At 38.6% G+C, this 115,343-nt stretch carries 101 protein-coding genes, 2 pseudogenes, 2 riboswitches and 1 other annotated feature (2 of these 106 running past the window's edge); of the genes and pseudogenes, 88 read left to right on the top strand and 15 right to left on the bottom strand.

The features are described from left to right. From AAGU76_RS10445 to AAGU76_RS10420, 6 genes are all read left to right on the top strand, one after another. Window positions 1–936, top strand: the 3' portion of a protein-coding gene (locus AAGU76_RS10445; protein WP_342485423.1) for a CCA tRNA nucleotidyltransferase. Its footprint begins 285 nt before the window's first position; only the last 936 of its 1,221 coding nucleotides appear in the window; its start codon lies off the left edge, out of view; the stop codon is at window positions 934–936. A gap of 346 nt (window positions 937–1,282) precedes the next feature. Continuing rightward, complete coding sequence (locus AAGU76_RS10440; protein ID WP_342485422.1) at window positions 1,283–2,311, top strand: ABC transporter substrate-binding protein; 1,029 nt, start codon at window positions 1,283–1,285, stop codon at window positions 2,309–2,311. Between the two features lie 22 nt (window positions 2,312–2,333). Then, entirely contained in the window at window positions 2,334–3,356 is a 1,023-nt protein-coding gene (locus AAGU76_RS10435) for an ABC transporter substrate-binding protein (protein ID WP_342485421.1), read from the top strand. 13 nt (window positions 3,357–3,369) lie between these two features. After that, window positions 3,370–4,257, top strand: coding sequence for an ABC transporter permease (locus AAGU76_RS10430; RefSeq protein ID WP_342485420.1), 888 nt, complete (start codon window positions 3,370–3,372; stop codon window positions 4,255–4,257). Then, window positions 4,257–5,048 carry an ATP-binding cassette domain-containing protein gene (locus AAGU76_RS10425; RefSeq protein WP_342485419.1) on the top strand — a complete coding sequence of 264 codons (792 nt, stop codon included), beginning with the start codon at window positions 4,257–4,259 and terminating at the stop codon, window positions 5,046–5,048. The genes AAGU76_RS10430 and AAGU76_RS10425 overlap by 1 nt, the downstream gene beginning before the upstream one ends. Window positions 5,049–5,158: 110 nt before the next feature. Then, the gene (locus AAGU76_RS10420) at window positions 5,159–6,265 is read left to right on the top strand and encodes a DEAD/DEAH box helicase (protein WP_342485418.1); all 1,107 of its coding nucleotides are present in this window, start codon (window positions 5,159–5,161) and stop codon (window positions 6,263–6,265) included. Window positions 6,266–6,330: 65 nt separating this feature from the next. On the opposite strand, the gene AAGU76_RS10415 is transcribed toward AAGU76_RS10420, so the two are convergent. Beyond that, complete coding sequence (locus tag AAGU76_RS10415; RefSeq protein ID WP_342485417.1) at window positions 6,331–6,552, bottom strand: hypothetical protein; 222 nt, start codon at window positions 6,550–6,552, stop codon at window positions 6,331–6,333. Between the two features lie 121 nt (window positions 6,553–6,673). On the opposite strand from AAGU76_RS10415, the gene AAGU76_RS10410 reads away from it, so the two are divergent. Next, entirely contained in the window at window positions 6,674–7,639 is a 966-nt protein-coding gene (locus AAGU76_RS10410; protein ID WP_342485416.1) for a C39 family peptidase, read from the top strand. Between the two features lie 60 nt (window positions 7,640–7,699). Here AAGU76_RS10410 and AAGU76_RS10405 read toward each other — a convergent pair whose 3' ends face one another. The 3 genes from AAGU76_RS10405 to AAGU76_RS10395 are packed head-to-tail and all read right to left on the bottom strand — an operon-like array spanning window position 7,700 to window position 10,539. Next, window positions 7,700–8,428 carry an MBL fold metallo-hydrolase gene (locus AAGU76_RS10405; protein ID WP_342485415.1) on the bottom strand — a complete coding sequence of 243 codons (729 nt, stop codon included), beginning with the start codon at window positions 8,426–8,428 and terminating at the stop codon, window positions 7,700–7,702. Between the two features lie 8 nt (window positions 8,429–8,436). Further along, window positions 8,437–10,155 carry an ABC transporter ATP-binding protein gene (locus AAGU76_RS10400; protein WP_342485414.1) on the bottom strand — a complete coding sequence of 573 codons (1,719 nt, stop codon included), beginning with the start codon at window positions 10,153–10,155 and terminating at the stop codon, window positions 8,437–8,439. 12 nt (window positions 10,156–10,167) lie between these two features. After that, the gene (locus AAGU76_RS10395; protein WP_342485413.1) at window positions 10,168–10,539 is read right to left on the bottom strand and encodes a hypothetical protein; all 372 of its coding nucleotides are present in this window, start codon (window positions 10,537–10,539) and stop codon (window positions 10,168–10,170) included. A gap of 416 nt (window positions 10,540–10,955) precedes the next feature. Between AAGU76_RS10395 and AAGU76_RS10390 the strand changes: the two genes are divergently transcribed. The 8 genes from AAGU76_RS10390 to AAGU76_RS10355 all read left to right on the top strand — a co-directional run bounded on the left by AAGU76_RS10390 (window position 10,956) and on the right by AAGU76_RS10355 (window position 21,025). Further along, the gene (locus AAGU76_RS10390; RefSeq protein WP_342485412.1) at window positions 10,956–12,734 is read left to right on the top strand and encodes a methyl-accepting chemotaxis protein; all 1,779 of its coding nucleotides are present in this window, start codon (window positions 10,956–10,958) and stop codon (window positions 12,732–12,734) included. A gap of 167 nt (window positions 12,735–12,901) precedes the next feature. Next, a riboswitch (cyclic di-GMP riboswitch) is annotated at window positions 12,902–12,984 on the top strand. Between the two features lie 136 nt (window positions 12,985–13,120). Beyond that, on the top strand, window positions 13,121–14,794 hold the full coding sequence (locus tag AAGU76_RS10385) for a methyl-accepting chemotaxis protein (RefSeq protein WP_342485411.1): 1,674 nt from the start codon (window positions 13,121–13,123) through the stop codon (window positions 14,792–14,794). Between the two features lie 317 nt (window positions 14,795–15,111). Beyond that, entirely contained in the window at window positions 15,112–16,626 is a 1,515-nt protein-coding gene (locus tag AAGU76_RS10380; protein ID WP_342485410.1) for an ABC transporter substrate-binding protein, read from the top strand. A 17-nt stretch (window positions 16,627–16,643) separates the two neighbouring features. Further along, window positions 16,644–17,603, top strand: coding sequence for an ABC transporter permease (locus AAGU76_RS10375; RefSeq protein WP_342485409.1), 960 nt, complete (start codon window positions 16,644–16,646; stop codon window positions 17,601–17,603). Further along, on the top strand, window positions 17,600–18,457 hold the full coding sequence (locus AAGU76_RS10370; protein WP_342485408.1) for an ABC transporter permease: 858 nt from the start codon (window positions 17,600–17,602) through the stop codon (window positions 18,455–18,457). Before AAGU76_RS10375 ends, AAGU76_RS10370 begins: the two co-directional genes overlap by 4 nt. Continuing rightward, entirely contained in the window at window positions 18,414–19,358 is a 945-nt protein-coding gene (locus tag AAGU76_RS10365) for an ABC transporter ATP-binding protein (RefSeq protein WP_342485407.1), read from the top strand. Before AAGU76_RS10370 ends, AAGU76_RS10365 begins: the two co-directional genes overlap by 44 nt. A 7-nt stretch (window positions 19,359–19,365) precedes the next feature. After that, entirely contained in the window at window positions 19,366–20,160 is a 795-nt protein-coding gene (locus AAGU76_RS10360) for an ATP-binding cassette domain-containing protein (RefSeq protein WP_342485406.1), read from the top strand. 112 nt (window positions 20,161–20,272) lie between these two features. Next, window positions 20,273–21,025, top strand: coding sequence for a tRNA1(Val) (adenine(37)-N6)-methyltransferase (locus tag AAGU76_RS10355; protein WP_342485405.1), 753 nt, complete (start codon window positions 20,273–20,275; stop codon window positions 21,023–21,025). A 28-nt stretch (window positions 21,026–21,053) separates the two neighbouring features. On the opposite strand, the gene AAGU76_RS10350 is transcribed toward AAGU76_RS10355, so the two are convergent. Next, window positions 21,054–22,577 carry an FAD-dependent oxidoreductase gene (locus AAGU76_RS10350; protein WP_342485404.1) on the bottom strand — a complete coding sequence of 508 codons (1,524 nt, stop codon included), beginning with the start codon at window positions 22,575–22,577 and terminating at the stop codon, window positions 21,054–21,056. A 112-nt stretch (window positions 22,578–22,689) separates the two neighbouring features. Continuing rightward, window positions 22,690–22,908 (top strand) — a binding site (T-box leader). A 62-nt stretch (window positions 22,909–22,970) separates the two neighbouring features. Between AAGU76_RS10350 and ileS the strand changes: the two genes are divergently transcribed. Further along, window positions 22,971–26,102, top strand: coding sequence for an isoleucine--tRNA ligase (gene ileS / locus AAGU76_RS10345; protein ID WP_342485403.1), 3,132 nt, complete (start codon window positions 22,971–22,973; stop codon window positions 26,100–26,102). 71 nt (window positions 26,103–26,173) lie between these two features. On the opposite strand, the gene aroD is transcribed toward ileS, so the two are convergent. Next, a complete protein-coding gene (gene aroD / locus AAGU76_RS10340) occupies window positions 26,174–26,926 on the bottom strand; it encodes a type I 3-dehydroquinate dehydratase (RefSeq protein WP_342485402.1) in 753 nt (250 codons plus the stop codon). 295 nt (window positions 26,927–27,221) lie between these two features. Here aroD and ptsP point away from each other — a divergent pair, with 295 nt between their 5' ends. The 8 genes from ptsP (at window position 27,222) to AAGU76_RS10300 (ending at window position 35,204) form a co-directional block, all read left to right on the top strand. Continuing rightward, on the top strand, window positions 27,222–28,979 hold the full coding sequence (ptsP, locus tag AAGU76_RS10335; protein ID WP_342485401.1) for a phosphoenolpyruvate--protein phosphotransferase: 1,758 nt from the start codon (window positions 27,222–27,224) through the stop codon (window positions 28,977–28,979). Beyond that, window positions 28,972–29,553 carry a flavodoxin family protein gene (locus tag AAGU76_RS10330; protein ID WP_342485400.1) on the top strand — a complete coding sequence of 194 codons (582 nt, stop codon included), beginning with the start codon at window positions 28,972–28,974 and terminating at the stop codon, window positions 29,551–29,553. Before ptsP ends, AAGU76_RS10330 begins: the two co-directional genes overlap by 8 nt. Before the next feature lie 247 nt (window positions 29,554–29,800). Then, entirely contained in the window at window positions 29,801–30,304 is a 504-nt protein-coding gene (locus tag AAGU76_RS10325) for a PaaI family thioesterase (RefSeq protein WP_342485399.1), read from the top strand. Between the two features lie 11 nt (window positions 30,305–30,315). After that, window positions 30,316–31,686: a 23S rRNA (uracil(1939)-C(5))-methyltransferase RlmD gene (rlmD, locus tag AAGU76_RS10320; protein ID WP_342485398.1), complete on the top strand. Its 1,371-nt coding sequence runs from the start codon at window positions 30,316–30,318 to the stop codon at window positions 31,684–31,686. A gap of 142 nt (window positions 31,687–31,828) precedes the next feature. Then, window positions 31,829–32,701 (top strand): AraC family transcriptional regulator, encoded by an 873-nt coding sequence (locus AAGU76_RS10315; protein ID WP_342485397.1) that lies wholly within the window; start codon window positions 31,829–31,831, stop codon window positions 32,699–32,701. 474 nt (window positions 32,702–33,175) lie between these two features. Next, a complete protein-coding gene (locus AAGU76_RS10310) occupies window positions 33,176–33,811 on the top strand; it encodes a TetR/AcrR family transcriptional regulator (RefSeq protein ID WP_342485396.1) in 636 nt (211 codons plus the stop codon). A gap of 22 nt (window positions 33,812–33,833) precedes the next feature. Then, window positions 33,834–34,679, top strand: coding sequence for an SAM-dependent methyltransferase (locus tag AAGU76_RS10305; RefSeq protein ID WP_342485395.1), 846 nt, complete (start codon window positions 33,834–33,836; stop codon window positions 34,677–34,679). Between the two features lie 300 nt (window positions 34,680–34,979). Then, window positions 34,980–35,204, top strand: a complete 225-nt coding sequence (locus AAGU76_RS10300) for a hypothetical protein (protein ID WP_342485394.1) — start codon at window positions 34,980–34,982, stop codon at window positions 35,202–35,204. Window positions 35,205–35,348: 144 nt separating this feature from the next. Here AAGU76_RS10300 and AAGU76_RS10295 read toward each other — a convergent pair. Then, window positions 35,349–36,541 (bottom strand): annotated as a pseudogene (locus AAGU76_RS10295) (IS256 family transposase). 413 nt (window positions 36,542–36,954) lie between these two features. On the opposite strand from AAGU76_RS10295, the gene AAGU76_RS10290 reads away from it, so the two are divergent. From AAGU76_RS10290 to AAGU76_RS10225, 14 genes and pseudogenes are all read left to right on the top strand, one after another. Then, window positions 36,955–37,488 (top strand): IS110 family transposase, encoded by a 534-nt coding sequence (locus tag AAGU76_RS10290; protein ID WP_342484606.1) that lies wholly within the window; start codon window positions 36,955–36,957, stop codon window positions 37,486–37,488. Between the two features lie 85 nt (window positions 37,489–37,573). Continuing rightward, complete coding sequence (locus AAGU76_RS10285; protein WP_342485393.1) at window positions 37,574–37,810, top strand: hypothetical protein; 237 nt, start codon at window positions 37,574–37,576, stop codon at window positions 37,808–37,810. Between the two features lie 228 nt (window positions 37,811–38,038). Then, window positions 38,039–38,926 carry a Fic family protein gene (locus AAGU76_RS10280; protein WP_342485392.1) on the top strand — a complete coding sequence of 296 codons (888 nt, stop codon included), beginning with the start codon at window positions 38,039–38,041 and terminating at the stop codon, window positions 38,924–38,926. A 533-nt stretch (window positions 38,927–39,459) separates the two neighbouring features. Next, window positions 39,460–40,209 (top strand): NAD(+)--rifampin ADP-ribosyltransferase, encoded by a 750-nt coding sequence (arr, locus tag AAGU76_RS10275; protein WP_342485391.1) that lies wholly within the window; start codon window positions 39,460–39,462, stop codon window positions 40,207–40,209. Window positions 40,210–40,302: 93 nt separating this feature from the next. Next, window positions 40,303–40,582 (top strand): annotated as a pseudogene (locus tag AAGU76_RS10270) (prevent-host-death protein). Next, window positions 40,575–40,877, top strand: coding sequence for a type II toxin-antitoxin system RelE/ParE family toxin (locus AAGU76_RS10265; protein ID WP_342485390.1), 303 nt, complete (start codon window positions 40,575–40,577; stop codon window positions 40,875–40,877). Before AAGU76_RS10270 ends, AAGU76_RS10265 begins: the two are co-directional and overlap by 8 nt. A 547-nt stretch (window positions 40,878–41,424) precedes the next feature. Further along, on the top strand, window positions 41,425–42,303 hold the full coding sequence (locus AAGU76_RS10260) for a LysR family transcriptional regulator (protein ID WP_342485389.1): 879 nt from the start codon (window positions 41,425–41,427) through the stop codon (window positions 42,301–42,303). Between the two features lie 451 nt (window positions 42,304–42,754). Next, window positions 42,755–44,161, top strand: coding sequence for an amidohydrolase (locus AAGU76_RS10255; RefSeq protein ID WP_342485388.1), 1,407 nt, complete (start codon window positions 42,755–42,757; stop codon window positions 44,159–44,161). A gap of 265 nt (window positions 44,162–44,426) precedes the next feature. Beyond that, complete coding sequence (locus AAGU76_RS10250; RefSeq protein ID WP_342485387.1) at window positions 44,427–45,131, top strand: DUF5058 family protein; 705 nt, start codon at window positions 44,427–44,429, stop codon at window positions 45,129–45,131. A 9-nt stretch (window positions 45,132–45,140) separates the two neighbouring features. Further along, window positions 45,141–45,851, top strand: coding sequence for a hypothetical protein (locus AAGU76_RS10245; protein ID WP_342485386.1), 711 nt, complete (start codon window positions 45,141–45,143; stop codon window positions 45,849–45,851). Between the two features lie 579 nt (window positions 45,852–46,430). After that, window positions 46,431–46,571: a hypothetical protein gene (locus AAGU76_RS10240; RefSeq protein WP_342485385.1), complete on the top strand. Its 141-nt coding sequence runs from the start codon at window positions 46,431–46,433 to the stop codon at window positions 46,569–46,571. Beyond that, the gene (locus tag AAGU76_RS10235) at window positions 46,565–47,485 is read left to right on the top strand and encodes a GyrI-like domain-containing protein (protein ID WP_342485384.1); all 921 of its coding nucleotides are present in this window, start codon (window positions 46,565–46,567) and stop codon (window positions 47,483–47,485) included. Before AAGU76_RS10240 ends, AAGU76_RS10235 begins: the two co-directional genes overlap by 7 nt. A 17-nt stretch (window positions 47,486–47,502) precedes the next feature. Then, entirely contained in the window at window positions 47,503–48,474 is a 972-nt protein-coding gene (locus AAGU76_RS10230) for a serine hydrolase (protein WP_342485383.1), read from the top strand. 94 nt (window positions 48,475–48,568) lie between these two features. Further along, on the top strand, window positions 48,569–49,012 hold the full coding sequence (locus AAGU76_RS10225; RefSeq protein WP_342485382.1) for a hypothetical protein: 444 nt from the start codon (window positions 48,569–48,571) through the stop codon (window positions 49,010–49,012). A 732-nt stretch (window positions 49,013–49,744) separates the two neighbouring features. Here AAGU76_RS10225 and AAGU76_RS10220 read toward each other — a convergent pair. Beyond that, the gene (locus tag AAGU76_RS10220; RefSeq protein WP_342485381.1) at window positions 49,745–51,109 is read right to left on the bottom strand and encodes an MATE family efflux transporter; all 1,365 of its coding nucleotides are present in this window, start codon (window positions 51,107–51,109) and stop codon (window positions 49,745–49,747) included. A gap of 523 nt (window positions 51,110–51,632) precedes the next feature. Here AAGU76_RS10220 and AAGU76_RS10215 point away from each other — a divergent pair. The 4 genes from AAGU76_RS10215 (at window position 51,633) to AAGU76_RS10200 (ending at window position 63,918) form a co-directional block, all read left to right on the top strand. Further along, the gene (locus AAGU76_RS10215) at window positions 51,633–52,352 is read left to right on the top strand and encodes a LytTR family DNA-binding domain-containing protein (RefSeq protein ID WP_342485380.1); all 720 of its coding nucleotides are present in this window, start codon (window positions 51,633–51,635) and stop codon (window positions 52,350–52,352) included. A gap of 5 nt (window positions 52,353–52,357) precedes the next feature. Next, window positions 52,358–54,271 carry a GHKL domain-containing protein gene (locus tag AAGU76_RS10210; RefSeq protein WP_342485379.1) on the top strand — a complete coding sequence of 638 codons (1,914 nt, stop codon included), beginning with the start codon at window positions 52,358–52,360 and terminating at the stop codon, window positions 54,269–54,271. Between the two features lie 186 nt (window positions 54,272–54,457). After that, on the top strand, window positions 54,458–54,796 hold the full coding sequence (locus AAGU76_RS10205) for a hypothetical protein (protein ID WP_342485378.1): 339 nt from the start codon (window positions 54,458–54,460) through the stop codon (window positions 54,794–54,796). Next, a complete protein-coding gene (locus AAGU76_RS10200; protein WP_342485377.1) occupies window positions 54,793–63,918 on the top strand; it encodes an S-layer homology domain-containing protein in 9,126 nt (3,041 codons plus the stop codon). Before AAGU76_RS10205 ends, AAGU76_RS10200 begins: the two co-directional genes overlap by 4 nt. A gap of 228 nt (window positions 63,919–64,146) precedes the next feature. Here AAGU76_RS10200 and rihB read toward each other — a convergent pair whose 3' ends face one another. Continuing rightward, a complete protein-coding gene (gene rihB / locus AAGU76_RS10195) occupies window positions 64,147–65,079 on the bottom strand; it encodes a ribosylpyrimidine nucleosidase (protein ID WP_342485376.1) in 933 nt (310 codons plus the stop codon). A 98-nt stretch (window positions 65,080–65,177) separates the two neighbouring features. On the opposite strand from rihB, the gene yeiL reads away from it, so the two are divergent. The 12 genes from yeiL to AAGU76_RS10135 all read left to right on the top strand — a co-directional run bounded on the left by yeiL (window position 65,178) and on the right by AAGU76_RS10135 (window position 75,005). After that, on the top strand, window positions 65,178–65,855 hold the full coding sequence (gene yeiL / locus AAGU76_RS10190; protein ID WP_342485375.1) for a transcriptional regulator YeiL: 678 nt from the start codon (window positions 65,178–65,180) through the stop codon (window positions 65,853–65,855). A 176-nt stretch (window positions 65,856–66,031) separates the two neighbouring features. Further along, window positions 66,032–66,613 (top strand): helix-turn-helix domain-containing protein, encoded by a 582-nt coding sequence (locus AAGU76_RS10185; RefSeq protein ID WP_342485374.1) that lies wholly within the window; start codon window positions 66,032–66,034, stop codon window positions 66,611–66,613. Then, the gene (locus tag AAGU76_RS10180; protein ID WP_342485373.1) at window positions 66,613–67,275 is read left to right on the top strand and encodes a CatA-like O-acetyltransferase; all 663 of its coding nucleotides are present in this window, start codon (window positions 66,613–66,615) and stop codon (window positions 67,273–67,275) included. Before AAGU76_RS10185 ends, AAGU76_RS10180 begins: the two co-directional genes overlap by 1 nt. A gap of 292 nt (window positions 67,276–67,567) precedes the next feature. Then, the gene (locus AAGU76_RS10175) at window positions 67,568–68,743 is read left to right on the top strand and encodes a GGDEF domain-containing protein (protein WP_342485372.1); all 1,176 of its coding nucleotides are present in this window, start codon (window positions 67,568–67,570) and stop codon (window positions 68,741–68,743) included. 328 nt (window positions 68,744–69,071) lie between these two features. After that, window positions 69,072–69,509, top strand: coding sequence for a MarR family transcriptional regulator (locus AAGU76_RS10170; protein ID WP_342485371.1), 438 nt, complete (start codon window positions 69,072–69,074; stop codon window positions 69,507–69,509). 45 nt (window positions 69,510–69,554) lie between these two features. Continuing rightward, the gene (locus AAGU76_RS10165; RefSeq protein ID WP_342485370.1) at window positions 69,555–69,707 is read left to right on the top strand and encodes a hypothetical protein; all 153 of its coding nucleotides are present in this window, start codon (window positions 69,555–69,557) and stop codon (window positions 69,705–69,707) included. Between the two features lie 22 nt (window positions 69,708–69,729). Further along, a complete protein-coding gene (locus tag AAGU76_RS10160; RefSeq protein WP_342485369.1) occupies window positions 69,730–70,227 on the top strand; it encodes an N-acetyltransferase family protein in 498 nt (165 codons plus the stop codon). 340 nt (window positions 70,228–70,567) lie between these two features. After that, on the top strand, window positions 70,568–71,242 hold the full coding sequence (locus tag AAGU76_RS10155; protein WP_342485368.1) for a TetR/AcrR family transcriptional regulator: 675 nt from the start codon (window positions 70,568–70,570) through the stop codon (window positions 71,240–71,242). Then, entirely contained in the window at window positions 71,232–72,425 is a 1,194-nt protein-coding gene (locus AAGU76_RS10150; protein WP_342485367.1) for a hypothetical protein, read from the top strand. The genes AAGU76_RS10155 and AAGU76_RS10150 overlap by 11 nt, the downstream gene beginning before the upstream one ends. 277 nt (window positions 72,426–72,702) lie before the next feature. Then, complete coding sequence (locus AAGU76_RS10145; protein WP_342485366.1) at window positions 72,703–73,122, top strand: YjdF family protein; 420 nt, start codon at window positions 72,703–72,705, stop codon at window positions 73,120–73,122. A 97-nt stretch (window positions 73,123–73,219) separates the two neighbouring features. Continuing rightward, window positions 73,220–73,813, top strand: coding sequence for a dienelactone hydrolase family protein (locus tag AAGU76_RS10140; protein WP_342485365.1), 594 nt, complete (start codon window positions 73,220–73,222; stop codon window positions 73,811–73,813). 298 nt (window positions 73,814–74,111) lie between these two features. Next, window positions 74,112–75,005, top strand: a complete 894-nt coding sequence (locus tag AAGU76_RS10135) for a MerR family transcriptional regulator (protein WP_342485364.1) — start codon at window positions 74,112–74,114, stop codon at window positions 75,003–75,005. A gap of 403 nt (window positions 75,006–75,408) precedes the next feature. On the opposite strand, the gene AAGU76_RS10130 is transcribed toward AAGU76_RS10135, so the two are convergent. Continuing rightward, the gene (locus AAGU76_RS10130; protein ID WP_342485363.1) at window positions 75,409–75,852 is read right to left on the bottom strand and encodes a MerR family transcriptional regulator; all 444 of its coding nucleotides are present in this window, start codon (window positions 75,850–75,852) and stop codon (window positions 75,409–75,411) included. Window positions 75,853–76,002: 150 nt separating this feature from the next. Between AAGU76_RS10130 and AAGU76_RS10125 the strand changes: the two genes are divergently transcribed. The 4 genes from AAGU76_RS10125 (at window position 76,003) to AAGU76_RS10110 (ending at window position 81,650) form a co-directional block, all read left to right on the top strand. Continuing rightward, window positions 76,003–76,944, top strand: coding sequence for an alpha/beta hydrolase (locus tag AAGU76_RS10125; RefSeq protein WP_342485362.1), 942 nt, complete (start codon window positions 76,003–76,005; stop codon window positions 76,942–76,944). Window positions 76,945–77,304: 360 nt separating this feature from the next. Next, window positions 77,305–78,585 carry a 4Fe-4S binding protein gene (locus AAGU76_RS10120; protein WP_342485361.1) on the top strand — a complete coding sequence of 427 codons (1,281 nt, stop codon included), beginning with the start codon at window positions 77,305–77,307 and terminating at the stop codon, window positions 78,583–78,585. Window positions 78,586–78,633: 48 nt separating this feature from the next. Continuing rightward, complete coding sequence (locus tag AAGU76_RS10115) at window positions 78,634–79,440, top strand: MerR family transcriptional regulator (protein ID WP_342485360.1); 807 nt, start codon at window positions 78,634–78,636, stop codon at window positions 79,438–79,440. Window positions 79,441–79,541: 101 nt separating this feature from the next. Beyond that, window positions 79,542–81,650: an FAD-dependent oxidoreductase gene (locus tag AAGU76_RS10110; RefSeq protein ID WP_342485359.1), complete on the top strand. Its 2,109-nt coding sequence runs from the start codon at window positions 79,542–79,544 to the stop codon at window positions 81,648–81,650. A 143-nt stretch (window positions 81,651–81,793) separates the two neighbouring features. Here the strand turns inward: AAGU76_RS10110 and AAGU76_RS10105 are convergent, their stop codons facing one another. Next, window positions 81,794–82,723: an alpha-L-glutamate ligase gene (locus AAGU76_RS10105; RefSeq protein ID WP_342485358.1), complete on the bottom strand. Its 930-nt coding sequence runs from the start codon at window positions 82,721–82,723 to the stop codon at window positions 81,794–81,796. A 248-nt stretch (window positions 82,724–82,971) separates the two neighbouring features. Here AAGU76_RS10105 and AAGU76_RS10100 point away from each other — a divergent pair, with 248 nt between their 5' ends. The 8 genes from AAGU76_RS10100 to AAGU76_RS10065 all read left to right on the top strand — a co-directional run bounded on the left by AAGU76_RS10100 (window position 82,972) and on the right by AAGU76_RS10065 (window position 91,834). Continuing rightward, the gene (locus AAGU76_RS10100; protein ID WP_342485357.1) at window positions 82,972–84,342 is read left to right on the top strand and encodes an MATE family efflux transporter; all 1,371 of its coding nucleotides are present in this window, start codon (window positions 82,972–82,974) and stop codon (window positions 84,340–84,342) included. A 101-nt stretch (window positions 84,343–84,443) separates the two neighbouring features. Further along, window positions 84,444–86,411, top strand: a complete 1,968-nt coding sequence (locus AAGU76_RS10095) for a translation factor GTPase family protein (protein WP_342485356.1) — start codon at window positions 84,444–84,446, stop codon at window positions 86,409–86,411. A gap of 188 nt (window positions 86,412–86,599) precedes the next feature. Then, window positions 86,600–87,853: a hypothetical protein gene (locus tag AAGU76_RS10090; protein WP_342485355.1), complete on the top strand. Its 1,254-nt coding sequence runs from the start codon at window positions 86,600–86,602 to the stop codon at window positions 87,851–87,853. A gap of 56 nt (window positions 87,854–87,909) precedes the next feature. After that, entirely contained in the window at window positions 87,910–88,635 is a 726-nt protein-coding gene (locus AAGU76_RS10085) for an ABC transporter ATP-binding protein (protein WP_342485354.1), read from the top strand. Further along, a complete protein-coding gene (locus tag AAGU76_RS10080; RefSeq protein ID WP_342485353.1) occupies window positions 88,622–89,365 on the top strand; it encodes an ABC transporter permease subunit in 744 nt (247 codons plus the stop codon). Before AAGU76_RS10085 ends, AAGU76_RS10080 begins: the two co-directional genes overlap by 14 nt. A gap of 9 nt (window positions 89,366–89,374) precedes the next feature. Further along, the gene (locus AAGU76_RS10075) at window positions 89,375–90,700 is read left to right on the top strand and encodes a HAMP domain-containing sensor histidine kinase (protein WP_342485352.1); all 1,326 of its coding nucleotides are present in this window, start codon (window positions 89,375–89,377) and stop codon (window positions 90,698–90,700) included. Further along, window positions 90,697–91,386, top strand: a complete 690-nt coding sequence (locus AAGU76_RS10070) for a response regulator transcription factor (protein ID WP_342485351.1) — start codon at window positions 90,697–90,699, stop codon at window positions 91,384–91,386. The genes AAGU76_RS10075 and AAGU76_RS10070 overlap by 4 nt, the downstream gene beginning before the upstream one ends. Before the next feature lie 34 nt (window positions 91,387–91,420). After that, window positions 91,421–91,834: a hypothetical protein gene (locus AAGU76_RS10065; RefSeq protein ID WP_342485350.1), complete on the top strand. Its 414-nt coding sequence runs from the start codon at window positions 91,421–91,423 to the stop codon at window positions 91,832–91,834. A gap of 108 nt (window positions 91,835–91,942) precedes the next feature. Here the strand turns inward: AAGU76_RS10065 and AAGU76_RS10060 are convergent, their stop codons facing one another. Then, a complete protein-coding gene (locus AAGU76_RS10060; RefSeq protein ID WP_342485349.1) occupies window positions 91,943–92,284 on the bottom strand; it encodes a hypothetical protein in 342 nt (113 codons plus the stop codon). 272 nt (window positions 92,285–92,556) lie between these two features. Here AAGU76_RS10060 and AAGU76_RS10055 point away from each other — a divergent pair, with 272 nt between their 5' ends. Beyond that, the gene (locus AAGU76_RS10055) at window positions 92,557–92,907 is read left to right on the top strand and encodes a DUF2200 domain-containing protein (protein ID WP_342485348.1); all 351 of its coding nucleotides are present in this window, start codon (window positions 92,557–92,559) and stop codon (window positions 92,905–92,907) included. Between the two features lie 59 nt (window positions 92,908–92,966). Here the strand turns inward: AAGU76_RS10055 and AAGU76_RS10050 are convergent, their stop codons facing one another. Further along, on the bottom strand, window positions 92,967–93,596 hold the full coding sequence (locus AAGU76_RS10050; RefSeq protein WP_342485347.1) for a 4Fe-4S binding protein: 630 nt from the start codon (window positions 93,594–93,596) through the stop codon (window positions 92,967–92,969). A gap of 357 nt (window positions 93,597–93,953) precedes the next feature. Here AAGU76_RS10050 and AAGU76_RS10045 point away from each other — a divergent pair, with 357 nt between their 5' ends. The 6 genes from AAGU76_RS10045 (at window position 93,954) to AAGU76_RS10020 (ending at window position 98,535) form a co-directional block, all read left to right on the top strand. Further along, on the top strand, window positions 93,954–94,277 hold the full coding sequence (locus AAGU76_RS10045) for a PadR family transcriptional regulator (RefSeq protein WP_342485346.1): 324 nt from the start codon (window positions 93,954–93,956) through the stop codon (window positions 94,275–94,277). Beyond that, window positions 94,277–94,624 (top strand): DUF1048 domain-containing protein, encoded by a 348-nt coding sequence (locus AAGU76_RS10040; protein WP_342485345.1) that lies wholly within the window; start codon window positions 94,277–94,279, stop codon window positions 94,622–94,624. Before AAGU76_RS10045 ends, AAGU76_RS10040 begins: the two co-directional genes overlap by 1 nt. Before the next feature lie 9 nt (window positions 94,625–94,633). Then, window positions 94,634–94,984: a DUF1048 domain-containing protein gene (locus AAGU76_RS10035; RefSeq protein WP_342485344.1), complete on the top strand. Its 351-nt coding sequence runs from the start codon at window positions 94,634–94,636 to the stop codon at window positions 94,982–94,984. A 128-nt stretch (window positions 94,985–95,112) separates the two neighbouring features. Further along, window positions 95,113–95,865 (top strand): hypothetical protein, encoded by a 753-nt coding sequence (locus tag AAGU76_RS10030; RefSeq protein WP_342485343.1) that lies wholly within the window; start codon window positions 95,113–95,115, stop codon window positions 95,863–95,865. 116 nt (window positions 95,866–95,981) lie between these two features. Continuing rightward, window positions 95,982–96,545, top strand: a complete 564-nt coding sequence (locus AAGU76_RS10025; protein ID WP_342485342.1) for a TetR/AcrR family transcriptional regulator — start codon at window positions 95,982–95,984, stop codon at window positions 96,543–96,545. A 55-nt stretch (window positions 96,546–96,600) separates the two neighbouring features. Further along, window positions 96,601–98,535 carry an FAD-dependent oxidoreductase gene (locus AAGU76_RS10020; protein WP_342485341.1) on the top strand — a complete coding sequence of 645 codons (1,935 nt, stop codon included), beginning with the start codon at window positions 96,601–96,603 and terminating at the stop codon, window positions 98,533–98,535. Between the two features lie 199 nt (window positions 98,536–98,734). On the opposite strand, the gene AAGU76_RS10015 is transcribed toward AAGU76_RS10020, so the two are convergent. Next, the gene (locus AAGU76_RS10015) at window positions 98,735–99,058 is read right to left on the bottom strand and encodes a TfoX/Sxy family protein (protein WP_342485340.1); all 324 of its coding nucleotides are present in this window, start codon (window positions 99,056–99,058) and stop codon (window positions 98,735–98,737) included. A 498-nt stretch (window positions 99,059–99,556) separates the two neighbouring features. Here AAGU76_RS10015 and AAGU76_RS10010 point away from each other — a divergent pair, with 498 nt between their 5' ends. The 4 genes from AAGU76_RS10010 to AAGU76_RS09995 all read left to right on the top strand — a co-directional run bounded on the left by AAGU76_RS10010 (window position 99,557) and on the right by AAGU76_RS09995 (window position 102,427). Next, entirely contained in the window at window positions 99,557–100,324 is a 768-nt protein-coding gene (locus tag AAGU76_RS10010; protein ID WP_342485339.1) for an alpha/beta hydrolase, read from the top strand. 124 nt (window positions 100,325–100,448) lie between these two features. Continuing rightward, complete coding sequence (locus AAGU76_RS10005) at window positions 100,449–100,775, top strand: PadR family transcriptional regulator (RefSeq protein ID WP_342485338.1); 327 nt, start codon at window positions 100,449–100,451, stop codon at window positions 100,773–100,775. Further along, the gene (locus tag AAGU76_RS10000; protein WP_342485337.1) at window positions 100,772–101,380 is read left to right on the top strand and encodes a DUF2812 domain-containing protein; all 609 of its coding nucleotides are present in this window, start codon (window positions 100,772–100,774) and stop codon (window positions 101,378–101,380) included. Before AAGU76_RS10005 ends, AAGU76_RS10000 begins: the two co-directional genes overlap by 4 nt. A 189-nt stretch (window positions 101,381–101,569) precedes the next feature. Then, entirely contained in the window at window positions 101,570–102,427 is an 858-nt protein-coding gene (locus AAGU76_RS09995; protein ID WP_342485336.1) for an AraC family transcriptional regulator, read from the top strand. Between the two features lie 57 nt (window positions 102,428–102,484). On the opposite strand, the gene AAGU76_RS09990 is transcribed toward AAGU76_RS09995, so the two are convergent. Further along, window positions 102,485–103,663, bottom strand: a complete 1,179-nt coding sequence (locus AAGU76_RS09990; protein ID WP_342485335.1) for an aminotransferase class I/II-fold pyridoxal phosphate-dependent enzyme — start codon at window positions 103,661–103,663, stop codon at window positions 102,485–102,487. 188 nt (window positions 103,664–103,851) lie between these two features. Here AAGU76_RS09990 and AAGU76_RS09985 point away from each other — a divergent pair, with 188 nt between their 5' ends. From AAGU76_RS09985 to AAGU76_RS09935, 11 genes are all read left to right on the top strand, one after another. Continuing rightward, window positions 103,852–104,754 (top strand): LysR family transcriptional regulator, encoded by a 903-nt coding sequence (locus AAGU76_RS09985; protein ID WP_342485334.1) that lies wholly within the window; start codon window positions 103,852–103,854, stop codon window positions 104,752–104,754. Between the two features lie 123 nt (window positions 104,755–104,877). Continuing rightward, a riboswitch (guanidine-I (ykkC/yxkD leader) is annotated at window positions 104,878–104,971 on the top strand. A 91-nt stretch (window positions 104,972–105,062) separates the two neighbouring features. Continuing rightward, the gene (locus AAGU76_RS09980; protein WP_342485333.1) at window positions 105,063–105,380 is read left to right on the top strand and encodes a multidrug efflux SMR transporter; all 318 of its coding nucleotides are present in this window, start codon (window positions 105,063–105,065) and stop codon (window positions 105,378–105,380) included. Between the two features lie 18 nt (window positions 105,381–105,398). Next, a complete protein-coding gene (locus tag AAGU76_RS09975; RefSeq protein WP_342485332.1) occupies window positions 105,399–106,088 on the top strand; it encodes a radical SAM protein in 690 nt (229 codons plus the stop codon). 290 nt (window positions 106,089–106,378) lie between these two features. Next, on the top strand, window positions 106,379–106,852 hold the full coding sequence (locus tag AAGU76_RS09970; protein WP_342485331.1) for a YbhB/YbcL family Raf kinase inhibitor-like protein: 474 nt from the start codon (window positions 106,379–106,381) through the stop codon (window positions 106,850–106,852). Window positions 106,853–107,032: 180 nt separating this feature from the next. Beyond that, window positions 107,033–107,722, top strand: a complete 690-nt coding sequence (locus tag AAGU76_RS09965; protein ID WP_342485330.1) for an alpha/beta hydrolase — start codon at window positions 107,033–107,035, stop codon at window positions 107,720–107,722. Window positions 107,723–107,982: 260 nt separating this feature from the next. After that, window positions 107,983–109,443 (top strand): Na+/H+ antiporter NhaC family protein, encoded by a 1,461-nt coding sequence (locus tag AAGU76_RS09960; protein ID WP_342485329.1) that lies wholly within the window; start codon window positions 107,983–107,985, stop codon window positions 109,441–109,443. Between the two features lie 224 nt (window positions 109,444–109,667). Next, entirely contained in the window at window positions 109,668–110,441 is a 774-nt protein-coding gene (locus AAGU76_RS09955; RefSeq protein WP_342485328.1) for a Ku protein, read from the top strand. Between the two features lie 4 nt (window positions 110,442–110,445). Beyond that, window positions 110,446–112,887 carry a DNA ligase D gene (gene ligD, locus AAGU76_RS09950; RefSeq protein ID WP_342485327.1) on the top strand — a complete coding sequence of 814 codons (2,442 nt, stop codon included), beginning with the start codon at window positions 110,446–110,448 and terminating at the stop codon, window positions 112,885–112,887. 288 nt (window positions 112,888–113,175) lie between these two features. After that, a complete protein-coding gene (locus AAGU76_RS09945) occupies window positions 113,176–113,715 on the top strand; it encodes a nitroreductase family protein (RefSeq protein WP_342485326.1) in 540 nt (179 codons plus the stop codon). Window positions 113,716–113,778: 63 nt separating this feature from the next. Next, the gene (locus AAGU76_RS09940) at window positions 113,779–114,228 is read left to right on the top strand and encodes a hypothetical protein (protein ID WP_342485325.1); all 450 of its coding nucleotides are present in this window, start codon (window positions 113,779–113,781) and stop codon (window positions 114,226–114,228) included. A 513-nt stretch (window positions 114,229–114,741) separates the two neighbouring features. Further along, window positions 114,742–115,343, top strand: the 5' portion of a protein-coding gene (locus AAGU76_RS09935) for a 3-keto-5-aminohexanoate cleavage protein (RefSeq protein ID WP_342485324.1). Its footprint extends 226 nt past the window's final position; the window shows 602 of its 828 coding nt (coding positions 1–602); it begins with the start codon at window positions 114,742–114,744; its stop codon lies beyond the right edge, outside the window.

Here is a 115,343-nt window from a genome sequence, read left to right as displayed (position 1 = left end):
GACAACAGGCGGCCGGACAATGTTACATTTACCGACAAGGTTGCGCTGGACTTAAGGCGCAGAGACTTCACCATCAACGCCATGGCATACAACAAAGCCGGATTGGTGGATCTGTTCGGAGGAATGAGGGACATTGAAAACAATCTGGTACGGTGTGTGGGAGATCCGGACGAAAGGTTCAACGAAGATGGCTTGAGGATTCTAAGAGCCATGCGTTTTGCATCGGTGCTGGGTTTTTCCGTGGAGGAAAAAACCAGGGAAAGCATACATAAGAACAAAGGACTGTTAAAAAACATATCGTCCGAAAGAATATACACAGAATTCTGCAGGATGGCAGCCGGAACGGGTTTTCTTGAAGTGATGTCCGAGTACAGGGATGTGATTGAAGAGTTCATTCCGCAATTAACAAACATAAGCCGGGAAGTGTGGATAAGAAATCTGAAATCCTCATCGCTTGTGGACAGTATGCCCATGAAGCTGAGTCTGCTTTTATTTGGTATGGATGGTGTTGAAATATTGAAGAATCTCAAAAGCGACAACAGCACCATAAGGGAAGTAAATGTTCTCACCAAGAACATGAAAATCAGCATAGTGCCGGACATTGTAAGCATACGAAGGCTTCTGGGCAGACTTGGGCAGGAAAGCTTAAGAAGCGTCATACAGGTTCAAAAGGCTGTTGCTAAAACGTCAGATCTTAAGATGAAGACGGAAGACCTTCTGAAAGCCGAAGAACTCATGAATAAAATCATTGGTGAAAAACAGTGCTGCAGCCTGATCGACCTGGCAATAAAAGGGACGGATGTGGTGGAGTCCGGAATTCCCAAAGGTCCCAGGGTGGGAGAAATCCTGGAAAGAACCCTGGAGGAAGTAATCAAGGGGAATGTGGAAAATGACAGAGACGTGCTATTAAATTTCATAAATTCCATAAAAGATTAAATTTTATTGTTGACAAGAAATAAAAGTCGTGGTAAACTCCTAAACAATAATACAAAAACAAAACCGTTGAAGCGAAGATTAAACCATGTGTGCACTCACAGAGAGCAGGGGATGCTGAGAACCCGGCAGAACGCAGTATGGCAAGTGGATCGCTGAGGGTGAGGTGAAAGAGGTAGTACTCAAGTATCTGAAACGTGTGCTTACGTTACAAGGCAGAAAATGTGTTGGCATTTTTGTTAAGTGGATTGAATTTTCAGTCAATTAAGGTGGTACCGCAGGAATTATACCTGTCCTTTTCATAGGACAGGTTTTTTGTTTTTGTAAATAAAATTACAGGGAGAATAACATGAAAAAACTTATCGCACTTCTTATGACAGCAGCCATGATCATTACCGTAGCAGCAGGCTGCAGCGCAAAAACAGAAAATACTCAGGTTAAGGCAGAAACCAATGCTTCCTCCGAAGCAGCAAAAACAGAAAACAGCGAATCAAAAAAGCTAAGAGTAGGAATCGTTCAGGCAGTTAATCATCCATCTCTTGACGAAATCAGGGAATACACAATCAAATCCCTTGAGGAATCAAGCCTCAAGGATAACATTGAAATAATATACAAGGATGCACAGGGAGACGCTTCAAACGTGAACACAATCATTTCACAGTTTGTGGGAGATGAAGTTGACATGATAATCCCCATTGCAACGGGAGCCGCACAGTCAGCGGCAGCTGCAACCCAGGATATTCCCATTGTGTTTGCGGCTGTAAGCTACCCGGTGAAGGCAGGGCTGGTTGAGGACATGAACGTGACGGACAAAAACATCACAGGAGTTTCAAATGCCATTGCCATAGAAGAAATATTCAAACTTTCACAGAAGATTACGCCGGATGTCAAAACCTACGGCTTCATTTACAACACCAGCGAGGTAAACTCCGTTGCCAGCACAGACAGGGCAAAGTCATACTGCGATGAAAACGGGTTAAAATATCTGGAGGCAACAATAACAAACTCCAGCGAGCTTCTACAGGCTGTTCAGTCGCTGGTGGGAAAGGTTGATGCCATATTCGTGCCCAATGACAACACTGTGGCTTCAGCAATGCCTGTTCTTTCGGCAGAAGCCATCAAGGCTGGAATCCCTGTGTACGCAGGGGCAGATTCCCTTATAAAGGACGGAGGGTTTGCAACGGTCGGAATAGACTACCAGGTCCTCGGAAAGCAGGTTGGTGAAATGGCTGCAAGAATCCTTGAAGGACAGTCCATCAAAGACAACCCAGTGGAAGTAATAAACCAGTATTCAAACATCATCAACATGACTACGGCAAAAGCCCTGAAGCTGGAACTTGATGAACAAACTATAAAAGATTTCAAAATCATAGAATAAAAAAACGGATATGGAGGACAAAATGAAGAGAATAACAGCATCAATAATATTGGCTGCACTGCTGATGACAACAGCATTGACAGGCTGCGCAGCAAAAGGTGATACAAAGGAACAGGAAATAAAGAAGGTCGAGCAGTCATCCACAGCGCAGACAGAAAACACCAGGATAAAAATAGGCATAATTCAGCCGGTAGAGCATCCTTCACTCAATCAGATAAGGGAAGCCATCATTGCAGGTCTAGAAGAGCAGGGGCTTAAGGACAAGGTTGAAATTATCTACAAGGACGCCCAGGGAGACTCATCTAACATCAACACCATCATCTCTCAGTTCGTTGGAGACAAAATGGACATAATAGTTCCCATTGCAACGGGAACTGCACAGGCAGCAGCAGCTGCCACAACGGAGATTCCCATAGTGTTTGCAGCTGTCAGCTATCCTGTGGAAGCAGGTCTTGTCAAGGACATGAATAAGCCGGAAGCAAATGTTACAGGGGTATCTGATGCCATCGATGTAAGACAGATATTCGATCTGGCTTTTGAACTGACACCTGACATAAAGACGTTTGGTTTCATTTACAACTCAGGTGAAGTAAATTCGGTTGCGGCAATCGATCAGGCAAAATTGTACTGCCAGGAAAAAGGCATAGATTTCGTTGAAGCGACCATAACAAATTCAGGTGAACTTCAGCAGGCAGCACAGTCTCTTGTTAACAAGGCAGATGCCATATTTACGCCTACGGACAATACGGTTGCATCAGCCATGCCGGTTCTGGCATCAGAAGCTGCCAATGCAGGAATTCCGGTTTATACTGGAGCCGATTCCATGGTTGCAGACGGAGGCTTTGCCACAGTGGGAGTTGACTACACACTGCTTGGCAGACAGGTTGCTGAAATGGTAAAGAGAGTTTCAGACGGTGAAAAAGTTTCCGACATACCTGTGGAAACAATGAGGGAATACACAAAAATAGTAAACATGACAACAGCAAAGAACATCGGAGTTGAAATATCCGTGGAGCTATTAAAACAAATAAAGACAGTGGAATAAACGGAGGAATAAGTTGAGTTTAGTATCATTTTTAGGAGCAGTGGAACTGGGGCTTGTGTATTCGCTGCTGGCCTTTGGAACGTATATATCATTTAGAATACTGAGTGTGGCAGATTTGACCGTGGACGGAAGCTTCGTTCTGGGTGCTGCAGTTTCAGCCATGTTTGCCTTCAACGGCATGCCCGTGGCAGGCATATTGCTGGCTGTTCTGGCAGGAGGGATGGCCGGTCTTGTGACCGCCGTCCTTCAGACAAAGATGGGAATACAGCCCATCCTTTCAGGAATCCTTACTATGACCGGACTATATTCCATAAATCTCATGGTTATGGACGGTAAGGCCAACATACCGCTTTTGAACAAGACAAATGTATTCACCTATGCACAGGCTGCATTGGACACCAAAGCGTACAAGGTTATTGCGCTTGCCTGTATAATATTGTTTGTTTTTGCCTTCCTCAACTGGTTTTTCAGAACCCAGCTGGGTCTTTCCATCAGGGCTACGGGAGACAATGAGGCAATGTGCAGGGCATCAAGCATCGATACGGATTTTGTCAAGATGGTGGGCTTTTCACTTTCTAACTCCATAGTTGCCCTGTCGGGTGCTCTGGTTGCTCAGATGCAGCAGTCAGCCGACATAAACATGGGCTCGGGAATGGTGGTAATAAGCTTTGCTTCATTGATAATAGGCAGCGTGATAATCAAAAACAAAAACATAACGCTGGGTCTTCTGTCAGTAATTATAGGCTCGCTGATATACAGGTTCATAATTGCAATGATACTGACCACCAACTTTCCGCCGTCATACCTGAAGCTTATTTCAGCCCTTGTGGTTGTTACGGCCCTATCGGTTCCAAACCTCAAAAGTAAAGTGGAAATAAACAGGCTCAGGAGGGGATTTTAATGCTCATATTAAAAGAAATAAAAAAATCATTCAATAAGAATACTCCTGATGAACACGTGGCGCTGAACAATTTAAGCCTCGAAGTTTCTGAAGGAGAGTTCGTGACCATAATCGGAGGAAACGGAGCAGGAAAATCAACACTCTTCAATGCCATATCCGGAACATTGCTTGTGGATTCAGGTTCTATACAGCTTGGAGGAGAAAACATAACCTACATGCCTGAATACATGAGAGCGCAGTTCATAGGAAGGATATTTCAGGATCCCATGAGGGGGACTGCTCCAAATCTGACAGTGGGAGAAAATCTGCTGATTGCCTACATGAGGAGCATAAGGAAGAACAACCTAAGCATGCCGTCAAAAAAAGAAAAGAACCATATACGGGAAAGGCTTGCGGATTTAAACCTTGGTCTTGAAGACAGAATGAACACAAAGATAGGGCTTCTGTCGGGAGGACAGAGGCAGGCTGTCACCCTGGTCATGGCAACGCTGGTAAAACCGAGGCTGCTGCTGCTTGACGAACATACTGCAGCCCTGGATCCTGTCAGCGCAAAGTCTGTAACTGACCTGACAAACAAAATCGTGTCCGATAACAGCATAACCACTCTTATGATAACCCACAACATCACTTCGGCCCTTTCCATGGGAACAAGGACCATAATGATGGATTCGGGAACCGTGGCAGTTGACATAAGAGGGGATGAAAGAAAGGCTCTTACGGTGCAGGATGTGCTGAAGAAATTCAGCAGCGCTAAAAACAAGGAATTTGACGATGACAATGTGCTGCTGTAGCTAAAATAAGGGAAATTTCCTATGGAAGTTTCCTTTTCTTATTTAAGCATCTGTTTAATACATTGTTCATGTGGTATAATAATACAAAATCACAAACCGAAAGGAATAACATGGACTTTAAAGAACTTGGTGTAAGCAATGATATTATAGAAATATTGAAAAAATCGGGAATCATAAAACCAACTCCTGTTCAGCAGGAATGCATAAAACTCGTGAAGGAAGGCAGGGACGTCATAGCGGAAGCTCAGACGGGAACAGGAAAGACGCTGGCATTTCTGCTGCCTATATTTGAAAACACCTGTCCGGAAGACGCGCATGTGCAGTCACTCATAATTACTCCAACCCGAGAGCTTGCCATTCAAATAACCGAAGAGGCAAACAAACTGAAAAAGGCAAAGGACATCAACATACTTGCTGCCTATGGAGGAAAGGATATTGCATCACAGGTCAGAAAGCTGAAGGGCGGAATACACATGATAATTGCCACGCCAGGAAGGCTTCTGGACCATATCGGAAGGGAGACCGCAGACCTGAGTAAACTGAGGACACTGGTTCTTGATGAAGCAGATCAGATGCTTTTGATGGGCTTTAAAAATGAAGTGGAAGACATTATAAAAGAAACGCCCAAAAGCCGACAAACCTTGTGCTTTTCCGCAACCATAGACTCTCAGGTTAAGAAGCTTGCCTACAGATACATGAAAGACCCTGTGTCTGTTCAAGTTCAGAAGGAAAGTGTGACTCTTGAAGCCATAAAGCAGCAGGCTGTTGAAACCACTGACAGGCAGAAGCAGGAAGCTCTTTTTAAGGTGCTTGATGAAGACAGACCGTTCATGGCAATTATTTTCTGCAGGACAAAGGTGAGGGTTGATACGCTGGAGGAAGCAATGCATCTCAAGGGATACAACTGCGAAAAGCTGCACAGCGACATACTGCAATCCAAACGGGAAAGAATAATGAAATCCTTCAGAAATGGAGACATCCAGTTTCTCATAGCAACGGATGTGGCTGCCAGAGGACTTGATATAAGCGGTGTAGGCCATATTTACAACTATGACATACCTGAAAAGCCGGAAGATTACATTCATCGCATAGGCAGAACGGGAAGAGCAGGGGACAAAGGATACACCTGTTTGTTTGCTGCTCCTAAGGACATGGGTATTCTGGATGACATCGAAGAAGCAATCGGATTTAAGATCGAAAGAAGATATATCAAATAACTGTAAATAATAATCCGGCAGGTTGCCCTGCCGGATTTACTATGATTTAGATCATATTTTCAGTTTTAGTCTGTATAAATAAAGGTCTCTTCAAAACCGCATTCAGGACAATTAACGGTTACCTCATAGCTGTATATAGACAGAATCTTTACGTTGGTGGCAACGCTGGCGTTTGAATCCTTGCCCTTGTACTTTGCTCTTTTTTCGGAATCCTCACCTTTTGCATAGGTGTAATTGTATCTTTTTCCGCAGTTGGTGCACTTGCGTCTGCCCTTAATGGCTATCATTTTTTCACATCCTATTATAATTTCTTACGGTAGTTTATTATAATATGTATTTTCCTTAAATTCAAGGATTATAATTGTAATGAACTTCAAAAAATGCTATCATGGTTCGGGAGGGGAAAATATGGATTGGATTTGTGAAAATGACGGACTTAAATACAATGAATTAATCAACCTGGAAGTCGAGGGAGACTTTCTTAAATTAAAGGAAAACGTTAAGGAAGGGTATGTAACAACCGGAGAAATTGCTGTGAGGCCTTTTGCAGAAATAACCCCGTCATGGAACTCAAGGACAGACAAGGAAAGCTTTGCGGAAGTTTTCATTAGAATACGCATTGAAGGCAGGTGGACTGATTTAATAAGTTACGGTCTCTGGTCCACAGACGGCAACAACAAGGGAATCAAGGAATATGAAGACCACAGTCTTGTGAAGGTCACCGAAGACAGAATTTTTGTGAAAGATGGGAAAAAGGCAGATGCCGTTCAGATGAAAGTAGTGCTGAGCGGGAAAAACCCCAGGCTAAAGCTTCTGGCATTTTCCACGGACTCCGGGGAGGATGAAGAAGTAAAAGGTGAATACCTGAGGGTAATTGAAGGCGTACCCATGGTATCACAGCTTGCCAGCGGTCACAAAGACAGCCGCTCCATATGCAGTCCCACTTCGGTGATGATGGTTTTAAACTATTACGGCAAGAATTTATCACTGGATGAAGTGACCAGGGGAACATTTGACACAGGAACAAAGCTTTACGGCAACTGGCCGCAAAATGTGGCTTATGCAGGGGAACAGGGAATGAAGGCGTACACCAGAAGATGCCTGTCCATCAACCCCGTGAAGAATCTCATAGCCCGGGGGATTCCAGTTGTTGCGTCTGTTGTATCAAAAAAACAGGAGGAGCTTGAAGGTTCCGCATTTGCTTTTCCTTCGGGCCATCTTATGGTGGTTGTAGGTTTTCAGAATAAGGGCGAAGATGAGTACATAGTGGTGAACGATCCTGCATCAGACAGGGATGAAGAGGTCAGGAAGATGTACAAGCTTGACCAATGGGTGAAGGTTTGGAGACACTACGCTTACGTAATTAAGAATTAAGAATGAAGAGTTAAGAATTAAGTAAGGCTTTGTCCGGGGACAAAGCCTTTATTTTTGGAATTACAATTCTATTTCCATGAACTTTTCTGCCAGAAGCACCTGACCGCTGTAGTTTTGCTTTGCCTGAGCCATCAGGTCCTCAAGATTGCCGAAGTGAGGCAGGTGGGTCAAAATCAGCTTTTTGACCTGCGCCTTTTCTGCCAGCATTCCTGCCTGAGCACTGTTCAGGTGTCCTGCCTTTGTTCCGTCCATGTAATCATAGAAGCTGCACTCGCTTATCAGCAGGTCAGAGCAGTAAAAGAAATCATTAAGTTCTTCGAAGTACGATGTGTCTGAGGTGAAGGCTAATGTCCTTCCTTCACAGGTTATTTTTACGCTGTACGCTTCAACGGGATGGACGTTTTTTATGAAGCTTGCCTCAAAGGGGCCGATGCTGATTATACTGTCCTGACTGAAGCTCTGCCCATACGTGTAATCCTCCCATTTCAGAAGCTTGAAGAATTCTCCGTCCGGAGCGTATATGGGAAGAGGTTTGTGTATCTGACCAAGCTGCGTCTTAATCTGTCTTGCGTACTGCAGGGGGCCTATGTCACAGCAGTGGTCGTAATGGTAGTGGGTTATGATGACTCCGTCTAGGTCTCCCAGATCTGCTTTTTGCTGCAAAAGGCTGACAACTCCGCTTCCGCATTCAAGAAGCAGCCTGCAGCCGCCGTGTTCCAAAAGATAGCCGGAAGTTGCCTCCCCGGCTTTTGGGAAGCCTCCCCAGCAGCCTATTACCGTTACTTTCATGATTCCTCCTAAGCGATGTTATAGAACTGCGAATTGTATAGACTTGCATATATGCCGCCATGTTCCATGAGCTCCCTGTGCCTTCCCCGTTCCTGTATTCCCTTGTCCGTTAGGACGATGATCTCATCGGCATTCTTGATGGTTGAAAGCCTGTGAGCCACCACAACGGTTGTTCTTCCTCTTGACAGTTCCTCCAGTGAATTTTGGATGAGTATTTCCGTGGCGTTGTCCAGGGCTGAAGTTGCCTCGTCAAGTATAAGTATTGGCGGATTTTTCAAAAATACACGGGCTATGGAAATTCTTTGCTTCTGTCCTCCTGACAGCTTGACGCCTCTTTCGCCTACGTAAGTGTCGTATCCGTCTGGTAAACCTGTGATGAAATCGTGTATGTTTGCCATTTTGGCAGCCTGATGGACTTCCTCCTCAGTTGCGTCAAGATTGCCGCAAAGAATGTTGTCATAGATGGTGCCGGTGAACAGGAATACGTCCTGCTGCACGATGCCTATATTTTTGCGTAGGGATCTGCGCGTGAAGTCCTTGATGTTTATGTTGTCTATCAGGATGCTTCCTTCTTCTGTTTCATAGAAGCGGGGCACAAGATGGCATAAGGTTGTCTTTCCGCCTCCGGAAGGTCCCACGAAGGCAACAGTCTTGCCTGCTTCGATGTCGAAGGTTATATCCTTTAGAATTTCCTTGTTCTGGTCGTATGAGAATGTTACATCCGAAAATTGTATGTTTCCTCTTACAGTATCAATGTCCCTGGCACCGGGTTCGTCCTTTTCAATTTCTGTATCCATTATTTCAGTGAATCTCTTGAAGCCTGATATTCCGGACTGATACTGCTCAACGAAGTTAATGAGCTTTCTTATGGGGTTTAAAAAATTGCTGATGTACAATATGAATGCCGCAAAATCACCGAAGTTTATCCAGCCCTTGAAGAAGAACACTCCTCCTGCGCTTAAAACAAGAATGTTCAAAAAGTCGATGATGAACGACGAACCCACATGGAATTCTGCCATTACCTTGTAGGCCTTCTTCCTGGCGTTCTGGAACTTGGAATTGTTGTTTTCGAATTTTTCGATTTCATTTTCCTTGTTGCTGAATGCTTTGGAAACCCTGATGCCGGAAATGCTGTTTTCTATGGTTGCATTTACTTCGCCTATGGTTTCCCTGGTCTCCATAAATGTGTCCTGCATTCTGATTCTCAGCTTCATGGCGATGAATATCAAAAACGGCACAACCGAAAATACTATGAGGGACAGAGGAAGGTTTATCATTGCCAGCATTGCAAAGGAACCCACCAGCATAATTGCAGAAATGAACAAGTCTTCAGGCCCGTGGTGAGCAAGTTCCGATACTTCCATAAGGTCGTTGATTATCCTTGAAGTGAGTGTTCCTGTTTTGTTTTCGTCGAAAAATACGAAGGGAAGGTCCTGCATGTGCTCGAATATGTCTTTCCTCATGTCAGCCTGCATGATGACTCCCATTATGTGGCCGTAGTATGTTATGTAGTAGTTAAGTCCAACCTTCAGCAGGTATATGAAGCCAAGCACCACCAGCCAAGTTATCATGAGCTGAAACTGCTGATTGGGAACATAAATGTTAATTATGTTTCTTGTTATCATGGGGTAGAACAAGTCGCATACAGCCACAACAAATGCGCATACCATGTCCGTTATGAAAATTCCCCTGACAGGTTTGTAGTATGAGATAAATCTTTTGATCATTAGTATTCTCCTTTATTGCCTGTTCAACCCGTTTTGCAGCGCTGCAATGGCAAGATATAAAATTGCAGCTGCGACGTTAAGTATTAAAATGAGGAGCAGGCTGATTTCTTTCAAGTAGCTCACAGCCGCCAGTACAATCAAAGCTGCCAGCATAGCTGTGGTTACCGCTTTTGAAGGTTCTGCCTTGAAAAATTTTTTGCTCAGTCCACTTAAAGCGGACGAGTGCATAAATAAGCTGAAAAACACAGCCGGCACAGCATATTCAGGGCTTCTCGCCAGTATTGAAGACCCTTGAGTGAACACAAAAATTCCGGCAGCAAGAAGTGCGTAGTTCCACCAGCTTTTTTGCTGCATTTCTTTTAATTTTTTTCTGTTACTGTTCATAATTCCACCCCCTAATGACTGACAATTTATATAATATCATGCAATGGATTTTTTTACAACGTTAACATGGATGATTTCTATGGTTTCAGGATGAAATTTCCATAGAAAATGAAGTCAAATTGCAAATTAAATCAATAAAAACGTAATTTATTTTGAAAAAGTTTCGATATATATTATGAAATATTCTGACGATGATAGCAGCTTTATACTTAATGTACCAGATATTAATATCCATTGTTCGGGAAAGAAATTAATTGAATGACAGCCTTGTGAAGATAACGATTTCAGTATCGATGTGGACATAGGACAGGTTGATTCGGCACGAAAACTGAATCAACTACAATGTTATTGCAATATTCCCTGCAGGGTTAGAATTTAAAGGCTGAAATATCATAATTATTTTACAGGGGGAAAGAATGAAGCTAAAAATGAAGAAGGTCAATTTAAAACAACTAGAAATCAAGAAGCTTGAAATCAAGAAACCTAAAATCAAGAAGATTAAGTTCAAGGATTTCAAGTTCACAAAGGAAATGACCATAAGGAAAAGACTGCTGTACGGATTTGCAGCTATAACGGTGCTGCTTACATTGATAGGTTTGTTTTCCATATTTGCACTGAACAAAATCAATAACAGCATTTCTGTTCTTAAGGACAACTGCATACCAAGCATCAATTATGCCCATTCTATAAACACAGCACAGTCGGATTACAGAATCAACCAGGTAAATCATGCCATTTCTCAGGACCCTGCTGAAAAGGATTCGCTGGAAGAAAATATGAACCAGCTTGATAAGAATGTAAGAGAATACATATCATCATACAAGGAACTGGCAACAGATGAAGAGAATCTCAAGCTTATCAATGAGATAGAAACCAGATGGAACAGCTATACCGTAGCCAGTGAAAAAATGATATCCATGAGCAGAACCGGTAGAAGCGAAGAGGCAGTAAACATGTCAAACGATGAACTTAAGCTTTTCAGCGACAACCTTTCCAAGGCATTAGGCAAGCTTGTTGAATACAACCAGAATATTGCGCAGCAGGAAAGCAAGGCTTCAGACAACACTTATTCTTCGGCAGTAGTCATCATGCTTGTTGCCATGGCAGCTGCAATTGCCGCAAGCATTCTGCTGAGTCTTGCCATAACCAGGAGCATAGTCGGGCCCGTAAATCAGATGGTTGAAATTGCAGATGAGCTTGCTGCAGGAAATGTAAATGTGGAAGTCAGCACAGACAAGAAAGATGAATTGGGAAGACTGATGGCTGCCTTTGCAAGAATGATCGAAAACATACGGACGCAGGCAATGGTTGCAAAAAAAATGGCAGAAGGAAGACTGGACGTTGAAATCGAAGCAAGGTCTGAAGGGGACATGCTTGGAAAGGCCATGGCGGAAATGATTGACAAGAACAACGAAGTGCTTTCAAGCATAAGCGTTGCTGCCGAACAGGTGGCTTCAGGAGCCATACAGATTTCAGAAGGAAGCATCGCCCTGTCTCAGGGAGCTACAGAACAGGCAAGCTCCATAGAGGAACTGACAGCTTCCCTTGAGGAAATATCTTCACAAACGGAGTTAAATGCCCAAAATGCAGATAAGGCTAACAAGATTGCTGCAGAGGCAAAAAACGGAGCAATCAGAGGAAATGATCTCATGAATGAAATGCTGAAGGCCATGGACGAAATAAGCAGTTCTTCTGCTGAAATTTCCAAAATTATCAAGGTTATCGATGACATAGCGTCCCAGACAAACATACTTGCACTCAACGCCGCTGTTGAGGCAGCAAGGGCCGGACAGCACGGCAAAGGCTTTGCAGTTGTTGCAGATGAGGTGCGCAACCTGGCAGCCCGTTCAGCAAACGCAGCCAAGGAAACCACTGACATGATCGAGAGTTCAATAAGGAAGTCTGAAGACGGAACCAAGATTGCTAAAAACACTGCAGCCGCCCTTAATAAAATAGTCGATGAGGTTGAAAAGGCAGCAAATCTTATAAGCGATATAGCCATCGCATCAAATGAGCAGGCAGCAGGACTTGAGCAGATTAATGTTGGTGTGATGCAGGTGTCGCAGGTTGTGCAGGCAAACTCGGCCACCTCTGAAGAAAGTGCGGCAGCCAGCCAGGAACTGACGGAACAGGCACAGATGCTCAAGGAGATGGTAGGAAGGTTCAAACTGAAAGTAACAACCACTAAAGCATAGGTACCAGCAGTTATAATCAAAGGCATTTCCGTATTTCGGAAATGCTTTATTTATTTTTAAATTAATGTTATACCTGACTTTTTATTATTACAAAAATGCAATAATATTCTTGACAATTGTTAATGGCAATTATATTATATATATAAATATTTTAATTATAATAAAAACAACGATAATAGCAAATCCGCCGAAAGGCGGAGACGCAAAGCCATGAGTCTAAAGCATATGCCATGATTGTCAGGTTGCCATTGATATAAAGCTGAGAAGCGTTTTTTGGCAGGCAATTTACATTGCCTGCTTTTTATATAGTTTTGATTTAAGATGCAACAAGCAAGGGGGGCCGGCTGTTCAGCTTAAATTGAACAAAAATAAGGAGGAGAATTAAAATGAAACTAACAATCAAAAAAAGACTTTTATTAGGTTTCGGTGTTCTAACTTTAATCCTTGCCGGTATAGGAATATTTTCAATATTTTCCCTTGGCAAAATCAATAACAGCACCGTGATTATGGCAGAAAACAGCCTTCCGAGCGTTGATTACGCACATTCCATCAATACGTCGACTTCCGACTATAGAATTCAGGAGCTGCAGCATGTATTGTCAACTACGGCTGAAGAGATGAATGAACATGAAAAGAATATGGATAAGCTGAACAACGACATACAAAGATTCATTGAGCTTTACCACACGGTTATAAGCAATGAAACAGACAGTGCAATAATCGAGAAGGTTGAGAATGAATGGAACAGATATTTGAAAGTAAACGAGAAAATCATATCACTCAGCAGACAGATGAAGACAGAAGAAGCAATGGCGTTGTCAGAAAGTGAAGGACAGGCGGCTTTTGACGATGCTTCAAATTTATTGCTTGAACTTGTGAAGTTTAATCAGGACAGCGCAGAGGCAGAAAAGCAGAATGCTGACAAGGTATATGACGGAACAACCCTGATACTGATTATCATTATAGTTGCATCATTGGTTCTGAGTGTCATCACAAGTCTCAAAATTACCATGAGCATTGTAAGACCTGTCACAAAGCTTGTTGAAGTGTCTGATGAGCTGGCTCTTGGAAACGTAAATTTGGAAATAGAATCAAACAACCATGATGAAATAGGCATGCTTATGGAATCTTTCAAGAGAATGATAGAGAATACACGAAATCAGGCAAAAGCAGCTGAAATAATGGCGTCAGGGGACATGACGGTACAAGTCGAAGCTAGGTCTGAAAACGATCTGCTGGGCAAAGCCATGAAAGACATGATAGATCAGAACAATGAAGTTCTGATGAATCTGAAAAATGCCTCCGAACAGGTTGCTGCCGGTGCGAACCAAATATCAGCAGCCAGCATCGCTCTTTCTCAGGGAGCCACGGAACAGGCAAGCAGCATCGAAGAGCTTACTGCTTCTTTGGAGGAAATATCTGCACAGACGAGCCTAAATGCTCAAAATGCAAGCCAGGCAAACGAGCTGGCAGTCAATGCAAAGGACGGAGCAGAACAGGGCAACAGACAAATGAAGGAAATGCTCAGAGCGATGGAGGACATAAACCAGTCTTCTGGTGACATTTCAAAAATCATCAAGGTTATCGACGACATTGCGTTCCAGACAAACATACTTGCACTGAATGCTGCCGTTGAGGCTGCACGGGCCGGACAGCACGGCAAAGGCTTTGCTGTTGTTGCTGAGGAAGTAAGAAATCTGGCTGCCCGTTCTGCACAAGCAGCCAATGAAACTACGGCACTCATAGAAAACTCAATGAAGAAATCCGAAGACGGCACAAAGATTGCAAAAGACACTGCAAATTCGCTGGACTTAATTGTTAGGGAAGTTGAAAAAATGGCAAATCTTGTAGGAGAGATAGCCAATGCATCCCATGAGCAGGCAGCAGGACTTGAGCAGATTAATGTTGGTGTGATGCAGGTGTCGCAGGTTGTGCAGGCAAACTCAGCCACTTCGGAAGAAAGCGCGGCAGCCAGCCAGGAGCTGTCGGGACAGGCGCAAATGCTGAAGGAAATGGTAGGAAGGTTCAAGCTTAAGGAAAAATCTGCAAAAATATTTTAATGAATAATTTTTGAAATTTCTGAAATAAATATGATATGTCTTAGTTTTCATATAAAGAATGTACGGCTCAATTCAAAAACCGTACATTCTTTTTTTGTCGGCTGCGGACAGAGCTGTTAAATTGTAGCAATCTATTGACATTTCAATGAAAGTGTGTTAAACATAAATGTATTTATTTTTAATTGAATAAAGATTCGTTTTCCTGATTTTTGACAGATACTCACGATTTGATTTTAAGGATTGAAAACAAAGGACTTTATTCGATTTTCAGTAAAAGATATTTGAAAAAAATTTTATTAACTGAAAGGAAACAGAAGATGAAAAAGATCATTTCTATTATATTGGCAGCAGCCATGCTTTTCGTCATGACATCATGCTCCAATCAACAAAACAATTCAAACCAGCAGGCGGAAAAACCTGTCAAAACAAGTCTTACCATGGGCTACACCACTGAACCGGAAGGCCTTGACCCTCAAAGAACCGCTGCAGCTTCCACATTTTCGGTAACAAACAACATATATGATACATTGGTAGGAGTAACTTCGGATTGGCAAATAATCCCGAGACTCGCAAAGGAATGGACAATTTCCGAAGATGGAATGGAAATTTCATTTGTTTTGAGAGATGATGTATACTTCCACAACGGCAGGCAGATGACTGCAAAGGATGTTGAGTTTTCATTCAACCGGCTTAAGGATGCTGAGAGCCCTAAAGCAAAAGACTATGCAAACATAGTGAAAATAGAAGCAATAGACAATCTTAACATAAAATTTACAACTGAAACTTTGGATGTTGAACTTTTGAAGAGATTTGCATATCCATGGACGGCAGTTGTTCCCGAAGAAGCAGCCGACAGCCTTAAGACCGCTCCCGTAGGAACAGGTGCATTCAAACTGAAGGAATGGACGCCGCAGCAAAATCTGATTCTTGAGAGAAACGAAAAGTATTACGGAGAAGCTCCGTCCCTGGAAACGGTTAAATTTGTTCTGATACCTGATGCTACAACCATGATGGCAAGTTTTCAGGTAGGTGATCTGGACATAATTCCGCTGACAGGCGACCAGGTTACATTGATTGAAGGAAATGCAGAGTACCAGATTATTTCACAGCCAATGAACGCAGTGCAGATAATGTCATTGAACACCGACAACGAAATACTGTCCAACCAGAAGGTAAGGCAGGCAATGGCAATGGCAATCAACAAGGACGAGGTAATAGAAGCGTCAATGTTCGGATACGGAGACAAGATAGGCTCACATCTTCCGCCCACATCGCCTGATTACTATGATACAAATGACCTGACCCCGTACAATCCTGAAAAGGCAAAGGAACTTCTGAAGGAAGCAGGATATGAGAACGGATTTGACATTACACTGACTCTACCAAAAAACTATCAGCTGCATGTTGACGCAGGCCAGGTGATTGCAGACCAGCTTTCTAAAATAGGAATCAATGTTAAAATCGAGCTGGTTGAATGGGGAACGTGGCTCAGCGACGTTTACGGAGCAAAGAAATTTGATATGACTGTTGTGGGTCACACAGGCAGACTTGATTCATATGCGTTTTTGGCCAGATATAAATCTGACAGCAACGATTATATAAGCCTCAAGACAGGCGAAGTAGACCAGCTTCTTGCAGATGCCATGAAGGAGCTTGACGAAAACAAGAGAAAAGAAATATACAAGGAAATACAGGTTATTCTGGCTGAACAGCTTCCTGCCGTATATCTGCAGACGCCTAGAACAATGCTGGCTCTTCAGAAAAATGTTGAAGGAATGGAAATATTCCCGATAGATGTTTATGATTTCAGAGGGGTAAGCTTCACAGAGTAACATACGGGGTGATTTTTATGTTAAGATATGTGTTGAACAGGGTTGAAAGCTCCATTGCAGTTATTCTGGTTGTGTCCATAATCACATTTTCTGTTTTGATGATAATTCCGGGAGATCCGGCGCAGCTGATTTTAGGAGCAGATGCTACGGCTGAATCGGTTGAGGACCTTCATGCAGCCATGGGCCTTGACAGGCCGCTGCATGAGCAGTATCTCGGATGGCTTAACGACCTTCTGCATCTTGACATGGGAAAATCCTACGTATACGGTGAATCCGTCACTAAGCTTATTGCAGGCAGTTTGCCTGTGACACTTTCCATTGCGGTGTTTGCCATGATTCTGGCGGTCGCTGCGGCATTTGTGTTTGGAATGCTTTCTTCAATCTACAAACACACCGCCATAGATTATTTTTCAAGAAGCATCATGCAGCTTGGAACAGCCATTCCTTCCTTTTGGATAGGAATGGTTTTTATTGTTTTATTAGGTCTTAGGCTCAAGCTCTTTCCAATATCCGGCTATGTTCCATTCAGTGATGGATTTGCCCCTTACATTAAGAGCATCACACTGCCTTCGGTTGTTCTTGCCATAGGTGAGACGGGAACACTGCTTCGAATAGTGAGAAGTTCCATGCTTGATTCCCTGAAGCAGGACTACATGGATATGGCAAAAATCAAAGGGCTGAGTTCAATAAGGATATACATGAAGTACGCATTGAGGGGAGCCCTCGTTGCGCCGCTTACATTGATAGGAATGCAGTTTGCAAAGCTTGCGGGAGGGACAGTGGTTGTTGAAACAATTTTTTCTCTGCCCGGCATAGGCAGGCTGGTGCTTACAGCCGTGGAACACAGGGACATTGTCCTGCTGCAGGGTCTTGTGATGTTCATCACCACTGCTGTCATTTTAATAACACTGGCAGTGGACGTGCTTATAATGTTGATTAACCCCAGGATAAAATCCTTTCAGCGAGGAGAACAATGAAGAAGAATTTAAGCATTACCGTGGGAACAATATTTATATTGCTGGTGCTTGCCACATGGGCTCTTTCTTTTGTAGCCATGCCCTTTGAGCCAAACCAAATGAATATATCCCAGCGTTTTTTGAAGCCTGATTTCGGCTCAGCCCACGTTCTGGGAACGGACAACTTCGGCAGGGACATCTTAAGCCGCATAATGTACGGCTCCAGGAACGTACTGTTGGTGGGACTTGGTTCTGTCACTGTCGGGACTGTCATCGGTATAACTCTTGGTGCTGTTGCTGCCATGGCAAGGAAGACCGCCGGCTCCGTCATAATGCGTGTTATGGACGGGCTCATGGCATTTCCGGGAATTCTTCTAGCCATGATGATTGTAACTGTAGCAGGAAGAGGAGTCAAAGGCTCAATAATAGCCATAAGCATATTCATGATACCGGTATTTGCAAGGCTTGTGCATTCCATGATATTGGACACGGAGAATCTTTTGTACATCAAGGCTGCAAGAAGCTATGGAAGCTCGAACAGGCAGATATTTTTCAGACACCTGGTTCCGGCCATGCTTCCAAGGCTCGTTACTCAGTACAGCTCATCAGTGGGTTCTGCTGTGATGATTGAAACGTCTCTGTCATTTCTGGGACTTGGCATACAGCCGCCCTTTGCAAGCTGGGGGTTGATGCTCAGCGAGTCAAGGCAGTTTTTCCTCGTGTATCCATACCTGGCGGTTGCTCCGGGCATTGCAATCATAATTACAATCCTGGGCTTCAACCTATTGGGTGACGGGCTTAATGACATGCTTCTGCACAGGAGGAGCAGCAATGAACGATACGGTGATTTTAAAGAATCTTCATATAACGGATAAGGGCAGCACATTGGTGGGCAATTCTACACTTACGATCAAGAGCGGGGAAATATTCGGGCTGGTGGGTGAATCCGGTTCCGGAAAGACGCTGACGGCCAAGTCTATAATCAACCTTCTTCCAAAGGACTTAAGCTTTGAAGCAGACCAGATAACTGCTGCAGGCAAAGACATGCTGAACTTGTCAGCAAGGGAAAGGCGTGAACACATCGGAAAAAATGTGGGTTACATTCCTCAGAATACGGTTTTTTTTCTTCATCCCATGATAAAGATTAAAAATCAGATTGGTGACGGCTACATGCGCCACATTAGCAGTAACAAAAAGGAAGCCATGGAAAAGGCAGAGGCTCTACTGGAAAAGGTGGGTTTGCATAATCCAAAGTCAGTCATGAATTTCTATCCCTGGCAGCTCAGCGGAGGTATGCGTCAGAGGGTGAACATCGCCATGGCTCTCATGAACGACCCGAAGCTTATAGTTGCCGATGAGCCTACGACGGCACTGGACAGCACAGTCCAGAAGAAGGTCATGGATCTGCTCCGCTCCATAAACCAGGAGCTTGGAATTTCCATATTGCTCATATCCCATGACCTAGGACTGGTAAAACACTACAGCCACAGCCTGGCTGTCATGTACGCAGGACGAATTGCGGAATCCGGAGAGACAAAAACTATTTTTGAAAATCCAGGACATCCGTACACAAAGCTTTTGATAGATATAATACCTACCATGAAAATTAAAAAGACGGAACCGTTATCAGAGATACCAGGCTATGTACAGGAAAAGGGACGAGATGGTGAGGGGTGCCTGTTCAGGGATAGATGCCCCAGAGCAATGGAAGTATGCAGCTCCTCTGTAGCTGAACACATCCAGGGCAGCCACTTTTACAGATGCAATTTGGAATAGGTGCGTTATGGAAAATGAAGTAATATCAGCAAAAAACATCAGAAAAGAATATGTTATAAAAAAACACTTCCTCACAGGAAGGGTCAAGGAGAAGGTTGCTGCCGTAAAAAATGCAAGCTTCAGTCTGGAAGCAGGAAAGACACTTGGCATCGTGGGAGAATCAGGCAGCGGCAAATCAACTACCGGCGAAATAGCGGGAGGTCTGCAGAAGGCCACCTACGGGAACGTCTATTACTGCGGAAAGAACACTGCAGAAATGTCCTCGGACGAATACAGGGAGTACAGACGCAATGTTCAGTTCATCTTTCAGGACCCCAAGGGTTCCATGGATCCCAATTACAGCATAAGGGACATTCTTGCCATGCCCATTGAAACATTGAAAATTGCAAAGGACAAAAAAGAAGTTGACCTCCTTGTGGATGATATACTACAAAAGGTGGGCCTTGACTTGAAGCTGAAAAACAAGTATCCTTCAGAAATAAGCGGAGGGCAGTGCCAGAGGGCGGCTATTGCAAGAGCCCTTGTGGTAAACCCAAGGGTCGTTGTGTGCGACGAGCCTGTATCAGCCCTTGACGTTTCCATTCAGGCACAGATACTCAACCTCCTTAAAAAGCTTCAGGCTGAGCTTAACATTGCATATATTTTCATATCACATGACATAGGGGTGGTAAACTACATGTCCGACAGCATTATGGTGATGCAAAGCGGAAGCGTGGTGGAGCAGGGCGATGCAAAGCAGGTGCTCGTTCATCCGCAGGAAGAATACACAAAAAGACTCATAGAAAGCGCTTTTATTAATTAAGAATTAAGAGTTAAGAATGATTAGTTTTTGTAAAATCTTAAAAATCACACACCTGTGGGGTTTACATTTTTAAATAGCAAAAATATATATTTGATTTAACGAAAGGTACATTATGGACACAGTGCTTAAGGAAGATGAAAGAATAGAGGACCTGCAGTGCAAGGGGCTGAAGATCATACAGAACAAGAAATGGTTTTGCTTCGGCATGGATGCGGTTTTGCTGACGAATTACTGCGACATAAAAAATAATTCAAAGATTGTAGACCTGGGAACGGGAACAGGAATAATTCCCATACTGCTAAGCGGTAAGAGAAATTATTTAAAGGCATACGCCGTTGAAATACAGGAAGAGGTTGCGGAAATGGCCAAAAGGAGCGTCGCCCTCAACGGCCTCCAGGAAAAAATAGAGGTGCTGAACATAGATTTTAAGGATGCAGGGAAGTACCTGGAGCCCAATTCTTTTGATGCAGTAATTTCAAATCCACCATACAAGCTGAACAATTCCGGAATTGTAAATCCGCTTGATAAGAAGGCAATATCCAGGCATGAGATCGCATGCACGCTGGAGGATGTTATAAGCACCGCAGCAATGCTTCTTAAACAGTATGGGCGCTTTTACATGGTGCACCGGCCGGACCGCCTGGCAGACATAATATGCCTTCTTAGAAAATACCGCCTGGAACCGAAGCAGATAAGATTTGTCCATCCGAAGGCAGCAGCAAAGCCAAACATGGTTCTCATAAGGGCGTCAAAGAACGGCAACCCGGAACTGAAGTTTGATCCTCCGCTGTACATTTACTCAGACGACGGCAGGTACACAGACGACGTCTATGATATATACGGTATGGAAATACCGGAAGAATAAGCAAAAAAGTCTATGAAAATAGACTTTTTTACTTTTCTATAGTTATCCTGTCCAGGGGCTTCACTGTGGGGCCTTCAAGAATGTTGCCCTTAATGTCGTATCTGGAGCCGTGGCACTGGCAGTCCCATGTCTTTTCAGCCTCGTTGAACGAAACGCTGCACTTGAGGTGCGCGCATACAGGATTTATGCAGAAGTAATCTCCCTTCTCGTCCTTGTAAACACCTACCCTTCTTCCGTCATAGTGAACAATTTTTCCCTCTCCTTCCTTTACTTCAAGTATTTCATCTGGAACAGGAAGCACTCTTTTAATGAAGCCGGAGGCAATACTTTTTACGGAGGACATAAATTCCTTGGCTGACTGAGCCGGAGTTATTCTGGATGGGTCGAAAATATCGGAGTAATCATCCATAATGTTCAATATTTTGTTTCTCAAAATCAATGCAGACGCTGCTGAAGTAGTCATGCCCCACTTCTTGAAGCCTGTTGCCACGTAAAGATTTTCAAAACTGTTTGAGTAAAGGCCTATGTATGGTATCTGGTCATAGGTCATGCAGTCCTGTGTGGACCACTTAGATACTATTTCCGCGTCCTTGAAGTTTTCCTTCAGAAATTTTTCAAGTTCTTCATAGGATTCTTCCTCGTTGTCCTTTTCACCGGCCCTGTGATTTCCGCCGCCTAACAGCAGCACATTTTCCTTGTCTGAAAACTGATATCGCATGGAATGGATGGGATCGTTAACGTTTATATACATGCCGTCAAATGGAGCTTCCTTTGTTTTTGCTGCAATGACATAGGATTTATCCTGGTAAAGCTTTAGGAAGTAAAGTCCGAAGCTGTCATCAAAGGGGTAGTGGGATGCAACCACAACCTTGTCTGCAGTGACATTGCCTGCCTGGGTTGTTATAAGGTGTGTGCCGCTGTGAGGTTCTATGTTGAGAGCCCTGACATTTTCATAAACTTCGCAGGAACCCGACTTGACGATTATGTCCAAAAGGCTGTACAGATACTTGAGAGGATTGAACTGACCCTGGTTTTTTATTCCGATGGCCCCTATGGCACTGTTTGGCAGAGGGATTTCATTTGTGTAAAAGCCGTCTATGCCAAGCTGTCTGTACGCTTCAAACTCATTTTTGATCTTTTTTTCTTCGCTTTCATCAACTGCGTATACATAGGCTGTCTGTTCCCTGAAATCGCAGTCAATGTTGTTTTCACGGATGATTTGCCGTACAAGATTCAGCCCCTCCTGGTTAGCTTGCAGGTACTTTTTTGCATCACTGAGACTGAAGGCGTTTATGAGGTAATCATAGATAAGGCTGTGCTGCACGGTTATCTTTGCGGTGGTGAATCCCGTCACACCGTAGCCTATGGTTGTTGCTTCTATTATTCCTATTTTCAGGCCGCTGTCTTTTAGGAGGTATGCTGTTGTTATTCCTGTTAGTCCGCCTCCAATTATGAGCAGGTCAAACTTCTTGTTTTCCAGTCCGTCAGCCGGCAACGTTTCGGTCTTTCTGCCGGCGGTTTCATGCCAGTACGAATGCCTTGGATATTCCATGATAAGCTCCTTTTGGTGAATTTTATATACAAATTATTGTTTCGGAAAAAAATGAATTTATTCTTGACTTTGAAATCATTTTAATATATCATAATACAGAAATAAAACAATGATAATGACAGTGACTGGAAGAGTAGTTGCAGGAAGGAATCAAAGAGAGGCAGTCGAACGGTGGGAGAATGCCATTCCAAGTGCAGTGAAGATCATCCATGAGTTTAATTTCCGAAGCCAAGTAAGAAATTACGTATAAATGCGTTAAATTTTCAAGATGCATATAACATTTAATTTATTTATATGTAATTTGGGTGGTACCGCGGAATTCGTCCCATGTCTATTGACATGGGACTTTATTTTTTACCGCTGCATTATAAATATATTACACAGGAGGAAAACATGAAGTTATTTAAAGACATATCAAAGGCCGATTACAAAACCAATGAGCACGAGATATCACAATACTGGAAAGAAATTGACCTGCTGGACAAAAGCGTTGAGACAAGAAATGATAAAGAACCGTTTATATTTTATGAAGGACCGCCTACAGCAAACGGCAGACCAGGTATTCACCACGTCATAGCCAGGACGCTGAAGGACTCTGTATGCAGATACAAGACCATGGAAGGCTACCAGGTAAACAGAAAAGCCGGATGGGACACACACGGGCTTCCTGTTGAAATAGAAGTTGAAAAACAGTTGGGCCTTAAGGACAAACAGGACATTGAAAATTACGGCATAGACAAGTTCAATGAAAAGTGCCGAGAATCAGTGTTCACCTATGAGGGACTGTGGAGACAGATGACCGAGAGAATGGCTTACCTCATAGACCTTGACCATCCATACATCACACTGGACAACAACTATATCGAATCAGAGTGGTGGATACTTGACAACATGTTCAAGGACGGACTCATGTACGAAGGACACAAGATTCTTCCGTACTGCCCCAGATGCGGAACAGGTCTTGCATCCCACGAGGTTGCCCAGGGATACGAAGAAATAAAGACAATGACTGCGTATGTCAAGTTCAAGAAAAAAGATGAAGATGCATACTTCATTGCATGGACAACAACTCCGTGGACACTGCTTTCAAACGTAGCCCTTACAGTTCATCCTGATGTGGATTATCTGAAAGTAAGAACAATGGACAAAGAAGACCGCAAAGGCGAAGTGTATTATGTTTCCAAGCCGCTTGCCAATGCAGTCATAAAAGAAGAGTACGAAGTGCTTGAGGAAATGAAGGGCAAGGACCTGGAATTCATGGAATATGAACAGCTCATGCCATATGTGAATGTTCCGGCAGGCAAAAAAGCATTCATAGTAACATGCGCCGACTATGTAACCACGGAAGACGGTACAGGAATAGTGCACACTGCTCCTGCATTCGGTGAAGACGACTACAACACAGGCGTAAGATACAACCTGGCTTTTTTAAATCCTGTTGATGATTCAGGAAGATTCAGAGGAACACCTTGGTCAGAAATGTTCGTTATGGATGCAGACCATGCAATTCTTGACTGGCTGAAGGAAAACAAAAAACTGTTCAGAAAAGAACCTGTTCTGCACAACTACCCACACTGCTGGAGATGCCATACACCTCTGTTGTATTACGCTAGACCAAGCTGGTACATCCAGATGACAAAGCTTAAGGATAAGCTTATTGAAAACAACAACTCAGTTGAATGGTACCCTGACTTTGTGGGAGAGAAGCGTTTTGGAAACTGGCTTGAAAACCTCAATGACTGGGCTATATCAAGAAGCCGTTACTGGGGAACTCCGCTTCCTCTGTGGAGATGCGACTGCGGCCATGTGGAAAGCATAGGCTCAAGAAAAGAACTGGCTGAAAAGGCTGTTGAAGAAATAGATGAAAACACCATAGAGCTGCACAGACCTTACGTGGACGATGTTCACATAGTTTGCCCCAAGTGCGGAAAGCACATGACAAGGGTGAAGGATGTAATCGACTGCTGGTTTGACTCAGGCTCAATGCCTTACGCTCAGTGGCACTATCCTTTTGAAAACAAGGAAAACTTCGAAGAATTGTTCCCGGCAGACTTCATCTGCGAAGGAATAGACCAGACTAGAGGATGGTTCTACTCACTCATTGCCATATCAACATATGTGAGAGGACAGTCACCCTACAAGAGAGTTCTTGTAAATGACCTGGTACTTGACAAGTATGGCAAGAAGATGTCCAAATCAAGAGGAAACACGGTTGACCCATTTGACCTGTTCGACAGGTACGGCGCAGATGCATTGAGATGGTACCTGTTGTATGTATCACCTGCATGGTCACCTACGAAGTTTGACGAGGACGGACTAAAGGAAGTGCTGAGCAAATTCTTCGGAACAATCAAAAATGTTTATACGTTCTTTGCATTGTATGCAAACACAGATTCAATAAATCCTAAGGAATTCTTTGTTGAGTACAAAGACAGACCTGAACTTGACAGATGGATAATCTCCAAGTACAACAACCTGGTTAAATATGTTCGTGAGAGCATGGCTGTTTACGACCACAACAAGACAGTAAGGGCAATTCAGGAATTTGTAAACGAAGATTTGTCCAACTGGTACATCAGACGTTCAAGAAGAAGATTCTGGGTTCCTGAACTGACTGAAGACAAGAAGGCAGTTTACAACACAACCTACGAAATACTTGTGGGAATAGCACAGCTGACAGCACCGTTTGCACCGTATCTGTCCGAGGAAATATACAGAAACCTGACAAACGAAGTATCTGTACACTTAAGCTACTATCCTGATTACAATCAGGATCTTATCGACGAAAATGTTGAGAAGAGAATGGACCTTGTCAAGGATCTTGTTAAACTGGGAAGAGCTTCGAGAGAAAATGCAAAAATCAAGGTAAGACAGCCAATAAGAAGAATCCACATCGACGGAAAATATCTGTCGCTTATAGAGGACCTGGTTCCGCTTATAAAGGAAGAGCTCAACGTGAAGGAAGTAGTGTTTGAGCACGACCTCAAAGAATTCATGGACTTCTCCCTGAAGCCAAACTTCAAGCTTGCAGGACCGAAGCTCGGTAACAATGTTAAGGCATTTGCAGGAGTTCTGGCAAAGGCAGACGCCCTTGAAGTAATCTCAGCAGTTCAGTCAGGAAACACATATGAGCTTGAGGTTAACGGTGAGAAAATTTCTGTGGATGAAGAATTGCTAGATATCAGAATTTCAGCCAAGGAAGGCTATGATGTCTCAACAGGCAACAACCTGTTCACAATCATAGACACCAACCTTACTCAGGAACTTCTCAATGAAGGTTATGCAAGAGAATTCATATCAAAGGTTCAGCAGATGAGAAAGAACAACGGATATGAAATGATGGACAGAATAAAAATATTCTACAACGGTTCAGAAGAAATCGACAAGGCTGTTGCAGAGTACGATGCATTCATCAAGAGCGAGACGCTGGCAGATTCAGTAGAAAAAACCAGTGCTGAAGGGATGGAAGTTCAGAACCTGAACGGCATCGACACAGAAATGAAACTTGAAAGAATAAGCAAGTAAAAACATAAAAGGCTGCGGCACGTTGGTGCGGCAGCCTTTTTATTAAGGATATTACGATATATTTCCGGGTATTAATCCATTTTCAGCAGGTTTAAAATTTCCCTTGTGCTTTTGACATTTATCTGACCGGGAGCCGAAGTGTTCTTTACAGCCGCAAATGTCAGGCATGAACCGAAAAGCTCTCCGGACAGCCTCGTTACGACGCCTAATTTTCCCATGGACATGGTTATGCATGGAAATCCGTATGATTTTTTTATTTCAAGGGTTGCAGACAAAAGTGCAAGCACATCTTCCTCGGAATTTGGCATCACTGCAATTTTGGCAATGTCCGCACCGTTTTCGTTCATCATAACAAGCCTTCTTACAAGCTCCTCTTTGGCAGGAGTGTTGAAGAAATCGTGGTTTGACATTACAACCTTTACCTGGTTTTCAGCTGCAAGCTCAACCGCAGCCTTCAGCTTGTCCTGTGAACTGAACAGCTCTATGTCCACCAGGTCGATGAGGCCGCTTTTTATGATTTCTCCCACAAGGTCAAAGTATTTGTCTTCCGACATTTCCTTTACGCCTCCTTCCTTTTTTGTTCTGAATGTAAAAAGAAGAGGTTTGTCGTAAATCTTTCTTATATTCTCAAGAAGTTCTTTTACTCTGGAAAACTGCTCCACGTCTTCAAAATGGTCGATTCTCAGCTCAATCAGGTCAAAGTCTACGCCGTCTAGATCCTTTACTTCATTCAGTACCGCATCTGAGGTTTTTCCTGTAAGTGGTATGCAAATTTTGGGTGCGCCGTCGTTGAACAGCAAATTACGTACTTGTACTTGCTTCATATGTATCTCTCCTTCTGCAATGAAATGATTTTATATATTATATATTATCAGGCAAATAAATGAAATGATTTTTAAAAATAAATTTTACAAAAGGGGAGATGAATTGTATTAGTTTTTGAGTAATGAAAACATTACCACAAAATGTGTTGGAATTACAGCATTTTCAATTGACAATACATTGCATTTAGTAATATAATTATATAAATTGGGAGTAGAGTTTGTGTATGCAAACTGTAAATAAAAATCATTTTGATGAATTAATATTGATTATTACAAGCTGAAAGGTAGTGAGTGGATGAAGGGTTTAGGTGTCTCACCGGGCATTGGAATCGGAAAAGCTTTTGTAATTGACAAAAAATCAATGAACATTGAGAGAAAGCATGTCGTTGATACGGACGCAGAAATAATGAGACTCAGAAATGCTTTGGAAGTCAGCAGGAACCAGTTAAATGAAATCTATGAAAAGACCCTTGCCGAACTAGGCGAAAAAGAAGCGCAAATCTTCAAGTCCCACGAGATGATGCTCGAAGATGACACTTTTTCCTCCGATGTAGAGGTAAGGATAAAGAATGAAAAAATAAATGCCGAGTTTGCAATCAATGAAACATCAAACACCTATATAAAGCTGTTTGAAAACATGGAGGATGAGTATCTCAAGGAAAGAGCCGATGATGTTCGCGATGTAATGACCAGGGTTCTGAAGATTCTAACAGGGGAAAAGGGCACAGATTATTCCTCCATAGAGGAAAATTCAATTGTCATCGCCAAGGATCTTACACCTTCCGATACGGCACAGATAGACAAGAAAAAGGTTGCTGCAATGATTACGGAAACCGGAGGCAAGACTTCCCACGCAGCAATCATAGCGAGAATTATGGGAATACCCACAGTTGTAGGGCTTGACAACATAACGGGAAAAATAAGAGGAAACGATCTTATTGTATGTGACGGAAAGTCCGGCAAGGTTTTAATAAATCCGAATCAAAAACAGCTGAAGTATTACATGCAGAAGAAGGAAAAAGAAGAGGAAGTGGGAATTGCTCTTAAAAAGCAGATAGGCCTTCCCACAGTAACGAAGGACGGCTTCGAGGTTTCCCTTTCCGGAAACATAGGCACACCCAGGGATGTTGACATGGTTCTTGAAAATGATGCTGAAGGCATAGGTCTTTTCAGAAGCGAGTTCATTTTCATGAACAGAGAGCTGCAGCCTACGGAAGATGAGCAGTTTGAAGAGTACAAGGAAGTTCTTGTTAAAATGGGTTCCAAACCTGTTATCATAAGGACGCTGGACATAGGCGGAGACAAAAATGTTCCGTACATCGACATTCCTAAGGAAATGAACCCGTTTCTGGGTTACAGGGCAATCCGACTATGCCTTGGAAACGTAGATGTTTTCAAGATACAACTGAGAGCCATATTGAGGGCCAGCGTCTACGGCAACGTGAAAATCATGTTTCCCATGATTTCCACCATGAAGGAGCTGAAGGATGCAAAGAAGATCCTCAATGAAGCCAAAAATGAACTGAAAAAGGAAAACATACCTTTCAAGAATGACATTGAAATAGGCATCATGATTGAAATTCCATCGGCAGCGATCATTTCCGACATGCTTGCAAGAGAGGTAGACTTTTTCAGCATTGGAACAAACGACCTTATACAGTACACACTGGCAGTGGACAGAATGAATTCGAAGCTGTCTCATTTGTACAGCCAGTACCACCCTGCTTTGCTGAGGCTCATAAAGAATATAATCGAAAATGGTCACAAGGAAGGAATATGGGTCGGCATGTGCGGAGAAGCCGCCGGAGATCCCAAGCTCATACCGATATTTCTGGGAATGGGACTTGATGAGTTCAGCATGAACTCGCCGTCCATACTGGAATCCAGATACATCATAAGAGGGCTTAAAAAGAAGGAAATGGAGCAGGTGGCGGAAAATACACTCAACATGGAAAACGCCGTTGAGGTTGAAGATTATTTGAGCTGTCTGTTTGCAGATGAAAGTGACAACTATCTGAAAAGATGTAAAATCAGGAGCAGAAACAATGAATAAAAAAGTATCCATAGTGTTCCACAGCGTTTGTGGGAACAATTATATGATGGCCAGGGAATTTTACAAGGAATTTCAAAACAGCGGAGCGGATGTTCGGATTTTAAGGGTTGCGGATCCGAATCTTGAAGAAATAGCTAAACAATTCTCCATAGCGGGACAGTATAAGAATGAAATATTGAAAATCGAAGAAGCTGCTCCGGAAAAGCTTCTTGACAGCCACATCATCCTCATGGGTTCGCCCACATATTTCGGAAATGTGTCGGGAGCCATGAAAAGCTTCATGGATTCATTTTCTCCCTACTGGCCTGATGCAAAATTCTGGGGGAAAAAGCTCTTTGCATTTTCGTCCTGCGGCAACTCGGAAGGCGGAGGAGACATGTGTTTGAACGCCATAAACATTTTTGGACAGCACATGGGAATGACAAACGTTCCGGTTCCTGCCGACCTGGTATCGGGTCAAAGCTTCCCTGCATACGGGCTGCTGCATTATGCGGGAGATTACGCAAATTTAAGGCCAAGCGGATTTATGCTCATGGCCATAAAGGAAATGACCGACAGGCTTTTAAAGCTATAAGAGAACGACTTCGGCAGAAGTGGTCAGACTATTGACAAACTCTGATTTTGTCATCCTGAGCGTCAGCGAAGGATCTCACATGTTGTAATGATGAGATTCTTCGGACTGTGTTCTCAGAATGACACGGAAGAAAGAGATTTTGTCATCAAACTGGCGCTTTTGCAGAAGTCGTTTTAAATTTGACTGAACAGCTGCCATGTGATAATATTTACAGCGGAACCATATGAATAAAGGGAGAGGGAATCAAATGAAGCATAAAGTTGAAAGAAAACAGACCATAAGCAAGCATTGTTTTGTTTGCGGCACCGAGAACCAGGAATCGTTGAAAACAAAGTTCTATGAGCTTGACAATAAGGAACTCATGTCAATTTCAAAACCTACACCCACTCATCAAAGCTACCCTGACAGAATGCATGGAGGAGTAATATCGGCAATACTTGACGAAGTCATAGGAAGAGCAATAATGATTGAAGATCCTGAAGCATGGGGAGTTACGGTGGAACTTAACATAAAATTCAAGAAGCCGGTTCCCCTGAGCGGTCCGGTTAAGGCAGTGGCAAGAATAACCCGCAACACTCGCCTGATTTTCGAAGGAACAGGTGAAATCATTCTGGAAGACGGAAGCATAGCAGCATCAGGTTACGGAAAATATGTGAAAATACCCATACAAAAGATAGTACAAGAAACAGGCGGAGATTCATCCCTCATTATAGAAGATGATTCTCAGGCGCCTATAGAAGTAGAATATTAACAGGAGAACAGATGAAAAAGAACGATATAATCGAATTAACAATCGAAGACATGAATTTTCCCAACACCGGAAAAGCACATTTCGAAGGAAAGACAATAAAAATTAAAGGCGTTTTTCCCGGGCAAAAGGTAAGAGCCAGAATCAGCCGCTCACGAAAAGACAGTGCCGAAGCAAAGCTTATAGAAGTAATGGAGCCTGCTGAATACGAGCAGGAGCCTCTATGCGGACATTTTAGCGTCTGCGGGGGATGCGCATACCAAAACATTCCTTATGAAAAACAGCTTCAGTACAAGGAAGAACAGGTCAGGTCAATTTTGGACAGTGTTTTGACAGAACATTACGATTTTCTTCCCATAGTGCCAAGTCCTGAGAAAACCGGATACAGAAACAAGATGGAATTTTCCTTCGGAGACGAAGTGAAGGAAGGTCCGCTGTCACTGGGAATGCACAAGAGAAACAGCTTCCACAGCATAATTAGCACAACGGGATGCCAGATTGTGGATGAAGACTATCGACAAATATTATGTCAAATACTGGATTATTTCCAAGGAAATAGTCAAGCATACTACCATAAAACCTCAAAAATAGGCTTTTTAAGGTACTTGCTGGTGAGAAAGACAAAAAAAACGGGAGAAATTTTAATAAATCTCATAACCACCAGTCAAGGAACATTAGACGAAAAGGAATTTGTGGATTTGATATTGAATATGCAGCTTAATGGCAAGGTTAAGTGCATAGCCCACTCCATATTCGACGGAGTTGCGGATGTGGCCAGGGCTGATGATATGAAAGTGCTGTACGGCGAGGACAAAATAACGGAAGAGCTGCTGGGGCTTCGTTTCAACATTTCATCATTTTCATTCTTCCAGACAAATTCCCTGGGAGCTGAAAAATTATATTCAATTGCAAGAGATTTCATTGGCACCACAAAGGACAAAACAATTTTCGACCTGTATTCAGGAACGGGAACAATAGGTCAGATTTTAGCACCGACAGCCAAGAAGGTAATAGGAATAGAAATTGTAGAAGAAGCTGTAGAAAAGGCCAATGAAAATGCCAGACTGAACGGCCTTGACAACTGCACCTTCATTGCAGGCGATGTCCTGAAAAAAATAGATGAGCTGCAGGACAAACCGGACATCATAGTCCTGGACCCTCCGAGAGAAGGAATTCATCCAAAGGCAATTCAAAAAATAATCGACTACAAGCCTGAAACCTTCATATACATTTCATGCAAGCCAACGTCCCTCACAAACGACCTGCCGGTCTTCCTGGACAACGGCTACAAGGTAGAAAAGGCTCAGTGCGTGGATTTGTTCCCCCAAACGCCGCACGTAGAAACTGTGATTCTGATGACACGTTGTGGTCAAAACGATAAATAGAGCACTCAAACCACAATATGTTGTGGTTTTGGAGTGGTTTTGAGCCTTGGAAAATCCGAAAAGATAAATAAATGACATAGCAAGAATTATGAAAAAATTTTAAAAAAAAATTGGTATTCTGAAAATGAAGGAGGTGAAACTCATGGATAATAATACACTAGTAATTGGTTTTTTAATTGACTATATCGAAGAACATATCACAGAAGAAATTAGTTTAGACATTCTGGCATATGCATCAGGATATTCACAATATCATATGCACCGGATGTTTACTGGGCTGGTTGGCATAACACTACATCAATATATTAAACGCAGACAATTAACAGAAGCAGCTAAAAGTTTGATTTTTACAGATAAACGGATTATAGAAATCGCTTTGGATGCGGGGTATGAGTCGCAACAGGCATTTACCCTTGCTTTTAAAGATATGTATAAACAGGCTCCTCAAAGATTTCGTCATAATCGCCAGTTTCGTCCGATTCAGTTGAAGTTTGAAGTGAGTGAAAACCTTACTATTTTAAAAGGAGACCGAATCATGGATATTGAAGTGATTGAAAAGGGAGAAATTAATCTGGTTGGATATAAAGCAAATACCAAAAAAGGATTTTTTGTAATCCCGAGACTTTGGCATAAATTGCACAAGGAAAAAAACAGTATAAAAAATAGAATGGATTTAGATTATGTCGTTGGAATTAATGACTATTCTGATGATTCTATATTTAAAGAAAACCATCCTGCTTTTGAGTATCATGCTGCAGTCGAAGTAAGCAAACCAGAAGGAATAGCATCAGACATGAGTGTGCTAACACTTCCTGCTGGGAAATATGTTGTATTTATCTATAATGGAAAAGCAAAGGACTCCATGCAGCCTGTCATGGACTACATTTATAAAGAATGGTTTCCTCAATCAAATTGTCAACTCAATAATAAAGCAAGAGTGGATTTTATTAGATATGGTGAGAAAACGGATGATAAAGGGAACAATAGAATCGAAGTATGGGTGCCTATTTTGTAGAAATATATATTGATACAAGGTGAAAGAGTATGTGTGTTTAGGTTTTTTAGCTTAAACATGCATACTCTTAATTCTAAGTTGGAATTGAGTGATCAAAATTTTAAAATTTTATTACGTGCAATTCAAATTTCAAGAATTGTAAGGGTTTTCTTAAAAAGATTCCCCTCCGCCAAGACCCCATCAGGCTCAAGCAGTATCTTTTTTGTCTACTCAAGGCACGTGGAGACGGTTGTTGTGATGACGAAATGTTGAATATAGAATGAGTGAATAATTATGAGGCAGAGTTTTTACGTCAACTTAAATAATCTACAGACTCTGCCTATATTTCCGATAATCTTGTTCAATATCGTATGATGTTAACTGCGCTCATTAGAACATGTGGAAAATTGCACTATGATTTTATACTAATGTTAGATAGGATATATATTGATAAAACTAACGTTTGATAGTATAATAAACGAAGAGGTGATTCGTTTGAGTAACATCAGTATAGTTCAAAAACGGAAGAAGGGGATTGAGACAAAACGGAAGGTTTTGGATGTTTCTTCTTCAATGTTTGCCATTAATGGCTATGAGGGCGTATCGGTACGGCAAATTGCAGAGAAAGCAAACATAAAAGAAAGCTCTCTGTATAACCATTTCAAGAATAAAGCAGATATTCTTGAGACTCTGTTCGATGAATTTATAAAAGCTGTTCCGGAAACCAGACCGTCATTAGATGAAGTTGATGAAATGTTAAAGCTCATGGGACCTGAGGAAGTGTTTAAAAATATACTTTTTTTTGTGGGCAAAAGTGTTTGCGGTACTCTTTCAAACATATCCATGATCATAAACAATGAGAAATTCAGAAATGGCCGTGCTGCAGACATGTACTATAGATATTTGATTAATGAGCCGTCAGATTATTACGAGTGCATTATTAGAAGAATGATTGAAAGAAAAATGATTAAACCGATAAATGCGCGTTTGGTTGCTGAGCAATACAACTATGTTTCTCTTAGTCTCACTCAAGAATACATAATGGCTCAATATGGACTTGCTGATACGGATGCTGTGGTTGGTTATATGGTAAAAACTTTGAACTTCTTTTGTGAAATACTAAAGAATTAAATATTAAAGGAGAACGATTATTATGGATAACAAAAGTACAATTTCACAGACGGCTATGTTGATTGCTTCTCTTAGAGCACTAGCTTGCTATGAGGACGACATTAAAATTCGAGGCAACGATTATATGGCAGAAATATTTTTGCCAGAAGAAAAAAGGATGCCACTAAAATCATCTGATATAAGAAAAGAAATAAAGAAAGCAATACCTGAGGGATTATATGAATATGTGATTGCTCGGACGAAGCACTTTGATGACTTGTTTTTAAGCATGGTAAGGCAGCAGATACCTCAGATTGTTTTGCTAGGTGCCGGTTATGACAGCAGAGCCTATCGTTATGCAAGTGAAATAGGGAGTTCAAAAATATTTGAGGTTGATATGACTGCAACCCAGAAAGAGAAGCTAAAAAATCTAGAGGATAATAAGATCAATATTCATCCAAACGTGGTGCATATTGAGGCTGATTTTGAACAAGATGGTTGGTTTCAAAATCTTTATGATGCAGGATACAATAACTCATTGAAAACCTTGTATATATGGGAAGGAGTAACGTTCTATTTATCCCCAAAATCGGTGGAAATGACCCTCAGAATGCTTCATGAACACTCGTTGTCTGGGAGCAAACTTAGCTTTGACTATCAACACATAGATGATCATAATAAACTAATAGAGACAGGTCTTGAAGAGGAGAACATTAAGTTCGGTCTTAGTTCTCGAGAGTGCGATGAATATTTAAAAGTACTAGGGTTTTCTGTGATTGAAATAATTGATTCGTCAACTATGAGTGAGCGTTACTTGACGATGACTAATGGGAGCAGATTTGGGGAAGTAAAATCAATTATGAATATTGTTGTTGCTCAATCGATATGAAACCATCAGGCATTTGCTTTAGTTGATTAGCAAAAGCAGGCGCCAGATCGATGGAAAGAATGTCTGCATAGGCAATGCTTCAATAATACAACCTGCCGCCAAGGCCCCACCAGGCTCAGTCGGCATCTTTTTTGTCTACTCAAGGCATGTGGAAACTGTGCTTCTGATAACTTATGATGGCTTTGAATAATTGGGATTGACTACATATATATTAAGTAGTTTAGTCTGAAATACTGATGATGTAAAGGATGATATTTGAACAATTAGTGTTGATAAATAAAATGTTAAAGTAGAAAGACGATGGATAGACACACTAAAGTTAAAATTAAAACAGATTTATCTAAATATGCTAATGGTTTATTACCTGAGATTGAAGGATATACTGTTGGCCAATATGGTACATGGAGTAACGGTTCAGATAGATTTATTGGAGTGTGCTTTTCAGGGATTACAACAATCGATGTATTATGGGAATTTCTCGTTATTATTGATAGTGAATATGAGACCGTTTCAAGTTTTGTGTAAACTCAAAAAACTGACATAATTTTTAAGATGACTTTTACAAGGGCAGACCCCGGAAATGGGATCTCCCCTTGTTTTGTATTATATAGATAATTTTTTACATGTCAATAAAGACATAGTTAATGCTAAGATCTTAAAAGTTTAAATTTATTCAGGCATCCTATCTTCAAAGAATATGACAAGCTGTGAATGTATTTTCCCCCAATCCTGGCGGCGGCCTGTCCATTTTTTCGTAATGTCCATCATGGCTAGGTACAACATTTTTAGTAGGCTGTCATCATTGGGAAATACAGTCTTGCTTTTGGTTACCTTTCTAAGTTGCCGGTTGAATCCTTCAATAGTGTTTGTTGTATAAATCAATTTTATTACTTCTTCAGGATATTTGAAATATGTTGATAAATTTGCCCAATTGTCTCTCCAGGATTTTGCAATCTTTGGATATTTTAATCTCCACTTTTCTTCAAACATTTCAAGTTCTGACAAGGCAATCGCTTCTGTTGGAGCAGCATAAACCCTCTTTAAATCAACCATCAGAGGTTTAATGTCTTTATATGATACAAATTTAGTCGTGTTCCTTATCTGATGAATTATGCATTGCTGCAATTCTGTCTTTGGAAAGACCGCTTCTATTGCCTGTGGGAAACCGCTCAGGCCATCAACACTTGCTATGAGAATATCTTCTACATCCCGATTTTTAAGACCGTTCATTATGGATAACCAGAACTTGGCGCTCTCATTTTCTCCAACGTACATACCCAGGACTTCCTTGATTCCATCCATATTGATTCCTATTGCTATGTATACAGCCTTTTTGACTATTCTTCCTTCGCTTCTAACATGAAAATGTATTGCATCCATAAATACGACGGCGTAAAGGCTTTCCAACGGCCTTTCCTGCCATTCCTTTACTATCGGAAGTATCTTTCTGTTATCCTGCTTATTGTGCTGTCTGAAACGTCTATTCCGTACAAGTCCTGGAAATGGCTTTCTATATCAGAAGTTGTCATTCCTTTTGCATACATGGAGAGTATCTTTTCTTCCATGTCCTGAGTTATGGTATTCTGATGCTTCTTAATCATCTGTGGTTCAAATTCACCGTTTCGGTCTCTTGGAACATTGATGTCAAGATCTCCATAGCTGGTATGCATCGTCTTTTTACTGTATCCGTTCCTACTGTTTTCGGTGTCCTTATTTTTATAGTCATATTTGGAATAGCCAAGTTCTTCTTCCAATTCACCGTCCAGGCTTCCGTCCAGTACCACTGACAACATTTCTCTCATCATGTCTTTTACGTCGTTTCCATCTTTTAGAGGATGCTGCTTTAAATATTCCCGTGTCATTTCTCTTAGTGCCTTTTTTTCTGGTGTTTCGTTTCTTCTTCCCATATTAAAAAACCTCCAAACTGAGTATTTTTATTTTACATCAGTTTAGAGATTTACACAATCTTTGAATCAGACCCGTGAATATCTACGTATAATCCAATTATCCTCTTTATGAGGTGGTTGGATTATTCTCCTTTCTTCCAACATTTTTGTTGGGGTAATCTTTATTACTCCGTTATAATGAATAAGCACTGTGGATTTGTTTCTATTTTTCTACAGCTTTGACTGTTTCGAGGTGACTCAGACCACTACTTTTCGTCTTAACTGGTAATTAGTTAGTTAACGCATAGACGTTTATATTTACGTGAAAACACAGCCGGAATCCTTGTGGAAAACAACAGTGCAAAATATTATTTTAGGAGGTATCTATAATGTGCTTTGTCGGCATCGACATTTCCAAGTACAAACACGACTGTTTCATTATTACTGAATCAAGCGATGTTTGTAACTCTTTTACCATCAAAAACAATAGTGATGGTTTTGAAGAACTTCTATCGGTTCTCAATTCTCTTGATAATCAAGAACAAATTAAAATAGGGTTTGAATCTACTGGTCATTATGCTTTAAACCTGAAGTTATTCCTTGAAAAAGCCCACTACAGCTTCATGGAATTTAACCCTGTTCTTCTTGCTAAGTTTAACAAGTCTCAGTCTTTAAGGCGTACCAAAACCGATGCAATTGATTGTGCTTCTATTGCTCGATGGCTAATGACGGTTGAATACAAACCCCATCCAATAGGATTTTATCATACTTACTCATTAAAGTCATTAACACGTCTTCGTGATTCTCTTGTTAAACAACGTAGTTTTTATATTGTGAAAATAACAAATGTCTTGGATCATATATTTCCTGAATTTAAGCCACTTTTTGATAATCGTTCAGTAAAACTGCCCTCTATCTTTTAGAAACATATGGCACGGCTGAAAAAATGGCTCATATGAACTCTCAGTCGTACGACACCTTCGCCGCATTTCTAGAGGCAAATTCTCTATGCAAAAATTTCTTAAGTTAAAAGAACTGGCAAGAAATTCAGTTGGTGAAGGCAATGAAATTTTTGTTTCTCAGTTAAACAGCCTTATGGCCTTATATAAACAAGCTGCTCAGGAAGTAGATTCCTTAGAGGGACAAATCCTCTCTTTAATTGAAGAAATCAATCCAAAGTCTTTAACTTCTACTTTTAAAATTATTAATTTTTGTATGGACAAAATTAATACTACTATGAACTAACAAGTTCTTACTTTTGATTATCTGTCTAACATAGCCTTAATTTAAAAATTAAACGTTTTAGAAAAAGTATTCCTAGAAATCATATAATAACTATTGTTTTTGATTTTATAAAATGGATTATACCAATGACTTGATTTATTGTTCCGATAATTTTGAAAATATTATTCCGAATGCGTTGATATTATTCCGATAATTAGTTATAATACTATGGATAGAGGGGTGTTTATTATGTTTATGAGTGTAAAGCAAGCAGCAGAAATATGGGGAATTTCGGATAGAAGAATAAGAGTTCTTTGTTCTCAGGGGAAAATTCCTGGTGCATATCAAGAAGGCCGAGGATGGAAAATTCCTATAGATGCAGTCAAACCTTCCGATGGTAGATATAAATCTACCGAAAGTCTGTTGGATATGATTGACCGCAAAAAGAAGGAACTGGATACTAAACGTCCTTTGACAGAGGGTGAAGTTGCTAGGTTGACTGAAGAGTTTATTGTAGAATACACATACAATTCTAATGCTATTGAAGGTAATACACTGACATTGCGTGAAACGGATATGGTTCTTCGTGGCCTTACTATCGATAAGAAACCTTTAAAAGACCATTTGGAAGCTGTTAGTCATAAAGAAGCCTTTGAGTTTGTCAGTGAACTGGTAAAAGACAATGTTCAGATGAGTGAACGAATTATTAAGCAGATTCATTATTTGGTTCTTGCTGATAAAAAAGATGACCGTGGTGTATATCGCCGTGTGCCTGTTCGCATCATGGGTGCACAAAATGAACCAGTGCAGCCGTATCTCATTCAGCCTAAGATGGAACAGTTGATGGTTGATTTTGCTGTAAGTACAGAACACATCATAACAAAGCTGGCTCGTTTCCATATTGAGTTTGAAGGTATTCATCCTTTCATTGATGGAAACGGAAGAACCGGACGTCTGCTTGTTAACTTAGAACTGATGAAGGCTGGTTTCCCACCTATCGATATCAAGTTCACCGATCGTATTTTATATTATAACGCTTTTGATGAATATCATGTAAAACACAATCTCTCTGCTATGGAAAAATTGTTTGCAGGATATGTTAATGAGCGTTTGAATATGTATTTGAAAATGATATAGTTCTCGACCAGGGAATTTCTACGTTTTGGAGGAAAAAGACGATGTTCATAAAACAGGTTGAAGAACAGTTAAATAGAATAATATATAAAGAGGCTTTAGTTTAGTCAACTTAAATGACTTAATCTAAAGTCTCTTTTTTTATACCCCAAAATAGAAAGAGAGTTTAAAAGTAATGAAGATAAATAATTAGCAATACAAAATCCCCCGCAGCTCTTTTCCTTGAGTTGCGGGATTTGTTGTTTGTAAGCATTATGGTTTATATTGTAAGCGTAAACCAAATGGTTTATAATATTTCCATTGAGGTATGGAGAAACTATGCTGAAGAGTGAGACGACTACTTAGTAACCTAAGGCCATAACTGATTCATAATTAAGGAATAACAAGGAGATTGTTATTAATAGCAGCACTATTAACAAACTGAAAATTGACAAACATGATAAGGTTCTGATAATAAACTCTCCATTAGAATTTTTGGATTTGCTTAAGGAATCGACATCGTGCATGGTCGAAACGGAGTTATGAGGTAAGATTAGATGAATATAAAATTTGATCTGAATAATGTTGTTATTAAACTTTGTATGATGGGGATGAATTTAGAAGACAGCGGAAATATTGAAGATGCAGCCACGATGTTTAATAAAGCATGGCACGAAGCAACAGACGACTATGAAAGATTTATTGCAGCTTATCATTTGGCTCGTCAACAAAAGAGTATTACAGACAAATTAAAATGGATGGAAACATCTTTACAGTGTGCACTAAATGTAAATGATGATAATGTCGAGAGTGCATACCAGACGTTATATTTAAACATTGCCAAATGTTATGAGGAGCTGGGTGATTCTTATAATGCAAAAAGAAATTATGAATTGTCAAATTCATATAAGGGTGCACTTTCTGATAAAGGACCATTTTATCATGGGACAAAGGCAGATTTGCAGGTTGGTGATTTACTGACAGCGGGTGGTAATTCAAATTACAAGACTGAGCTTAAAATGAACCACATTTATTTCACTGCTAACGCAAATGGTGCAGGACTTGCAGCGGCGTTAGCAAAAGGAGAAGGAAGAGAACGCGTTTATATAATAGAGCCAACAGATGAATTTGAAAACGACCCAAATGTTACTGACAAAAAATTTCCTGGTAACTTAACACGTTCTTATCGCTCACAAGAACCTTTAAGAATTATTAGTGAAGAAACAGAGTGGGCGAAACTGACAACTAAGGAACGACATGAATGGCACGAAAAATTAGCCGAAAATAAGGGCGAAATTATTAACTGAACATATTCCAGATATTTAAAGTTTGAGGAAATTTTTATAAAGGGGTGACAAGGGGACGGGGGTGTTGACATCAGTTTGACGTCATGCGTAATGATGTCAACCCCGTCCCTCTGTCATCCCACTGCCATTTTTACCGATTTACGAAATACAAATGAAATTTCTGAGATTTGTCATGAAAAGAATGAACCTATATTTATAACGAAAAATGGTTATGGTGATTTGGTTATAATGAGTATAGAAACTTATGAACAGGTGCTTGAAGTAATTGAAATAGATGCTGCAATTGCTGAGGCTGAATCTGAGTATAAACGTGTAGGTGATCTTTTAGATGCTAATGAGGTTCTTGATTCTAAGGAGGAAGCATTTTGAGTAATTTTACAGTTAAAATGCTTCCTAAAGCGTATCGTGATTTAGAACAAACATATAGATATATATCTGAACGTTTAATGGAAAATAATACAGCTCTTGATATTATAAAAGAAATTGAAGATTCAATTTTGAGTTTAGATGAATTTCTAAACAGAGGTGCTGTTAGAAAAGTTGGTGTTTATGGTAATAAGGGCTACCGCCAATTGTTTATAAAGAATTTTACAATTATATACAGAGTTGATGAAATAAATATATATGCAATAATTATTACAATTAAATATACTCAGAGTAAATTCTGATTATAATTATAATTGCTTCACAGAGTTCGGAAATTAGTATCTTTTTATAAAGTATATGTTTTCCACTTGGGAAATATTAGGCACTGACGACATCATTGTTGTCGCTTCAAGGTCGAGTTCGACTCCTTTAAAAAACAAGCAGGCTCAAATGCATTTACATTGTCACCTCAGAGGATGTTGAGATGAACTTAGGAAAATTAGACTAAAAGAAGATGATATATCTAATCTAATATGTCAATAAAAGTAATTTTATTATGGAATTGATGCAGACAAAAATCTATATAAGGCTAAAGCTCTAGGTAAAGATCGTTGCATATAATGAAATTGTTGTGTGAGTGTATCGTATCACAGGGGAACTATTTTGAAGAGAAGTGTTAGGTATAAGAGATTGAGTTAAAGAGACATTGTCATTGAAGTAATTTTTTGTTAAAATACTCTAAAGAAAACAAAAGCGAGATAAAACGTATGGGAAGTGTTTTGTTTGTTTTATGAAAAAGACTCAAATAACTAGATGAATAAAAATAAAAAGGTATAAGGAGTATGCAAAATGAATTTACTTCAATTAAAATATTTTTATACAGTTGCTAGGAAAGAACATATGACTCGTGCAGCAGAGGAGCTTTATATTTCACAACCATCTTTAAGTAAAGTTATTTTAAAGTTGGAAGAAGAATTAGAAGTCCCTTTATTTGATCGTATTGGTAAACAAATCAAACTTAACAAGTTCGGAAAGGCATTTCTCCGTAGAGTAGATAGGATTTTCCTTGAACTTGAAGACGGGAAACGCGAGTTGTCTGATATGTTGAAAAATGAAAGCTCAACAATTTCAATTGCTGCGAATAATTTAGCTCCATTCTCCAATTTAATAGAAAGATATCTGAAAGATTATCCCAATGTTATTCTTGGTCAAACAACAGGGTCATTAAAAAAAATGAAGGAACAACTATTGAACGGGGAAATTGAATTTTGTATATCTTCACCTCCTGTTGAGGGAGATTTGATAGAATGCATACCATTGACAACAGAAGAAATATTTTTAGTTGTTCCAAGTGGGCATAGATTTGCAAAATATAAGGAAATAAACCTGATAGAAGCATCAAGTGAACCCTTTATCAGTTTAAAGGTGGGATTCGGAATAAGAGAACTGACAGAAAACCTCTGTCACCAAGCCGGGTTTAATCCAAATATAATTTTTGAGACAGATGTCGCAATGAATTTGATGGAGATGGTAAATTCCAATAGAGGAGTGGCACTGCTCCCGATACTTCCTTGGAATAATACTCAATTAAGCATGTCAGTACCAATTCATGTAAAAGAACCTTTATGTAATCGGAAAATTTATTTGTCTTTTATTAAGGATCGTTATTTCACTGAGGCTTCAATGCAGTTTAAAGATTACCTAATTGATTACTATAAAGAAGCTTAGTGTTTTAATAGTTTATTTATTCAATTTTTATCAAAGCTCTCAATGTATATTTTGAGGGCTTTATTTTGTTGGCTATTGGACAAAAGAATGATATATAGTATGTTATTAGAGTCAAAAAAGCACACAATGATAACCTACAGGCTATAGAATTATATCAAGACATGTATTGGTTTATGTAAACGTTTGATAATATAATATGAAATATAGAAGTCTTGAACTATAAAGCAAAACTAGCTGCTGATATTAAAGTGTAGAGGAATCGGCTAAACGTTGTAAAAGAGCCATTATTCCGGTATGAATAATCATTGTGCTTTTATGACTAAAAAGACTTTTAGTAATATGAGAGTTGGAATATTTAATTTTAAATAAGTTACTGTGGAGGTGATTTAACTATTATTTAAGAGTTATAGTTATTTTAATCAATCTAAATTAATTTTCGAGGAGAATTATTATGACAAAGCAAAAAATTTGGGACAGCATTGACGAACACAGCCAGATGTTAGAAAAAATGGCACGGGATATTTGGGAAAATCCAGAAGTTTCATTGGAAGAAGTATATGCTTCAAAAGTTCAAGCTACGGCATTGGAAGAGGAAGGGTTTAATGTAACACTTGGACTGAAAGACTTGCCTACAGGGATTATGGCTGAATACGGGCAAGGTACTCCGGTTATCGGCATTTTGGGAGAATATGACGCTCTCGAGACTCTATCTCAGGATTCTGTGCCAGAGAGAAAGATACGAGTGGAAGGTGGTCACGGACATGGCTGTGGTCACAATCTGATTGGTGTGGGAGCCATCGGTGCAGTCCTAGCTATTAAAGAAGCAATAGAACGTGGAGAACTCCAGGGTACAATTCGTTATTATGGGTGCCCAGCAGAGGAGGAACTTTTAGGAAAGTTGTTTATGCTTCGTGACGGTTATTTCAATAATTGTGACGTACTGCTGTACTGGCACCCGTCTTCAAACAACATCCCTTGGAGAGCTCCGTGTCTGGCGGTCACTTCCGCAGTATTTAGCTTCAAAGGTCTCACTGCTCATGCTCCACAGGCGCATATTGGACGTAGCGCGTTGGACGCGGTTGAGTTAATGAATGTAGGGGCAAATTATCTTCGAGAGCATATTCCACGCGATGTCATGTTTCATTACTCAATCTTAGGCAATGGAATTGCTCCTAACACCGTAGCTGACAGATGCCAGTCGTGGTATATGATGCGAGCTCCTAAACGAGTAATGCTTGATGAGGTGTTTCCGCGACTTGTGGATGTGGCTAAAGGCGCGGCGATGATGACTGGGACTACGCTGGAAAATGTTGAGATACTTGGCGGAGGAAATGAAGTGATTTGTAATCAAACGCTTGCCGACTTGTTGGAAAAAAATATGAAAGAGCTAGGAGGACCAGCCTTTACTGAGGAGGATTACGTTTTTGCTAAAAAAATTACTGACCAATTTTCACCTGAGCAGAAAACTATGGGTGCGCGAGTGTTCCAGATTCCACCTGAGTATTATGACAAGGACTTAATGGACAAGGTGGTTTCTAAACCTAGCGATGAGATACTTCCTTTCTCGGGAGATTGCGATCCAAGCTGGGTATTCCCATTTGGAAGTACTTTCTGTGCTACATGGCCTGTAGGCGTGTTTACCCACACATGGCAAGCTACGGCATGCACAGGTTCTGGCATTGGTTTCCATGGAATGCTGTTTGCTTCGAAAACACTAGCTGGTGGGTGTTATGAATTAATGACCGATAGTGATTTAATGAAGAAGGTTAAAGATGAGTTCCAAGAAACATCAAAAACTCTACATTATAAAGTGAACATTGGAGCTGATGCAGTGCCAAAGAAAGTGAAACTATCCTAAACAATTTCAGAATGAATATTGAATAAAGAAATTTATTTGGGAACAGAAATAGAATGGTTTACTTCCTAATTTGTACCTTTGTGTAATTTTCCATGTACAATCTATTAAATGGATTGATAGGGCTATATGTAAAAGCTATTCATAGGTTGATACCTTATTGTATCGGGAAAGGGGAGAAATCTGCTATTTCTATATTTAAAATGAGTGTTTTAGACCAGTTGTAAAGTTCTACAATTTTTTAATTTCTAAATTCAAGGAGGATTCAATGGATCATTTATCAATGGCTAATAGTCCTATAATGTTTATAATAGTTATAGGTATATTAAGTTTTTTGTCATTTCAATCAATCTATATGATTAAACTTACTCTTAAAAGAGCTGATGCACTAAATATTGATAGGGTAAAAATAAAAAAAGCAATGAAAGTCGCTTGTGTAACAAGTTCCGTACCATCTGTAGCAATTATTCTAGGCTTAATTACTTTGTCACCAGTTTTAGGTTTGCCATTTTCATGGGCTAGACTTGCTATGGCTGGTTCACTTATGTACGAAGTTACAGCGGCATCTATCGGAGCTCAAACAGCAGGTGCAGCTGGATTAGGTCTTGATGGTTATAATCTTCAAGCATTTGCTAATTCAACATGGATTATGACACTTGGCGTATTTCCAATGATGATCATTGCAATTGTTGCAACTAAGAACTATAAAAGTTCAATCAAAAAAGCATCAACAAAAGATAATGCTTGGACTGGGATTTTTGTGAGTGCAATTATGAGTGCAATAATTGCTAACTTTGCTGTTCCACCTGTAATGAAGGGTGGAAATGGTTTTATCGCAGTATGTGTTAGTGCTATTGTTATGTTAGGTCTAATAATACTTGCTAAGAAGTTAAAAACAAGTTGGTTAAAGGAATATGCATTATCAATAAGTATGATTTCAGCTATGGCTGTAATCGCAGTAATGAGTTTATAGGAGGATAAGATGGATCGACAAACTTATGATAAGAAAGTTCACATTTTCGGTAGAATCTCTGTCACTATATTTATGTTGGGGACAGTTTTATTACCTTTAACACTTTTTCTAAAATTCGGGATATTACCTGAAAAAGCTGCTTTTTTTGCAGGCACATCAACAGTACTTAGTATTATGATTCTAGTTTCACTGGCAGAATTTTTAAGCTTTGCCCCTATAATTGGATCAGCTGGTATGTATATGATGTCGATTACTGGTAATACTGCTAATATAAAGGTCCCTTCATCTGTAGCAGCTATGGAAGCAATAGGAATTGATCCAGCTACAGAAGAAGGTGAAATAATCTCTACACTATCAATAGGAATATCAAATATTACAACACAAATCGTTGTTTTAGCGGGAGTAATATTACTTGCACCATTTGGCCATCTATTTCAAAATCCAGCATTAAAACCTGCATTTGAACAGATTGTTCCTGCACTATTTGGTGCGTTAATCATATCTTCTGTTGTTAAAAATTGGAGATTGTCAATTATATCTATTGTAGCTGCCGTAATTATTACTTTTATTGTTTCTCAACCATTTGGTACAAATCTTTCGAATTTTACAATTCCAATGACCATTATTGCATCACTTATTCTTACTAGAATTACTTATAATATGGGATTTCTTACGCCATTAAAAAATGTTCAAGATACTAAAGAATATACACAATTGTAATAATTAATGTGTACCATATGTATAGAACAATTTGATTTTGCTATTCAGTCAAATAAGTATTTATGTTATACTAAACGAGCTTCACCACAAGGAGGATAGGGGCATGCTGAGGCGTGCCCCTATCCTCCTTGTGCGTTCATAAGGGAGGTGGAGTATATCAGAACCGGTTCAATTTATTCTAGGCAAAACTGTCTCCTTGAAATAAAATGCATGTTTATATTTTCATTGATACTACTGTTATTTCTACTGTTAGCAATACAGCTTAATGGGAAACAGAAGTTCATACTGAATTGAATATGCCCGTACGTAGATGATATATCTAATCTAATATGTCAATAAAAGTAATTTTATTAAAGAATAGATTGTAAAGAACAAGACTTTCAAAATATAGTTTTTTTGAGGGTTTTGTTCTTTACATTTTAAAAAAAGTTGTAAAATACTAGACAATTAGAAGCAATTGAAAAAATCGGTATTGATACAGTAAAAAAATGGAAAAAAGTAATAGAAAATCATATATTATTTTTTCCGCCAAGGGTATAATATACTATAGAGACAGGCTCCCTGGTTAAGGAGGAAGATATGAAAGAAATTCAATTTTCAATAGAAATAAATGCCTCTAAGGAAAGAGTATGTACAACGCTTTGGGAGGATAGAACATTCCGTGACTGGGCAGATATTATTGATGAAGGAACCTATATGATAGAGGCATTATTATGTTAGATAATCATCAGACTGAGTATGTAACCAGGATACATAAGGTTCAGGATTATATCGAAGAGAATTATGGGAAAAATCTGTCTACGGAAGAATTGGCAGAAGTAGCAGGCTTTTCAAAATACCATTTTAATCGCATTTTTAAAAGTGTGATGCAGGAACCATTGTCGCATTATGTAAACAGAATTCGTATGGAACAGGCTACGTTCATGTTAGCGCATCTTAGAAATAAGAATATTACGGATATTGCATATGAACTAGGGTTTACGGATTCGGCGGTTTTTTCAAGGGCATTTAAAAATTATTATGGATTAAGTCCCATAGCATATAGAAAAAAATATAGCACGAATTGCAAAGATTCTATTTATATTTCCACGTATAATAAGTCTGACAAGAAGAAAAAATGGGTAACAAATCCGTTTCCTTCAACCGGAGAGATTCGTATTGAGAGCGTAAAAGAATGTCAGGTGATATATGTACGGCATACAGGTACATATGGTTCACTGGCTAAGGAATATGGAAGGTTAGTGCAGGATCTTTTTCAGGCAGCATCAAAACAGGAGCTTTTGCATCCGGGGAAAAATCAGTTTCTTACTTTGTATCATGATAATCCTGAATTTGGGAAAGAGGAACAGTTTCGAACCAGTCTGTGTATGACTTTTCCAGAGACCTGTTCTGCGAAGGAAGATGGCAAGCTTGGCGTGATGACTATAGTTGGTGGACTTTATGCGGTGGGATATTTTGAAATCGTACAGGAGCAATTTGAAGATGCATGGTATTATATGTATCAGAAGTGGCTTTTGACAAGCGGATATGTTCCGAGAAATGCCGCCCCCTTTGAGGTATATCTGAATGATCCAAAGGAGGAGAAGGAACACTTGATTAAAGTAGAAATCTATATGCCGATTGAACCCATTTGAATAAAATGGAGGAAATTATGATGGACAAGGTAAAAGAAATTGAAAAGGTGTTTAGAGAAAAATGCAGTAACACAGGAGCTGTTGTAGTGCAGAAAAATGGGGTTCGCGTATATGAGTATTACCAGAATGATTGTACTGAAAACAGTCCATTTCATGTGTTTTCGGTTACGAAGAGTATTCTTTCTATTTTGCTGGGGATAGCAATAGACAAAGGATATATTAAAAGTATTGATCAGCCAATCCTGAATTTTTTTCCTGACTACACAATCAAAAAACGTGAAAAAACAATCCAGCAGATAAAACTGCGGGATATGATGACAATGACAGCACCATTTAAGTTTAAGTCTGCACCATACACAAAATACTTTACCAGTGAGGATTGGGTGAAATCATCTCTGGATTTGCTTGGCGGTAAGGGAACGATAGGAGAATTTCGATATGCTCCTCTCATAGGGCCGGACATCTTTTCAGGAGTCCTGGTAGAAACAACAGGAACATCTGTATTGAATTTCGCAAATAAATACTTATTTAGACCACTTGAGATTGAAGTTCAGGGAGACGTTGTTTTTCATAGCAAGGAAGAGCAGATGGAATTCTATAAAAGCCGTACTGCAAGAGGATGGGTTGCAGGCCCAACCGGAGTACATACAGGAGGATGGGGACTTATGCTCACCCCCAACGATATGATCAAGCTGGGACAACTTTACCTGAATGATGGGCAGTGGAACGGACAACAAATTGTATCTAAAGAATGGATTCGAGAAAGTACGGAAGAAAAAAGCCGATGGGGCGAATTAAAGTATGGTTTGCTGTGGTGGATCATTGACGAAGAGGATCATTCTTTTGCTGCTCTAGGAGATGGAGGAAATGTTATCTATGTTAATCCAAAGCAGAAAACAGTAATTATTATTGCTTCATATTTCAAACCAAAAGTTGAGGATAGAATAAAAATAATTAAAGAGTATATTGAACCGATTTGGAGTGATTAAGTGCATAATGTATGCTCTAGGAAATGGATACTACATGTGATTAATCAGAAATACAAGAGGAACATTGTATGGCGTAAGCATTAAGGAGGAAAGTATGAAAGAAATTCAATTTTCAATAGATATAAATGCCTCTAAGGAAAGAGTACGGGCAACCCTTTGGGAAGATATAACATTCCGTGATTGGGCAAATATTATTGATGAAGGAACCTATATGAAGGGAGTGATGAAAGAAGGAAATGAAATCCAGTTTATATCATCTGTAAATGGTTACGGTGTGACAAGTCTGATAGAGAAACTTAATCCGAATAAGTTTGTATTATTCAGGCATAGCGCAGACACAAAAGAAAGTGGACAGCAGGGACGCGAAAAAGAGTGGACTGGGGGGGCAGAGAGTTATTCACTTACAGAAAAAAACGGAGTAACTACATTAATTGTTAAAACCGATGTTCCACCAGAACAGGAAGAAACATTTAATGTCAGATTTCCCAGAGCTCTGGAACGTATAAAAACTCTAGCGGAAAACTTCGGGATGACATAACCGTGGTGTGTCAATAGTCTGAGGGCAGATAATTGCCCTTTCTTTTTAGGGACGGTTAGACAAATCATATTATTGAGGTTAAGGCGTTGGGTAGTAAATCAGAAAAGCGTAAGAATGCAATAATTTTGCTTCATGAGATATATGGAGTTAACCAATTTCAGAAGTTGATATTACACCAACTAACTCTGTGGAAATGGTTGGTTTTGGAAGGGAAGATGAACGTTCCAGAGGAATTTTACACAATCTTTCAGCACAAATATCTGTGTGGAAAATGAAAGAAGAAAGCTGCTGTCTTGTAGCATTGGACCACATTGGTTTTATTTTGTATTAGGGAACGGATGCCTTTGCGGAGTTGCACATGAGGTGATGTGTGAATTTGCCCTGCGTATTTCAGAATACCTTAGCGACGATTGTTTTTACTTCGAGGGGTATACAAATGGATGTACGGGTTATTTCCCTACAGAAGAAGAATTCGACAAAGGTGGTTACGAAGTTTATTGGTAATGCTCATCTATTATATATATCATGGCAGGGCTTTTCCGTTTCGTCGCAATTCAGCGTCTGAGCTTATTCGTTTTGTAGTAGATATTTCAACGCACTTGAAATACCATACAGCCTGCAAATACACAAAAAAATAAAGGCAATATAAGGCACATTAAGGATTTTAGAATAATATAATCAGCTGAATATGCCAATAAAGGTTGTTTGCTCTAAATGGAGCAGGCAACCTTTTTACATATCATGAATTACATTTGTCACCCATTTTTTTGACATTATCCTGAGCATACCTATTGAAGCTTTTACAATTTCCTCCATATGAACCATCAAAAAAACATAGTATACCGGGAGCTTAAACACCAATGCGCCCAAAAAAGCCAACGGAACACCTACGAGCCAGACAGAACTCATTTCAAGTATCATTGAGAACGTTGTATCACCGCCGCCTCTCAGCACTCCGACTATCATTGTGCCGTTAAATGATTTTATGGAGAAAAATACTGCCAACACTATCAAGAGTTTCTTTGAAGCAGTATATAGTCCCGGCGTGAGATTCCTGAAAAACATGAGTATTCCGTCTGCTGTAATAAACAGCATGATACCCAATACAAGTCCAAGCACAGCTGATAATATCATGAAGCTGTTGGCATATTCCACAGCTTCTTCTTCCTCATCTGCTCCGATCTTATTGCCCACCATCACAGTACATGCGTTAGCCAGTCCTCTGGTCATTACCATAAAAATGTTCTGAACGGTATTTAATATCTGGACAGCAGCAGCGGCTTCAGTACCTATTTTTGCATAAGCTATGGAATAAAGTACAGTACCCAGGGACCAGAAAGCTTCATTCAAAATAACAGGATAAGCTGTTTTGAAATATTTCTTTAAAAAATCTCCTGTCCAGTCTGTCATGTTTTTGATTTTTTGTGCAAGAGGATTTTCTTTGTTTGAATATATTGAGTACAGTATGAGGGCTATCTCCACAGCCCGGGCTATTAATGTACCGTATGCCGCTCCCTTGATACCCAGCTGCGGAAAACCAAACTTTCCGAAAATCAGCAGATAATTAAACAATGCATTCGTTACAAAAGAAATCATGCTTACTACCATTGGCATTTTAGCCTGGCCTATGCTTCTTGAAGCTACAGCATATGAAAAGCTTATACCCGTAATAATATAGCTTAGAGAAACTACCCTTAAATAATCCGCTCCCAATCTGATTACTTCTTTGTCATTACTGAAGATTCTCATTATGAAATCCGGCACCATCAATGCTGCTAAAGTAAATACAGTTCCCAAAACACATACTATGGCCAGAGATATTCCCAAAACCCTGCCTATATTTTTTGTGTCCTTCTTTCCCCAAAACTGTGATATAAATATTGATGAACCAGTGGCAACACCGAATACAGTAACTGCATAAAAGAAAAAAACCTGATTTGCAAGTCCGACAGCTGCAATGCTTTCCTCTCCCAGGGTCGTTATCATAAGAGTATCGAGCATATTTACAGATGAGGCCACTAAATTTTGCAATGTAATCGGTAAAGCTATGGATAACATTACCTTAAAAAAATCTTTGTTTTTAAAACTAGTCCGCATAGAGACCTCCAAAATTAACAATAGTATAATACACAAAACGCGAGCTTTACTTACAAGTCATAAAAAAGACATCCCTTTGCAGGTCAGTCTTATTTGTTTTATAGTATTCATTAATACTTTAGTAACAGCTTAACAATTAATTTTCTCAATAATAAATATCTAAAATGAAAAAATTACATTTAGGAGATACCTATATATAATATCATGAAAATACTTTTATTTGAACTTATTTTTTATATTGAGCAGTCTTATTGAAATAAAAGATAGAAAATACTAATGCATCTGGTATTCTTCTATCTTTTTGTTATATTGATGGTAAAATAATGTAAAGGAATGTATAATGAAAACAAATGATATCTGATTTGTTCGAATGGTTGTACAACAGGGGAATTACAGAAATCATAAGACATGTGTTGTTATTTTTGTGAAATAATGTAAAATAGTGTATAGCAGTGTAAAATAGAATAATTCTTATGTTAGAAATTATAGTGAAGCAATTAATTTATCTTGTAGGATGGTGTATATGCCGATTAAAATTGCAATTTGCGACGACATGGCAGAGGATATCCGGCTGTTGTCAGCTGCTCTTTATAATTACGACAGTTCTTTTGAAATAACCACTTATACAAAAGGAGAAACGCTGATAGACGAGCTGTTGGATTCCAAGCTATCCGCAGACATCCTTTTTCTGGACATTTATATGCCGGGAATCGATGGAATAAAGACAGCGCAGAGAATATGCAGGGAGAGAAAGGATATCAAAATCATTTTCGTTTCATCTAGCAATGAACATTACTCTCAGGCGTACGAGGTGTTTGCCTTCAACTATATCCTAAAGCCTTTTGACAGGGAAAAGTTATACAGTGTACTGGATCGCGCAATCGAAGAGATCAGAAGGGAACACAGCTATAAGATTCGTTTCAGCTACAAATCAACTATGTACAGCGTAGACTGCCGCCATATTTTTTTTATAGAAAGCAGAGACAAACTCATACTGTACCATCTGTCGGATGGAAGCACATTGCAGTGCTACGGCAAGTTGGACAACCTTACAAAAGAATTGCCGGAAAATTTCTTCATTCGCTGTCACCAGAGCTTTATTGTAAATACTTCTTATATCACAGAAATGGGTGAAGCTCACTTTCGTATAGGACAGGTTGTTATCAGCATCTCTAAAAAGTATATGAAGAATGCAAAAAATCAATATTATGCGTACTTATTTTCTCATATGGGCAAAGGATAATAATGATGAAGGAATCAAAGCACTCAAAAACATATCTGATTTTAGGGTTTATATTAGTGATTTTGTTTACACATCTGCCGGTTATTTATACTCAGTTTTATCATAACCTGACCGGTGCTCCTACAGCTGTAGGCGGAAACATTGATGTAAATCATACTTCTCCTTCTCAGACAATAATTCTGGACGGAAAGTGGGAGTTTTATTGGGAACGAATGATTGTAACTGAACCGCAGTATGATGACAAGCCTGATTTTCTAATAAATGTACCGGATTATTGGTCTAAGTACAAATTAGATGGAAGTTGGCTGCCGGCAAGCGGATTCGCAAGCTATCGAATAATGCTTCAAGGGGTTGAATATATGCAACCTGTTACTGTCTACATCCCGGACTTCGGCAGTGCATATCGGATATTTATCGATGGCGAGCTGACTGCAGAAAGTGCCATTAATACAGCTCCCCATGCAAAACTTTACCCTGTGACGATGTCTGCTGAAAAAGAGCATGAGGTAGTGATTGAAGTAGAGAGCACAAAGTTTTCCGGGTTGTACATGGCGCCTGTTTTAAAGGACTACGACCGAGCCGTGCAGGATAACAGCAATAGAGCCAGTATTCGGTTTATTTTGTTTGGAACCGTGCTGTTTTCCCTACTGTCTATAATCGTCCTGTATATAATGTCATTTCAAAGAAGCACACGTTCTAACTGGCTGCCTGCAATGGGTTTATTTGTGCTTCTGCGCATAATGCTGACGACGGAGTTTTACAGCTTTTGGCAGAGCAAAGTGTTTTTCAATCTCTCCTATGAATCTATAAACGAATTGATGTTTTTTGTCACCTTTGTGTTTAAATTGCTGTTGATTTTCTTGGTGCAGGAACAGTTTGGGGTTTCCTATTCCCGAAATGAAAAATATGGTTTTCTCCTTTATTACACAATCATATACCTTGCTTATCTTTTCATTCCGCAAGGGATATACAATCGGCATCTGACAATTCTGCTGCCTGTTTCTACATTTGCCTTGGAGATATATTCGTTCTTCAAGATTTATCTGGGACGAAATCATCTGAAAAAGTACAGCATGCTGACATTCTGGGGTGTCATGCTCGCCATTTCCGGACTGATAATAGACTCCTACTACATCAACGGCAGCATTTACATCAATATGTCGCTTGCATTGCTGACTTTGCTTACGGTATACCTTATGATTGTAATCTTAGCCTATGCCCTGCATAACTCAGATGTGTACAATGATTTAGCAGTATCATCCTCCCAGCTTGCACAGGCAAGGAATCAGATTGCGATGCAGAAGGAATATTATGATAATTTAAGTGAGCAGATGAATGAAATCCGCGGTATCAAGCACGACCTGCGCCATTTTATCAGTGTGACCAGGAGGCTTTCTGATGAGGGACAATATGACAAATTGAAACAATTTTTAGATGAATATGCTGAAATAACCGACACTGATCAGCTTCCCGTATTTTGTGAAAATATCATTGCAAATTCCATTTTGGGATATTACTGTTTAAAGGCAAAAAAAGATGGAATTCTGTTTCACTGTGCCTGCAGCATACAAAAAAATCTTTCCATGAGCGACACCGATCTTTGCATCGTTTTGAGCAATGCATTGGAAAATGCGATTGAGGCCTGCGGGAATCTGGACAATTCGAAAATGCGTTTCATTTCTATGGAAGCAAGAACTTTAAACGGTCAGATGCTGATGAAAATAGAAAATTCCTATAACGGCTGCCTGAAGGTTGAAGACGGCAGCTACATATCAACCAAGAACGGAGAATTCCACGGAATTGGTATGAAGAACATTAATAATGTCACGGAAAACTGCGGGGGATTCGTCAAAACCATGCATAACGATCAGGTTTTTACCCTGATGGCTGCATTTCCCAATCCCTGTGATACAGAGTAAGATCAGATTTTCATTTACTGCCCTGCCAGCCTGATATGATACTTCCAAAGTAGACAGCCTAATTAATTAAAATTAGATTATCCGCTTGGAGGTATTTTTTATGCCAATTTCGCCGAAAAAAGCGTCAATTTCGCCATCTCCGTGATGCCATCCATTTTTGTGCTATAGTTAGAAAGGGTGGTTAAAATGATTTACTATCTTTATCCGCAAACAAATCAGACACGGATTTTCATTGAAAAATGGAGCAAGAACAAAATTCCATACCTGAATGCAAAACAAATGAGGGAGATGTATCCGGGCAGCGACTTTGTAATTATAGGGGAAGTAGGAAATTTAACTCAGCCTATTGAATCTCATGATGTGCTTCGTACAAACACCGGAAAAGATGTTCCCATATTTCCAAGAGGAAGCCATAAAAAACCGTTTGAATGGATTGCCGGATATGCCCAAGTGGGCGAAAACAAATATATTGCAGTGGTAAGGAGCATAATCCCTTACTGCCTAAAATGGAGGAGGAATGTATGAAAAAGATTTTAAGCATCATCTTGGTGGTCATGATGGTTTTGCAAATGGCAACTCCGGCATTTGCTTTGACTTCAGATACCATAAACAATACTGTGCAGGAAAACCAGACAATCTTGGACAAACTCAAGAATTTATATGGCGATGGCTTAACGGAAGATGACATTGTTAATGAGCTTTCAAATATGGGATTGTTAGATGAAGAAGGCAATCTTAATGTCAGCGAAAGCATTATGGTTGACGGTACCCCCATGACCCTGGAACAGGTAAAACAATTGCTTTATGAAGCAGATTCTGATTTAAGCAGAGTTGTGAGCGTAGATGGCACAGACCTCACATTGTCAGACTTGAAAGTAATGATTGAAATCGAAGAAGAGTTGGCCAGAATTAAAAATGAATATTTTACTGATGCTGTGCCACTGACTGAGGAACAAGTATCATTACTGGAAAGTTTTCTACTACAAGTACAGGACGAAGGTATCATGCTTCAGGCAAGCAGCTTGGGGGCAGAACCATACATAGAAATAAATCACAATGCTAGAATAAGGACTTCTTTAAGTTCTACGGGCTTAAGCAGTATTTCAAGCGCTTATTTTCCTGTTACCATAACTTTTGAAATTCTAGATGAAAATTCTCAGCCTTTAACTCTTGACTATGATGTTTCCTTTAAAGTAAGAACCATTGATGGTTCTGCTAAGGATGGATTAAATTACTCAGGAATAAATGAAGCTGTTACGATACCTGCGGGAACTTCTGTGGCTACCAGAGACATAAGAATATTAAACACAACGTATGATCCGGCAACTTCCGATAAAAGGTGGAATGGAGATAAATTTTTAGCAGTTCAGGTGTATGATCCTGTAAATATTTTATTTGAAGGAAATACAAACTGCAAAGATATGACTATATTTGTTCGTAAACTCTATACCTGGGAATATGTTAATGATAATACCGGTATATTTGACCGACCGTTTGACCTTGCAACATATACCATACCGGCACATTACAATACTAACAGAACAAATATAAATCGCACATTGGAGGATATTGGCTGGAGTGATGACAATACAAACGCTACATTTGAGTACTTATTAAACAGTATCAGACTTAATACGACAGGCAGTACTGAGTATTTATTAAATTTCACCCCGCAGGTTTTAAACAGCAGAAGTGAAGTGTGTGCAACTACCTCTCCTTCTAGCATCAGGGTCTTATCTCCTAATTCGATAAATCCCATTGGTTCTGTTATCAGAGTTAATACCAGCGAGTGGCCGGAATATTTTGTTTTTTCAAATCCTGCATTTAACATACCTTATCCTGCCGGTCAATCAATAACGTATTCAATACCTCAGATCAGGGTTACCATAATCGATAAAAAGGCTCCTACGGTTAAATCAATTACAGCCAATGCCGGAGATTATTATTCAGGACAAAAGATACCTGTGGTTGTTGAATTTTCTGAGCCTGTAAATGCTTCAAATGTTTTGATGAACATTGAAGGAAATACTCTAAGTTCTTTGGAGTATAACAGTTTAACAAGCAGCATAACAACTTTTTCAAAATATGCAACTTTCCTATATACAGTGCCGAATCTTCCTAACAACAGTTTGTACGTGGATTCAGTCAATTATATAGCCGACATGAAAAACAATTATACTGCAATATGGCCATCAAGCGGCAACAAAACCATTGTTGATGGCGTAACCATGCGAAGCGACCCGCTGCTGGCTTTTAAAGACATAGTGCTGACGAACGAGCCTTATGACAAGCAATATTCGCCTGCTGATACAATTGAAGTTAAATTAAATGTAGATACTGATTTGTCACAATGGCTAGACAGTGATTATGACATTAATAAAGAGCAATTAAAATCAGTATTTATCAAGGCAAATAACATTACCTATCCTCTTGTGATGGGAGGAGAGGGCTCATTGGAAGGTTCCTATTACTCTGCGTACATACCTGCCAGATCTTATGCGGACCTAATATCAAAGGATATAAAGATAGAGCTTTACACGAACGGAACATTCGTTGCGGCAACTGAAACTGTGCCTGCACATTTTACCGGAGGAAATCCCGTAATAGGCAAGTCAGTTACAGCAACTGTTGCTCCAGTAGTATTAATTAGCGAATTAGTGTTAGATACAAGCAGCTATCCTGAAAACAACAAGATTTATTTGACATCAGAAACATCAACTCAGCTAAAAGCAAGCATAAATCCTCTAAATGCATCATTCAAGGATTTCACCTGGGAAAGCAGCAATGACAGCGTTGCAACCATAGATGCGATAACAGGCGTAATTACGGCTGTTAGTCCGGGAGTTGTAAAATTCAGAGCACTTGCTCTTAATGGAGGATTTTCTGAACCTGTTGCATCAGAAACCCCTGAATTTACAGTAGCAGACGGAGGGTCTCCAGCAATTGTATTTCCTGTAGGCAACAATGCTTTTTACACCAGAAAAAATGAACCGGTAAATATACTATGGAGCCAAAATCTTATCAATCGAACAGAAGGCATCTCTACAGAATTTACAGTTGAAATATTTGATGGCTATTACCTGACTAATGAATCCGTTGAAGCAGACAAGCTAGTGCATAATTCGACAGCAACTGATACAAACAGGTTAATTGTTCCTGCTAATTTGCTTTCAAAGATTTCAACTGATTCAGCTCCCGCATATACAGTGAGGGTAAGCGCTGTAAATCCGGATAACACTGCTGAAATATTGAGTGCAATTGGATACATAATTGTATATCCTCAGCCTGCAAAGGTGAAACTATCTCCTCTTGACAGCTACTATATAACTGATGAAGCAGCAAGCCTTCATATAAACTGGATGCTTTCTGAGTTTATGGGAGGGAGCTTTGAGTTTAAGGTTATAAAAAACGGAACAGAAATATATACTGACAGCACAAGTACTAATAGTACCGGAAGCTATAAATTGAATATTTCTCCTGTAGCAGATGGAACTTTAAAGGATATTTATACTGTGACAATAAAGGCGAAAAACACACAGGACAGCGGATGGTCAACTGATTCCTTCGTTCTTCATGTCTATGATAAAGATTCATTGAAAATCATGTCAGACAATAAGGATGTTCAGTCTGTAACTATGGACAATAACTCTTATATTTCAGATTTATACCAAAATTCAGGCAGCGAAGGCATACTTGCATTAAACAGGGATATAAGCCTTAAAAAATTTATAGGTATTAATTACAGTGAATATCCTTGGGGGAATATCACAGATCAGATTATGTGGAAATCAGACAATTCAAATGTTGCATCCGTTAATTACAAACAGGGAACTGTGTATGAGAATATAGAAAAATTTGATTATACAAGCTACAGGCCTTCAACAGAATTCATGCTTGCCGGAAAACAAGATGGAACTGCAACAATTACTGCAACTCATGCCGCATCAGGAATGCAGGATACGCTTGAAGTTAATGTAACTACATTGAAGGACAAGTTGTATATATTCAACTTCTATCCTAAGCAGGAAACAGAGCTTGATTACATAAACGGAAACGGAGCAGCTGTAAAACTCAAGACAAACAATGATGGTCAAATAGTCATCTATGAAGAATCAGGCATTAACAGCAACATTTCCTTAAGGTCAGGCAATGAATCCAGTCTGTATCTGGGAACATTGTACCTTGATAAGCTCATGTCCTCCGAAGGAGATCCGGGGAAATATGATCTGTACCCTGTTAATATATTTGAGCTAAGACCCGCCGCAAAGGTTGAATTGTTTTTTAAAGATTCCCAAGGTAACCCATATTCAGGCAATGTAACATACAGGGGAGCAGTTTATAAAAACGGGAGAATTTGTTCGGAAACAATGGAAAAAGCCGGAAAAAATCTGACTATCGGTTCTGACGGCAGATTCACGTTGAACTTCGACTCAACTAAGTTCTGGACTGAAAATAACAGTGAAAAGCTATTTGCTTCTGATAAGCTGGAATTCATCTATGAGGTTGTATTTAACGACAATTATTATCCTCAGCTCATAAAGGTGAACGGGAATATAAGTATTGAGGATACTGTTAAATTTGGTGAAAGTGTAGTTAATTTAAAGGAAGTTTCCGAAAACGACGAAAACAAGCCATTTGTTGTTTCTCAGGAAATCAACTACAATCTTCCGGGCGGACGCTTGATTGATGTAACTAACTATAAGGGACTGATTGGTCCAAGTAATCTTTATCCTTCACCGGATTTAGAAACAACAGTCGCATGGTGGGGACATGAGAAGAAAGACGGTTACGACGTAAAAGTTGTGGATGAATACGGGAAAAGCATAGAAGGTCAAAAAATAAAGACTTATTTATATCCCTTTGCATCTTTAGCATATACTAAAAATATAACTACTATGAGCAAGGATTCATTGAACCTTAATATAGGCGAAACAAAAGATGTTTTCCTGAATCTCAGTGACCAAGTAAATTTACTGAAAACTCTTGAGTGCAAATTTTCACTGACTAACATGTATGGAGCACCTTCAGCTGATGATGAATCAAAAGGAGTAAAAAAGGCAGTCGAGGATTTAGATAAATCAGGAGACCTGGAATTTGACGGTTCCATGGTAAATAACGGTGACAGCGTTATAGGTTTAGCCTTGGATCTGATGTCCGGATCAACACTTGGCGGACCATTTATGAACCTGAAAATAATTGCAACAGAAGACCCTACCATATTCAAAGGTCTCATAACAATGCAGCAGAAAATGGGAAGCACTGACGACAGCGATGTAACTGTTGAAGTCGGAGGAGTAGAAAGCAGTCTTAATTATGTTCCTGATGCAGCTCAAGTGATGGATCTAATGTTTAAAAGCTCCGATGACCTTGACAAGGATATAGCTCAAAATGTGGAAAAGGCAGTAATAGGCGGCATAGATTACGGTGTGAACTTTAAAGGATATTTTGAGGTAGAAGTTCGTTATGACTTCATAGCAGGAAAGTGGATAATGGTAGTTGTAGGAGGAGGCTTTGACCTTGACGCATTATTCGGTGCTTCCTTCCAAATGAACACCATGGTCGGGCCGGTTCCGGTAACTGCCGAATTCGGAATAGGAGCTATAGAAAACCTTGAATTCCGTGCTGTTAAGCCCTACGGCAATGTTCCTGCAAATGTCAATGCGGCTGATGTCAATGACTTCTTTACAGCACTTAGAATCAAAATGTATCTAAGCGCATTTGGAGGCTTCGGTTTTGATTATTCTGTAGTGGCAGTTAAGATAGGTATATTTGGCAAAATAAATCTGGATTACGACCTTGAGTTTGTTAACAGATCATATTTAAGCCCTCCGCCTTACGGCTACGGACAGCTATATGGGATAGAGCTTGGATTAACCGGGCAGGTAGGAATTAAATTTGTAGCTAAATTTTTGTTTATTTCATATGAGGCGGTTTTAGCATCCTATGAATACACTCAAAATTTCTGGACCGAAGGAAATCCTGAATTAATTGAAGATTGGAAAGACAAACAAACTGCAGAAATACTTGGATTTAAAATGACCAATCAAATGAGAATGTATGGACTGACCACAAGTATCAGGACCGTTAAAGAGGGCTTAACTCTTGAAGACAGAGATTATCTGGAATTGTACGACAGAAGCTGGGGAGGTTCATCCCTAAGAAGAGCGCTCAGCATGACCAGCGTAACGGATATTCAATCTAATTCATATCCTTATGCAAATCCTGTAACCACAAGAGACGGATATATCATGGGCTACATGTCTGACAATGGTTCAACCGATTTAAATGAAACAAGAGCAAGCTGGGCAGTCAAGGGAGCATCGGGCTATGAAGACAGAGGAGCTTTGCCGCAGCCATCGCCTGAGGATGTATATGCAGACAGCAATATAAAAATAGATGGTACCAAAGATTTTGCAGCAGCAGCCTGGGAAAAACAAGGTGTAAAAATAGTCAGCGATGGTTCAGCTTCAAATGAAGATATAAAAGCAATGATTAGTTCTTCAGAAATCATGACAAGCATCTATGACGGAAGCAGCTGGCATACTACAGCTTTAACTGACAACATGGTATCTGATATGTCCCCAGTTGTTGCAGCAAACGGAGGAAGAGCAGTTGTAGCATGGAGAAGTCTGGCAGGCAGCAGCTCAACAGTCAGCGGACTATCCTATGATGATGTGAATGATTCCATAATGTACAAGGTATATGAAAACGGTAGGTGGAATGATGAAGTCTACACTCTCTACAATAATTCATCAGGCAATGTCAAGGGCCTTTCAGCTGCAATGCTGGATGATGGAACAACAGCAGTTACGTATACATTGGATTATGGAACCGATAACAGAAATCCTGCTTATGGATTTGAAACAGTTTGTGCCCTAATAGGAAGCGACAACAAAGTAATAACAGACATCCGTCTGACTAATGATGATTCCTCAGACCAAAATCCTCAGGTTATAGCAGTTGATTTTGGAGCAGAAGGTGAAAAATTCGTTATAGGATGGTACAGTGTTACACAGCAAGGAGTCTCTGACATAAAACTTGCGGCAATTGACAATTCAGGAAGCATATACAACGGTTTTATTGACTCCATAATCAGCATAAACGTAAATTCAGCGGTAAACATCACTGATACTTTCAGATTTGTAAAAGGAGAAAACTTAAGTCTTGATGATTTGTCAATCATTTGGGTTGAGCCTACCTTGGAATACAATGATGAATTAAACGACAGTGCAGAAAATGACTGCATAAAAGCAGTAAAATTCATGACAAGCTCAAGCGGCAGGGTTTATCTTACTGCAGCCCTTGATGTTGCAACAATGGACTATTATACGCTTATAGACCATTTGGATGCATATTCCAATTATGATAACTCAGTTAATGTAGTGATGCTTTGCAGTTCATATAACGGTCAGCTTGAAGATCAGGGAAATGGAATATATACCGTAGACTCCATAAGCTCCATGAAATATGCATCGGCAATGTATGAAAACAACATAGAGGTTGATGACATATACATCAATTATAAAGAAATAAAAAATAACTTCAGTCTTCCTTTAAAATTTACAGCAACAAATATGGGTATATCGCCGGTTGACTCAATAAGCATATCATTAAAGCCTGACAATACAGTTAAGACATTTGATAATTTAAATCTGCTGCCTAATGAAAGCACCGTCTTGACAGTTGACTATGATGTTCCGAATGAAACAATAGGTATTCATGATTTAAATTACACCATGACAGCAAGCTTTTCTGACGGTGATTTAAAGGAAAAATCAGGGTTGTTGAATTTGGATATTCCAGACACTGGAATTGCAAAGGTTGAACTTGTAAGTGACGAACAGGGCAGGCGAGTAGTTCAGCTTACATTGAACAACTTAAGCGACATAAATCTTGAAAACAGCAGTAATCGAAAAATTTATACCGGTTTGTACACATCTCCTGAATTCTTAGACGAAACGATAGTTGGAGTTGAAGAAATAACAGGAAGTGATTTAGAGCTTTTAGATGAGGGAGCGCTCACCAAGCGATTCACCTACACTGTTCCTTATGGAGGCATTCCAAGCGGCGGGGTTAGACTGTACGCTAAAGTTTGGGTGGAAGAAGACGTTGCGGGCAAGTATGAAGAGATTATAGAATACAATCCTGCCAACAACAATAAATCAATACTGATTCCAAATCCTATAGAAGCTAACAATGGAAATCAGTTCCTTGTAACAATAGAGCAGGAAAATAATGATTATAATTCTAAAGCAAGAGTAAAGGTGAAAAACCTGGCAATGACTCAATCCGTAAATGGAAATGTAGTAGCTTATCTGATGGACGTAAAAGGCAATATAATTGAAACCAAGCTTCTTGCTGTGACAGCTGATGAGCTTTTAGAATTAGGCGGAGAAGAAAGCATAACAAAAGACATAGTATTTACGAAGCTAGGTACAAGAGTAGTTGCTGAATACTTCACTGCAGATCCGAGCAGCATGGTTCCCGCAATGGCTAGTATCAAGTTAAACGGAATTGCAATGAATTTTGACAGCTCAGTCACTGATTATTCATTAAATGCAGTCAACCTGGACAATACAGTAGTTATTGCAATTGCTAAAAACAGCAATCACACGGTTGAAATAAGAAATGCAACGGATAACAGGCTGCTAGCCACAGGCACAGGAACAGCAACATACCAGCCTAAGCTTGCTCTGAACAATACATTATATCTTAAGGTTATTGCTGTAAATAAAGAATTGGGAACAGCTTCTGATGCTTATAGCATTAATGTTACAAATTCTCAAAAGAGCAGCAACGTAATTTTAACCACACCTGAAAGAAATTACAGCTCAGCCAAAATTACGGTAACCGCTGAAAATCTGGTTGATTTCATACCTGTTAAATGGCAGTTTATGAAGGACGGAGTATGGTCAGAAGAGTTTGCCTGGAGTGATGAAAACACAAATGAGTTTACTTTAAACGGAACCGGCACATATAATGTCATGGCAAGGTTGTTTAATGCAAACGGATATTACATGGATTCAAACAACACATCAATAATAATTTTGAAAAGGTCCTCAAATGGTGATGTTGTCATACCGGCAGAGCCTGGAATAGTAACAGGTACTTTTAAGGATGTATCTGATGGTGACTGGTATTATGAGGCAATAGAGTTTCTGGCAGGTAAAGGTGTTATCAATGGTGTTGGTAATGGAATGTTTGCACCTGAAGATAACATTAAACGAGCAGACTTTCTCATTATGGTGATGAATGCATACGGACTGACAATTGATGATGATATAAGTGACAATTTTGATGACGCCGGAGATAAATACTATTCAAGATATTTGAGAACAGCAAGACGTATGGGACTTGTATCAGGTGTTGGAAACAACATGTTTGCTCCTGAAAACCTCATAACAAGACAGGATATGACTGTGATTTTATATCGTATACTTCTTACGCTTGGCAAACTTCCGCAAAGGATGGATGGAAAAAGTATTGGCGATTTCGTGGATACAAATGATATTGCTGATTATGCTTTAGACGCCATGAGTCAATTTGTTGAAGGAAGTACCATATCAGGCTATGAAAACAGGCTTTATCCGTCAGGACTCACAACCAGGGCACAGGCTGCTCAAATACTTTACAATCTTTTGAAATAAAAAGTTAATTTCAATGGGGCCGTTGCATTAAGCGCATTCCTGTCATCCTGAGCGTTAGCGAAAGATCTCATATGTTAAAATGATGAGATTCTGCAGGCTAAAGCCCTCAGAATGACACGATAATAACCACTAATGCAACAGCCCCATATTATTGAATAAAGAAATTCAAGAAGGATAATTTGCCTTTTTATTATACATGTGCGATAATTAATTAACGAGAAACATTTGTTAATTATATCGTGCAACGGCTTCGGCAACCAGATCCCAAAACTTTGGCAGATCGATGCCGGTACCAACAGTGCAGTTTGCAGGCTGTCTCAAACAATTGATGGTGTCACAAACTGTTCTGCCGTAGCAGGGGCCGCGGTTGATATCCACAACCACATTCATGTCCTGTGTCGTGAATAACTCCGGTGACACGAGATAAGCAATGCAGGTTACATCGTGCACAGGTCCGGCTTCAAGACCAAAGGCCATTTTTTGAGAATTCAGCGTAAAGCGCATGATGTCGGCAAACAAGCTGCCAGCTTTATTGCCAATGGATTCCATGCGTTGAATGATGTCAGGCACACAAATTGTTTGATTTGTCACGTCCAATCCCATCATGGTGAGTTTTACGCCGCTGCGAAAGACAATGCTGGCGGCTTCGGGGTCTGCAAAAATATTGAATTCTGCTGACGGTGTGAAGTTTCCGGTGCCGTAAGCACCGCCCATAAGAACAATTTGCTGGATTTTTGGCAGAATTCTTGGTTCCATTCGCATGGCTGCTGCAATGTTTGTAAGCGGTCCAATGGGAACAAGGGTAATATCCCCATCGCTTGCCAGCAGTGTATCGATAAGATAATTTACCGCGTGCTGCGGCTGTATTTTTGTATTCAGCGGCTCAAAGACAGGCCCGTCAAGTCCAGATTCTCCATGCACATTGGCTGCGACAACCTGTTCACGCACCAGAGGAAGAGACATACCGGAATATACAGGAATATCCAGTCCCAAATGCTCACAGACATGCAGTGCGTTAACCGTTGTTTTATCGAGGGTCTGGTTTCCGGCAACGGTGGTCAAAGCCAGCAGATCAATGGCGGGGTGACGGCCTGCCACCAGAATGGCAATGGCGTCATCGTGACCGGGGTCACAGTCTATGATAATTTTTCTTTTTTCCATGTTTTGCTCCTTTCAACCCAAGTGGGTTTCTGCTTTTGAGTATAAACCAAAAGCACTGGGGTATGGTAGGAGAAATCTCCGAGTTTTGAGGTGATAATGTGAAACAAATTCTTGATAAAGAGGAAATCAGCCGTTGTCTTGCAGAATCGGATTTTGAAAGTTGTTTTTCATTCTATATAAAGGATGATGTCCGTCTGTATTTTGCAGATAAGGGTGACGATATTCTGAAAGAGGGAGAGAAATCCGATGGATTTTTGTACTATATGGTTTCAGGGCGAGCAAAGCTGTTCTGCAGTCTGTCAAATGGAAAAACCTCTCTTTTGGATTTTTTACAGCGAGATTGTTTTATCGGCGAGCTGGAACTTCTCAGTGTGCGCAAAAGCACCATGGGAGTAAAAGCACTTTCCCCCTGCTTTCTGCTGGCACTGCCAATCGAAAAATATCGCAGCCGCCTGTTATCCGATGCTTGCTTTTTGCGAATATTGTGTGTGACTCTGGCAGAAAAAGAGGAGCAGCGGGTGCAAGCTTTATTAAGTACACAGGGGTTTCCATTGGCAAACCGTCTTGCGCATTTTGTGCTGTTTACTGCATTTGACGGGATATATACCGAGCGCAATACCGATGCCAGCGCCTATCTTGGAGTATCCTATCGCCACCTGACTCAAATGCTTGGTGAATTTACACAATACGGATATTTAAAAAAAATGCAGGGCGGCTATCTTATCACAAATGAACAGGCGCTGAAACTGCTGGCCGATGAATTAAATGCGGAATAAAACCACAGGGGACGGTTTTTCATGAAATTTGCAGCTCCAGGGCACCAGGAAGAACCATGCCTAAATTTTAGAAATAACAAAAGTAACATTTATGTAATACTATATTAAAACTCTACGGAGCGTTTATTGAATTATAGTCTGTCTGCGATTATTCTTAATAAAGGGAGGTGAATAACTTGGATTGCACTAATGTTGGAAAGCTGATACTTGATTTGCGCAAGGAAAACAGAATGACACAAAAGCAGCTTGCTGATGCTATGAACATCAGTGACAAGACCATCTCAAAATGGGAACGTGGTTTGGGATGTCCTGATGTATCCTTGCTCAGTGAACTCTCCCAGATATTAGGTGTAAATATTGAAAAATTATTATTAGGAGATTTAGAACCTAATGATGCAGACGGAGGAAATATGAAAAAAGTGAAATTTTACGTGTGTCCGAACTGCGGAAACACAATCACTGCAACAGGGGATCCTGAAGTATCTTGTTGCGGACGGAAACTTGTACCGCTCATTCCAAAGGCGGCTGACGAACTTCATAAACTAACTGTGGAAGAGGTAGAAGATGATTATTATATTACTTTTACACATGAGATGAGCAAGACACATTATCTTAGTTTTGTGGCCTATGTCGCTTATGATAGAGTGTCTTTGATTAAATTGTACCCGGAACAAAGCGGTGAAGTGCGTTTTCCGAAGATGTACGGCGGAAATATTTATTTTTGCTGTAATCAGCATGGATTGTGGGTGAATGGATAATGAACATAGAAAAAAACTTTCATCCCATTGACATACAGACTTGGCCGATGGCACAAACGTTTCATTATTACACACAGATGGCTCCTACTACCTATACTGTCAATGTGACAATGGATATCACGGTTCTTCGGAAAGAGTTGAAAAGTAAAGGATACAAATTCTTTCCTGCATATCTGTATTTAGTTACCAGAGCTATCAGTAAGCAACAAGAACTTCGCATAGCTGTGCATGATGGCATTCTGGGATATTGGGATAATCTTACTCCTGCTTATCCTCAATTCCACAAGGATGATAAGACAACATCATTGCTTTGGACTGAATATGATGAGCATTTTGATGTGTTTTATAAACAGTATATTAATGATACGGCACAGTATGGGGATAGCCACGGTATCCTTTCATCAAAGGGTTTGCCGCTTCCGAATGCTTATATCGTATCATGTATTCCGTGGTTTACTTTCAACAGTTTTTCATTACACAATCATGGAATTAAGGATTATTATGTTCCTAGTTTTGAAGCAGGAGGTTTTACAGAAACGGATGGAAAGATTACAATGCCCCTTTCTGTTACAGTCCACCATGCAACAACAGAGGGGTACCACTTAAAAGTGTTTTTTGAGGAACTGCAACGGACGATGAATCATCCGGATGAGTGGCTGTAAGATTAGGATGCTTTTTTTTACTGGTAAAAACTGAAGTGTCTTTCCTGTTGCTGAACAGTGGTTAGTGCCGGTAACCATGGGTAGGAGAACTGTCCCCTACACTGTTATATAGAGTAAAATATAAATTGATAGAAATGTTTGAAGCGCTCATTTTGAAAAATAGATGGGTGCTTTTTATAATATATTTTGTGTTTTCCTACCATGTGATATATAATGTAAAATGCAATTTAGGATGAATTTAAATAGGCGTTATAGTTTAATGCTTACAGGAAATTTGAGCAGGGAAGGATATATGAATATAAAAAGTTTTTTGAACAAGTTGAATTATATTATTAAAAAGGACAAGAAAGATAATATTGTCAGAGAAATTAATGCAACTAATTTTGCAAGAATGAAATTAGTCCTTATTGTATTTTTAATGGTTGAACTGCTATTTATATTATTTAATGATGTTCCCTATATGATAAATTCATCTTCAGAAGTAGTTTGGAATCATAATGGTTTTTTGGTGCTACATTTGTTAATTGCATTTGTCTGTAGTGCAGGGCTCATACTTATAGAGACCTTAAATAGACATGAAAAACATAGATTTGAAAATATGCGCAAATTTTTGATTCCGGTATTAACTGTTTTGCTTTTAAGTTTGTTAGCTGTCATTAACGGCTTAGATCAGCTTTTACATAGTAATATAAGCAGTGTTTTTATAGCAAATTTAATTATATTCAGTGCAGTTATATTGCTTGGTTTTCCGTTAAATACAGTTGTATATTCCATTCCTTTTATTATTTATTTAGGTGGACTGATAATATTTCAACAGGATGCTGGTTTGTTGATTTCAAATGCTGTAAATGGATTGATTTTCCTTGTGGCAGTTATTATAATTTCAACAGTGATTTATGATAATCATTATGAAAGAATGGTTGAAAATATGGTTTTAGAAGAAACAATACTTAAGCTGAACTACTTATCAAACCATGACCCATTGACAGAGCTTTTGAATCGAAGGTGTTTTGGGGAGAAAGTTACTGAGAAAATGAAAATTATTAATGAGACAAGTAATTCATCGGCTCTTATTTTGATGGATGTTGATTATTTCAAACAAGTGAATGATAATTTTGGTCATCCTTCAGGAGATATAGTGCTTAAAGAGGTAGGAAATATCCTGATGAAACATATAAAAACGAATGATCTGGCTACACGTTGGGGAGGAGAAGAGTTCCTTATATTTCTTTCTGAAGTTACTATTAAAGAAGCTTATGAAGCAGCTGATACTATTAGAATGACTATTCAGAACAATGCAATATTTACTGATAAGTTCCAGATCAATATAACTGCAAGCTTTGGAGTATCATTATTGCAAGGCAATTCTTCAAACGCCTTTGATATTTCATATAAAGCAGCAGATGCTGCACTTTATCAAGCAAAAAATCAAGGAAGAAACATAGTTGTAGTGGCTTCAACAGATTGATGAATATGCTATTACAACTCATTGAAGAAGTTTTTAAAGCAGTTGACTTTATATTTACTGGCCAGAGAGCATTCTCTGGCTTTTTATGTACAGAAATAAATTCAAAAGATAAGAAAGGCTATTCTTTTTTAAAATACCATAGTTGGACTAAAAAACGGATTTCTGTGCATTAAACAGGTTGTACTGAACTGATTACAAGTATGCTGAATGTGAGTTTGTTTTCAACTATAAATTCGAATCTTTGTCTTTAAAAAAATAAAAGAAAAAAGAAAAAACAACAGTTGCAATATACAACAGTTGTATGTTATCATAACTCTGAGGTGATGAAATGGTAAATCAAGGAAGCGGAGTAATGCGTGAGTTAATTCGAAAGCTGGTCAGAGATTTAGGCGTTCTGGAAAAAAACGATGCCTCCTGCTGTGAGGTTAGCCTGGCGCAGTGTCATGCCATTGTTGAAATCGGAAGAAAAGGAAAGATTTCATTAGTTGACCTAGCAATGATGTTGGGCTTGGATAAAAGTACAATGAGCAGGACTATCAATAACCTGGTAGAATCGAACCTTGTTATCCGGGATGTAGATATGGAAAACAGACGTTATGTAATTATTCAGTTAACTGAAAAGGGCATCAGAGTATTCAGAAATATTGAAAAAAGCATGGATGAATATTATGGCAGCATCTTCAATTCAATTCCGGAAAACAAAAGGAGCCAGGTGATCGAGAGTTTGCAGCTTCTAAATGAAGCTGTTGAATGCAACAAGTGTTGAAGTGATTTCAATCCATAAAAATTTTATGCCAGGAGGTAAGATATTATGGAAAAGAGCATTAAAGACGAAATCAAAAAGTATTATGGCGGCATTGCAAAAAAGGTAGCGAAAGAATCCGATATATTAGGTGAAGCTTACTATAAAATTGATAAAGAAGCAAGAAGCATTAGATGGAGCCTTTGCAGGTGCACATGTTAAAGCATATAAGTAGGGGGAAAATATGGATTATAAAGTTGAAGCTATGAAAGAATCTGACTGGCCACAGGTTGCAGAGATTTATACAGAAGGAATTATGACTAAAATAGCTACGTTTCAAAGTGCGGCACCAAGCTGGGAGGAATGGGATAAGGGACATAGTGAATCCTGCCGCCTGGTAGCCAGAGTTGGTGATACCATCTTGGGTTGGGCAGCCTTATCACCTGTTTCAAGTCGGTGTGTTTATGCTGGAGTTGCAGAAGTAAGTATCTATATCGATAAGCAGTATCGAGGTCAAAAAGTTGGTACTGCGCTTCTGGAGAAATTAATTGAAATCTCAGAAGAAAACGGGTATTGGACTCTGCAGTCAGGAATTATAAAAGAGAATACCTCCAGCTTGAACCTACATAGGAAATGTGGTTTCAGAGAAATAGGCTATAGGGAGAGACTCGGCAAAATGGATAACGGAAAATGGCATGATGTAGTATTAGTCGAACGAAGAAGCAAGGTCGTCGGTAAATAGATAAAGTAAAAACGGAGGTGTATTAACATGTTAATTTTAACAATAGGGGTGCTTTTACTTTTTATAATTGTATTGATCCCAGGCGATGACAATTCAGAATTTGAAGAATATTGCCGGAATGAATGCTGGAGCAGAAGGAAGCCCTGCTGTTATCGGTAAAAGTAAGAAAAAGAGTTGTAATTGTTTCAACGGATTTAGCGGTTGACTTAGGTTTGAGTCAGCCGTCTTTTATTGCTCAAATTAAAAAAAGACTTGACATAATTATAAATTGCAATATGATGTAATAAAGTAAACTAATAGTGTACAAAAATGCAGTTAAGAGAAGTGTGAGGTGAGGCAGTTGGGAGTAAATGAACGCAGGGAAAAAGAAAGACTTATTCGGAGAAACGATATTTTAGATGCCGCAGAAAATGTTATTTTTTCAAAAGGTTATGATTTAGCTACCATGGATGATATTGCAAAGGAAGCGGAATTCAGCAAAAGGACAGTATACATGTATTTTAACAGTAAGGAACAGCTTTATTTTGAAATCATGGTGAGAGGATATAAAATTCTAATCCAAATGGTAGAAGCATCTCTTAACGATGTAAAAGGAAAGAATGCATTAGAAAGAATCAAACAGATAGGAAAAACCCTGTATGATTTTAAAAATGAATATCCTGATTACTTTAAAGCCATTATGAGTTATGAAAATGGTGAGAAGGATTTTGTGAATGGTGTTCCAGATGAATCCAGAGAAGAATGCTATAAACTCGGAGAAGAAATATTCGGTTATTTAACGTCTGAGCTGACAGAGGGCATCAGAGAAGGTATAATCCGTAGTGAATTGGATGTTACCAATACAGCTATTTTACTTTGGTCATGTGTCCTAGGTTTATTAAATACGCTAACAAAAAAAAGGAACTATATTGAGCATTATCACAAAAGAGATTCAGAGGAATTATTATTACAAAGTTTGGAGTTTTTAGTGATTTCAATCACAAATAATACGAGGGAAGAAAAAAATGCAAAATAAGAATTTGAAAAAGGGTGTGAAAATAATGATTTTAGGCCTTACGGGTATATTATTGGCTGCTGTAATTATTGTATATTTGGCAAGCGGTGGTTTTTTAAAGGCACAATATTTAGAGCCGTGGCAGAAGTCGTATTCGGATATATTTGATGATCCAAGAATCAAGCTTGCAGCACATGGCATTTTAGCAGCAAACGGTCATAATATGCAGCCATGGAATATTAAGTTGGATACTGATAAAAATGTCTTTTACTTATTTGCGGACAGTGAGCGTTTAACAAAAGAAGTAGATCCTTACGCCAGGCAGACTATGATTACTCAAGGTACGTTTCTTGAATACGTGAGGGTTGCCGGAGAAAGATTAGGCTACAAAGCTGACATAACTTTTTTTCCGGATGGAGAATATGATGAGCAAAATCTTGAGAATAGCATGAATACCAAGCCGGTTGCAAAAATAACTATAACAAAGACTGAACCTAAAAGCAGTTCTTTGTATGATTATATGTTTTTACCGGATACAAACAGAGGGGCATATAGTAAAAAGGAATTGACGCCGGAAGAGATAAAACAGCTACATGCCATTTTAACAGATAGTGATATGACACTTGAAATATTTCAAGATGAAGATAATAAAAAGAACCTGGGTAATTATGCCATAGTAGGAGCAAAAATCGAGTCAGGCATTCATCGTATAAATCAGGAATCTGCCAATGTATTTCGAGCTAACGAATATCAAAAAAATAAATACAGGTATGGCTTTTCAGTTGAAGGGCAGGGAACAACTGCAATAATGAAACATGTTTTGCAGGGTATCATTACATTGTTTCCGTCAATAAACAACGAAAAAAATTCTGCTGATTTATATGTAAAATCTACTCAGACCGGGGTAGATAACACGTCAGGCTATGCCATGATTATTACTAAAGACAATAGTCGTACGGAGCAAGTAAAATGCGGGATGCTTTACAGCAAATTAATATTGACGGCACATTCACTAGGCTTGGTTATGCAGCCGCCAAGTCAGGTTTTGGAAGAATATCCTGAAATGAGTGAACAGTATACGAAGATTCATAAGGATTATGCCCCAAAAGGAGGTACTATCCAGATGTTTTTCCGTATAGGTCAGCCTACACAAAAATTTCCCCAAAGCATGAGAAGAGATGTAATGGATATAATAATGCAATAAATGATTGAAGATCCTTAAACGTGGGAAGTTACGGTGGAACTTAAGGCATGTTGTGACTACCGTGAAGATATAAAAGCGATGAAACTGATTGTGTTCCAAAGCTACATTTAACAGAAATTGTAAATAATGTATTGTTAATTTAGTATGATTTGTTATAATAAACTTACAAAGATAAAAACACGTCCCGGTAGGTAGTCCGGGAGCAACAATTTGTTGTCAGTAACCTGCCTCCTTGGTTGTCCGTTCTTTGTTCATTAAATCTAAAAGGAGTGATTATATGAACAAAGTAACAGGAAGATTACAGGTGTTTTTCGAAGAACCATTTTGGGTTGGTATATTTGAACGAGTTGATAACGATAAGTTATCTGTTTGCAAAATTACATTTGGGGCAGAACCAAAGGATTATGAAGTACAGGCGTTCATATTGGAAAATTACCATAGACTTCGTTTTAGTCCTTCTGTTGATTCTATTGTAGAAGAAAAGGAAAGGATAAATCCTAAACGTTTACAAAGAGAAGTAAAGAAACAGATTAATAATGCAGGTATAGGATCAAAATCTCAACAAGCTTTGAAACTACAACAAGAGCAAGGAAAATTGGAAAGAAAAGCTTATTCTCGTGAACAGAATGAAGCGAAGAAAGAATTCCAATATAAATTGAAGCAACAGAAAAGAAGAGAAAAACACAAGGGCAGATAAATGCCCTTTCTCTTTTAGAGAATATAAATAGATAGTAGGCGACATTTATGTCGTTTAATCAGTAGCCTCAAATATCATGTTTTGCGAGGGTAGAGTATTGGATAGAAAATCAGAAAAGCGTAAGCAGGCAATTGTTGTGCTTCATGAAATATATGGAGTTAACCAATTTGTAAAAGAGAAATATCAAAAGTATATTGAAGCCGGTTATGATGTATTTTGCCCAAATATGATTGATAGAGCTTCTTTTTCTTACGAAGAATCTAAAGAAGCATATGATTTTTTTATAAATAATGTCGGGTTTGAAGTGTATAAAGAAGTTAGCGATTTTGTCAATGAATTAAAAGATAAGTATAACAATGTATTTATTATAGGTTTTAGTGTGGGAGCGACTATAGCGTGGAGATGTAGTGAAAATACATTATGTAGTGGGATTGTAGCTTGTTATGGTTCGCGTATAAGAGATTATACCAATATAAATCCTATCTGTCCGACGCTTTTAATATTTGCAAATGAAGATTCTTTTGATGTTCATGCTTTGGTTTGTCAACTTCAAGATAAACAACATTTATCTATCCTTGAGTGTGATGCCCAGCATGGTTTTTTAGATCCATATTCTAAACGTTACAATGATAAACAATCAAGACTTGCTGAAGAGGCCATTACCTGCTTTATAAACGAATGTACAAAATAAGCCATATAGACGTTTATCTTTAGCAAACAATACATAGGGGATGGTTTGAAGAGTCAACTCATAGCTCAAAACAACACAGAAACACAAATTCAATTTGCTGAAATTAATATAGAAATATAGCCAGAGAGTAATCAATCTCTGGCTTTTTATATACAAAAATAATTTTAAAAAGGTATTGACCCTAACACCATGTCATAGTGTAATATAAAAACAGAGCTTGAATATATCAATAAAAACTCGAAGCCGGCAGAGTATTAAGCGGTATTGGCAGCTCAAAATAATATTTGGAGGTTAAGCCATGAGAACAGTGAGACAAGTTTCGGATCTGACAGGGATAAGCGTACGTATGCTGCATTACTATGATGAAATAGGATTGCTAAAACCTAGTGCAGTTACAGAGTCAGGTTACAGACTTTATGACGATGAGGCACTAGTAACTCTTCAGCAGATTTTGTTTTTTAAAGAACTTGACATACCGCTAAAAGAAGTGAAAAGAATCATGGATAGTCCAAAATTTAATAAGATGCAAGCTTTAGAAAAACAAAAAAAATTACTTATAATTAAACGCAATAGATTGAACGACTTAGTAGAGCTTATAAACAAAACATTAAAAGGAGAAAACACAATGAGTTTTAAAGAATTTGATATGACAGAATATTTTAATAGACTTGAAGAATTAAAAAAGGGAAATGAGGATTATATAGCAAAAATTTGGGGTAGTATAGAAGCATATGATGAATTTATAGAAAACTCAAAAAGCAAGGAACCTGATTTGGCTAAACTGGCTATAGAGCAATATGAAAGTATGGATAAATTTATTGAAGCTACGAAGAATAATTTTGATGCTAATAAAGATAACATTGAATATCTGAGCACTATAAAAAAGAAAGATTTAGATTATTATATTGATAAAGATAATAGATTATATGAAAAGATTACAGCTGATATAACTAAAGCTCCCTCTTCACCAGAGATTCAAAAAATTGTTTTGGAAATTGTAAATCTTACTGATGAGAAATTTAAATTTTTAAAAATAGACCAAAGGGATAAGGGAGAGAACTACTGGAGTTTTTTTGCTGATACACATTTAAAAGACCCTATGTCAATAAAAATTATGGATGAGAAATATGGCAAGGGAGCATGCATATTTATTGGAAAGGCATTCAAGTTTTATGCTGAAAAGAATAAGTAATGAATTAAAAGTTATGAACTGTTGGTTTGTCAAACATATGTTACACACTGACACTAAAAAAATTATCTAAAAATTGTTTAGGTGAACGCCATAATAAAGGATGCATAGGAAAATGGTGTAATCTCTTTATTGTATATACTTAATTGTTTAGAAAAATCATCAAAGGAATAGAAAGTTCTAACAGAATAAAATCTTTCGTTGTCCTTGCGATGACTGCGTTCAACTTTACCACTATGTCTAGGGGTAAAAGGTCTATAGAGTTTGTGTTTTATAATAGAACCATCAAAACATCGTTTCCAACGATAAATATAATAGTAAGCCAATTATATTTGAGTTTCACATATGATTGGCTTATTTATTATTATCATTTTTACTAGACTGGAGGTTAATTATGCGAAAAATGTTATTCAGTTTCATGAGCATGATTATAATATTCTTGGATCTTTTCCGGTAATTTGTCTGGAAGCATGGCGAATATTTGATGTTCATTTCCATCTTTGATTGCCTGATCATAATACCAGCATTTATACTTAAGCATACTCAATACTTTTTCTAATTTATTAATCTCGGATTCGACAGCTTCTTTTTGTTTTACAAACAGTTCTTTGCGCTCGGGATAGGTTACGCTGCCCATTTCGCTCCATTCCATAAATTTTTTGATGTCCTTTATTTCCATGCCGGATTTTTTTAAACATTCAATGACGCGAAGTGCTTCAATTTCTTTGTCACTAAATTTTCGTATGCCGGATGAACGTTGTATGTTAGGTAACAGACCCTCTTTATCATAATAACGTAATGTAGAAACTGGTAAGTCAAACATTTCAGATACTTGTCCTATAGTGTACATAAAAATCTCCTCAAAAAAATATTTTAAAAAATTCAAAAATTATCTTGACTTAAAGTCAAGTTTAGGTGTTAGAGTTATTTTATCACATTCCGAGAGGAATGTCAAAACAACTATAAAAAGAATTATGTTCATTTTTGAAAGGAGAACAAAATGGCTGAATATTATATCCATGAACTAAGCGAAAATGTAACACGTAAACATGTATCTTATAGAAATAGATACGGAATCACATTGGCAGGAGATCTGTACACAGCAAAAAATTCCGATAACAATCAAAAGCATGCTGCATTGATTGTTGGTGCACCTTATGGCGGTGTAAAAGAACAGGGACCATGTGTCTATGCAAATGAGTTGGCACAGAGAGGGTTCGTTGTTTTAACATTTGATCCATGCTTTATGGGCGAATCTGGTGGAGAACCAAGACACGTATCTTCTCCTGATATCTTCACAGAGAACTTTAGCGCTGGAGTAGATTACCTTGGCTTACAGAAATTCTTTGACAGAGAAAAAATCGGCTTAATCGGCATCTGTGGTTCTGGAGGATTTGCATTATCAGCAACAGCAATGGATACACGCATTAAAGCAGTTGCAACCATGTCTATGTATGATATGACTGTTGCTGCTCGTCTTGGAATGGATGCAGAAACTGTACAGAAGACAAAAGAGCAGCTTGCTGCAAAACGTTGGGAAGATGCAGAAAACGGAACACCAGAATATATATCATTCTTCCCGGAAACACCTTTAGATAACGTTCCGGAAGAATTAGGAGAGCCTGTAGCAGAATGGTTCCGATTCTACGCAGTAAAGAGAGGACATCATCCAAATGCAGCAGGAGGCTTTACAACAACTAGTAACCTAGCATTCATGAATTACAATATTTTAGATCACATTGATGAAATCTCACCACGTCCAATACTGTTTGTGGTCGGTGACAGAGCACACTCTAAGTTCTTCAGTGAGACTGCTAATGAGAATGCGAAAGAGCCGAAGGAACTGTATGTAGTAGATGATGCTGAGCATATCGACCTTTACGACAGAACAGATAGAATTCCATTTGATAAACTGGAGAAGTTCTTTAAGGAGGCAATGTAAAGCACAACGATTAAATGTAGAGTTGTTCGATTTATATTGTCCAGCTGAATCGTATTTAATTATTATAATTATGGGCAAGTCTTTAGCTTCCGTTGAGCTTCAAGATTTGCCCATTTATTATATATGTTCAATCGTTAACAAAGATTGTCCTTATGTAGTAGTAGAAAGACTGACATTATTATGTGAAATATAATTGATGAATAAATTGACTTACTTAGGAACACGTTTTAGAATAATATTATTAAATATAGAAAAAAACGGGATTAATTTGTAAAATTACCGACAAGTAAAAAGAAGATTATCGCGTGTTATTTAAAGAAAAGTATATAAAATTAAATTCATATAATAGAAGGTGTATTCATGGGACATATTACGAGCAAAGATGCCTATAAGAATTTAGAAGAAAGAATCAATTGGTTTACACAAGGGGCTCCGCCATCGGACAGTCTGTATAAGATTTTACAAGTTTTATATACAGAACCTGAAGCCAAATGGGTTGCGCTGTTGCCAGTTCGTCCGTTTACTGCAAAAAAAGCAGCAAAAATCTGGAATGTCAGTGAAGGGAAAGCAGAAACTTTTTTGGAACAGCTTTGTGAAAAGGCGCTGCTTGTGGATTCATATTATAAAGGGGAACGTCAATTTGTAATGCCGCCGCCAATGGCAGGGTTTATTGAATTTGCATTGATGCGTACAAGAGGCGATATTGATCAGAAATATTTAAGCGAGCTGTATTTTCAGTATATGAATGTGGAAGAGGATTTTGTAAAGGATTTATTTTTCGCAACAGAGACGCGCCTTGGACGGGTGTATGTGCAGGAGCCGGTTTTGACCAATGATAACATGATTCATATTTTGGATTATGAAAGAGCAAGCCATATAATCGAAGAAGCAAGTCACATAGGTCTTGGAACCTGTTACTGCAGACATAAGATGCTGCATGCAAATCACCCATGTGAAATAGATGCCCCCTTGGATGTTTGCCTCACCTTTGGAAATGTTGCCCGTTCTCTTGCAGAACATGGACAGCATGCGAGGTTAATTGACAAGAAAGAGGCAATGGATGTGCTGGAGCGTTCCTATGCTGCCAATCTGGTGCAGATGGGTGAAAATGTCCGTGAAGACCCGGCTTTCATTTGCAATTGCTGCGGCTGCTGCTGCGAAGCCTTGCAGGCGGCAAGAAAATTCAGTCCGATGCAGCCGGTAGCTACTACGAATTATATACCTAAAATTTCTGATGAATGCGTAGGATGCGGCAAATGTGAAAATGTATGTCCGGTACTGGCAATTTCAATGGGAAACAGCATAGAGAGCAAGATGGCCCAGGTAGATAATGAAGTATGCCTTGGCTGCGGTGTTTGTGTGCGCAATTGTCCTAAAAATGCCATTGAACTGGTGCGAAGAGAGATTCAGGTCATCACGCCGGTGAACAGCACCCATAGATTTGTGCTGCAGGCAATCGAAAAGGGAACTCTACAAAATCTGATATTTGATAATCAGGCCTTTGCCAATCACCGTGCCATGGCGGCAGTGCTCGGAGTCATTCTTAAACTGCCGCTTTTAAAACAGGTGATGGCCAGTAAGCAGTTCAAGTCCATATATCTGGATAAGTTGCTGTCAAATAAAAGTGCTGTAGAACCTTAATTTCGAATTATTATATAACAAAATCAATTATGCTCGGGGTGATTTCTAATGGAAATAATAGTAAGCGACTTAGCTAAGCTTTACGGTATTTCAAATCAAACTCTTCATTATTATGAAGATAAAAACATATTGCATCCAAAAAGAAATGTCATAAACAATTACAGATATTATGAATCATCTGATTTAAAACTCCTCGGTACCATTAAGAAATATCGAAATGCTGAGTTTTCTCTTCAAGACACATTATCTTTCTGTGGTTACTGCAATGAGCAGGATATCATTTCTCAATACCAAAAACAAAAAGAATTTTTATATGATGAAATAGAAAAAAAGCATCAGATTATAAGGCAATTAGATGATGATTTATTGCTCTATAAGAGTTACAAAGAAAATGGAACCGCTTTTTTCACTGAAGAATTAGAGGGATTTTTGATGTTTGAATCTCCTGCCAAAGAAATTATATTTCAAAATCAAGATATGCGCAAAGAGGCCATCCCATGGTTTAAAAACATATTACATACACGAGCATCCCAAATGTTTTATATAGATGAAGATACAAAGAAAATCTCCAAATATACATATGGAATGCTAGCATCTGTTTCAATTGTAAAGTTCCTTAACTTGACTGCTACAGAAAATGTTAAAGAAATAAAAGGCGGGAACTTTGTTACATCAATAACCAACACCAGCAGTGATAAGACTCTTGAAGAATTATTATATGACTGTATGGAATTTATTAATGACAACAATTATAAAATGCGTGGTAGGCCATTTGCAAAGACTATATTTGCATTCAGCAATAATAATAAAGAACATGAATTGCTTAAACAAATTTTAATTCCTGTATATATTTAAAAATTAAATATTTGTGCTTGAACCCTCAAAGCTTTGATACTGTATACTTTAAATGAGTTAAATTTAACAAAGTTGCAATATTAAATCTAGGAGGAGAAAAGATGAAACAAAAAAGAATAATTTCATTTACATTAATTTTAGCACTTTTATTCAGTATTTCAGGGTGTGCTAAAACTAATGAAGTTCAGCAGCCTGTAAAAGCTATTTATACGCCCGGCACATATGAAGGCAGCGCTCAAGGATTTGGCGGAGCTATTAATGTAAAGGTGACTGTTGATGAAAACAAAATTACTGAAGTAAAAGCTGAAGGCGCAAAAGAAACTGCCGGCATAGGATCAAAAGCAATTGAACAGCTTCCTGCAAAAATAGTTGAAGCAAACAGCGCTGATGTAGAAGTTGTTTCTGGTGCTACATATTCAAGCAATGGAATCATATCAGCTGCTAATGCAGCAGTATCACTGGCAAAAGGTGAAGAGCCTGTTTCTCAAGCAGTAAAAAACGGAAAATATGTTATTGATGCAATAGGCCACGAAGGAACCGTAACGGTATGCACAATGTTTCTTGATGGTGCAATCAAATCCGTTGAGGTTCTTTCTAACAATGAAACACAAGGTATAGGTACATATGCAGTTGCACAAGTGCCTCAAAGAATTGTTGAAGCACAAAGCATAAATGTTGATGGAGTATCCGGTGCCACTGTAACATCCAATGTTATAAAACTGGCTGTAAGCGAAGCTATATCAAAAGCTGGTGGAAATGTGGCGGATTTCAGTAAGAAAGCAGCTGAGCCTGAAATAGTAAAAAAGGAAGTTGAAGAAGATGTTCAAGTTGCCATAATGGGAGCCGGAACTGCCGGTTTATTTGCGGCATCTCAACTGCTTGAACAAGGTGTTAACGATATAATATTGTTTGAAAAACAAGATATTCCCGGAGGATGCATGCCTGTCACTTACGGCGGTCTCGTAATTGCTGATTCAGAAATATATAACGAATGGGGTTTAGGAAATCCATTCTATGCTTCATGGGACAATATGAAAGCAGGTTATCAAAAAATGCTTGACGCAAGCGGTAAAGAATATAATCCTGATTTTCCATTCATGGGACCTATGTTTAAAAAAAGCGGAGAAATGTTTGATTGGATGTCAAGTATAGGAATAGGATTCACTACTTTAGGTAGTCGTTCAGGCTTTTCATATCCATTTTTCTCACCTGGATGCTATGAAGGTGGGTCAGGATTCGCGATGGAATTTTTAGTTAAACGTATAGAAGAAAAGGGCGGCCGTATAATTTACGCTACTCCTGTTACTGATTTAACTCAGGATGAAAACGGCAAAATAACAGGATTGGTTGCTGAAGGCAAAGACGGCACAACCTGGAAGGTTAATGCAGATGCAGTTATAATAGCATCCGGAAGCTTTGCTAAAAATGAAGAACTGGTAGATAAATATTTCCCTGAATGGTCAGGACATTACTTTAATACTATTGAATCTGTTACAGGCGATGGTTTGCTGCTTGGAATGAAATATGGCGCAGGTATTGAAGATATGGGTGCGGAAGTACCTGGTTTCCTTGCAAGCTATGATTCCCATTTTGAGCTTGCATTTATGCACTTGACCGTACCTGGCATTATTGTAAATATAAATGGAAATGAGTTTGGTAATATTATTAAAAAGAATCACCAAATGATGTCACAAGCAAAAGCTGATTCTGCAAACGGAGATACATTCTATTATATTTTTGATGAAGCAGCAGCAGTTCAGGCAAAAGACAATGAAGCTTACGGTTTTGACACATACAAGGCTATATTCGAAAAAGGAGAAGCAGTACATTACAATTCATTGGAAGAATGCTCAACAGCTTTAAACCTGCCAAATTTAGCTGATACAGTAAACAAGAACAATGAGCTGTCTTTAGCCGGACAACCTAATGAATGGGGACGCAAGGATCTTCCTTATATAGAAACAAGCAATGGCGGAGTTTGGGCTATTCGTGTTGATCCAAACGTATATTTGACAACGGGTGGTCTTAAGATCGACCCTTCCTGCCATGTTTTGACTGAATCAGGAAATATCATACCAGGTTTATATGCAGCAGGTGATGTTTGTGGTTCAGTTGAACAAAAAGACGGTGTAACTTATGGTTATGGCTTTGATGCAGCTATGTCTTTCGGGGCTATTGCAGCAGACACCGTAGCAAGTGAATTGAAATAATAAATAAAATTGCAATACTGTGCTTCTAAGTGAACAAAATTATAGTTATAAAAAATGGACAGTGAGAATAGTTCCCACTGTCCAACAATTGTAAAAAGAAGATGCTTTCAAATATTATAAGAAAGCATTTTTTCTCATGTTATTTAGACTAATTTTGCCAGTTCCTCGCCTAAAAATCTGGCAATGGCACCCATTCCGGAAACTCCGGCTTTGTTTTCAGCTTCGGAATTATAATTAGTGTTGGTATTTACATCATAGGTATAGATTTGGCCTTCTCTGTCAGTTATCATTTCTATGCCTGCAATCTCAATTCCGTTTGCAGCAAGGAATTTTTCATATTTTTCTAAAATAGGATTTTCAAAGTTTTCAAGTACAGTAAACTTCGAAGTTTCGCTTTCTCCCACAGGGCAGAAGGCATCTCCAATCTGGCAGGCATCAGCAGGACACAGCTGGAAGCCTTCAGAAGTGTTTACCTGTACTGAGTAATAGTATTTTCCGCCGATGAATTCGTTTCTGACTATGAATGGAGCAGGGGAATCAATGTACTGCTGAATCAAGGTTATTCCATCAACTGGCTCTTCAAAGTCAGTACCATAGACATATTTTTCAAGAGCTTCAATATTTGCAAATTTTTGTACACCAAGTCCTTTTCCGGCCCTGTTATGCTTTGTAATGAAATCTCCCTGAAATTCCTTAGCGGCTTTAATTATTTCCTCTTTTCCTACAGCTGCAATTGTTTTAGGCGTACTAATGCCAAAGGCGTTTAAGGAAACATATTGAGCTACCTTGCTGATTTCAAGCCTCAGCGCGTTGCTGTTGTTTACAACTCTTCTGCCGTGACCTTCAAGCCAGGAAAGCACAGCTGCCGTATATTCTGCCGCATATCTGTGGTCTCTTGTGTGAGAGGATGCGCTCATTCTGTTATAGAAAACTCCCTCCGGCGGTGTTTGTGTTAAGTCCAGCATTCCTTTATTCAGGAACCACTCCTCATAAGGGAGGTTTAATTTTTCGAATTCCTTTCTGAGAGGCACTACCCATTCATCATTTTCATGAATAACATATATTTTTTTCATTTTAATTATCCTTTCTAATTATTTAGATCATTAAGCTTTTGGTTTATATCGCTTCTTTAAGAAGTTTTTCTATCGAATCTGTATGAATTATTATAATTGACAGATTCTTAAAACACAAGAGTATAATTTTTGGTTAGGTCAATGGTATAAACGGAATAAATGATGATATTATGCTTTTCGCGCTGTACATCTTCAATCCATTTGATATAATATTCTTGGGTTCTTAATGAATACGAGGGGTGACTACAGTGAAGCGGGATAAATCAGAATTAATACAAAATGGTGATATGTACAAGGTATTGTTAACCTTATCTATCCCCATTATGATAAATAGTATAATACAAACATTATATAATTTGGTAGATGGAATTTGGGTCAGTAAGATTTCTTCTGTTCACTTTGCAGCAACCTCTTTTGTTTGGCCCATAAATTTTCTATTTGTTGCATTGGGAATTGGACTGTCGGTAGCAGGAACATCACTTCTTTCCCAGTTGCTGGGGGCAGGTAAATATAAAGAAGCCAGAGAATATACGGCTCAACTAATGGTATCATCATTTTTGTTATCAATTGTATTTATGATAGTTGGTGTTGTTACAAGCCCATATATAGTTAAGCTTATGGGTGGAGAAGGTAATTTTGCTGATTTGGCAAATACTTACCTTAGAATATCATTTTTTGATTTGCCGTTTATGTTTTTATATTTCAATATAAATTCAATAATGAATGCACAGGGAAACACGGTAACCCCGACAATATTAAGTGCCATATCTGCTTTTATAAATGTTGTATTGGATCCGGTGTTTATATTTACATTTAATATGGGTATAGCAGGAGCAGCATGGGCAACGGTGCTATCAAGGGTTGTATTGGCGCTGTTTGGTATTAAATTTATCTTTAATGAAGATTATGATTTAAAACCGGATTTCAAAGGATTTAAATTTAATAAAAAAATACTCAAGGAAATTGTGAGAGTCGGACTGCCGGCTTCTATTGGGCAAATAGGCGCCTCCATTGGATTTATGTTCTTAAATGGCTTTATTGTATCCTATGGAACTGCTACAATGGCTGCTTTTGGTATGGTTAACAGAGTAACTAGTCTTGTAATGCAGCCTGCAATGGGAGTTGGAGCAGCTCTGACAGCAGTTGTAGGTCAGAATCTGGGATCTAATCAGCTTCACAGAGCCACAGAAAGTTTTATAAAAGCCTCAAAAATTGCCTTATTTATTGGTATTATCGGCGGAGTATTAATATTTGTTTTCAACAAACCAATAGTGAATTTTTTTATTCAATCCAAGGATGAGCCGGAAGTAATTATTCAAAGTATAACTTACATGAAGTATGTTGCCTTTTCAATGCCATTGATGGGGATGTTCAGCGTTTTTCAGGGAATATTCCAAGGCTCGGGAAATACAAAATATTCCATGGCCATGGAGGTAGGAAGATTGTGGTTTGTCAGGCTGCCGATGATTTTGATATTTAAGAATTTTAATGATTTTGGACCATCCGGCATTTGGTTTTCAATGAGCTTCAGCAACTTCATAATATGCCTATATGGGCTATGGGTATATAAAACTCATGGATGGAAGAGAAAGACAATAAGTGCAGTTGAAAATTGTTAATATAGAGCTGTCTGTTCATAGGGTCATAGGGGACGGTTCTCTGTGGCAACTGTTAAGAAACATTGAAAATCGTGTGTGAAAAAAATATATATGGAGTTATCATGAAAAAAACAATTGGAATTTTTGCTCATGTGGATGCAGGAAAGACTACCTTCACTGAACAGCTTCTCTATAATACAGGCAGTATAAGAAATCTTGGAAGAGTTGATCATAAAACTTCAAGCATGGATACTAATGAAATAGAACAAAACAGAGGAATTACAATTTTTGCCGATCAAGGTATTTTTCAATACAACAATGATACCTACTATATAATTGATACTCCCGGGCATATGGATTTCTCCGCAGAAACTGAGCGGTCCATGTCTGCTCTTGATTATGCCATTTTAATCATAAGCGGAAGCTCAGGGGTACAGGCTCACACAACAACATTATTTAAGCTGTTGAGCTCATACAATATTCCTGTTTTTATTTTTATTAATAAATGTGACATAGAAAGTTTTAATTTACAAGCAATTACAGATGATGTTAAAAATAAGCTTACTGGTGACATACTATATTTAAATTCAGCCGATGATATAATTAATCAACAAACAGCTGAATTTGCAGCAGACAGAGACGAAGATTTTTTAGAATCTTTTTTACAGGATGAATATAGTACAAAGGAATTATTAGAGACTGTTATCAATTTAATTAAAAAGAGACTTTGCTTTCCTTTAATGACAGGTTCAGCGTTAAAAGGAATTGGAATAGATAATTTTTTAGAGATATTTGCAAGCCTTTCTAAAACAGAATATGAGGAAAAGGAAGACAATCATTTTGTAGGAAAAGTTTATAAAATACGTCACGATGAAAAGGGAATGCGGCTCACATTTATAAAAGCATTGTCAGGGAAGCTGCGAATAAAGGATGAATTTACATTTATAAAAGGTGAAGCTTCAACCTCAGAAAAAGTAAATGAAATAAGAGTATATAACGGTAAAAAGTTTGAAAATAAAAATGAAATACTAGCTGGAGATGTATTTGCTGTTGTAGGTCTAAAATCGCCAATATGCGGCACAGTGATAGTATCAGGCGAAACAACAATAGATGGAGTCAGTAATTTTCACTTAACCGCTGCTCTGAAGTCAAAAGTAAACATTTCAGATAATACTGATGTTACAATATTGATGGAAAAGCTGCGCATATTAGAATCAGAAGATCCTATGTTATCGGTTGCTTTCATAAAAGAAACAGAGAATATTTTAATCAGCGTAATGGGTAAAATTCAACTGGAGATATTAGGACAGGTTATAAAATCCAGATTCGGAATATCAGTTAGCTTTGAAAAACCACAGGTTGAATACAAGGAAACAATTAAATCAGCAGTAACGGGTTACGGTCACTTTGAACCGCTCCGCCATTATGCAGAAGTTAAGCTAACATTAGAACCGACTGCTCGCGGAAGCGGCATTACATATGAGAGTCAGTGCCATGTTGACAATTTAATATTAAATTATCAAAATACTATAGAAAATCATGTGTTTGAAAAAGCCCATAAGGGTATTTTAACCGGATCTCCAATTACAGATATAAAGGTTATTTTAAAGGACGGCCGTGCTCATATAAAACATACTGTAGGCGGTGATTTCAGAGAAGCTGCATACAGAGCAATCAGGCAAGGGCTGGAAAACGCAGAGTCCATTTTGTTGGAGCCGTTTTACAGCTTTGAAATTTATGCAGAAGAAACATATATGGGAAGAATAATGTCTGATATACAAAAATTAAGGGGCATTTGTGAAGCACCTGTTCTTAATTGTGGAAATGTTTATATAAAAGGCAGAGGTCCTGTGGAATCCTTTATGGATTACAGCGTTGAACTGATTTCTTTTACTAAGGGAACCGGAAGCATAAGTCTAATGTATGATGGATACGATGTGTATGAAAATGCAAATGATGTGATTTTAAGAATGGCATATGACAAAGAAAGAGATGTGGAAAATACTTCAACATCTGTATTTTGTGCAAAAGGAACTTCTTTTACCGTACCCTGGTATGAGGCAGAAAAGTACATGCATACAATTGATTAAATGTATCTTATGATAAAAATAACTTGATATAGCGCTTCTATGTGGATGGAAGTGCCGGCAAGCAAAAGATTTAATAAATTGTTAATAACTGGTTTATAGTTATTCAAGGACTGTAATGTATTATATAATTGTACTACAAAGATGCTTAAGCTATGGTAGTAAATGATTAGCAGGAGGTTTAAGAATATATGAAATATAGCAAAAAAACAGCTGCGGCATGCGCATTTGTACTTGGGGCTGCCATTTTAACAGTGACGGCATTTGCAGATACCGTGCTTGGCTCGGGATTTAACAGCTTGAAAGATTCTGTGAAGACTACAATGACAAAGCTGACCGGTGAAGTTGATAACTTCACTGCTGATATGATTGTTTCTGTGAAGGTTGATGATAAGGTTATATCAGAAACAATCAACACCATAAAAGTTGATGTTAAAAATCAGGCCGAAGAAATGAATGAAAGAACTTTAAATAAAGGTGAAATAACTGAAAGCTACAGGTACAATGACGGAAATCAAAGCATATACAAAAACACTGAGACCGATTCATATACTGTAGTTGAAAAACGAAAAAATAACGCTGACAGCAAAATAGTTGAAAATCCTTTTGAAGAAGAACAGGTCAAGGATGCTGAAAAGATTCTTGATGCATTTGTAGGAAACTTACAGGATATAATCCAATTGGAAGAATCAGGCGGAAAGAAAATGTATATTGGAAATTTATCAGACACGCAAATTCCTCCCCTTGCAAATGCCATATCATCATTTGCCTTCAAGTATGCAATTCTTGATGAGTGGAATGCCAAGAGACTGAACATTCCAAGTCCTAAATCAAACATATACCTGGTAAATGCTTCTGGGAAAGCAGTTGAAAATGAAGATGGCATTATAGAAAGCGGTATTTTTACTGCAAGTATATCTGCAAAGGATAACGAAGGCATTGAATACATATACTCGCTGGATTTTTCAATTGACATAAAGGATATTAACAGCACAGTTGTTGCAGCTCCTGATTTGGACGGTCAGAATGTTACATACAGCAAGGAAGGCTATCAATTTGACAGCAAGTTTATCGGCAAATACAAAAATGATATTGTGAAAATAAAAGGCAGCTCCTTTGAAAAGGTTGGAGAAAGATTCATAGAAATCACTTCTGTTGAAGATGGCAATATAAAAGGCAAATATTATGAAGTGTATAATGAGGGGTATAAAGCTGAAAATATCAGAAACTTTGACTTTTATTCCAATTATGATGAATCTATCTATTTTACAAAGCTGCATTATTTAGATGAAAATGGTGAAAAGAAAACCGGAATTATCCATCAAAACGGACAACAAAACATTAACGTATCATTTGATGTTGAAATAGATGAAGAAAACGGTGGGTATTCATATTCAAATTATGATGATGAATTTGACAGTAACTTTGTAAGGATATTTGAGTAAGCCAAGGTGCAGAAGCCTTGGCTTTTGCACCGTAAAGCTTTAAAGGAGGAGAAATATTGGATAAAGCAATCGTAATTGAAGACTTGTCAAAGATATATAAAAACAATCGCGGCATACAGAGCCTTAATTTAGAAATTGAACGAGGAGAAATTTTCGGATTTTTAGGACCTAACGGAGCAGGAAAAACCACTACCATGAAGATTATGGTCGGCCTTATGAAAGCTGATAAGGGCGATGTTAAAATAAACGGTTACAGCATTTCTGATGACTATGAAAATGCTATGAAGGACATTGGATGCATTGTAGAAAATGTAACTCCATTTTCTTATTTGTCTGCTTATGAAAACATGGAATTATGCGGCAGATTTCATAATGAAGTTAATGGAACGCGAATTGATGAGTGCCTTGAAATCACCGGACTTATTAAATATAAAAATGAAAAAATAAAGAATTATTCCCTTGGAATGAAACAAAGACTTGGTATAGCCATGGCAATTTTGTCCAAACCTAAAATTATAATTTTGGATGAACCTTTTAATGGTCTGGATGTTGAAGGAATGGTTGAAATGAGGGAATTAATAATTAACTTGTCAAAAAAGAATAAAACAACATTTTTTATTTCCAGCCATTTAATTCACGACATAGAGCTTACATGTGATAAAGTTGGAATTTTATATGGGGGGAAACTCATAAGTGTTGAAAAGACCAGTAATATTCTAAAAAACTATTCTTCCTTGGAAAACTATTATTTAAGCGAGGTAGATTTAAATGCAAATTATTAAAGCAGTCTATATAAATGAAATGTTTAAAATCTCAAAAAAGAAAAAAATCTGTACATCATTGATATTCTTGTTGCTGTCTGTTATTGTTGCAGCAATTGTGGTATATTCCTTGAATAACTTTGCAGGAGTAAGTGTAACAGGTAGTTCAGAATTTTCGGTTATGGTTTTGACAATTTTAAGCTACTCACTTTTCCCGCTTTTTACTGCATTTATTTGTATAGATATGTTTGCAGGTGAATTTGCTGATCATACCATTAAATTTACCCTCACAGGTCCTGCTTCAAGGCTTAATGTATTTTTGGGTAAAATTCTTGCTATTGCTACATTTATAGCCAGCAATCTTATTGTAGTTGCTATTTTTTCTTTTTTATTTTCATTATTTCTAAATGGAGGGATTTCAAATCCTTTAAGAATAATAATATCTTACATAATGGCATTCTTGCCGATTTTTATCTTTGCATTGACAGTTGTTTTGATTTCAAATTTTTCGAGGGGTACAACAAGCGCCTTTATGTTTTCCATTTTTGTGTTTCTGGTGTTTGTTGGATTAAGTGTGGCTTTCCCTCAAATTAAGAGTTTTTTATTTACATCTTCTTTTGACTGGTACAAGCTAATTTTAGGAAGCTATATTAATGTTGGCAAGATTTTCAGAATATTTCTTATTTTGCTGGGCTACGGTATAATGTTATTTGCAGCAGGTTATTATTTGTTTGAAAAAAAAGATATTTAGGATGATATTATGAATTTAAAACAAAGATTTTTAACACAAAGCATATTAATTCTAATAGGCACAATTGTTATTACAGGCTGCTTTGGATTTGCCTATGACTATTTTTATAACATATTAAATGAATCTCATGCATCAAGTGGTGTGGGTCAAATGGCTGTTGTAGTAATTGAGGATGATAATATTGTATATAACAGCGAAGATTTTACTATGCTGCAGATTAAAGAAGTGTTAATGAATCTAAGTGTTGATAATGATTATTATGAATATGAGAATAAAAGATACAGCATAAGCGAAGAGAACTTTATAATGCAAGATGGAGTTAATTATAGAATAATAACACTTAATGAAGTTATATGTGTTGGTGATTATTATAGATCCTTTATTACCTTTGTTATTATTTCGTTTTTAATAATCTTTGTTATAGCAAGCATAATTGTTCAAAAACAAAACCTTAAAAACATAATAATTCCAATTACTGATTTGAAAAAGGAAACGGAGAAGCTGAGAATCGGTGAGCTTGAGACAGCAATCACAGAAAAGGGTTATGGGGAAGTGAGAGAGCTTGGAGTTGCTATTGAACAGTTGCGTCTTCAGCTTAAGAATTCAATATATTATCAGCAAAGAGTTGATGAAAACAGAAAATTTTTAATATCCAGCATATCTCATGACCTTAAAACACCGGTAACATCCATAAGGGGATACATAGACGGAGTTCTTGACGGTGTAGCGGATACCGATGAAAAGAAAAAATATTATCTGTCAAATGCCATTGAAAAGACGAAGATGATAAATACGATGATTGAGGATTTATTGCTGTATTCAAAGCTGGATTTGAACCAAATGACATTCGAAAGGGACAAGGTAGATATCATAAAATACATGGACAGCTGTATTGAAGAATGTTCAGAAGAATTTACCCGCGAAAACAAACGGATAATTTTTGAGAACAACCTTCCAGCCTCTTGTTTTGTCATTATGGATGGTGCGAAATTTAAGCGTGTCGTTCAGAACATCATGGACAATGCTAAAAGAAACATTGATAAACATGAGGGTCAGCTAAAAGTCATATTAAGAGAAACTAATTCCTCAGTTATCATAGAGTTCAAGGATAATGGGAAAGGAATCAGCGAACGTGATCTGCCGCATATTTTCGATAGATTTTACAGAGCTGACACTGCCAGAGAAATCAAGGGCTCAAGCGGTTTGGGCCTTGCCATAGCAAAGCAGATTGTTGAAGGACTGGGCGGACGAATTTGGGCAGTCAGTGAAATCGGTCATGGAGCCTCGATTATTATTTCGTTAAAAAAGGTTAGAGACGAGGGAGTGATAATATGAAAAAGATTTTAATTATTGAAGATGATATGAGTATATCTGAGCTTCAGAAGGACTATCTGGAAATGAGCGGGTATGAGGTGGCATGCGCTTTTGACGGCAGTTCCGGTCTTGAAAAGATTAAGAATGAAAGCTTTGACTTAATTATCCTGGATTTAATGCTTCCTCAAAAGCATGGCTTCGAAATATTAAGGGAGATATCCGATTCAAAACAAATACCCGTACTTATCGTGTCAGCGAAATCTGATGAAACATTCAAGATAAAAGGTCTTAACCTGGGAGCCGATGATTACATAACGAAGCCATTTGGTATGGGGGAACTGGTAGCTCGGGTTAACAGTCACATAAAAACATATGAAAAGCTTAAGCAGGTACACGGTTCAAAAAAGAAGATGATAGTAGTCGGAGCATTGTCTATAGACAAGCAGGACCGCAGAGTTTTTTTGGATGACAATGAAGTCGTCTTAACCCAGAAGGAGTTTGATCTGCTGTTGTTTATGGCAGAAAATCCCAACAGGGTTTTTGATAAGGAAGAGCTTTTTGAAAGGGTCTGGGGGTACGACTCTTTTTCAGATGCATCTACCATAACCGTACATATTGCAAGAATAAGAGAAAAGATTGAGACAAATCCCGAAAGGCGGCAATACATTGAAACCGTATGGGGTGCAGGATATAGATTTAAAATATAAATAAGCATTTTCAAATAGTATAGGCAGGTGCGTAATGGATATTGAAGTATATTTTAAAAAGGTATATACCGTTGCTTATATGCTGACCGGAGAAGAAAAAATGGCCGGAGAAATAGCAGAACTGGCCATAACCAATACTGCAGAGCAACTGAGTGGAGATAATAAGGTTACAGCAATAATGCTGCAATTGACTGTTTTAGAATTGATAAGAATATTTCTTAAGATGCCGAAATCACAAAGTAGTGATGATGTAACAGGGATACAGAGGGCTTTGTTAAGGCTGAAGCCTTTAAGCAGGGCTGTTGTAATCTGGAAAGACGTGCTGGGCTATCAGATTTCAGATAACATGCACGGATTTGACTGTACTTATGAAGAGCTAGTCAGAGAGCTTGTCTGCGGCAGAAGAGAGCTCAAGGAGCAAATTAATTACAGCAATTGCAGCACTTAATGAAATGCCAAAGCGCTATCAGCAAATTAACAAAAGACCACCCTACTGTATACAGTGTTCAAACAACTACATGTAACAGAAAGATGGTCTTTTGTTATTATCTTTTATTTAATAAAAACGGCGTCTTCTGTCAAATAATTGCCTTAAAAATAAAAGCCTGATGATATCTCTTATATTAAAGTCACGAAAACGGCGACGGCGGCGGAATCTGAAGTCCCAATCCCTGCGCATAAAGGCATCATAGGGTATTTGTTGAGACATGACATCCTCCATATTGTATCCGAAATAATTCTGCCGCTCATAATTATTTAAAATATTATCAACCATATTGTCCCAAGTGCGAAGAGATTCCTCACCGGTCATATTGTTTTCTGATATATAATGGCTTATATCTTCATCTAACATTGCATACAATTCAGGATAATTAGCAGCAAATTCATCAAGTTCCATATACTACACCTCATTTCTAATATAAAGTCTTTCATTATTTATTATATGAAACAGTCATAATAGAGTTCAGATTTTTCGTAATACTTTTGTAAACCATTTAGAACTCATAGTCATAAGTGAAGTCTGTTATGTAAAATTGGTTATAGCATTAATTAATAATAGAGTTGTTAACAACTGGGTGGTATAATTAGGTAATGTAATATTTAAGATACCGTCGGGTACAATTCTATCAAGTGGACAGTGAGAACCGTCCCCAATGACAAGGAGGAAATATGAGCAAACATAATATTTATACCATGAGTGTAGCAAGTGTTTATCCGTTTTATGTTGCAAAGGCTGAGAAAAAAGGACGTACAAAATCAGAAGTCGACGAAATAATCCGCTGGCTTACAGGATATACACAGGAAGAGTTAGAATCACAGCTGGAAAAACAGACAGACTTTGAGACCTTTTTTGCAGACGCCCCACAGCTGAATCCTTCGAGGGCGCTGATCAAAGGCGTTGTCTGCGGTGTCAGGGTGGAAGAAATCGAAGAACCAACCATGCGGGAAATTCGTTACCTGGATAAGCTCATAGATGAGCTGGCTAAAGGAAAGGCGATGGAGAAGATATTAAGAAAGTAAACCATCGGGGACGGTTCTCTTTGACAATGTAAAATTGACAGTGGACCGTCCCCGATGTCCTATTTTTTGCTGGTGTAGTTCAAGCTTTTGGTCGGGCACTTCGGGACACATTCGAAGCATACCAGACAGGTCTTGGGATCACTGACAGTTCCGCTGTTTTTATCTACAGTCAGAGCATCTGCAGGGCAGTTTTTACTGCATGCTGAACATCCGATGCAATTGTCAGATTTAATTCTGAATCTGCTGAATCTTGATGTAAAGCTGAATAAAGTTCCCCATGGACAAAGGTAGGTATGCCAAGTTGTCTCATTGATGAAAAATGTAGCCACCAGGGCTATTGGAATAATTATCAATGGAAGGGGGAATTTTTTCCCTTGCGTGATAGTGTAGATTGTATAGAACAATCCGATTAGAAATAAACCGAAGGCAATATATTTTGGTTTCCTGCTTTTGAAAACTTCAGGCACATCCTTTTTTGTAAATCCGAACTTCTTTGAAAGGAATTTTGTCGGACGCATCAAAGTATTCATAGGGCACATCCAACCGCAGTAAAATCTACCCAAAAACGTTGCTAGAAACACGGAAGCAAATATCAATGCCATCCATATTTGTGCCTTTCCTATAACCATAAGTGTTATGAAAATGAAAAGAAATAGTAACTGAGACGTTAATCTTGCTTTGCTTAACATAAAAATCCTCCATGATGATACAAAATTTTAAAGCTATTTTACGCACTCGCCCCCCTCCTGGGGGGTGTAACCATAATATAACTTATTTTTATATTTGTCAATTGAAAATGAAAAATAATTTTATATTAAAAATGACGAAGAAGCTGACTATTACCATGACATGCTAACTTAAGCCTAGAAATAAGTGTTTCCTGGAATTTCACTTTTCTATATATATAATTCGAATCGTACTTGACAATGCAATTGAATATTTTGGCTAAAAAATACCTCTTGACAAGCACGCTATTCAGTGTTACTATATACCGGTAGTAAGTAATACTGAATATCGGTTATACAGAATAGCTAGGAGGAATTAAAATGGAAAACCTAACGGAAATGCTTAAAGGTGTGCTTGAGGGATGTGTGCTTGAAATTATAAGCCGCGGAGAAACATACGGCTACGAGATCACCCGGCGGCTGAATGCTCTGGGTTTCACAGATGTTGTTGATGGAACGGTCTACACAATTTTAGTGCGGCTTGAGAAAAATAAACTTGTGGATATTGAAAAAAAACCGTCTGATATGGGGCCGCCGCGCAAGTTTTACGTTCTCAACGACGCAGGACGCAAGGAAAAAGATAAGTTCTGGGAAAAGTGGGAGTTTGTATCGTCAAAAATCAGAGAATTGAAGGAGGAGTTATAATGAATTTTCTGGAAAAAATAACAGGCGGTGACATGACTAAAGAATTTAAAAGTTTTGAAGTGCGAGCTAAGAAGCTACCGGCTGATTATCAGGCGGCATGGGAAAAAATCAATGTAAATCTTTGGGAACAATCGGATTTCACCGGTCGCAACATCATGCCGATTATAGAAGGAGTGCTTGGTCTGCTGGAAGAATCTGCGGCAGACGGTCAGGATATAGAAGAGGTTTTGGGAGATGACATTAAAGGATTCTGTTCAGCTCTGGTCGGCGAAGAAGAAGCAAAGTCTTATCGCGACAAGTGGCGCCAGCAGCTTAACAGTAATGTCGCTAAAAAATTAGGTAAATAGGAGGGAAAAATGAGATTTCAGGATATCATAGAAAGCAAAAAAGAGTGGAAGGCTCACGTTGCGCGTGTCAAGGCCCTCCCCAAAGATTATCAGATTGTTTATAATGAAATGCAAAAATATTTCTACAAGATCGGTCCTGTTGAGCTTTCCGAAGGTATAGGTTTGCTGTCGGGGATTGTCGATCTTTTTGAAGAAGGCGCGTCCATGGGAAAAGGAGTTCTGGAAGTGACGGGCAGTGATGTAGCAGCTTTCTGCGACGATTTAATCAAAGACTCAAAAACCTATGCTGACATCTATTGGGGACCTGTTGAACAAAAAGTCAGTGAAGCTATAAAATGCAAATCTGAGAAGAAATATTGAAATGGAAAATATAGGATGAGTGATAACATTTGGCTAAAAACTAATGTGAAAGCACACAATTAAATATCAAGAGAAAAATGAAGTTCCCTATTGCTGTAAATCACAAAAAGTCAGTGAAGGAAAAAATCATGAAAACAAGAAAAAAACTTAGAACTGCAACACTTATGATTGGAATTTTGCTTAGTTTCACAGCCTGTGGGCAGAATTCCAAAATCGAAGAAATTCCAAATCAGTCTTTGACAGAAGAAAAAAATATAGTATCTTTACAATTTAAAGACTATATTTTAAATAACAATATAACCGAAATTGTTGAAAGCAAAGTTGTTGAAATTATAGAACGGTATTCTGTAAATGATGCTGATTATATCATTTTCATTAATGAAGATGATAAAGATAACCTGCATAGCGGTGTACTTACCAACAACAAGATATATGATTTTCAAACAGTGTCTATCCTGGAACAGACGAATTATTCCGAATTGTTTTCATTGCAGGAAATAGACTTATTCGGAAAACAATTAGTTAAAATTCAAGGCATACTTGGTGCAAATTATTCACCCTCCAATTACTATTATATAGAAAAACAGGTTCCACGATTATTTTTGCATTCTGAAGGACATACATTTGAAGATGATTTGGATGATGATGGTATTCAAGATATAGTATCAGTAGTTTCTGGCGGTGTTACAACAGACATAGATATCTACAAGTATAATGATGATAAATTATCAGCAGCAAACTTAAATGAAGCATTGAATGCCGTAACGGTTTTATATAATCAAGATGATAAAACCTTCGAAGTCTACTTTGTGGATCAGCCGAATGCTCCAAAGTATTATGAACTTACTAAAGAAGGTTTAAAAGAAGCTATAAAGCCATAGTGCAAATATGAGGGATGGCTCCAGAAGGCTATTCCTCATTGCCTTGAATTAATTTGTTTATTGACAAACTAGTGAAATTATTGTTAAAATATCTCATAGACAGAAAGGACAATAAAATGAATGAGACAGTTGAAAAGATAATTACAAGTTCCATAAAGATTTTTAATCTTGATGGTATTACGAAAGCTTCTATTTCTTCCATTGCAAAAGCTGCAGGAATATCAAAGGGTACATTATATTATTATTTTCCGGCAAAAGAGGATTTAGTCAATGAATGCTTCAATTATGTTAAATCTAATGCTTTAGATTATACAACATCAAATATTGATTTTACACAAACACCGGAGCAAATAATAAAGCATTTAGTACGCAGCAGTTTCCAATGGCCTATGGAAAGACCGGGTGAATTAGAATACCTCGATTTATACATTCATATGCATTTTTATGATAAGAATGTTTTTGAATTATTTCCTTTTGGGATTTTGGAAAATGATTTATTCAAAGAAAAATTTCTTGAGTATAAAAGAGAAAAAATGCCCAATGAAGTAATAAATCATCTTATAGGGGTTGTAATTACAACATTATCTAAGTATCTAATTTTATATCCTGATTACTTCCAAAATGAGGCTTTTGTAGAAAGTGCCGCAGAAATGGTATGGTCTATGGTAAGTGGAAAGTAAATTTTTTTTGTGCATTGTCGGACGGACGTCCGACTGAGAGAAGGGAGAGATATTTATGAAGTGTTTTAAAAGGTATTTATCACTATTGATGGTTGCCGTAATGTTATTAACCGTTGCTGGTTGCGCAAGTACCCCTGTCAAAGAAGCAGTTGCTGAAGGAAAAACAACAATTTTTACTCCAGGAACTTATAAAGGCACAGGTGATGGCAATGGAGGAAAATTCACTGTAGATGTAACATTTTCAGAAAAATCAATTGATGAAATTGTTATTGGTGAAAATAAAGAGACAGAAGGAGTAGCTAATAATGCATTTGACAGAATTCCAAAATCAATTATAGAAAACCAATCAATAGGTGTAGACACTGTATCAGGAGCGACTATAACTAGCAAGGCTATTTTACAGGCTGTAGAGGATGCAATTGTACAAGCAGGTGGAAAACCAGAGGATTTTAAAAAACCACAGGTAAAAAAGGCTGGTATGATAGAAGAGTACACTGCTGACATTGCAATAGTAGGTGCAGGGGGTTCGGGCACTACTGCTGCTGTTGAAGCCGCACGTAATGGAGCATCTGTAATTATGATTGAAAAAAATTCCTATCCGGGCGGAATTTCAAGTTTTGGTGCTGGTATTGGCGGTGTGGAAAGTTCTTATCAAAAAGAAGCTGGTTTAACATTTACAAGCGATGAAGTCTATGAACATATGCTGAATTATACTAATGCAACTGTATATGCACCGCTTCTCAGAAGAATTATTGAACTGTCAGGTGAGACAATAGATTGGTTAAGCAGCGATGAATTTAAACTTGACATAAGTGTAATTACACCAAATATTTGGAAGGGTGAAGTTTATGATACATATCATTTGATTTACCCATATGGACCTGATCGTTTTGGACCACTGATTGATGACTTTGTAGGCAATGGTGGAACATTAATGTTAGAAACAGAAGGAAAAAGTTTAATTAAGGAAGGAGACAGAGTTGTTGGGGTCAAGGCAGTTAAATCAGATGGGACAGAGGTTATAATCCATTCTGATGCAGTAATTGTAGCAACAGGTGGAGCATTGGCAAACAAGGAAATGTTGGTTGAATATACAGGTACTGCTGAATATGCCATGATGCAGCCATCTGTAAGTGACGGTGCTGGTATTAGAATGTCTGTTGAAGCAGGCGCTGCCACTACTAATGAATTATTCGTTGAAGTATCAGAAATAGGAATGACTCCAGGCATTGCTGAAAAAACTAAGTTCAATATAAATCTTCTTTCAGTAGCTGGTTTATTACATGTAAATGCAAGTGGGACACGTTACTTTAATGAAGGGTTATTTAAGGAACAACCTTTAAATGTTGGTGGAGCTTCAGCATCTTCAACCAGCCCATACTATGTTATTTTTGATCAGGCAACTGTAGACAAGATGATTGAAGGCGGGCTTAAGGCGTTATTACCAGAAGAAGGAAGTGAAGACTTAAAAGAACAACTGGATAGATTAAGTTTCTTTGGTTCAACGTCAGGCGTTCCGCCAATGTTTGCTGGAGCTGCTTATCCACTGGACAATCTATCTTATGAATTAGAGGAAGGTATAAAGGGAGGATATGTTTGGAAGGCCGATTCAATAGAAGAATTAGCTAAAGTTACTGATTTAAATAATTTAACTTCAACTGTTACAAGATATAAAGAGCTGGTAGATGCAAGACATGATGAAGACCTGCTTAAGAAGGATATCTATCTGACTGAAATATCAACAGGTCCGTATTATGCAGTGAAATATTTGCCAGGTGCTTTTAATACTTTAGGCGGTGTTATGGTAAATGAAAATTTACAAGCACTTGATGCTAATTCTAAACCAATTACTGGTTTATATGTAGCCGGTGTTGACGGAGGAAGTATGTTCCATAAACCGTATTATGATATTTGTGGAACAAGTATGATGTATGCTTTTAATAGCGGCAGAATAGCTGGAAAAGAAGCATCAAAATTTGTAGGTAAATAAAGTAAAAATGAAAAATAACTCTGCATTAGATTTAGTGCGGGGTTATTTTATTTATTAGAAAAATTGGGGGTCATATATCTAATACTCTCTGGGTTTCACAGATGTTGTCGGATAGTTCAATAGTACTGACTTATTTAAAATGATGAAGCGGACATACCATTCTTAATGAACCCATTTTAAACATCCAAATCCATATCAATCATTTTGTTGGCTTTTTCTTTGGTTTTGGAACAGGGGTTACATTCTCCAAAATCCTTATAACCTTATGGCATAAATCAGTATCTTCGATATCTAAAATGTAATGAACTTTAGCGCCCTTATAAGGATAATCTGTTTGGGCATCTTTCATTAACTCAGAAATGCAATCAAGACATTTTACAAATACATTGTTGTCACATACAAGAAGAACTGGTTTATCGTTAATATAAACCATGTACTCACCAAACATCTTTTTATATCGTATATAACCTACACCTCTTATTTGCTCACATACATATTCAATATAATCAACTGATGTTGCCATAACACCGCTCCTTTTAACATTATTTTAATGCAATATAAATATTAATGCCTGAATTTTCCAGTCATTGTTTAAATACTCCTCAAAGTCGCATGTACACAACCGATTGATGTGCATCTCATCTCCTTAAACATTATAGCACAATAATAAGACACCTCAAAGTCATAAGTCGAACTGATTTCATAAAAAATGAAACAAATTCTTTAAACAATAAACGATTACACACGTTACATGAGAGTACAATATATCATCGAAGGAAAAAAAGAATGACAGGGTAGTACTCAGCGCATGTCAAAACGGGCCAAGGTATTGTAAAATTATCTGTATGCATGGTATTAATTAATAATGGTTCTGCTGACGTTTGCGTGGTATAATTAGGTAAAATTTTACAATTATGAGAGCGTTCTCGATGATTGTATACTTAGGATTTAATTGTAATCTAATGTAATGAAAAGAAGTTGAAGCTTTTTTTACTGCTTAATAAAAATTAGGAGGAGAATTATGTCTTATTTTAAGTATGAATCTAAAAATATTTTTTATGAGGAAATCGGCACTGGAAAACCTTTATTGCTTTTACATGGAAATACAGCATCTTCAAATATGTTTCTTAGCATAGCTGCAAAATATGCCAGTGAGTACAAAGTAATACTGTTTGACTTTTTGGGTCATGGGAAATCTGATAGGCTGCAATGCTTTCCTGCGGATTTGTGGTATGAAGAGTCTAAACAAGTGATTGAATTTTTAAAACAAAAAGAGTACCATGATGTATTCCTTCTAGGCAGCAGCGGTGGTGCATTGGTTGCTATTAATGTTGCTTTGGAAAGACCGGATTTTGTCAGGAAAGTTATTGCCGACAGCTTTGAAGGCGAAACTCCGCTTGAGATGGTTACTTCAAATATTGTTGGAGAGAGGGAATTTTCAAAACAAGATGCCGGAGCAAGGATATTCTATAAAACTATGCATGGGGACGACTGGGAGAGTGTTGTCGATAATGATACGAATGCGATTGCAGAACATGCAATTTCGATTGGACGATTTTTTCATAAACCACTTTCTGAATTGCAAACAGACATATTAATGACCGGAAGCAATGAAGATGAATTTGCTGTTTGTGTAGATAAGGATTTTTATGGCAAGACTTATTCTAAAATGATTAAAGATATTGGACATGGAAGTATATGTATCTTTGAGCATGGCGGGCACCCTGCGATGTTATCTAATCAAGATAAATTTATTGAAGAAACTTTAATGTTTTTAGCTGATAAATGATTTGTCTAACCTTCCGGGACGGTTCTCTTTGGTCTTCAAAAAGAAAAAATTATCTGCTTGACAATTATTACGGTTAGTGATATAAACATAACAGTAAACGTAATAATGTGAGGGAGGAATTAGATTGAGGGATAACGTAAAAGGCGGAGCTTTAACAGAAGTAACTTTCTTTATACTGCTGTCTTTGTATACTCCAAACCACGGATACGGAATTATGCAATTTGTGGAAGAGAAAACACAAGGGCGATTAATTTTGGGAGCAGGTTCTCTCTATGGTGCAATTAACACTTTGCAGGATCGGAATTGGATTACGCCTGTTGATGACGGAAAAGGCAGGAAAAAGGAATATGTAATTACAAATGCCGGCAAGGAAATAGCAGATATAGAGATAAAAAGGCTAAAAGATTTAATCAGTGTAGCTGAAGAAATTATGGGAGGGCAAGTACAATGAAAAGATACTATCGCTTCTTTGGGGGATTTTTAGATGCACAGGAAAAATGGTTGAATGACATGGCGCAAAACGGCTATCGTTTAATAAAAACCGGAAAAGTGACCTATGAATTTGAGAAGTGTCAACCGGGTGAATATCAATATGCTATTGAATTTGTTGCAAATTTAAGCTTTAAAGGTGAAAAAGAGTACCGTGCATTTTTAGAGGAGTTCGGTTACAAGGTTTTCTATAAAAATGTAAATCTCAGCTTTTCAATAGGTAAAATAAAATGGAGACCCTACGGAAGCGGTATGGGTCAGATTTCAACAAATCCTGGAAGCTATAACAAAGAACTGCTCATAGTTGAAAAAAAGAATGACGGCAGGCCATTCGAGCTTCATACAACAAATAACAGTAAAGCAAGCTATTACAAGCCGTTAAGAAACGCATGGCTGATAGTTGCTGCTATGTTTCTTATCTTCACTGTTTGGCAGTTCATCCAAACAGGTTTTGTTTCAAAAGAGATAATCCTGCTTGGTTTATCAGGAGTGTTATGTTCCATACCAGCAGTGAGATACCATAATATGATTTCATATTATAAGGCTTGTTCCAATGTCGAAGAATAACAGACTTACAACATTAGAGTATATCTGTGCCGATGCGTATCATTTCAGGCAAAGGCGAAATTAACAAAAAAATAAGAATGAATGAAGCAGGGGTGGGCCTAAAAAGAGGGGCAGGACAAAACATAACACAAAAAGTCGGGAAAGACCGCTTAAATAGAGATAAGATATATTTACAGAAAGGGTGATTATATGGGTTGGGTTGAAGGAATCAGTGAAGCTATCAACTATATTGAGGTGAATATCACTGAAGAAATCACAATAGAAGATATTGCACAAAAAGCATTTATGTCTCCGTTCTATTTCCAAAAAGGATTTTCAATGCTTTGTGGTTTTACGGTCGGAGAGTATATCAGACAACGCAGGCTTACCATTGCCGGCAGTGAGCTTGTTTCCACTGATGAAAAAATCATTGATATTGCATTGAAATATGGCTACGACTCACCGGATAGTTTCACAAAAGCTTTTACCAGATTTCATGGGGTCACACCTACTGCAGTTCGAAAAGAAGGAGCAATGATTAAATCCTTTGCTCCGCTGAAAATTAAATTATATTTGGAGGGCGGTTATATTATGGATTACAAAATTGTTGAAAAAGATTCGTTTACTGTCATGGGTGTATCAAAGATTTTCAAATATGAAAGTGCAACCACAGAAATTCCAAAGCTTTGGACAGAGCACTATCAAAAAGGAAATGGGAAGTTTGTATGCGGAATGTACGGAATATGCATTGATGAGAGCATGAGTTCAGGTGAGTTTGAATATTTGATTGCAGATAATTACAATCCGTCTATGGAAATGCCGGATGGTTTTGTTACAAAGATTATTCCTAAACACACGTGGGCTGTTTTTGCCTGCAAGGGCCCCATGCCGAAGTCTCTGCAGGATGCGAACAAAAAAATCTTCTCAGAATGGCTGCCTAACTGCAAGGATTATGAAATTGCAGCAGGTTATAATGTTGAGATGTACAGTGATCCGGTGGACTATCCACAAGGCACTCAGGATGAAAACTACTACAGCGAAGTCTGGATTCCTGTTAAGAAAAAATAACTACGAAAAATGAGCAGAGCACTATGGGGCGGTTTGAATACAAACCGCCCCATATTACTACATAAGGTTACAGGATTCAAAGGCATGCTGCAAATCATCTATTATATCATCGGCATCCTCCAAGCCTACGCTGAACCTGAAGAAACCTTCCTTAAAAATCTCAGGGTAGTGCGGCAGCTTATCGCTGTATTTGTCATAGTAAACAATCAGACTTTCAACATCTCCTAAGGACACAGCATGGCTTATTAATTTCAGCTCATTGAGAAATTGCTGATGCACCTGTTCATTTCCCTTGATATCGAAGGAAATCATGCCGGAATACTGATCATGCATCAGTGCTTTTGCTCGTTCATGTTGAGGGTGACTCTTTAAACCCGGATACCACACGAAACGTACAGCCGGACTTGCTTCCAGAAAGCGAGCGACTGCCAGTGCTGAACGACTGTGCTGAGCCATTCTCATTGGAACGGTAACCAGCCCGCGGGCGATAAGCCATGCGTTAAATGGACTTAGGATGCCTCCATAGTTTACCATGGCAATTTCCTTGACCTTTTCTATTACATCTTTTCTCCCCAACACACATCCGCCCAAAGAATCACCGTGACCGTTAATATACTTAGTCATACTGTGAATTTCCAAATCAGCTCCCAATTGCAGCGGGAATAAGCAAATAGGGCCTGCAAAGGTAGCATCCACTGAAAGTAAAGCACCGACACTATGAGCAATCTTTGCAATTGCTTGTATATCGCTGATTCCAGTGGTAGGATTCCCTGGTGTCTCCAGGTGAATCAACCGTGTATTGGGACGAACTGCAGCACGAACTGCTTCTGTATCTGTTGTGTCTGCAAAAGTCACTTCAATATTATACTTCTCCGGCAGATACTTTCGGAACAACAGATTTGTTGCGCTGTAGCACACTTCTGAAATAACTGCGTGATCACCGGAATTCAAAAATGGTATAAAAACACCGGTCAATGCAGCCACACCGCTTGCAAATACGGCACAGTCCTCAGCGCCGGTCAAAGCACAAAGCTTATCCTGCAAAACCATTTGATTCACGTTGCGATTCCGCGCATAAATGTTGCTTTTTGTACCGCTCCAATCCACAGGAGTTCCGTCTGTGGGAATTCGATAATTCGAAGTCATATAAATTGGTTCGTTGATTGCTCCGAATGAATCATCCCTCCTGGTACCGCCATGAACAGCGATGGTTTGAATTTTCTTTGTTCCTTCCATTGTAAATCCGCTCCTTTATATTGAGATTTATGAAAAAGTAATTTAACTTTTCTTCCTTTGAACAAATGATACCATTCTCTAATCAATCTGTAAAACAAGTGTTTTTGATTGTATCAATCAAAAAAATAGATTGATTTGGCAAAAGCAATGCTATATTATATAATTACAAAATCAACATGGAGGCAATGATGGAAATTCGGAATCTAAACACTTTTTTGAGGGTAGCTGCCCTGCAGAATTTTACGCAGGCAAGCAGGGAACTGGGATATTCACAGTCAAATGTCAGTGCGCAGATTCAACAGTTGGAGCGTGAAGTAGGAGCGCCATTGTTTAACAGGATAGGCAGGAGTGTTTCATTAACTCAATATGGTGAAGAATTGCTGCCTTATGCACAGCAAATTGTATCTACTTCCTTTCGTATGGAGAACTTTTTAAAATCTGATGAGGCCCTTGGCGGAACAGTACGTATCGGCATAGTTGAGTCTCTTTTTGAATTGCTTATGGAAGACACTCTTATAAAGTATCATCAGCGTTTTCCGCGCGTAAAAGTCGAGCTGACTGTTGATGCCACAGCCACATTGAAAGATAGTTTACAACATGGGATTTTGGATGCAGCTTGTCTTATTGATGATCCGCTATCTCAAACAGAATGGCGCTGTTGGCACACAGTCGATGTTCCGGTTGTAATAATTGCCAATCCTTCTCATTCGTTTTCAGATCGACATGAGATACAGCTGGAGGAATTTACAGGACAGGAGTTTATTCTGATGGAGGAATCCGCACCGTACAGTGTCAATTTTCAACGCATTATTGCCGGGCATCATATTGAGTTAAAGTCTTTTCTAAAGCTTCAAAGCACGGATATGGCACGCAGACTTGTAGAAAGGGAGCCATTTTTGTCCTTGCTTCCCCTATATGCCGTGCAGTCTGCTGTCGAGCAGGGACACATAAAAATACTTCGGATTCCGGAATTAACGCAGATGCAGGCTGTGCAGGTGGTACTCCACATCAATAAGGTTGTAACACCACAAATTGAAGGGTTTATGGAAGAACTGCGAACGGTGCTTCAAAGAGCCATTAAGCTTACCTAAGCGGTAAGGCAGGGGCAAGACTTTAATATCAGCAGGAATAAAAAAAAGAAATTTATAAAAATTAAGTTGACTTAAGTGATCTGCCATGCTAAAGTAGCTATAAAGTTGCAACTACAATTTCATATTTAAGTTTTCTAGGGTTCCGCAGTTACAACTGGCAGGTCCGAGAGAAAGCGCACAGTTATTGTGTACACGGAAGGATAAAAGCCTGGGAGATATTTTAATGATATTTCTTATGGCTTTTTTTATTTGTGTTTTCTGTTAAATAAGCCATAAGATAACAATGCTGATTTTAGGAGGCAAAGTGTATGGAGTGGTTTTATTTGGTTATAGCAGGTTTTTTTGAAGTAGGATGGGCAATGGGGCTGAAATATTCACAAGGGTTTACAAGAATATTGCTAAGCGCAATAACTGTTGCAGGTATGGTTGCTAGTTTTTATTTTCTATCACTGTCTTTAAAAAGCTTGCCGCTTGGCAATGCATATGCAATTTGGACTGGTATTGGAACTGTGGGTACAGTAGTCTCAGGTATTGTTTTATTCAACGAACCGGTTGATGCAGCGCGAATTATTTGTATTGTATTAATAGTTGCCGGAATCGTCGGTCTGAAGTTAATAAAAGTTTAATTTTAGGAGGAAAAGAGTATGAGTATTTTTAGTTATAAGGATGTTTATGTAGAAGATGGGAAAAGGGTGCTGGAAGTTAACATACTTCCGGAAAAGCATTGTAACTTTGACTGCATTTTTTGCCCTATCGGAAGGTCACAAAATAAAGTAGATACACAAAAATCATTTGATATGAATGATGGTTCAATGATTGAATTGGAAAACATGATAGACAGCACAAAAGCAGAATTGGTATTCATCAACTCAAAAGGTGAAGCATTAGTTAATGAAAAAATTATTGATATTATCAATATCATAAAACGTAAAAATCTGCCTGTCAAACTGCTGTCAAACGGTTATATTTTAAACAGATCGGAATATAAAGAGATTGCCAACATGTGTGATGAGGTTATAGGTGAGATAAAGGTCAGTTCAAATGAAGATTTTCAAAAGATACAGCGTCCAATTGAAGGTTATACTTTCGAGGAGCATATTTCAAACATGAAAGCTTTCAGAGAACAGTATAAAGGCAAGTTTATATTAGAAGTAACTATTATTAAGGGGTATAACGATGATGAAAAATCAATTCGGAAGATTAAAAGCATCATTGATGAAATATCTCCCGGCAAGCTGATTCTTGCAAGAATAGAAGATGAAATATTTAAGAAAAAACTTGGTATAACTGATGAAAGGTTTAAGGAAATTTCAGATGAACTGCTGAATGCTTAGCGTTCAAGGATTTAAAGCATTACAGTCTTTGAACCCTTTGTCGTGTTATACAGCTTTTGATGTAATATGGCACCCTCAGGTTATACTGCAGGGTGCCTGTATTTTGCAGAAATTTCTTTACATCTTGACATGGACATATTATGATAAAAGTTAGTATTGGAATATTCTGACATATGATTATATGTCAAGAAGATTCTGAGTCAGGAGGTGTCAACATTAAGCAAGGCAGGATTTCGTACTTGATGACTTCCTTAAATAATCAAAAATAATTGCTGAAAGGGAGAGTTGATATGAAGGATATGGAAGTAAAGAGTCCATCATTTGTGAATTGCGGATACATGCCTAAGAAGCATACCGGGTTTGGCGCTGATATTTCTCCGGAGTTTCAATTACTAAATATTAGTGATGATACGGTTTCCATTGCTGTTATTATGGACGACCTGGATATTCCGTTAGTGCAATCATATAACCATTGGCTTATATGGAATATCCCTAAAACTGAAAAAATTCCGGAAAATATACCGTATGGTTCGCCGGTATCTTCATTTTACAATGCGATACAAGGTGCCGCTTACGGAGTAAACAGGTATAGAGGGCCAAAACAACCTATTTTTGTCAGAAATACCCATAGATATATTTTTAGCTTCTATGCACTTGACTGCTTTTTAAAATTGGATTGCAGTTCGAGAAAGAAGGACTTAATTGAAGCCATGAACGGACATATTATACAACAAGGTAGTATAACAGGTAAATATAAAAGGTAACCGCAGCCTAAGAAGTTATAAAGCCGTAAGTTTGTGTGGTAATGAGGCAATAATATGAATTGAAATTGAAGGGGAGCAGATTTGAAATACAGCTTCCTATTATCATTTAAATCATGGCGCTATAAAGAGAAGACAAGATATGCTTAAAATTTTATGGTTAAAAGAAAGAAGGAATCTGTTGTGAAGAAATATGTAAATATAGAAGGAGTTCCGGCATTGATTCAAGGCGATGAGTCGGATAAAGTACTGATTGCTGTACATGGACTGATGTCAAATAAGGAAGATACGGTTATTAATATAGCGACTGCAAATGCAATCAAAAAAGGATACCAGACAGTGAGCATTGACCTTCCGGAGCATGGAGAAAGAAAAGATGGTAAAAGTCTTGTCCCATGGGTGTGTGCAGAGGAAATTCAGAAGGTTTATCAATATATTCAAAATGGCAAGAAAGAAATTTCACTTTTTGCATGCAGTATTGGAGCATACATGAGTATGCTTGCCTTAAAGGATATAAAGATTACTAAGAGTTGTTTTCTATCGCCAATTGTAAATATGACTTACCTGATTCAAGGAATGATGAATGGATTTAGCATAACTGAAGATATGTTGGAGCAGCAAAAATACATACCATTGCCAATAGGACAAACGTTGAATTGGAATTATTATATGTATACTAAGGAGCATCCTGTTTACTGGAACCATGATGCTTTCATACTTTGGGGAAATAAGGATGACATGATGCCTGAAAGCGAAATTGACTTGTTTTCATATCGTTCGCAAGCTGCAGTAGAAAAGGTTGATTCAGAACATTATTTTCATACGGAAGAACAGCTGAAGTTATTGCAGAATTGGATAGAAAGAGTTTTGTAATACGATGGGATGACATAAGAAATGAAATTTTGAAATGAATATTTAGAAATATCTTGCAAATAATGCAAGATTTTTTTATTTTTTGTACTGATATTCTTGGAAATAAAAACATATAATTATGCTTGGCTGTAAAATAGATACACAATATATGTAAAAATAACCTTATTGCTTGCATTATTAATTTATACATGTTATAATACTATCGTTAATTATTTAACATGACATTATACTTTAACAAAATTTAAGAGGAAGGTATTTTTATGATAGCGTTTTTAAAGTTATCACCAGTATTCCTAATGGCTGGACTCATGATAGCAAGCAACCTGGGAACATTAGGACTTGACATTTTACAAATCGCACCGATTGCTGTTGTTTATGCGGCTATTGTTGCAGCAGTTACAGAAAAAATCAAATTTAATGATTTGGTTGATTCTGCAGTAAACAATGTAAAAGAAATGCAGTTGGTATTTTTTATTTTGATGCTGGCTTATGCTATGGCAGAATCCTTCATGTCGACAGGAGTAGGTGCTGCCATAATCAATCTTGCATTAGGGCTTGGTATATCTGCTAAAACAGTTGCAGTTACATCATTTATAATAGCAGCCATTCTTTCGGTAGCGACGGGAACTTCATGGGGAACATTTGCAGCATGCGCGCCGATTTTTTTATGGCTAAACCACATAGTCGGAGGAAATCCGGTAATTACGGTATGTGCCATAGCTGGTGGAGCCTGCTTTGGAGACAACATCGGACTTATCTCTGACACTACTGTTGTAAGTTCAGGCATACAGGGGGTACAAGTTGTTGACAGGGTAAGAAGCCAGGGGCCGTGGTCCCTTTGCTGTCTGGTGCTTGCTGCATTGTGCTTTTTACTGATAAGTATGGGTTTACCTGGTGAGGTGGGCAATGCGGCAGACGCAATCAATCAGATTCCAAAGGAAGTTTATGAAGCACTGGCAGCTGAAAGACCATCGGCTGTTGAACTGCTTAACCAGGTGAAGAATGGTGTTCCCATGTTTATGATAATTCCTTTAATACTTGTATTGATAACTGCTGTTAAAGGTGTGCCAACTCTGGCATGTCTGGGAGTAGGCCTTATCTCATCACTGATATTCGGATTGTTTGCAGGTACAGTCACTTCTGTTCATCAATTTCTGGACAACATGATGACAGGCTTTGCAGATGCAGGGTCATGGGTTATTGTTATGATGATGTGGGTTGGTGCATTTGGAGGCATCATGTCAAAGATGCATGCATTCAAACCGCTGTCCGACTTCATAGCCAGAACAGCTAAAAGTGTAAGGCAATTAATGTTTGCCAATGGGCTTCTGTCATTGATAGGAAATGCAGCTCTGGCAGACGAAATGGCTCAGATAGTAACAATCGGTCCAATAATTAAGGATTTGACCGATGAAAACGTTGAGGCAAGCAAGGAAGACATGTACAGGTTGAAGCTGAGAAACGCCACTTTTTCAGATGCATTGGGTGTATTTGGTTCACAGCTTATTCCATGGCACGTTTATTTAGGATTCTACGTGGGAATAGCCAACGCAGTGTATCCTTTGTACAACTTTGTTTCATTTGATATAATCAGATACAATTTTATGGCCATAATAGCCGTAGTTTCAATTTTACTGCTTACTCTGACTGGATGGGACAGATTTGTTCCGCTGTTCAAGCTGCCGGCAGAACCAGCAGTCAGCTTGAAGAAAAGGGCATAAGAAGAAATACAATACGGAATAAGTTAATAGATGGAAGTATAATGTTTAATAATTAAAGTAATGTTGTATGAACAATGCAAGGGCAGAATATTCTGCCCTTTTTTCGTTAAGATGCGTACATCCAGCCTTAGGTTATCAGAAAGAACCGTCCCCGATGGTCTGTTGAGAAAATTACGAATACTTATAATTTTATTGGAAACCATAATTTCTGGAGGTGTTCCACTATGATATCACGTAAATCGGTAATAACTTTCGGTATGGTCGCGATTCCGATTGCAATGTCTACTACCACGCAGGACAACGACATTCATTTCAACCAGCTTCATAAGGAAGATAACAGCCGCATCCGATACAAAAAGACATGTGCTCACTGCGGTAAGGAAATTTCTTCGGGAGACATTGTAAAGGGGTTTGAGTATGATAAGGACAAGTATGTGGTGGTCACAGATGACGAAATTGAAAAAATAAAGACTGAAAAAGAGAAGTCCATTCAGATTCTTCATTTTGCCCAATTGGATCAGATTTCCCCGGTCTACTATGACAAGACCTATCAGGCTTCACCCGAGGCAGGGGGAGAAAAAGCTTTTGAATTGCTTCGTTCAGCACTGATGGCCGAACAAAAAATAGCCATAGGCAAGACTGTTATGGGGACGAAGGACACGCTTATGGCTATCATTCCACGGGAGGACGGTATACTGGTTTCAACCATGTTCTACGCAGATGAGATAAAGGAAATTCAAAAACCTTACACTAAGCCCGCAGTATCCGAGCAGGAGCTGAACATGGCAAGGATGCTGATTAATTCCATGGATACGCCCTTTGACCCTGATAAGTATAAGGATGAATACCAGGTAAGGCTTCGTGAACTTATCGAAACAAAAATTTCCGGAAAAGAAGTTGTTGCTGCAGAGCCCGGTGGCACCGGCAAGGTAATAGACCTTATGGAGGCTCTCAAGGCAAGCGTTGAGAAAGCAAACAAGGGCAAGGAATCGGCATGATTTTATGACTATAAAACTAAGTGAGTATAACCAAAAGAGGAATTTTGAAAGAACCTCAGAGCCTGAAGGCAAAAAAGAAGATTCTGAAGAGGCTCTGAGGTTTGTGGTTCAGCACCACATGGCCCGCAGAGACCACTATGACTTGCGTCTGGAATGGAACGGTGTTCTTTTGAGCTGGGCGGTGCCAAAGGGGCCTTCCTATGATACTCATGACAAGAGGCTGGCCGTACAGGTGGAGGCTCACCCCTTAGAATACAGACACTTTGAAGGTACTATTCCCAAAGGTGAATACGGAGGCGGAGTGGTCATGCTATGGGATGAAGGCTTCTGGGAACCTTATGGAAATGTGGAAGAAGGACTCAGCAAAGGCGAGATGAAGTTTGTTCTGAAGGGAAAACGGCTTAAAGGAAAGTGGGCTTTGATCAGGCTGAAAGCAAAATCCGGCGAAAAGGCAGATAACTGGCTTCTTCTTAAGGAAAGAGATGAACATGTCAAAACCGACCAAGGGATTTCTGAATTTTTAACCAGTATCAGAACAGGTCGAACCATGACGGAAATCGAAGAAGGGCAGGATGAAAAAATTACGAGGAACCCCTTCAGCATGGCTGACGTACAGCTTGCAAAATTGGTCAAAACTGTTCCGGAGGGTGAAGATTGGCTCTTTGAGCTGAAATATGACGGCTATAGAATCATGGCATTTGTGGAAGGCAACAGCGTCAGGCTTATTACCAGAAACGGCAAGGATTACACAAAACGTTTTTACGATATCGCGTCTGCCCTCATTGACTGGGCTGCTGGTAGGGCCATAGTGCTGGATGGTGAAATAGCAGTTACGGACCCGGCGGGGAAGACTGATTTTCAGGCACTGCAAAACTATATGAAAAATCCCAAGGGTCAAAATCTCACTTATATTATCTTTGACCTTCTTGCCCTTGACGGTACGGATCTACGAGGACAGCCACTTATTGACAGAAAAGAAAAGCTTGAAAACTTGATGAAGGATGCTCCGAAAATCCTTTACTACAGCCGTTATGTGAGAGGAAACGGAAAAGAAAGCTTTACTGTGGCTTGTGAAGCAGACATGGAAGGCATAATAGGCAAAAAAGCTGATTCTGTCTACAGCGGTACGCGAAACGATGACTGGATCAAGCTTAAATGTGATAAGAGACAGGAATTTGTCATTGGTGGATATACGCTTTCCGACAAAAGAACCAGCGGTGTAAGTTCACTTCTCCTTGGTGTTTATGAAGGTGAGGACTTAATCTATGCCGGACGTGCAGGCACAGGCATTAGCGAAGCTGAGATGAAAATGCTTGAGACCCGCTTTGACAGCCTGAAAAGGATGGAATCGCCTTTCAAGTCATCACCCGAGTCTAAGCCAGGTGAAATCATCACATGGCTTGAGCCTGAACTTGTGGCGGAAATCAAATTTGCCGAATGGACGAAGGAAAATCTGTTAAGGCAGGCAAGCTTCAAGGGTTTGAGGATAGATAAGAATCCCAGGGAAGTAAAAAAGGAAAAAGCTGAGGATGAGACAGAGCACCAATCATCAGTAACAGAATCGGAGAAACCAATGGAAACAAAAACAGACAGCACAATTATTGAAGGAATAAAAATTTCAAATCCGGACAAGGTGATATTTTCTGAGCCCGAAATCACCAAAGCAGATGTGGTTCGTTACTATTCACAGGTTTCAGAGCGGATGCTGCCTTATGTGAGCCGCAGAATTCTCAGCATTGTTCGCTGCCCCAAGGGCGTATCGCAAGCTTGCTTCTATAAGAAGCATCCCGGTCAGAACAGCAAGGGAATCATTGCAATACCTGTTACTACCGGCAGCGGAGAAACAGAAGAATACTTCTATATTGAGAATGTATCCGGGTTAATATCCGAGGTGCAGATGGGCACATTGGAGTTCCATACCTGGGGAAGCAGTGTTGACGACCTTGAAAAACCGGATATTATGGTGTTCGATTTGGATCCCGATGAAGGGATGGATATCGCCAGGGTTCGTCAGGGCGTAAAGGATATCAGAAGTATTCTTACCGAACTTTCCCTTAATTCATACCTCAAGACAAGCGGAGGGAAAGGCTACCATGTGGTTGTACCGTTGAAACCTGTGGTGACGTGGAATGCGTTTCATGACTTTGCGAGGCGGGTTGCGGAAGTGATGGAGCACAAGTGGCCTGGACGATATACCAGCAATGTGAGAAAGGTTAAGCGCACAGACAAGATATTCATTGACTGGATTCGAAACGGAAGAGGAGCCACAAGCATTGCTCCTTATTCGTTAAGAGCAAGAACCGGTGCAAGGGTGTCCATGCCCATTGCTTGGGATGAACTTGATACGGTTGCTCCCGACGGCATCACTATGGCAGATGCTCTTTTGAGGATTGCGGGAAATGATCCATGGCAAGATTTTTTTCAAAACAATCAAATGCTTAAGTGACTGATAATATTCAGTGCATAACCTGAAACATTAAGGTGATTTTATATTTTCCGTGCTATTATGTTTAAATGTCATGTTTTTAAAATGCATTCTTGCTAAAAAGAAAATATGTGGTATTATAAAAGCAAGAAATAATTTGCAAAACAAGAAAATGTTGCGATGTTTATAAAAGACGGCAGAACTACTTATATTTAATTAAGTTATCAAAGGCTATGTAATTATTGAACATCCTGAAAATAAAATCCAATTTACAATGCCCAGAAGCATAAGGATCAGAAAAGGAGAAGTATGGAATTTCAAAAAGTCATCGAATCAAGAAGAAGTGTAAGAAAGTATGACCCGCTAAAAAAGGTTGGAAAGGACACAGTTGAAAAAATAATTGAAGCAGCAATTTTGGCACCCTCATGGAAAAATGCGCAAACTGCCAGATACTATTGTATTACATCTGAAGAATTACTGAATAAGTTTAGGGCAGAATGTCTTCCGACGTTTAACAGCAACAGTGTTAAGGATGCTCCGGTGCTTATCGTTTCAACATTTGTAAAAAATCGATCAGGATTTGAACGAAACGGTGAACCCACAAATGAACTTGGAAACGGATGGGGATTTTATGATTTAGGTATGCACAATGAACATCTGCTCCTTAAAGCAAAGGACATGGGTCTGGATACTTTGGTGATAGGAATCAGGGATGAAAACAAAATCCGCGAAATGCTGGACATTCCCGAAGACGAAATCATAGTTTCTGTTATTGGTCTAGGGTATGCGGCAGAAGAAACCAAGATGCCAAAAAGAAAAACAGTTGAAGAAATTACAAAGTTCTTTTAATTAGAATATATGGCTTAATTCTTTACCACTGGAATTAAGCTGTTTTTATAGGGGGCGATGACCATGAAGAATAAAAGGGTAGTATTGATGGTTGCAATAATTTTTATATTTGTAATTGCTTATCTAGCACAAAAAGGCGGCTTATGGCAAGACAATAAGAAGATCATAATATCTGCGGCAGAGGTTTCATCAGGAGAAGTGTCTGATAGACGTGTAGGAGGGATACTGCGTCATGAACTGACATCTAAAGAACTTTCAGAATTCATAGACTTTTTTAACGACTGCGGTATTACCGAAAGAGATTTTATAAAGAATCCAGGACTGCATACTTATATGTCAACCTCAAGCGACATAACGTTAAATATGAATGATGGTTCGAAAATATATATTATGGCATTTTGGGACGGTGAAATATGTGTTACTGATGAACATAATAACAAATACTACTCGTTTAATAACGAAAGACTGTTGGACTATATTAAGAGTATGGGTAAATTAGTTATTAGCTACTAGTTTAAAACAATAATAAAATCAAGATATTTACATTTTATAAGAGAAATGGACATGAAAATCTATTTTCTAACCTATAATAGCAGAAACATCAAGTCATTATATATGATAAAATCTCATCCCGCCGAGTTGTTAGAGCCACATCACATCCGTTGATTCCTTTTTATAACAGTTCTTAATTTAATTTTTTGCCAATGCTTTCTGATTTAATGCTCCTATTTTTGCAAAAAGATTTTGAAATAGATTTTTAACGAATAAAAACAGAATGGCTCTCAAATGGTTTTCTCTCATAATATTTTAGATGAATGGACAATTATTTGTTAAGCTTGTTTCACAATTAGTATGTTCTGTACCATATCTGCAACAAGATAATTGAATATATGTTATGAATTGATTCTGGTTCTTGGAATTTTTGGAAGATAGAACTTAAGCAAACCTGGCACAAATATTGCTATTAAGTATGATGCAAGCAAGCTGCAGCTATGCTAATAATAGACCTATATTAGGAGGTATCGCATGTCCAAAAAAAGGACAATTATCACTGTTGCACCAACAGGTGCTGTACCAAGTAGAAAAGATAACCCGAATATTCCTATGACACCTGAAGAAATAGCCGATGACGTATATGAATGCTATCAGGCAGGTGCCGCAATTTGCCATCTTCATATGAGGGATGAAAACGAACTTGGAACCATGAATAAAGAAAGATTTGAAAAAACCGTAAAACTTATTAAAGAAAAATGCAATATTGTAATTAACCTGACTACCAGCGGTCAAATTGGAGCCACTTATGAAGAAAGACAGGCACACCTGAAGTCAATAAGACCAGAAATCGGAACATTTGACTGTGGCACAATGAATTGGTTAAACTCAACTATTTTTGAAAATCATCCGCATTTCCTGGAACAGTTGGGTTTAAATATGCAGGAATATGGGGTTAAACCGGAAGTTGAGATATTTGACCCGGGAATGATTCAAACATCCTTGTATTATATAAAAAAAGGAATACTCAAAGAGCCTGTACATTATCAATTTGTCCTAGGTGCAGCCGGAGGAACTGCTGCAACCGTAGATGATTTGCTGTTTCTGCTCAGAAAGATTCCGCAGGGTTCCACATG

The sequence above is a fragment of the Sedimentibacter sp. genome (genome assembly GCF_038562225.1).
Taxonomy (GTDB): Bacteria; Bacillota; Clostridia; order Tissierellales; family Sedimentibacteraceae; genus Sedimentibacter.
This window is presented reverse-complemented; position numbering and strand designations above follow the sequence as displayed.

Bases quoted from the DNA above. Each gene is read 5' to 3' on its own strand.
- AAGU76_RS10440 (WP_342485422.1), top strand. From the start codon at position 1,283: ATGAAAAAACTTATCGCACTTCTTATGACAGCAGCCATGATCATTACC.
- AAGU76_RS10435 (WP_342485421.1), top strand. From the start codon at position 2,334: ATGAAGAGAATAACAGCATCAATAATATTGGCTGCACTGCTGATGACA.
- AAGU76_RS10425 (WP_342485419.1), top strand. From the start codon at position 4,257: ATGCTCATATTAAAAGAAATAAAAAAATCATTCAATAAGAATACTCCT.
- AAGU76_RS10420 (WP_342485418.1), top strand. From the start codon at position 5,159: ATGGACTTTAAAGAACTTGGTGTAAGCAATGATATTATAGAAATATTG.
- AAGU76_RS10415 (WP_342485417.1), bottom strand. From the start codon at position 6,552: ATGATAGCCATTAAGGGCAGACGCAAGTGCACCAACTGCGGAAAAAGA.
- AAGU76_RS10410 (WP_342485416.1), top strand. From the start codon at position 6,674: ATGGATTGGATTTGTGAAAATGACGGACTTAAATACAATGAATTAATC.
- AAGU76_RS10405 (WP_342485415.1), bottom strand. From the start codon at position 8,428: ATGAAAGTAACGGTAATAGGCTGCTGGGGAGGCTTCCCAAAAGCCGGG.
- AAGU76_RS10400 (WP_342485414.1), bottom strand. From the start codon at position 10,155: ATGATCAAAAGATTTATCTCATACTACAAACCTGTCAGGGGAATTTTC.
- AAGU76_RS10395 (WP_342485413.1), bottom strand. From the start codon at position 10,539: ATGAACAGTAACAGAAAAAAATTAAAAGAAATGCAGCAAAAAAGCTGG.
- AAGU76_RS10390 (WP_342485412.1), top strand. From the start codon at position 10,956: ATGAAGCTAAAAATGAAGAAGGTCAATTTAAAACAACTAGAAATCAAG.
- AAGU76_RS10385 (WP_342485411.1), top strand. From the start codon at position 13,121: ATGAAACTAACAATCAAAAAAAGACTTTTATTAGGTTTCGGTGTTCTA.
- AAGU76_RS10380 (WP_342485410.1), top strand. From the start codon at position 15,112: ATGAAAAAGATCATTTCTATTATATTGGCAGCAGCCATGCTTTTCGTC.
- AAGU76_RS10375 (WP_342485409.1), top strand. From the start codon at position 16,644: ATGTTAAGATATGTGTTGAACAGGGTTGAAAGCTCCATTGCAGTTATT.
- AAGU76_RS10370 (WP_342485408.1), top strand. From the start codon at position 17,600: ATGAAGAAGAATTTAAGCATTACCGTGGGAACAATATTTATATTGCTG.
- AAGU76_RS10365 (WP_342485407.1), top strand. From the start codon at position 18,414: ATGAACGATACGGTGATTTTAAAGAATCTTCATATAACGGATAAGGGC.
- AAGU76_RS10360 (WP_342485406.1), top strand. From the start codon at position 19,366: ATGGAAAATGAAGTAATATCAGCAAAAAACATCAGAAAAGAATATGTT.
- AAGU76_RS10355 (WP_342485405.1), top strand. From the start codon at position 20,273: ATGGACACAGTGCTTAAGGAAGATGAAAGAATAGAGGACCTGCAGTGC.
- AAGU76_RS10350 (WP_342485404.1), bottom strand. From the start codon at position 22,577: ATGGAATATCCAAGGCATTCGTACTGGCATGAAACCGCCGGCAGAAAG.
- ileS (WP_342485403.1), top strand. From the start codon at position 22,971: ATGAAGTTATTTAAAGACATATCAAAGGCCGATTACAAAACCAATGAG.
- aroD (WP_342485402.1), bottom strand. From the start codon at position 26,926: ATGAAGCAAGTACAAGTACGTAATTTGCTGTTCAACGACGGCGCACCC.
- ptsP (WP_342485401.1), top strand. From the start codon at position 27,222: ATGAAGGGTTTAGGTGTCTCACCGGGCATTGGAATCGGAAAAGCTTTT.
- AAGU76_RS10330 (WP_342485400.1), top strand. From the start codon at position 28,972: ATGAATAAAAAAGTATCCATAGTGTTCCACAGCGTTTGTGGGAACAAT.
- AAGU76_RS10325 (WP_342485399.1), top strand. From the start codon at position 29,801: ATGAAGCATAAAGTTGAAAGAAAACAGACCATAAGCAAGCATTGTTTT.
- rlmD (WP_342485398.1), top strand. From the start codon at position 30,316: ATGAAAAAGAACGATATAATCGAATTAACAATCGAAGACATGAATTTT.
- AAGU76_RS10315 (WP_342485397.1), top strand. From the start codon at position 31,829: ATGGATAATAATACACTAGTAATTGGTTTTTTAATTGACTATATCGAA.
- AAGU76_RS10305 (WP_342485395.1), top strand. From the start codon at position 33,834: ATGGATAACAAAAGTACAATTTCACAGACGGCTATGTTGATTGCTTCT.
- AAGU76_RS10300 (WP_342485394.1), top strand. From the start codon at position 34,980: ATGGATAGACACACTAAAGTTAAAATTAAAACAGATTTATCTAAATAT.
- AAGU76_RS10290 (WP_342484606.1), top strand. From the start codon at position 36,955: ATGTGCTTTGTCGGCATCGACATTTCCAAGTACAAACACGACTGTTTC.
- AAGU76_RS10285 (WP_342485393.1), top strand. From the start codon at position 37,574: ATGCAAAAATTTCTTAAGTTAAAAGAACTGGCAAGAAATTCAGTTGGT.
- AAGU76_RS10280 (WP_342485392.1), top strand. From the start codon at position 38,039: ATGTTTATGAGTGTAAAGCAAGCAGCAGAAATATGGGGAATTTCGGAT.
- arr (WP_342485391.1), top strand. From the start codon at position 39,460: ATGAATATAAAATTTGATCTGAATAATGTTGTTATTAAACTTTGTATG.
- AAGU76_RS10260 (WP_342485389.1), top strand. From the start codon at position 41,425: ATGAATTTACTTCAATTAAAATATTTTTATACAGTTGCTAGGAAAGAA.
- AAGU76_RS10255 (WP_342485388.1), top strand. From the start codon at position 42,755: ATGACAAAGCAAAAAATTTGGGACAGCATTGACGAACACAGCCAGATG.
- AAGU76_RS10250 (WP_342485387.1), top strand. From the start codon at position 44,427: ATGGATCATTTATCAATGGCTAATAGTCCTATAATGTTTATAATAGTT.
- AAGU76_RS10245 (WP_342485386.1), top strand. From the start codon at position 45,141: ATGGATCGACAAACTTATGATAAGAAAGTTCACATTTTCGGTAGAATC.
- AAGU76_RS10240 (WP_342485385.1), top strand. From the start codon at position 46,431: ATGAAAGAAATTCAATTTTCAATAGAAATAAATGCCTCTAAGGAAAGA.
- AAGU76_RS10235 (WP_342485384.1), top strand. From the start codon at position 46,565: ATGTTAGATAATCATCAGACTGAGTATGTAACCAGGATACATAAGGTT.
- AAGU76_RS10230 (WP_342485383.1), top strand. From the start codon at position 47,503: ATGATGGACAAGGTAAAAGAAATTGAAAAGGTGTTTAGAGAAAAATGC.
- AAGU76_RS10225 (WP_342485382.1), top strand. From the start codon at position 48,569: ATGAAAGAAATTCAATTTTCAATAGATATAAATGCCTCTAAGGAAAGA.
- AAGU76_RS10220 (WP_342485381.1), bottom strand. From the start codon at position 51,109: ATGCGGACTAGTTTTAAAAACAAAGATTTTTTTAAGGTAATGTTATCC.
- AAGU76_RS10215 (WP_342485380.1), top strand. From the start codon at position 51,633: ATGCCGATTAAAATTGCAATTTGCGACGACATGGCAGAGGATATCCGG.
- AAGU76_RS10210 (WP_342485379.1), top strand. From the start codon at position 52,358: ATGAAGGAATCAAAGCACTCAAAAACATATCTGATTTTAGGGTTTATA.
- AAGU76_RS10205 (WP_342485378.1), top strand. From the start codon at position 54,458: ATGATTTACTATCTTTATCCGCAAACAAATCAGACACGGATTTTCATT.
- AAGU76_RS10200 (WP_342485377.1), top strand. From the start codon at position 54,793: ATGAAAAAGATTTTAAGCATCATCTTGGTGGTCATGATGGTTTTGCAA.
- rihB (WP_342485376.1), bottom strand. From the start codon at position 65,079: ATGGAAAAAAGAAAAATTATCATAGACTGTGACCCCGGTCACGATGAC.
- AAGU76_RS10180 (WP_342485373.1), top strand. From the start codon at position 66,613: ATGAACATAGAAAAAAACTTTCATCCCATTGACATACAGACTTGGCCG.
- AAGU76_RS10175 (WP_342485372.1), top strand. From the start codon at position 67,568: ATGAATATAAAAAGTTTTTTGAACAAGTTGAATTATATTATTAAAAAG.
- AAGU76_RS10170 (WP_342485371.1), top strand. From the start codon at position 69,072: ATGGTAAATCAAGGAAGCGGAGTAATGCGTGAGTTAATTCGAAAGCTG.
- AAGU76_RS10165 (WP_342485370.1), top strand. From the start codon at position 69,555: ATGGAAAAGAGCATTAAAGACGAAATCAAAAAGTATTATGGCGGCATT.
- AAGU76_RS10160 (WP_342485369.1), top strand. From the start codon at position 69,730: ATGGATTATAAAGTTGAAGCTATGAAAGAATCTGACTGGCCACAGGTT.
- AAGU76_RS10150 (WP_342485367.1), top strand. From the start codon at position 71,232: ATGCAAAATAAGAATTTGAAAAAGGGTGTGAAAATAATGATTTTAGGC.
- AAGU76_RS10145 (WP_342485366.1), top strand. From the start codon at position 72,703: ATGAACAAAGTAACAGGAAGATTACAGGTGTTTTTCGAAGAACCATTT.
- AAGU76_RS10135 (WP_342485364.1), top strand. From the start codon at position 74,112: ATGAGAACAGTGAGACAAGTTTCGGATCTGACAGGGATAAGCGTACGT.
- AAGU76_RS10130 (WP_342485363.1), bottom strand. From the start codon at position 75,852: ATGTACACTATAGGACAAGTATCTGAAATGTTTGACTTACCAGTTTCT.
- AAGU76_RS10125 (WP_342485362.1), top strand. From the start codon at position 76,003: ATGGCTGAATATTATATCCATGAACTAAGCGAAAATGTAACACGTAAA.
- AAGU76_RS10120 (WP_342485361.1), top strand. From the start codon at position 77,305: ATGGGACATATTACGAGCAAAGATGCCTATAAGAATTTAGAAGAAAGA.
- AAGU76_RS10115 (WP_342485360.1), top strand. From the start codon at position 78,634: ATGGAAATAATAGTAAGCGACTTAGCTAAGCTTTACGGTATTTCAAAT.
- AAGU76_RS10110 (WP_342485359.1), top strand. From the start codon at position 79,542: ATGAAACAAAAAAGAATAATTTCATTTACATTAATTTTAGCACTTTTA.
- AAGU76_RS10105 (WP_342485358.1), bottom strand. From the start codon at position 82,723: ATGAAAAAAATATATGTTATTCATGAAAATGATGAATGGGTAGTGCCT.
- AAGU76_RS10095 (WP_342485356.1), top strand. From the start codon at position 84,444: ATGAAAAAAACAATTGGAATTTTTGCTCATGTGGATGCAGGAAAGACT.
- AAGU76_RS10090 (WP_342485355.1), top strand. From the start codon at position 86,600: ATGAAATATAGCAAAAAAACAGCTGCGGCATGCGCATTTGTACTTGGG.
- AAGU76_RS10080 (WP_342485353.1), top strand. From the start codon at position 88,622: ATGCAAATTATTAAAGCAGTCTATATAAATGAAATGTTTAAAATCTCA.
- AAGU76_RS10075 (WP_342485352.1), top strand. From the start codon at position 89,375: ATGAATTTAAAACAAAGATTTTTAACACAAAGCATATTAATTCTAATA.
- AAGU76_RS10070 (WP_342485351.1), top strand. From the start codon at position 90,697: ATGAAAAAGATTTTAATTATTGAAGATGATATGAGTATATCTGAGCTT.
- AAGU76_RS10065 (WP_342485350.1), top strand. From the start codon at position 91,421: ATGGATATTGAAGTATATTTTAAAAAGGTATATACCGTTGCTTATATG.
- AAGU76_RS10060 (WP_342485349.1), bottom strand. From the start codon at position 92,284: ATGGAACTTGATGAATTTGCTGCTAATTATCCTGAATTGTATGCAATG.
- AAGU76_RS10055 (WP_342485348.1), top strand. From the start codon at position 92,557: ATGAGCAAACATAATATTTATACCATGAGTGTAGCAAGTGTTTATCCG.
- AAGU76_RS10050 (WP_342485347.1), bottom strand. From the start codon at position 93,596: ATGTTAAGCAAAGCAAGATTAACGTCTCAGTTACTATTTCTTTTCATT.
- AAGU76_RS10045 (WP_342485346.1), top strand. From the start codon at position 93,954: ATGGAAAACCTAACGGAAATGCTTAAAGGTGTGCTTGAGGGATGTGTG.
- AAGU76_RS10040 (WP_342485345.1), top strand. From the start codon at position 94,277: ATGAATTTTCTGGAAAAAATAACAGGCGGTGACATGACTAAAGAATTT.
- AAGU76_RS10035 (WP_342485344.1), top strand. From the start codon at position 94,634: ATGAGATTTCAGGATATCATAGAAAGCAAAAAAGAGTGGAAGGCTCAC.
- AAGU76_RS10030 (WP_342485343.1), top strand. From the start codon at position 95,113: ATGAAAACAAGAAAAAAACTTAGAACTGCAACACTTATGATTGGAATT.
- AAGU76_RS10025 (WP_342485342.1), top strand. From the start codon at position 95,982: ATGAATGAGACAGTTGAAAAGATAATTACAAGTTCCATAAAGATTTTT.
- AAGU76_RS10020 (WP_342485341.1), top strand. From the start codon at position 96,601: ATGAAGTGTTTTAAAAGGTATTTATCACTATTGATGGTTGCCGTAATG.
- AAGU76_RS10015 (WP_342485340.1), bottom strand. From the start codon at position 99,058: ATGGCAACATCAGTTGATTATATTGAATATGTATGTGAGCAAATAAGA.
- AAGU76_RS10010 (WP_342485339.1), top strand. From the start codon at position 99,557: ATGTCTTATTTTAAGTATGAATCTAAAAATATTTTTTATGAGGAAATC.
- AAGU76_RS10000 (WP_342485337.1), top strand. From the start codon at position 100,772: ATGAAAAGATACTATCGCTTCTTTGGGGGATTTTTAGATGCACAGGAA.
- AAGU76_RS09995 (WP_342485336.1), top strand. From the start codon at position 101,570: ATGGGTTGGGTTGAAGGAATCAGTGAAGCTATCAACTATATTGAGGTG.
- AAGU76_RS09990 (WP_342485335.1), bottom strand. From the start codon at position 103,663: ATGGAAGGAACAAAGAAAATTCAAACCATCGCTGTTCATGGCGGTACC.
- AAGU76_RS09985 (WP_342485334.1), top strand. From the start codon at position 103,852: ATGGAAATTCGGAATCTAAACACTTTTTTGAGGGTAGCTGCCCTGCAG.
- AAGU76_RS09980 (WP_342485333.1), top strand. From the start codon at position 105,063: ATGGAGTGGTTTTATTTGGTTATAGCAGGTTTTTTTGAAGTAGGATGG.
- AAGU76_RS09975 (WP_342485332.1), top strand. From the start codon at position 105,399: ATGAGTATTTTTAGTTATAAGGATGTTTATGTAGAAGATGGGAAAAGG.
- AAGU76_RS09970 (WP_342485331.1), top strand. From the start codon at position 106,379: ATGAAGGATATGGAAGTAAAGAGTCCATCATTTGTGAATTGCGGATAC.
- AAGU76_RS09960 (WP_342485329.1), top strand. From the start codon at position 107,983: ATGATAGCGTTTTTAAAGTTATCACCAGTATTCCTAATGGCTGGACTC.
- AAGU76_RS09955 (WP_342485328.1), top strand. From the start codon at position 109,668: ATGATATCACGTAAATCGGTAATAACTTTCGGTATGGTCGCGATTCCG.
- ligD (WP_342485327.1), top strand. From the start codon at position 110,446: ATGACTATAAAACTAAGTGAGTATAACCAAAAGAGGAATTTTGAAAGA.
- AAGU76_RS09945 (WP_342485326.1), top strand. From the start codon at position 113,176: ATGGAATTTCAAAAAGTCATCGAATCAAGAAGAAGTGTAAGAAAGTAT.
- AAGU76_RS09940 (WP_342485325.1), top strand. From the start codon at position 113,779: ATGAAGAATAAAAGGGTAGTATTGATGGTTGCAATAATTTTTATATTT.